Here is an 87,962-nt window from a genome sequence, read left to right as displayed (position 1 = left end):
ACCGTAGGTTTTTCAGTGGCCTCGAAAAAGGACAGGGACTTTTTGAAGAGTCAAATGGGGGCACACTGTTTTTGGATGAAGTTGCGGATCTTCCGCTTGTCGTACAAAAAAAATTATTGTCCTACTTAGCGGAAAAGAAGATTGATGGTAGTGCTACTGAACTTTCTGTTCGTATCATTACAGCAACGTCAAAAAATCTAGAAAAAGCAATGCACGAAGGGTTATTCATTGAAGAATTGTATTATATTCTCAATCGAATTTCCATTCAAATTGTACCATTGAGGTCTCGAATAAAGGATATTCCACTCATTGTTGAACATTTACTTGTCAAACTCAATCAAGAATTCGGCATGAACATAAAAACGATGACTGATGAGGCATTGAAACGGCTTCAACAATATGACTGGCCAGGAAATGTACGAGAGCTTGAAAATGTACTGAGCCGAACGATGATATTTATGGATCCAGGGGAAGCGGTTATTGGCTTAGATGAAGTGGCAAAATCATTTTTATCACGCGAGGATAAAGACGAGGAAGCGTTTCTCCCAGAAAAAAGCACGCTTGCTTCAATTATGGATGATTATGAGAAGACGATACTTGAAACAGCACTTCGTGAAAATGATGGCAACAAATCACTAACTGCGAATAGGCTAGGTATTTCGCTCCGTTCGTTGTACTATAAGCTTGAAAAGTTCAGTCTTGTCTAAAGCTAACCAAGTAAAGGAGGCGACGCAATGGTTATACTCGATTCACTCATTACAAAAGCTGCATCGAAGACGGATCCAGTTGTTTCTGTTGCATCAGCAGCAGATTTGGAAGTTCTTGAGGCGGTTAATCTCGCCATTACAAAAGGAATCGCAACATTTTTGTTGTTCGATGATGAAATAAGATTGCAGGAATTGCTGGCATCGAATTTCCCGCATTTGCTAGTGCATGATAAAGTAAGCATCCATCATGCAGAAGATGAATTCCAAGCATCCAAACTCGCGGTGAAAGCGGTTTCAAGTGGAAAGGCTCATGTTGTCATGAAAGGGAATGTGGCAACATCAATTATCTTGAAGGCGGTCTTGAATAGCGAGTACGGATTGCGGTCTGGAAAAATATTATCACATGTAGCCGCATTTGAAGTAGCTGGCTACGATCGTTTACTATTCGTCACAGATGCGGCTATGAACATTGCACCGGATCTTGAAGCGAAAGCACAAATCATTCGCAATGCCGTTGGGACTGCACATGCATGTGGTGTTGTTGAGCCGATTGTTGCACCACTTGCTGCGATTGAAACAGTCAACCCAGCAATGGAGCCAACAACAGACGCCGCATCGCTTGTCGTTATGAACAAACGTGGACAAATTACGGGCTGTATTATCGATGGGCCACTTGCTCTCGACAACGCTATTTCTGAACAAGCGGCTGCACAAAAAGGCATCACAAGTAACACTGCCGGAAAAGCAGATATTCTCGTAGTTCCGAACATCGAATCTGGTAATATTTTATACAAATCACTCATGTATTTTGCCGGCGCTAAAGTCGGTGCCATTATCCAAGGCGCAACAGCTCCCATTGTTCTAACATCAAGGGCAGACAGCGCCGAAAGTAAGCTGTACTCATTAGCATTAGCCATTCTTGCAATAAAACAATAAAAGAACCCCTAGGAGGAATTTCACAATGGAACTTTTTAAATATATGGAGAGTCATGATTACGAGCAACTAGTTATTTGTCAGGATAAAACATCGGGTTTGAAAGCGATTATCGCTATTCACGATACAACACTTGGACCAGCACTTGGTGGAACACGTATGTGGACATATGCAAGTGAAGAAGAAGCAATTGAAGATGCATTGCGTCTAGCACGCGGTATGACATATAAAAATGCAGCAGCAGGCTTAAATCTTGGCGGCGGAAAAACTGTAATTATCGGTAACCCAAAAACGGATAAAAATGATGAAATGTTCCGCGCATTCGGTCGCTTTATCGAAGGCTTGAACGGTCGCTATATCACTGCAGAAGATGTAGGAACAACGGAAGCGGATATGGATTTAATTCATCTGGAAACGAATTATGTAACAGGCACTTCAGCGGGCGGAAATTCAGGTTCATCAGGCAATCCTTCGCCAGTAACAGCTTATGGTATTTATCAAGGGATGAAAGCGGCGGCGAAAGAAGCATTTGGTACAGATTCATTGACAGATAAAGTAGTCGCTGTCCAAGGTGTTGGTAACGTCGCCTATTCACTTTGCGAATACTTGCATAAAGAAGGTGCTAAACTCATTGTTACAGACATTAACGCGGAGGCAGTCCAGCGTGTTGTCGATGCATTTGGCGCAACAGCAGTTGGCATTAATGATATCTATTCACAAGAAGCGGATATTTTCGCACCATGTGCGCTTGGTGCCATCATCAACGACGAGACGATTCCACAGTTCAAAGTAAAAGTCATTGCTGGATCAGCTAACAACCAATTGAAAGAGCCAGAACACGGCGACAAAATCCATGAAATGGGTATTGTTTACGCACCAGATTATGTTATTAATTCAGGCGGCGTTATTAACGTTGCAGATGAATTAATTGGCTATAACCGTGAACGTGCATTGAAGCGTGTAGAAGGGATTTACGATACAATCGAGAAAATCTTCGCAATTTCTAAACGTGATGGCATTCCAACATACGTAGCAGCGGACCGTCTTGCAGAAGAACGTATCGCACGCGTTGCAAAATCACGTAGCCAGTTTTTACAAAATGAAAAAAGCGTATTATCAAAACGTTAATTTAACTTGAATCGGCAGAAATTTCCTGCCGATTCAATTATGCCGAGGTGTAATTAAATTTATAAGAATGATTGAAATGGAAGGAGGTTCTGTTGTGCAAAACACACCAATCAAGGTTCTGGTCATTAATCCGGGATCCACATCCACAAAAATAGGCGTTTTCGAAGAAGAAACTTTATTGCTAGAAGTTACCTTACGCCATTCATCAGAAGACATTGCACGATATCCTTCTATTATCGATCAATACAATTTCCGTAAAGAAACGATTGTTGAAGCGCTTGAAAAAGAAGGCTTCAACATCTCGGAACTTACTGCCGTTTGCGGTCGTGGCGGCCTTCTCCGCCCGATTGAAGGTGGTACGTATTCCGTCAACGACGCGATGATCGAAGATTTGAAAAAAGGATATTCTGGGCAGCATGCCTCGAATCTTGGTGGTATCCTAGCAAATGAAATTGCGAATGGATTGAATATCCCTGCCTTTATCGTCGATCCTGTCGTCGTCGACGAACTTACACCTGTCGCACGCATTTCTGGATTTGAATTATTCGAGCGAAAGTCGATTTTCCACGCACTTAATCAGAAAGCTGTCGCACGTCGGTATGCGAAACAAGTTGGTGAAAAGTATGAGGAGCTTCGCCTCATCGTAACGCATATGGGTGGTGGGATTACAGTCGGCGCACATGAATTTGGTAAAGTAGTTGATGTCAATAACGGTTTACATGGGGATGGTCCGTTTAGTCCAGAACGCGCGGGAACGGTTCCAGCAGGTGACCTCGTTGAAATTTGTTATTCAGGCGAACTGTACCGCAATGAAGTGATGAAAAAACTCGTCGGTCAAGGTGGTCTTGTTGGCTATTTAGGTACCAATGACGCTGTAGAGGTAGAAAAAAGAATTGCCAAAGGTGATGTTAAAGCAAAGCTCGTCTATGATGCAATGGCTTATCAGGTCGCCAAAGAAATCGGCAGTGCAGCAACTGTCCTTCGCGGACAAGTTGATGCAGTCATCCTAACAGGCGGTCTTGCGTATGGTAAAGAGTTCGTTGAAGCGATTTCGTCCAGAATCGACTGGATTTCTACAATTGTTGTTTACCCAGGTGAAGACGAGTTGCAAGCACTTGCAGAGGGAGCCATTCGTGTTTTATCGGGTGAAGAAACAGCTAAAATCTATCCGTCTTAACGGGTCGTTGTGAAGGAGGCCATGTATATGGCACGGGAATATGATGTAGTAATTTTGGGAGGCGGAACAGGCGGCTATGTCGCCGCTATTCGCGCTGCACAATTAGGACTAAAAACGGCACTTGTCGAACAAGGGAAACTTGGCGGTACTTGTTTACATAAAGGCTGTATTCCAAGTAAAGCGTTGCTGAAAAGTGCTGAAGTTTTTGATACGGCGAAAAACCAAGCAACTGCGTTTGGTGTGGATACGAAAGAAGTAACACTCGATTTTAGTCGTGTACAAGCACGCAAAGAAAGTATTGTTAAACAGCTACATGGTGGCGTTACCGCACTCATGAAAAAGGGCAAGATTGACGTTTTTGAAGGGCTCGGTAGAATGCTCGGGCCATCGATTTTTTCACCAATGCCAGGTACAATTTCAGTAGAAATGAACAATGGCGACGAAAATGAAATGCTTATCTTGAAAAATTTAATCATTGCAACAGGTTCTAGACCACGTTCATTACCTGGTTTGGACATTGACGAACAGCAAATTATGTCATCAGATGGAGCACTGGCAATGGAAACACTTCCGAAATCTATTCTTATCGTTGGCGGCGGTGTCATTGGTATTGAATGGGCATCTATGCTCAATGATTTTGGTGTAGACGTTACAGTTCTTGAATATGCAGATCGCATTATTCCAACTGAAGATGAAGATATTTCTAAAGAAATGAAAAAGTTATTGACGAAAAAAGGAATAACTTTTGTGACCAGTGCAAAAGTGCTTCCAGACACACTTGTGAAAACAGCAGATTCTGTCACCATTTCCGCTGAGCTAAACGGTGAAGCAACAGCGTTTACAGCCGGAAAAATGTTAGTATCTGTAGGTCGACAAGCGAATGTAGAAGGAATTGGCCTTGACAATACCGAAATAGAATTAGACAAAGGCTATATTAAAACAAGACCAACGTTCCAAACGAAAGAGCATCATATTTACGCGATTGGCGATGTCATTGGTGGATTGCAATTAGCGCATGTTGCTTCTCACGAAGGAATTGCGGCTGTTGAACATATTGCTGGATTGAAAAATGAGCCAATGGATTATACAAAAATCTCACGTTGTATCTATTCGAGTCCCGAAGCCTCAAGTGTTGGCATAACGGAGAAACAGGCGAAAGAACAAGGGTTTGACGTGAAGATCGGAAAATTTCCATTCATGGCAATTGGTAAGGCGTTGGTCAACGGCAATTCGGATGGTTTCGTTAAGATTGTTGCAGATAAGAAAACTGATGACATTTTAGGTGTTCATATGATCGGTGCACATGTGACGGATTTAATATCCGAAGCAGGGCTGGCAATGGTTCTTGACGCGACACCGTGGGAAGTGGCTAGCACGATTCATCCGCATCCATCTCTATCAGAAGTGATGGGTGAAGCAGCACTTGCTGTGGATGGTAAAGCAATTCATATGTAACTACGTTTTCTAGTGGAGGGGGAAATAGAAATGGCAAATAATCGTCATGAAGAACTTGGTTTGACGAACGAAGATGTCCTACAAATTTTTGAAACGATGCTAATGGCTCGCCGTATTGATGAGCGCATGTGGCTCTTAAACCGTGCAGGGAAAATTCCATTCGTCATCTCCTGTCAAGGCCAGGAGGCAGCACAGGCTGGAGCGGCTTATGCACTTGATAAGGACAAGGACTGGATTGCACCTTATTACCGTGATATGGGCGTGGTTCTTCATTTTGGTATGACTCCGAAAGATCTAATGCTGTCTGCGTTCGCGAAAGCAGAGGACCCAAACTCAGGAGGTCGCCAAATGCCGGGCCACTTTGGCCAACGGAAAAACCGTATTTTAACGGGTTCATCACCTGTTACGACACAATTACCACATGCTGTTGGCGTTGCACTTGCTGCAAAGATGAAAAAAGAAGATTTCATCACATTCGTAACACTCGGTGAAGGTTCGTCCAACCAAGGAGATTTTCACGAAGGTATGAACTTCGCAGGAGTACACAAATTGCCGACCGTTATTATGGTTGAAAATAATAAGTACGCGATTTCTGTACCTGTCGAAAAACAATTGGGCTGTGTCAATGTGTCAGACCGCGCTATCGGATATGGTATGCCGGGTGTCACTGTCGATGGAACAGACCCACTTGAAGTTTACAAAGTCGTAAAGGAAGCAGCAAATCGTGCGCGGAGTGGCGAAGGTCCAAGTTTAGTAGAAACCATTTGCTATCGTTTAACAGCACACTCCTCAGACGATGACCAACGTCAATACCGTGATGCAGAAGAACTGGAAAATGAGAAGAAAATGGATCCAATTCCAAAGTTCTCGGCTTATTTAAAAAAAGTCGGCGTACTAACGGACGAACTAGAAAAAGAACTGGAAGAACGCATCATGAAAGAAGTGAACGAAGCGACCGATTATGCGGAAAACGCTCCGTACGCTGAGCCTGAATCTGCGCTTCTCCATGTTTATGCTGAACAAGGAGGGAACGAATAATGGCTGTCATGTCTTATATTGATGCAATCACACTTGCCATGAAGGAAGAAATGGAACGAGATGATCGCGTTTTTGTACTGGGTGAGGATGTTGGACGTAAAGGTGGCGTTTTTAAAGCAACGACTGGTCTTTACGACCAATTCGGTGAATATCGTGCGCTAGATACACCTCTTGCTGAATCTGCCATAGCAGGTGTCGGAATTGGTGCAGCGATGTATGGATTGCGTCCAATCGCAGAAATGCAATTCGCGGATTTCATCATGCCAGCTGTAAACCAAATTGTTTCAGAAGCAGCAAAAATTCGTTACCGTTCGAACAATGACTGGACATGTCCGATTGTTGTCCGTGCACCTTTTGGTGGCGGCGTTCACGGTGCATTGTACCACTCGCAATCCGTGGAATCGATGTTTGCTAGCACACCTGGACTCAAAATCGTCATACCTTCTACTCCTTACGATGCAAAAGGGCTGCTAAAAGCGGCAATCCGTGATGAAGATCCCGTGCTTTTCTTTGAGCATAAACGTGCTTATCGGTTAATTAAAGGGGAAGTACCAACAGATGATTACGTACTACCACTTGGTAAAGCGGATGTAAAACGCGAAGGCGATGACATTACGATTATTACTTATGGTTTATGTGTACATTTTGCTTTGCAGGCGGCTGAACGACTTGCAGAAGACGGTATTTCTACACATATCCTTGACTTACGTACGGTTTACCCACTCGATAAAGAAGCGATTATTGAAGCAGCTTCTAAAACGGGGAAAGTTTTACTTGTAACGGAAGACAATAAAGAAGGAAGCATTATGGGAGAAGTAGCAGCCATTATCGCTGAAAACTGCCTATTTGAACTTGATGCACCTATTAAACGTCTTGCCGGACCAGATGTTCCAGCAATGCCGTACGCACCGACGATGGAGAAATTTTTCATGGTCAATCCAGACAAAGTCGAAAAAGCAGCACGTGAACTTGCTGAGTTTTAACACGATTCAGCATGCCATTTTGGAGAAATTCGCACATTGGCTGCATCAATTACGCCATAGCATAATTGATTTTTATTTTCATTCAGGACGGAGGCAAATGAATTGGCTATTGAAAATATTTTAATGCCACAGCTTGGGGAAAGTGTGACAGAAGGTACCATTGAGAAATGGCTCGTCAAACCGGGCGATACGGTGAATAAATATGACCCACTTGCAGAAGTAAACACAGATAAAGTAACGGCGGAAGTTCCATCTTCATTTGCGGGGACAATTAAAGAATTGGTTGCGCAAGAAGGGGAAACACTAGCAGTTGGCGCTATTGTTTGTACGATTGAAGTTGAGGGTGAAGCCACTGCGGAAGCACCGGTGGTAGCGGAATCTGCTCAAGTTGAAGCGGTAACTGAAACGCCGGCAGCTGAACCACAAAAACCGACAGCGTCATTGAATCGTGAAAAAGGCAAAGCGGCGGGACGTTATTCACCTGCAGTGCTGCGTCTGTCACAAGACAATGGTATTGATTTGACACTTGTAGAGGGGTCTGGCAAGGAAGGGCGTATTACCCGTAAAGACTTGTTGGCCATTATCGAAAGTGGCAATATTCCAACGGCTGCTACGGCGCCAATTGTAGACACGACAACTCCGGCTTCAGTTGTTCCGGCTACATCTGTACCAAAAGCAGCTGAACCTACTAATGTACCTGTTGCTGTAGGGGATACAGAAATTCCGATTACTGGTGTGCGCCGTGCCATTGCTAGCAATATGCTACGCTCGAAACACGAAGCGCCACACGCTTGGATGATGATTGAAGTAGATGTTACGAATCTTGTTCAGTATCGTGATTCATTGAAAAATGACTTCAAACAAAAAGAAGGCTTCAATCTGACGTACTTCGCATTTTTCGTGAAGGCAGTCGCACAAGCATTGAAAGAATTCCCAATGATGAATTCCATGTGGGCAGGCGATAAGATTGTCTTGAAAAAAGACATCAACATATCCATCGCTGTTGCATCGGATGACGCATTATTCGTTCCTGTCATCAATCATGCAGATGAAAAGACGATTAAAGGCATTGGGCGTGAAGTCCAGGAGCTTGCTGGTAAAGTGCGTTCTGGTAAATTGAAATCATCTGAAATGCAAGGTGGTACGTTTACGGTGAACAACACAGGCTCATTCGGTTCTGTTCAGTCAATGGGTATCATTAATTATCCGCAAGCGGCGATTTTACAAGTAGAATCGATTGTCAAACGTCCAATGATTATGGACGGCGGTATGATTGCAGCACGTGATATGGTGAATTTATGTCTATCACTCGATCATCGTGTACTTGACGGCTTAGTTTGTGGACAATTCCTTGCGCGTGTGAAAGAAATTCTTGAAAATGTTTCTGCGGATAATACATCTGTTTATTGAGAAAAATGATACGCCTCGGTCCGTCTCTTATGGGATCGAGGTTTTTTATTTGCCGAAAAGATAGAGGTATTCGTATGAATAGAGCCGAATAACAGAATATGAGTATTCAAATTGAAGTAATTGAAGAGTGATTTTGTTAACTTATATTAAAGAGGTGAATTAAAGTGGTGCATCACTGAAGCGGGTTTGTTATGTTGTAAGTTTGTATATCAATCTATTCTAAAATGGAAGTGACAGGATGACTTTAGAAAAGGGGCCGGCCAGTAATCATACGTATGGTTTTTTAGAAAGAATATTATTTCAACCTACTTACTTTAATTTCAATAAGCTGCAACAGGAACTAAGCGGTAAGACCATTCTAATTACGGGAGCTAGTTCAGGCATTGGTGAACAAGTGGCGTACGTACTAAAAGATATACATGTACATTTAATTTTAGTCGCTAGACGAGAGCAAAATCTTCAAGTTATAAAAAGTGAAATTGAAAAAAGTAAAGCCTTTGTAACCATACATAAAGCTGATCTTAGAATAGAGCAAGACCTAAATGGTTTAGTGCAGCTGATTCAAGAATTACCTGAAGGGCTAGATGTCGTTATTAGTAATGCAGGACTATCTATCAATCGATCGATTTACCAATCTTTAGATAGATATCATGATTTTCAGAGAACAATGGCTATTAACTATTTTGCACCTGTCAACATGCTACTATCACTTATTCCTTTATTAGAAAAAAACAAAGGACATATTGTCAACGTTTCTACAATAAATTCTTTATTAATTCCAATCCCAAATTGGGCTGCTTATCAAGCTTCAAAAACGGCTTTTGATGTATGGTTTCGTTCAATAGCCATTGAATTGCAACAGAAAGGTGTATCTACAACTTCAGTCTATCTTCCGTTGGTTAAGACCGACATGATACGACCTACTGTTGCTTATAATAATATGCCAGCGATGTGTCCAAATCATGTAGCGAAAATCATTTGTAAGTCTATATACACAAAAAGAAAAAAGTATAGCCCATGGTGGCTTCTATTCGGTCAAGTGTCATCTATTCTTTTTAGGGGTTTTTTAGAAAGAACGATGCTAAAAGTAATTGGAAGACGAGGGGATAAGCGTGCAGGCTCATAAATTTATGTATCTCTTAAACAAAATGAATTTGCTTTCTCCAAAGGGTATAGGTAGATTTGTGTCTGCCATTATGAATGATGGCATTAATATTATGATTTTAGTGAAACTTTCTGAGAAAATATATGGTGACAAAATTGCTCTAATAGATGATCAAGAGTCGATTAGTTACACAGAACTGCGTACGCAATGTGAAAACCTTTCAATAAACCTTCAACATAAGTACGATTTTGGTGAGCATAAAAAGGTAGCTTTTCTTTGTCGAAATCATGCTTCATTAGTCAAAGCAATTTTTTCTGTTTCACGTTTAGGAGCAGATATTTACTTATTAAATACAGAAATGAGCAGTAGTCAATTTGAAGAATTAGTAGAACAACATCAATTCGATTTGATTATCTACGATGAGGAATTAACTTATTTACTAGAGAAGTCCACTTTAGGCAACAAGAAAATATTGTGTTTTCATGATGAAATGATTGCTATTAATCATTTGGTTGGAAATAAATCCTGCTTTAATCATAAATTAAAAAGAGCATCTGCGAGTAAAATTGTTCTATTAACAGGAGGGACAACAGGGAAGTCCAAGAAAGTTATGCATCAACCTTCACTTATGAATTACGTCAACCCATTCTTATCTTTGTTAACTAAATTAAAGCTAGTCAATAGAGAAAATATGCTGATTGCAACGCCGATTTACCATGGGTATGGAATTGCAATTTTGTTATCGTTTATAGCTTTAGGAAAAACTGTCGTTCTTACTAAAGGGTTTGCTGCTGAAAAAGTGTGCGAACTTGTTCGTGAACATCAAATTGAAGCAATTACTGTCGTACCCTTAATGATAGATAAGATGTTAAAACACAATGCCAATGATTTAACGTCACTTAGGTGTATAGCTTCCGGGGGAGCGATACTAAATCCAAAACTGGTTATCGAAGTAAACGATAAACTGGGTGAAGTTTTGTTTAACTTATATGGAACATCAGAATCTGGTTTAAATTGTATTGCAACACCAGCAGATTTAAAGTTATATAACGGTACAATTGGTAAGGCCATTAATGGGGGTCATTTAAAAATACTAGATACAAAGAAAAAAGAAGTAGAGGTTGGCAAGGTTGGCCAATTTTACATAAAAAATAGTTGGTCGATGAAAAATCCGGAAAATGCCTGGATAGGTACAGGCGATTTGGGCTACAAAGATCAGCGAGGCTTTTACTATTTACGTGGGAGAACTGATGACATGATTGTATCCGCTGGTGAAAATGTGTATCCCATTCAACTTGAACAAATCCTGATTAAACATCATTTAATAAAAGATGTAGCAGTAGTTGGTATTGAGGATGATAGGTTTGGTCAAAGATTGTGTGCGTTTGTGGAACCAATTAATGATGAATTAACAAGCGAAGCCATTTTTGATTGGTTACATAGTAGAACGGCTAGGTATCATATGCCAAAAAAAATTATTTTCATTAGCAAAATCCCGTATACCTCTGTAGGTAAACAGGATAAGAAAAGTTTAAAAATAGGGGTAAATGATTATATGTAAAAATAGCATGACAAAGATAGTTGTGTCAGGTACTAGATCCGAACAAAAGTACTCGTTACTATTCATAACGAATGAAAAATACAATCAACGCTTGTGCAACAGAATCATTGATGGAACAAGTCAAGATCGTCCATCGACGGTCTTTTTCCTCTTTCATCACTAAGCATAGTCGGGTAAACTAGAAGTAGATGAATAATTTGAGGGGGGAAGCGTGTACGATGACTATACATACTATGAAATCGATGACATTCGAACAAGTGGACTTCGAGCAATGGAAAGAGGAAGCGATTCGCTCTTTGAAGGGGAAACCGCTAGAGTCACTAATGACGAAAACCTTGGAAGGAATTGACCTTCAACCACTGTATACGCGTGAAAGTTTTATAGAAGGCGTTCGTGTAACGAAACAACAGACGGGCTGGATCATTGCACAGCAAACACATGCAATGAATGGCCAACAGTTCGTTACGGAATTGAAAAGTTCATTGGATCGTGGTAATGAGGCGATTGTTTACGATGGTACACAGCCATTTGACTGGGACGAATCCTCACTTCGTGAAATCGCACAGCTAATGACAGACTATCCAATCTTCATTACAAATACTAAAAAGGAAGACACGTTTTTGAAAGCCTTTACATTTGTTGAGGAAGCGAATCGTTCAGCAGTTAAAGGGGCCATTGCTGTTTCCGGATGGGCATTGCCTGAAGGTTTCACAAGCTTGCGGACAAGCGGTGCCGATACATGGACAGTGCATCATAACGGCGCTGATGCGGTGACTGAACTGGCTCTGGCATTAGCAAAAGCCGCAAGGTATGCGGAGAAGCATGAAACGTTCAATCAGTTTGCAGCAGATTTCTTTGCCCGCTTTGCTGTCGATACGCATTTCTTCATGGAAATTGCCAAATTCCGCGCATTCCGTGTGCTCTGGCAAGCCTTTAGCGCCGCTTACAGTGTAACAGATGCTCCGTCTATTCCGCTGCTGGCAACGACATCGCTCCGGTCCTATTCGAAGCTAGATCCGTATGTCAATCTGTTACGAGCTGGCAATGAAACATTCGCTGCGGTGCTTGGGGGAGCAGATGTGATGACGGTTCATCCGCATGATATTTTGACGGGTCCATCAGAAAGTTCCATCCGATTTGCCCGCAATATTCAACTTGTACTGAAAGAAGAAACGCATGTCGATAAAGTCATTGATCCAGCGGGCGGTTCTTATTACATCGAAACATTGACGGCTGAACTTGTAGACAAAGCATGGGCATTATTTGTAGAGATAGAAGCTGCGGGTGGTTACGAAACATATATGGCTAATGGCAGCCTGGCCGCACTTCTTGAACAACGTAGAGATGAAGTAGCAAAAGGGAAACAGTCATTGATTGGCACGAACGTCTATGCAGATGTGGCGGCTACCGAATTTGCTGATTGGAGTGGCGTTGCGGTCGAAGGTCGCCTTGCTGAACCATTTGAGGATCTTAGATTATTATTTAGTAAAGAACAACCACGAACGGTGCTACTGAAGTTTGGCGCGTTGAAAGATTTCAAACCACGTGCTGATTTTGTCGCTGGATTTTTAGCGACGGGCGGTATTCAGTGTGAATGGAGTCCGGCATTTGAAGATGCACAATCGGCACAGGCTTGGCTTGCGAATGAACAAGTCGACTATGCCATTGTTTGCGCTACGCCTGATATGACTGTAGCCGTTATGGAAACAATACTTGAAGGATGGTCAAAAAATATCCTGTTAGACGTCGCAGGGAAATATGAAGCGGCAATGGAACAACAATGGTTGGGTGCTGGTTTGAATGGTTTTCTGTTTGCGGGACAAAACAAAGTCGACAAATTAATAGCTATCCACACTACATGGAAAGGGGGCGTTGACGGTGAATAAGCCCGATTTCAGTCAAGTAGATGTGCAGAAAATTGTACAAGCTAACAAATCGCAAACACAATCTGCTGGTAAGCTGTTCCGAACAAATGAAGGAATTGATATTAAAGCAATCTATACAGATCAGGATATTGTAAACGTTGAACACGTCAACGATTATCCCGGACTTGCACCAAATACAAGAGGTCCTTATCCAACGATGTACGTGGCTCGACCGTGGACAGTACGTCAATACGCCGGATTTTCAACGGCTGAGGAAAGTAATGCGTTTTACAGACGTAATCTAGCGATGGGCCAAAAAGGATTATCTGTGGCCTTCGACCTTGCGACTCATCGTGGTTATGATTCCAATCATCCACGGGTTACAGGTGATGTAGGGAAAGCCGGCGTTGCTATCGATTCGGTTGAGGATATGAAAATTTTGTTCGATGGCATTCCTCTTGATCAAATGTCTGTCTCGATGACGATGAACGGGGCGGTATTGCCGATTATGGCGTTTTATATCGTCGCTGCTGAAGAACAGGGCGTTACACCAGATAAGCTTGCGGGGACAATCCAGAATGATATTTTGAAAGAATATATGGTGCGCAACACGTATATTTTCCCACCTGATATGTCGATGAAGATTATTGCTGATATTTTTGAATATACGTCTAAAAATATGCCGAAATTTAACTCGATTTCAATTTCGGGCTACCATATGCAAGAAGCTGGAGCGACTGCGGATATTGAACTTGCCTACACACTGGCAGATGGACTCGAATATGTCCGGACAGGCTTGAAGGCGGGTATCGACATTGATTCCTTCGCGCCAAGATTATCGTTTTTCTGGGCAATTGGCATGAACTACTATATGGAAATTGCCAAAATGCGTGCAGCACGTAAAATATGGGCGCAAATGATGTCAACGTTTGAACCGGAGAACCCGAAAACACTGGCATTGCGTACACATTCGCAAACATCAGGCTGGAGTTTAACAGAACAGGACCCATTTAATAATGTTACACGCACGCTTATCGAAGCGAATGCAGCGGCAATGGGACACACACAATCACTCCATACGAACGCACTTGATGAAGCAATTGCGTTACCGACAGATTTCTCTGCACGTATTGCACGTAATACGCAATTATTCCTGCAAGAGGAAACGATGATGACGAAAGTAATCGATCCGTGGGGCGGCTCATACTATGTCGAAAAATTAACGGATGAATTGATGGACAAGGCTTGGGAATTGATTGAAGAAATCGAGGATTTGGGTGGTATGGCGAAAGCGATTGAAACGGGCTTACCAAAAATGAAAATTGAAGAAGCTGCGGCCAAGCGTCAAGCACAAATCGATTCGCGTGCAGAATCCATTATCGGGGTCAATAAATATCGCCTGGACAAGGAAGATCCTATCGATATTTTAGACATTGACAATACGCTTGTTCGTCAGAAACAAATTGAACGTATCCATCAGATGAAGGCAGATCGCGACGACGCGGAAGTCGTACGCATTCTAGCGACATTAACGGAAATTGCACGTAGTGGTGAAGGCAATCTACTTGCCTGTGCTGTTGATGCCGCACGTGCGCGCGCGACAATCGGTGAAATTTCGGATGCGATTGAAAGCGTATCTGGCAGACATAAGGCGGTGATTCGTTCCGTGAGCGGCGTATACAGTTCGAATTTCTCGAACGCAGAAGAGATTAACGAAGTGAAATCAATGGCGGACGACTTTTTAGAAAATGAAGGTCGACGTCCACGTATTCTCATTGCCAAAATGGGGCAGGACGGCCATGACCGTGGTGCGAAAGTGATTGCTTCGTCATTTGCGGATCTTGGCTTTGATGTCGATATCGGGCCATTGTTCCAAACGCCAGAAGAAACTGCTTTACAGGCAGCAGAAAACGATGTTCATGTCATTGGGGTTAGTTCTCTTGCTGCCGGACATAAAACACTTGTGCCAGAGCTTCTTGGAGAGCTCGCGAAAATTGGTCGGGAAGATATTCTCATTGTCGTCGGCGGTGTCATTCCAGCTCAAGATTATGCATTTTTACGTGAAAATGGTGCAGCGGCAATCTTCGGTCCGGGGACTGTTATCCCAGTCGCCGCGCAAAAAGTCATTGAAGAAATATACCGCAGACTCGGCTACGAGGAAGTGACGGAGTGACTGAGGACAACCGTTTGTTACCCGACGACAGTGCACTTCATGTAATGGATGGCATCGCCTCCTCGCATGATGGCATGGCTGCTGCGAAGCGCAAGCGATTTGTGAAAAAGGACCGAGATATCCCGATCGACGAGTTATCGGACAAGATTGTAGGGGGTTCACGCCTTCATTTAGCAAAAGGAATCACCTTACTTGAAAGCATTACCGTAAAGGATAAAGCAGCGGGTCAACAACTGCTGCTAAATGTTTTGCCGAAAACAGGAAACAGCATCCGCATCGGTATTACCGGTGTCCCGGGTGCCGGAAAAAGCACATTCATTGAAGCATTTGGACTGATGCTTGCCAATGCAGGTCATAAAGTAGCCGTCCTTGCCATTGATCCAAGCTCGACAGTAACAGGTGGCAGTATTCTTGGTGATAAAACCCGAATGGAAGAATTGGCAAGACATCCAAATGCCTTCATTCGACCGTCACCATCGGCAGGTACGCTTGGTGGTGTCCACAAAAAATCACGTGAGACAATGCTGCTTTGTGAAGCAGCTGGCTATGATGTGGTATTAATCGAAACGGTCGGTGTTGGGCAAAGTGAAACCGTCGTTCGTGGCATGGTCGATTATTTCATGCTCCTTGTGTTAACAGGAGCTGGAGATGAATTGCAAGGGATGAAAAAAGGGATTATGGAGCTGGCGGATGGAATCGTCGTTCATAAAGCTGACGGAGATAATCTCCGACTTGCGAAAAAGACAGTGAGAGAATATCGCCAATTGCTCCATTTTCTTCAACCATCTTCACCGGGATGGACAACAACATCACTTCCTGTTTCCTCCATTAAAAATACCGGGCTTGAGGACGTGTGGCAGACGATATTGACTTTTAAACAGACGATGGAAGATAGTCGCGTTTGGGAAGGTAGACGTCAGTCTCAAACGAGAGACTGGTTCCGTTCAATGATTAACGATAGGTTAATTGATACGTTTTTTGCGGAACCCGGGAAGAAAGAGCAAGTTGCAGAACTGGAGAAGTCCTTGCTTAAAGGGGATTTGACGGTGACAAGTGCGGTTGATCGGCTGTTTGACTAAAAAAATAAAAAGGTGACTTTCCGTTTTAATAAACAGCGGAAGTCACCTTTTCTATTTAAGATACTTTCTCCTTGCGATGACGTAAAAAATAAATAAACTCTGCAATTAATGATGCGGGTATCGTATAAAGACTACCTTGTAAATTAAATTGCATTTGCTGCTGCTCAAAACTCATGTCGTCATACATCTCATTATGCGTTTTACCGGACTTTTCTAGCTCCTTTTTGGTTGCTTCAATATTACGGTATTGCACGGGAATCATGATAATCATGTAAATGGCCAAAATCGCACCGATGATCCACCATTCCATGATTTTCACCTCCTTCCTTTTCTCGTAATGTGCTGTTAATCGTATATACGTATGTCTATTGGAAAAAGTTTCATTTTTAATTTCATTTATTTTGGCAATTAAATCAGTAACTTTAGCTCAATTGCACGAATGACAGCCATAAAAGATGTTTGCAAAGGACGAAGCTGTAGAGGACAAGTGTAAAGCTAAGTAAAAATTGTAAGTATCTTTTGGGTTCAATCTTAGCTAGCAGATAAAGTAGTAGAAAAGGAAGACTGATTTTTAGTAGATAAAATCCAGGGACACTTGTATCATAGACAACCCGCATCAATGGGTTTGCTTCTGTAATATAGTTATTCCGTAGACCGAAATCGGTGAATAAGGAATCTAAAATAGCTAACGAGAGTAAAAAAACACCTGCTTTAAACAGTTTACTACGAGTAGAGAATAGCAGCTTCGTGTTCACAGCCTTACGCTCCTTTCCATTGGGCGATATGGAAATAGGGTATGGATGATAGAGCTAAAATATTCACTACTCTTTTTAGAATTGATTTTTTGCACGAAATCTCTACTCCTGCTATGATAAAGAAGAAAATAGAAAGGGGATACATGCACAATGAGTATGGATTTTAATCTTTATATGAATGATATTCTTAGACAAGCTCGCTCAGAGATGGAAGCGAGTGGTTATGAGCAACTAACGACTGCTGAAGGCGTTGAAGATGCGTTTAAACGCTCGGGTACAACACTTGTCATGGTCAATTCTGTTTGTGGCTGCGCAGGTGGTATCGCACGACCAGCGGCGGCTCACGCGGTTCACTATGATAAACGTCCTGACCACTTAGTAACAGTATTTGCTGGGCAAGATAAGGAAGCGACTGCACAAGCACGTATGCTATTCGGAGAAGATCACTTGCCATCATCACCGTCTTTCGCCCTAATTAAAGATGGTAAACTCGTAGCAGAAGTGGGTCGTTATGAAATCGAAGGACATGATCCAATGTCTGTTGTCGTTAACTTACAAAGTAAGTTTGAAGAATTTTGTGAGGAAGTTTAACCAACGTCCTGTTGGTCCAAAGCTTTCGGGTAATTAATAAAAACAGTCCGTATGCGCATTTAATCGCTTATACGGACTGTTTTTGAATTGTGATTACGATAAAATTGCGCTGAGGCCGAACAGGACACTTGACGCAAACATTGCGCCAACCATTACAAGAACAATGATTTTTTGTACTTTTTTATTGCTCATTAGTCAAAACCCCTATACGTTTGATACTTCTATTTTAACAGAAATTGCAGATTTCACAACATCTAATGAAATTATGAGGTAAAATAGAGAAGAGAAGAGGGGGTATGAAGATGCAAGCAGTTGATCATATTGGCATTGCTGTGAAAAGTATAGAAACGTCACTGGACTATTATATACATACTCTTGGTTTGAAACTATTAGCTATCGAAGAAGTCATTAGTCAAAGCGTCCGTGTTGCGTTCATTGATGCTGGAAATGTGAAGCTAGAACTACTGGAGCCGCTTGGGGAAGACGGTCCAATCGCGAAGTTTATTGATAAGCGTGGGGAAGGTGTTCATCATATTGCATTTGGTGTGATGAATATTCGTTCAAGAATGGCCGAATTAGAGGGAAAAGGGGTTCAGCTGCTACAAACTGAGCCAAAAGCTGGCGCTGGTGGGGCGCAAGTGGCATTCCTTCATCCTAAATCATCATTTGGCGTGTTATATGAGTTATGCGATAAGACTGGCAAAGGGGATTAAACAATGGACATTTATGATAAAATTAATGAATTATATGATAAAAAAAGAACGATTGAACTTGGTGGCGGCGACGAGCGTATTGCCAAGCAGCATGAGAAAGGCAAGCTTACAGCCCGTGAACGAATTCATTTATTATTGGATCCAAACACCTTTGTTGAATTGAATCCTTTTGTAACACACCGGACACGTGATTTTGGCATGGACAAGCTAGAAGGTCCTGGAGATGGCGTTGTTACAGGCTATGGTAAAATTGATGGACGACCAATTTATTTATTCTCCCAGGATTTCACTGTTTTTGGTGGAGCACTTGGGGAAATGCACGCTATGAAAATTGCCAATGTCATGGATTTAGCAGCAAAAAATGGCGCGCCTTTCATTGGTTTGAATGATTCGGGTGGCGCCCGTATTCAGGAAGGTGTTGTATCGCTGGATGGCTACGGGGAAATTTTCTATCGGAATGCCATTTATTCAGGCGTTATTCCTCAAATTTCTGTCATTCTAGGACCTTGTGCAGGAGGAGCTGTCTATTCACCAGCCATTACAGATTTTGTTTTTATGACTGATGAGACAAGTCAGATGTTCATCACTGGACCGAAAGTCATTGAAACGGTAACTGGAGAAAAAATTTCCTCTGAGGATCTCGGTGGTTCAAAAGTACATAACGCAATTAGTGGTAATGCACATTTTCGTGGGAAAGATGAAGCGACTGTTTTGCAGGATGTTCGAAAATTATTGTCTTATTTACCGCAAAACAATACTGAAAAAACACCTGTTACCCCGTATAATGAAGATGAAATGGAAGACTATCGTGCAGATTTGGCGGATGTTGTGCCATTTGAAACAACTCGACCTTATGATGTCCGTAAAGTGATTGACCAAGTGGTCGACACAGGGTCATTTATGGAAGTTCAAGCTGAATTTGCGAAAAATGCTGTTGTTGGATTTGCGCGGATGAAAGGCGAAACAATAGGACTTATTTGTAACCAACCTAAAGTAATGGCAGGCGGTTTGGATATCAATTCATCTGATAAAATCGCGCGTTTCATTCGCTGCTGTGATTCCTTTAATATTCCATTGATTACATTTGAAGATGTTACTGGCTTTTTCCCAGGTATTAAACAGGAGCATGGCGGTATTATTCGTCACGGCGCGAAGATTTTGTATGCGTATTCAGAGGCAACTGTACCTAAAATGACTGTTATTTTGCGTAAGGCATTTGGCGGCGCTTATGTGGCCTTGAATTCAAAATCTATCGGCGCAGATATCGTCTATGCATGGCCTAACGCGGAAATCGCTGTGATGGGTGCAGAAGGTGCAGCTAATATTATTTTCGCTCGTGATATTGCGAATAGTGATAAACCAGAACAAACACGCGCTGAAAAAATCGAGGACTACCGTGAGAAATTCGCCAATCCCTATGTAGCAGCTTCTCATGGTATGGTGGATGATGTCATTGATCCACGAGAAACGCGCATTAAGTTACTACAAGCACTAGATATGATGCGTAATAAACAAGAAGTAAGACCGAAAAAGAAACATGGCAATATCCCATTATAAGGAGATGTACGATTTGAATAAGCAAAGATTATTGGATGAATTTTTTGAATTGGTTCAAATTGATTCGGAAACAAAGGATGAAGGACAAATTGCTGATATTTTAACAACAAAAATGAAGGCCCTTGGTTTTGATGTGAAAGAAGATGATTCGGCTGTTCGAAGTGGACATGGTGCGGGGAATCTGATTGCGACAATGAAAGGAACGGTGGAGGGAGTCGACCCGATTTATTTCACTTGCCATATGGATACGGTCGTTCCGGGCATAGGCATTAAACCTGAACTTCGGGAAGACGGCTATATTTATTCTGACGGTACAACCATTCTTGGTGCGGATGATAAAGCCGGGATTGCAGCGTTATTTGAAATGGCGCGCACATTGAAAGAAAGTAAGCAGCCACATGGCGATATCCAATTTATCATTACAGCAGGTGAGGAAAGTGGACTTGCCGGTGCAAAGGAAATGGACACGTCGTTGATTACCGCAAAATATGGTTATGCAGTGGATAGTGATGGAAAAGTTGGCGGAATCGTAACTGCAGCGCCACATCAAGCAAAGCTGCAGACGATGATTTATGGAAAAACGGCTCATGCAGGTGTTGCACCTGAAAAGGGTGTTTCCGCTATTAATATTGCAGCCAAGTCAATAGCGGCTATGTCTCTTGGACGAATTGATGCAGAAACGACGGCCAATATTGGGCGCTTTACAGGTGGTCAAGCAACGAATATCGTCTGTGATGAAGTTCATATTTTGGCGGAGGCGCGCTCTATTAATCCTGATAAATTGAAGGAGCAAACAGAGCATATGGTGCGGACATATGAACGAACTGCCGAGTTGATGGGTGGAAAAGCTGAAACGGAAGTTAAAATCATGTATCCTGGATTTAGCTTCGCAGAGGATACGGAAGTAGTTCAAACTGCGATGCAGGCAATTCGCAATATCGGCCGCACGCCAGAGCTAATGACAAGTGGCGGTGGCAGTGACGGTAATATTTTCAACGGTGCAGGTATTCCGACAGTTACATTATCTGTCGGCTACGAGGAAATTCATACAAAAAATGAGCGGATGCCCGTTGAGGAATTAAATAAGTTAGCTGAGTTATTACTTGAAATTGTTCGTGTAACAGCAAATGTCTAAGGGAGGCGTTAAAAATGAGTGATTTAAAGGCGGTTATTATCCAATGTGGCAACGAGGAGTATGCAATTGCGGTTGAAACGGTTGTATCTATTGAACGACTTGAGCAAGTAAACCGAATTCCACATTTACCTGACTACATGCTTGGTCTGATGCGGATTCGTGGAGAACTTGTTCCAATCATAGACTTTGAACAAGTTTTGTATGGTAATAGTGCAAAAGGGCATGAGGAAGCACGTGTCGTCGTCGTTCAGACTGAGAATTTATTCATCGGGTTGCTGGTTTTGGATGCTAAGGAAATTCTCGATATTCCAGAAAATGTTATGACGTCCGCAGGATTGATGGCTTATTCGAGAACACAGTATTTCACAACCGTTGCAAATTTGGAAAATCGTATGATTACAGTTGTCGATCCTGAGATTCTATCAAAAACGCTTGCTGGGATGGAAGAAATCAGTGAATATGTTCAAGAGCAATTAGCGCTGGAACAATAACAATTACAACCGGGTAGTATCATCTGCCCGGTTTTTGTAATCAACGGGAGAGCCAAGGAGGGAAGGGATCGTGACGTCGACTACAAGAGTGATTTTACATCTGGATATGAATAGTTTTTTCGCTTCTGTCGAACAAGCGCATGACCCATCCTTAAAGGGCATTCCGATGGCCGTCGCGGGTAATCCGAAAGAACGTCGAGGCATTTTAGTCACTTGCTCGTACGAAGCGAGGGCACGTGGTATTTATACAACAATGACTGTTGGAGAGGCGAAACGTCTTTGTCCAGAATTGGTCCTTGTCCCACCTGATCACGAAAAATACCGAATAGCTTCATCAGCTGTTTTCGACTTGCTACGCTCCTATACGGATCTTGTGGAACCGGTGTCGATTGACGAGGCCTACATTGATATTACGGCCATCGGTGGATTAACAGATGCCGTCAAAATTGCATCTGATATGCAACTTCGCCTCCTACAGGAACTCGATTTGCCCTGTTCTATCGGAATTGCACCGAATAAATTTTTGGCTAAAACCGCATCCGACATGAAAAAACCGATGGGGATTACGATTTTACGTAAACGGCAAGTTGAAGCAATCCTCTGGCCTTTGCCCGTTATTGAAATGCATGGCATTGGAAAAAGTACAGAGAAGAAATTGCAGACACTTGGTATCCAGACCATTGGTGATCTTGCCATTTCAGATGAAATCAAAATCAAATCAACACTTGGTAAAAATGGCTTGAGACTTCGACAACGAGCAAATGGTATCGATAACCGCGTTGTTGACCCCGAAGCAGCTGAGGAACGAAAAAGTGTCGGTAGTTCAACGACATTAGCTATCGATGAAACAGAGTTGGATGCCTGCCTTAAAATTTTCAGTAGACTTGCCGGTAGCGTGGCGAAGCGGCTTGATAACAGACAGCTTGCAGGAACAGTCGTTATGATTCAACTGCGCACCGCTGACTGGCGAAATCAGACGCGCAGTCGCACGGTTTTAAATCCACTTTATAAAGAGCAAGATATCTATAAAGAAGCCGCAAATTTATTCAAAAAGTATTGGAATGGTGAGCCGATTCGATTGCTTGGCATTACAGTATCGAATGTCATTCCGATACATGAACTACATGAACAGTTATCGTTCTATAATTTTGAAAAACATGCCAAAGAAGAACAAATGGATAGTCTTCTTACGCAATTAGAGCAAAAATTTGGTCCCGGCTCAGTGAAACGGGGCAATACATGAGAGGAGAGATGCTGTTATGGAACTGCAATTTTTAGGGACAGGTGCAGGTATGCCGTCAAAAATACGTAATACATCAGCCCTTGTATTGAATTTGTCTGCCGAAGGGCGAGGCTACTGGCTATTCGATTGCGGCGAAGCTACGCAGCATCAAATTTTACATACCTCATTGAAACCACGAAAAATTAGCAAAGTGTTTATCACACATTTGCATGGTGATCATATTTTCGGCTTGCCAGGGTTAATTGGCTCACGATCATTTCTTGGTGGCAATGAACCACTTGATATATATGGGCCAGCGGGTCTTGAAGAATGGTTAGAAACAACGCTACGTATTACTAACACACATTTGAATTATGAGTTGCAGATTCATGAAGTTGGAGACGGCATTGTCGTTGAAGATGATGAATTTTTAGTTGTAGCAAACAGCCTACAGCATGTCATTCCATGTCTCGGTTATCGGATTGAACAAAAGCCACTGCCTGGAAAATTGCTTATTGATAAGGTGAAAGAAGCAGGAGTACCAAGTGGGCCGCTGTTGAAGCAATTAAAAGATGGGGAAGATGTGACCTTGGAGGACGGACGGGTTGTGCATAGTCAAGATGTTACCGGTGAACCACAGAATGGGTTTACAGTAGCTATCCTTGGTGATACAAGTTATTGTGCGGCGGCTGTTGAGCTAGCACAAGCTGTAGACATTCTTGTCCACGAGGCCACATTTGATATGGAAACTGGAAATTTAGCGAAAGAGTATGGACATTCAACCATTGGTGACGCGGCGCGTGTGGCGAAGGAAGCAGGTGTGACAACGCTGATTGCCAACCATATTAGTGCGCGTTTCATGCCAAGTGATGTGGCGAAGCTCAAGGAACAAGGCGAGGCTATTTTTTCTACGCTACATATTGCGGAAGATTTTGTTCGATTTGAGTGGAAAGATGGGGCAGTAATTGAGTGCCGGTCATAACTACATCTAAGACTGTCATAAAGTAGTTCGTGGCGGTCATAACTACATCTAAGACGGTCATAAAGTACTTCATGGCGGTCATAACGTCATCAGAAACCCACTTTTCATAGTCAACGAGAAGTGGGTTTACGTTATGACTATTATTTCACTGCAACAACTTGTCCCTTAGTCATGTTCTCCAACTCACTAGGCGTCAATTGAAACACCGCTTTTGGATGTCCAGCTGCTGCCCAAATTGTGTAATATTGAAACAAATCTTCATCAATCAAGGTACGTACAGGATTCTTATGTCCCAATGGTGGAACTCCACCGATAACAAATCCCGTCGTTTCACGGACAAAATCAGCATCTGCCTTCCCTAATTTTTCCCCCAATTGCTTGCCAATTAACTTTTCATTGATCCGATTAACGCCGCTCGCTACAACTAACAGCGGCTCATTAGTACTTTTTAATCGAAAAATAATCGACTTGGCAATTTGGGCAACCTCACAGCCTAGGGCATCTGCCGCCTCTTGCGCTGTTCGTGCGCTATCCGTCAGTTTGATTACTTGGTTTGGATGCTGTAACTCCTGTAGCTTATCTTGTACAAGTTGCGAGCTAGACGTTAAATTTGGCATGGTCTCCAATCCTTTCAAACAACTTCTTTTTTTATCTGAATAAATAGTTCATTGATTAATATATCACATTCTACTCCAAGCATTAAAGTGTATTGTCGATTAGTAAGGAGGTAATTGTTTTTTATATGGAGAATACATATAGTAGTGGAATAAAATCCCAGCAAACAGGAGGTAGAGATATGTTGAAAAAAATACTTGCGGTATTGGTTACACTAATCATTTTGACGGCGTGTTCACATAAAAAAACGGACAATTATGCATATGCGCTTAAAGGGGAGAGCGAACATTGGGAAAGTGAATATTTTGTCGAGGGAAGAGATGTCTGGAAAGAAAAAGATAACAGAACGACGTTTTCAAGCGATCATAATCATACATTTACAATAATATACAAAGGGCCTTTAGAAGAGTTGTCATCGTTGAAAAACCTAGAGTATGCTTTTGAAGGAGCTGCGCATAGCGGGGGTGGATCACAGGAATTCGATGAACCACCTATCTCCAAGATCCTTGTTTCACATAGAGGAGGAGGTGGCGGAGCAAGAGTGCAAAAAGATGGAGTTATTCATGTAACGATAAAATGGGATACATTTGAAGAGTCCATTGAATTGCGTAATACAGGTAAATGATTTTTACTAATATTTTACTCTAATAGCCCCCAAAGGAATGATGCATTTTTATGGGGGCTATCTTTAAACTAGTTAAAAAAGCCAACCTCGCGCATACTGCTTAGGTGTCGGAACCTCCACACCAAGCTCTTTCGCAGCCGTATAAGCCCAGTACGGATCACGTAGCAATTCGCGTGCCAATAACACGACATCCGCGCGTCCATTTTTCAATATTTCCTCCGCTTGAATGCCTGTTGTAATCAACCCGACCGCACCAGTTGCAATATCGGCACCTGCCTTGATAGTTTCCGAAAATGGTACTTGATAGCCAGGGAATACATCGATGGCTGCCGGGACAACTGCACCAGAGCTAACATCAATCAGGTCGACACCTTGCGCTTTCATCCACTGTGCCATTTCCACATAACTATCTGCTGTCAGTCCACCGTCTGCGTAATCATGCGCGGAAATACGAACGAAAAGGGGACCTTCCCAAACTGTCCGTATTTCATCGATCACTTCTCGCAACAGTCTATAGCGATTTTCTGCTGAGCCACCATATTCATCCGTTCGTTTATTGGATAAAGGAGATAGAAATTCGTTAATGAGATAACCGTGTGCTGCATGGAGTTCAATGACATCGAATCCAGCTTTTTTCGCACGGACGGCTCCTTCTTTAAATGCTTGCACGGTTTCCTTAATATCCTTTATAGTCATCGCGACTGGTACCCGATAGCTGTCACTGAATGCAATAGCAGATGGTGCATAAATATCGCCTTCGACTGTAGCTTTCCTTCCAGCATGTGCAAGCTGAATGCCAGTTTTGGCTCCATGCTGCTGCATCAAACGAACTGCTTCTGCCAATCCTTCCACATGCTCATCGCTCCAAATGCCAAGATCTTGCGCTGAAATCCGTCCTGCCGGCTGCACCGCAGTCGCTTCAACAATAATCAACCCAACTTGCCCTACAGCACGTGTAGCATAGTGAATCTTATGCCAATCCTCAACTTGGCCCTCCTCATTGAAACTTGAATACATACACATCGGCGCCATAACGATGCGGTTTTTAAATGTCGTGTTACGTATTGTGATTGGTTCAAATAATTTAGCCATGTTTTTTTCAATCCTCTCAATTGCTTTTCATCATCAGTATAGCAAAGGGACAAGACGATAGCTGTGTATGTTGCTTGTGAAATGCATCCTTTTCAGCCGCTCAGCAGGAGAAATAGTGTCTTATGTAGAAGTTTGTCAAGTATAAGAAAAGGGAGTGATTGGAAGTGCAAGCGTTATTAGTCATTGATGTTCAAAATGGTATTGTGAATCTCGGAGATTTCCAACAAGAATTAGCACACATGGTGACGATTATTAAGGATTTCAAAAGTCAGGATAAACCTGTAATTTTCGTTAGACATTTTGATGATGCTAAGGAAAGCCCGTTGCACAAAAACTCTGTTGGCTCTGAGCTACATCCTTCGTTGAAAGAATACGCTGATTGTGTTGTTGAAAAACAAACACCAAGCTCCTTCTTTAACACAAATTTGGCCTCATTGCTAGAAGAATTGGGCGTAAAGCATCTGTTCATAACGGGCTTTAACACCGAGTTTTGCTGTATGTTTACCGCTATTTCTGCATTTGACAGGGGCTATAAAGTGACTTTTATTGAAAACGCAACGGGAACGGTCAATACAGATGAAACGTATGAGATGGAAGGGTTGGATATTCGAGATTTCATCGGGACTGTTTTGCACTGGTCGGATGTCATTGAGGTGTTGGATTTTGAGGAATATGTTGAACAATATTCATTGAATAAAACCATCTAAAGGGGCAATTATGCCACTTTTTTTGTGATTCGCTTAATTAAAAGAAAAATTTGGAACTTTAGAAATTCGTAGCTCGTCTACATACATAGTTTGTACAACGAAAGCAGGTGCACGTGATGAGTTATCAATGGTTGGAATGGGCACAACGAATCCAAGCCTTATCACAATCGGGTTTAGCCTTTTCAAAGGATATTTATGACATCGAGCGTTATGAAGAATTACGTAGGATTAGTGCGGAAATCATGGTGGAACACACAGAGTTAGAGATGCAAAAAATCAAAGATTTATTTCTGAGTGACACGGGCTACCAAACGCCTAAAGTGGATGTACGTGGCGTCATTTTTCAGGATGATAAGATCTTAATGGTCAAGGAAAAGTTGGATGATCGATGGTCATTACCTGGCGGGTTTTGCGATATTGGCTTGTCTGCTTCTGAAAATATTATTAAGGAAATCAAAGAAGAATCTGGCTATGATGCAGTGCCGACGAAACTGCTTGCAGTGTGGGATAAAAACAAACATCCACATCCACCAGAGGCTTTTCATTATTATAAGCTATTTATCCAATGCGAAATTATCGGAGGACAGCCGCTGACGGGTATTGAAACGAGTGATATCCAGTTTTTCTCCGAAAGCGATATCCCAAGCTTGTCGGCTAACAGAGTAGTCGAGTCACAAATTAAAACCCTTTTTGAAATTTCAAGGGACCCTAACAAGGAAACGTTATTTGATTGAGTGGGGGAGATAGATTTGGCTGTCAGTAAAAAAACATGGAGTAAACTTTATGAAATTGTATTTTTTACAGTCTGTGGGCTCGTATTTGTGTGTTCAGGTATAGGTTTCATCTTTATTTTGCTGTTTACGATGGATTATTTTTCGCAATAAAGGAGGCTGAATACCATATGTAAAATCCTTTCATCACTATTCTTGGAAGTAGCTCTTATTTCATTTGTCAGTCCACTAGTATTGTATTGCTTTATCCACGGGAATGCAGAAAGGTATATTTAGATTATCAATGGACCAGCCCCATTTAGTAATTTGGGCAGTGGTCCTTATCAGTTCTGGATGGGAATAGGGCTTGTTCTCGTAGGAATTTTTGGATTATATTAGCTGCTGTTTTCAGGAAGTTAGGTATGCTGCTTGATGAAAAGGAGGCATATAGGCATTGAATCCATCTGTTAAAAATAAGCTAAAGAAGATTTCTACCTTTATTCTATTTATTGTCATTATGAGTTTAGTGTCTTATTTTGAAGTGTTGATTAAGCGCCAAATTCAAAAAATAAAATTACTTTAGAACCTAAGAATATTCTTAAACTAATCACAATATGAAAGGTTGTTGCGCTTTGAACCGAATTTCAATGGTAGAAGACCTTTTAAAGGATTCATTTAAAATATTAAATGGGTTTCCCTATTATATTGCAATTGAAGAGAACGAGAGCACACACTATGACCATGGGAACTGGTTAGATGAGATAAGAACTTTAATTGATTTTGCTATACAAAGTGAACTTAATAGAGTAAGTGCTTTAATTAATAGGTCTTCTGAACATTATTTATATCTATCTAAAATGTTAATCAGCTTAGGATTTGAACAATATGCTTCAAAAATCGAGGTGTTCAGGGACCTGCATGATATAAATAGCAACGTAAAAGGATATGAGTGGCGTTCCTTAAGCGACTCTACAATTTCTGAAGAAGAATTTAAGAATCTTTGGAAGGATTGTATGTCTGGCTCAGAAAACTCAGTCTCTTCACTCACCATTGACGAACATCTAAGCTCGGTACAAAGTGAATTAGGGGAGAAGTGGAGAAAATCTTGTAAGGCAATTTATTTGGAAGGTAGACCTATAGGTGTCTCTATGCCTCATATCGAGCCCGGCACAGTAGATGAAGGAAGATTATTTTATTTTGGATTAATACCTGAAGAAAGAGGAAAAGGACAAAGTGCAATTATTCACTATCAATCAATGTATTTATTAAAACTAATGGGCGCCACTTATTACATAGGAAGTACCCATGAGACCAATAAAAAAATGCAGAAAGTATTTTCAAGAAATGGATGCTCTATTAGGGCAAGAATGGAATCATATTATAAATATTTAGATAGTTAATTAATTCTTTGATGAAGGGAAGGTATTTATAGAGTGAATTCTTCTATTAAAAATAAGCTGAAAAGGTTTCTGCCTTTATCTTATTTATTGTGATTGTAGGATTAGCGTCCTACTTTGCTGTGTACAAGGCTTCATTTTCACCGAATGGTTATGATATTGTTTCGCAGGAAAAAGATCGTGTCACGGTGAAATCATTTAATTTAGTTGGGATGGAAAAAGATATAACAACCGTAGTATTTTCTGAAGATGATGTATGGAAAATCGATTATATGAGCGATGAAATCAAGAAACTGAAAGATTTTTTATGGTTTCTGTTTACGGCAAGTAGCATTTCAATTCTTATGCTTATTATAAAGTTGCGTGGTGGCAAGCATTGGTGGTATGCAATTTGGGAAAGTAACCTAATTATCGCGATACTTTTACCGCTACTTTACATTAAAACCGCTTTGACGACTATACAGCGGTTGATTGAGAACCTATGAATCGAGAATTTGAAAAATAGAATGTGGGGTTTGGAATGAGAAAAGTTGAGGTTCTGCCTTATGATAAACAATGGGTTTCCATGTTTGAAAAAGAGTCTCGTAAATTGTATGAGATTTTAGGCACTGAAATAATTGAATTACATCATATAGGGAGTACATCCGTGAGCGGTCTGCATGCAAAGCCTATCATTGATATGATGCCTGTAGTAAGGGATATACATCGAGTGAATGACTATAACACTGCAATGATTGCCATTGGCTATGAACCAAAAGGTGAAAACGGCATAGCTGGGCGTCGATATTTCCAAAAAGGCGGAGATCATCGAACGCACCATATCCATATGTATGCATGGGGGAATCCAGAAATTAAGCGACATCTTACATTTCGGGATTATTTACGAGCATATCCAGATGTTGCACAAGAATATGGGGATTTAAAGGTAATATTGTCTCAACGTTTTCCCTATGATATTGAATCGTATATCAAGGGCAAAGAACAGTTAGCATCCGAGATTGAGCGAAAAGCGAAGGATTTTAATAATAACTATACGGAGTGATATTGAATGGAGTTTATAACACCAAAACATATTGTTTCAGCAGCAACGATTGTACTGAATGACCAAAATGAAATTCTATTAATAAAGGGACCAAGAAGGGGGTGGGAAATGCCTGGTGGCCAGGTTGAAGAAGGTGAATCCTTGAAGGAAGCTGCAATTAGAGAAACAAAAGAAGAATCAGGAATAGATATTGAAATAACGAAATTTTGTGGAGTATTTCAAAATATAAATGCTTCAATTTGTAATACATTATTTTTGGCTAGACCAATTGGAGGCGAGCTAACAACGAGTATTGAGAGTTTGGAAGTAGGTTATTTCCCTATTGAAAAAGCATTGGAAATGGTTACTTGGGGAAATTTCAGGCAAAGAATTGACTATTGTCTAAATGACGAAATGCAGCCTTTTTGCATTGAATTTTAATTTGGCATTTTCAGTTAGCAGATTGTGTAAGAAGATAGTTGAAATTATGTTTCATAAGAGAGTTACATTTGATACATACAGCTGGATCACGTGTTTCAAAAAGAATAACGAATGACTTAACAGCAGTGATAAAACGTTCGGAGGAGGAGTTAGCTATGATACATATTATAAAAGCCAATGCTAATCACGTTGAAGGGATAGCAAAAGTTTGTAGCGATGGTTATTGGGCAACATACAAAGAAACACATTCTGAAGCATACATCGAAGGAATAATTAAGGAGTTTTATAATCGTGAAAGAATTCTAAAAGAGGTTACAGAAACGAGTAAGGAATGGGGAGGCTATTTTGTTGCAGTAGAAGATAATGAAGTGATTGGAGCAGGCGGTGGTGGACTGGTTGGGGACGAATCTGGAGAAATTTTTGTTTTGTATCTAGATCCTAGCAGACGTAACGAGGGGATTGGCACAATGATAGTAGATGCTATTACGAAACAACAAAAGGAAGAGTTTAACGCAACGGAGCAATGGGTTTCTGTTTCGAAAGGAAATCAAAAAGGCATTCCTTTCTATGAGGCAAAAGGATTTATTCTTAACCATGAACGGGATGGACATGGAAGCGTTGATGGGGAAAGTTATATTTCATTAAGATATTGTCGTAAGATTTAATGGCTTTGTTAAATATGAAAGGGAGGTTAATACGATGAAAAAATATTTGAGCATGATTTCAGTAGTGTTGCTAATTGCATTTATCGTTTTAGGTTTTATTAGCCCGCAAGTATTGAATCCCTTACCTGATTCATGGGACATATTGATAATCATATCATTACTAGTTTGTTCATTTTTCACGGCATTATTTAGTGTGAAAGGACGTTTGAAAACAATTACTGTAGTGATTTCTTCACTTGGTATGTTAGCTTTATTAGTTCTAACTATTTTCAGTATTGGTATCATGTTTTTTGGTGATTTTGGAACATAGATATTTTTGGAAATGAAGAAATTGAGCAGGAATTAGAGGTTTATTTAAAGGGGAGAATGATTAGTGGCTAATCCATTTGACTGCATTACCGACTTTATTTTTGTTGAAACTGAAATTGCTTCAGCAGATGTCATTTTAGTGCCTGGTGCCAATCATCCTCAACTAATGGAGAAAGCTGCTTCTTTACATAAGCAGGGATTCGCACCATACATATTACCATCTGGTGGATATAAGCCACATGTAGGGACTACTGAGTGGAATTACTTACGGAATATTGGTATTGAAAACGGAGTACCAGAAGACGCCATTTTAAAAGAAGACAAAGCACGGCATACGTTGGAAAATGCTCGTTTTTCGTTGGAGGTTCTTCAAAAAGCAGGCACCCATCCGAACAAAGTAATAATTGTTTGTAAAGCAGGTCATTCTCGTAGAGCATTATTATGTTATCAATCGGAATTTCCAAAAGAAACCGAGTTTCTAGTAGCACCTGTTATAGATAGGCATGGGATAACGAAGGAAAATTGGTTTTTATCTGAAGTCGGGATCAGTCGTATCATGACCAAAGTTGAGAAAATCGGTAAATACTTTGGTGATTATATTCCGAATTGGGTTGAGTAATACATAGAATTTGTTCGAGAAATTTGAATAAACAATACAAGGGGGATCAATATGAAGGTGGTTCTTCAAGATGAAGTCGTTTTTGGTAAGATTATTTCTCCTAGTTTCGGTTTATTGTCAATCATGGGGGTCGCAGTTATTTTGGGATTTATAATATTTACTTTAAAAATGGGGGGATGGTAGTTTGAAGAACACAAAGTTAAGAATTGCAAGGATTATCCCTAATGTGTTTTGTTATTTAATGTTTATCGGAGCTTTAATTTTTGTTGTTAGCAATGCGGAAGGAATTAAGGGAATAGGACAAGCTCCCTATTGGACTTTAATGTTATTGGCGCTTTTAGGAGTATCTCTTTTGGGAAGTTTTCGAATATGGCGATGGATTTCCGATGGGAAAATGTAAAGGGTCTGCTTAGCAATTATGTACAATTTAAGAAGGGAATATGATTTTTACTAAGATGATAGTACAACTGGACATCGTATAAGGGCTAAAGTAAATGGTGAACTGAAAAGGAATGGGGGTAGATTTTTTGGATTCTAATTATAAATGTTCTATAGATATACGTTTCAGTGGCGGAGATATTCAATTTGACGTTTCGAATGACATACAGTTATTTAGTTTTAAGTCAGGTATAGGTTTTGTTGCAATCCCACATTTTTTTTCGACGCTTTCATCTCTATATAAAGGAGAGATCAGTGAGGCACAATTGGATTGTCACGGAAACTTTGATTACTATATATTTTCTAACGGTGGTACAAACCTTTTTATCGAACATATAGGTCATTATCCAGAAGGTATATTCAACTATCAATTTAAGCTAAAAAAATATATGGAAGCTATTGATACAGGTTTTCAAAAATATTTGCAACAACTTGAAAAGGAAGGAATATTACCTTTGGAAAACCCAGAATTTGGGCATCCATTAGGTGAGGATGTGTTGAATGCTTTTTATGATTTCTCATCACTTTTAAACTGTTAAAGTTAACAGAGTTATTCATACCGAATAGTCATAAAATAGAGAGGTGTGGTGACATTAAATGAATGAAACAATAGAAAAAGCAAAAGATCTTGAGGAATTATCTCACTTTTTATCGGAAATAAACAAACAAAAAAGATCACATATTGGCTATTGTGGCGTGAAGGTAGTGGAGATTTATGAAACATTAAAAGAAGACTTTGTCAGTGATGATGGCGATATCAACTTTTTTGTCGCGAGAGATAATACAGGGAAAATTATAGCAGCTGTTGGTTTGGATATGGATGAATCAAGTGCAGAAGTATGGGGCCCGTTTAATAAAAACTCTTCTGTCAGGCTACAGCATCAATTATGGGAACAGTTAGTAAACGATAATCCTACAGTTCAAACCTTTTACTTTTTTATTAATCAAGAAAATACAGAACAACGAGCATTCATGAATGAACTACAGACAAAAGAGTCGGGTGAACACCTTATTCTAGAAATTAGAGAACAAGACTTCAATAGGGTAAGTGAGTTAAAGAGTATACCTTTTATCCAAAGCGATTTTGATGCATTTGAAAAATTACATAACGAAATGTTTCCCGGTACGTATTATGATGCAAAAACAATAACAGAGAGACTAAGCGATGAAAATATGTTGAGAGTGCTTAAAACCGAATCTAATGAGTTGCAAGGCTATGCCTACTTTGAGGTTGATACTGAAATGGCGGAGGCTTCATTGGAATATATCGGTATTTCTAAAAAGGCACAAAATCAGGGTTTAGGCACGATGTTGTTAAAAGACGTGCTGACAGAAATGTTTTCTTACCCACAAATTAGCGAAATTAAACTATGTGTAGATAATACCAACAGCCGAGCGAATCACGTTTATATCAAAGCTGGCTTTAAACCGAGAGATATTTTAGTTAGTTATGTTCTTAAAGTGTAGAGGCTTTCGTTAAAGAGTTTATGGCTATTCGTTTTGGCATCGCCGTACTAGCTTATCTGGCGGTTTCCTGAAATGTAATGGTAATCACTTTTTCAGTAACCGTAGCATACTCAATTTTGACAAAGACACCGAATTCATGGCCAGCATCTTTGAGCCACAGTTTAAACTTTTCAATTGTCGAATCTCCTTTTAATTCATTGCCTTCATGCAGGTAGTCAATAATAGTTGCATTTGGATATCTGGATTGTGTTTCTTGCATAGCGAGCCTTCCCCACTTGGCATAGGCTGGAACTTCTTGATGGATTTGGGCCATCGCTGGGATGGGTGTTGGTCCGGCGTTAATAATCGTAAAAATACCGAGCGCAAGAAACGTTTTTCGCATAATGAATATCATCTCCTTTTGCAGTAGGATACGTAATTTTCTTGGGATTATTCTATAGAGGATAAGAATATGAATTTTTTCCAGGAATAATAGCAGGAGGTTACAATGATGAGAAACAAAATTGATGAAATAGTAGACAGTCTGCCAAAAGATGAGCTGGAAAATGTGTATTGGTCCATTAAGTTTATCGAAGATGAGTACCTGCTTAAGAAAAATTTACATAGGATCAGTTGATTGATGAGGAGGTTATGATTTGAAAGTAAAACAAATCTTGATTTATATGCTTATTTTCATTTCGTTCATTGCAACAGGTTGTACATCCGATGAAATAGAGAGTAATAACGCTGATAAAGAGATTAGAGATGTGGTATTGAATTATTTTGAGGAGCAAGATTGGAATCATGAACCAAATTCGAGAAGTGATTGGGAAAATGCGACAGTGGGGAAAATAACGGTGGATGACCGTTATAAAAATATCGATAAATCATATATGGGAAAAGAAATCTTTACGGTAACGATTGAAGATACAATCGCCGCACCAATTGTCTTTGTTGATCCAGGTACTTTAGAGGTGGTTGGAATTATGCCAGGGGAGTAATAGCCTTGTATTGCTATCTACTAAAATGTTTGCTGGTGAAATGAATGCAAATAATGATTTATTTAATCCTGAGGATTACTGTTGAAAACGATACGATGGTACATTTTCAAGAAGTAGCTTCCAAATATCTGGACAACCAACTTTGCTGGCTCCGTTTGTTAGAACTGTGTAAAAATTCATCATTTGAAAAACGCATTGAACAAATGCCGATTTCTAGCCGTCACAAGCCGTGTTATACAACTTTTGAAATGCTAAGAGGTGCATATGAAAAGACCTTAATCAAAGGTCTCGGTTCAATGACTATTCCATTAAATCCATTATCTTGTTAGTTGATTCTTCTGGGAGTATATAAATGGTGTGTGTATCATCTGTTTTCATTAAAGTACTTTCTTCAAACTTCCCACCCAACCAGAGATGAAAACTTTGTTTGTTTTCATTTTCATAAACAATATCCACATAAAACTCTGGATTTGCCATATTTACTATGCCATTTTCTTTTATAGCACTTGAAAATACGCTTTTCAAGATTTCAATAGAGAAGTCATCGTCAAAAATGGTTGCATTATTACCTTTTGATGTTGAAATGCTGACCTTCTTAATTTCTCCATCAAGTACTAGCACTTCATTTTCACCTGGTTGTTGTTCTGATAAGGCTTGTTTTGTTGGCTCCCGTTCAGTGGTATCCGTATCCGTATCTGTATTTATTGCAGCATTATCCTTTGCTTGGCAACCTAAAAGGGTAACAGTCATAAAAGACATTGATAAAACAAGTAGTACAAATTTTTTCATATACTGTATTCTCCAATCTTATTTTTAGTTATTATTAAAGTTAGACGAATCAAGTCCTTTTAACGTTTCAAAATTTACTGTGTTGTAATGAACGTTAAACCATATATCGATTTTTAGTTGATAACAACATTCTTTATGAAAACAGACTTGATTAAAGAGGTTAATTTGTAGCTATTTTAAAGCGTTGATCGAAGAAGGATTAATGCTTTTTTATCGAACTAACGAGGTAAGAATGGGTTGCTCTTACATGGCAGCCCCTTTTTATTGCGTAATAAAATTAAATCCCTTCATCTGGAGTTATTTCAACCTATAGCTAATTTGGTTAGAAAAATGAACTTTCGATAGATGAGCCTCGTTTATACTTATGAAAGGGGGGACGATTCGTGAATAAAGAACAATTGTTAGAAGAAATAATGGACCATTATACAGACTTGTTATTTCGGATTGCTTATTACTATACGAAAGATATACAAGTGTCTGAAGATATCGTACAAGATACTTTCGTGAAATTTTATCATTCAGCTCGTTATGAAGAACAGGGAAATATAAAGGCTTACTTATCAAAAATGACCGTTAATCGTTGTAAAGATTATTTGAAAAGTTGGTCTTATCGTAAAATAATCGTTCAAAAAAAGTTGTTCCATACTAAACACTATACGCATAAAGATGTCCTTATCCATACTGATGAAACAAATATGCTAGATGAAGCAATCCTATCTCTACCTTTAAAGCAACGGGAGGCGATTGTTTATTTTTATCTTGAAAATATGTCGATTAAAGAGATTGCGAAACTTCTATCTATTTCTGAAAATACGGTGAAGTCAAGGTTAAGACGTGGCAAAGAGCTATTAAAAGCTAGTTTGCAGCATATCGAATGGGAGGTGTTGTTAAATGACTAATTACCGTATGAAACGGCTACAAAATATAGCGGAAAATAAACAACGAATTATATCGAATACTCGGCAAAAAATAGCCGAGCCGAAGAATAAAACAATCAATTGGCTGTATTTATCAACATCAATGGCAGTCATTGTTTTATGTGTTTTTTTCGCAAGGCTATCATGGGATACAATTGGAAATCCAATTGACATCAGCCAATCAAACATGTTTGTTGAACAATCTGAGGTGGAGCTGATTGTAATTGATACTGTGGAAACAGGGGAAACGGTTACGATTGAAAATAAGGAAACGATCGTATTAGTAGCTGATTGGTTAAACGAAGTATTTTCTAAGCCCAACCACAATCTAGAGAATGAACAAGCAATTGCATATCAAATTTATATAAAAAATACGGGCTATTATCCAGCAGGAGCGATTTCAATTACGAGTGAAAAGTTGATTGTTGGAGAAAACTATTACGAAATCTCGGCTCAACAATATGAAACGATTTCGAGCCTAATATTCGAAGTAAAAGAAAAAGAAGATGACATTATTTTTGATGTTAATTCATTTGGAACAGTGAATGAAAAGCTATTGAAAGAGTTAGATGACGTGATTTCAGGAAAGATGAAAACAGAAGTATTTGGAAATGGTATACCGAATGCTATTCATACAGTACGTATTAATAAAGAAGGAATAGCAATTGTGGATTTGCGATTGGTTTTTAGAACTACTCTTGATAATTTCTGGTCTAGTCATGTCAAAGGTGAGGTGGGAAGGGCTTTTAATTCGATTCTATTTAATGAGCCTCAAGTAAGTACGGTTTATTATTTATTAGAGGGTAATTTTAGTGAGTGGAGTAGGTGGGGCGAATTTGTAGAAGAACCTTACACTCGAGAAATGTGGGAAGAAGTATCTTACGGGCTACAATCACTTTTTGAAATAAAAGTAGAAACACATTATGATATAGGTAATACTGACTCCCATTCAGGCTGGAAAACATCTCCTGATCATTTACAACAAGCAACCATTGATGGAAAAGGAGAAAATGCAATTGAAGAAGGAGAAGCGTTGCTGGTTATAGAAAACCTTGAAACGAGCGAAGCAACGATTTATAAGCTCAAAGATAATAGCGTAGCTCAAAATACACCTAAATATGTTGAGTGGATAGATGAAAATCGACTATTTGTAATTATCGGCTATGCGTATGGTACGGTAACGAAAGGTGGTCAACTTTATGAGATGAACATAAAGGACAATACCATTATCCCAGTATTCGAAGATTTGACAGAAAAAGAAGAGATTATGACCATTAAAGCCAATGACAACGGTACATTCACCTATCAAAAACATGTATATCATGATGATAATTATAGTGAAGGTCATATAGAAGAAGGTATACTTCCTTTTCCATCCGCTAAGTAATGAAGTGCTTCGTAAGAAGGGGAGCAATATGTATGCATGAGGTGAATTGCCTACCTAATACTCATACGCTTAGACGGTAGTTTGATGTAAGATAATGGTCCCATATTAATAGGCAAATTTTTATGCAGAAAACTCCGCAAAGAAGGAAGTGCTAAACGATGAATTTTGAAACGGTTATGCAGGAGCTTGAAGTCCTAGGCAAGGAAAGAATGAAGAAAATGTACATGTCCAATGGTGCTCATGAGCCACTTTGGGGCGTGGCTACAGGTGCTATGAAACCAATGGTAAAGACTATAAAAATAAATCAACCGTTAGCTGAAGAGCTTTATGCGACAGGAAACTACGATGCCATGTACTTTGCAGGTGTTATTGCAGATCCAAATGCGATGACAGAGTTGGATTATGATCGTTGGATGGATGCAGCGTATTTTTATATGCTGTCCGACTATGTAGTAGCCGTAACGTTATCAGAGTCAAATATTGCACAGCAAGTTGCTGATAAATGGATCGCAAGTGGGGAAGAGCTGCGAATGTCGGCGGGCTGGAGTTGCTACTGTTGGCTGTTAGGTAGTCGGAAAGATGTGGAGTTTTCGGAAAGTAAGATGTCCGATATGCTTGATTTGGTGGAAAATACAATTCATGATTCACCAGAGCGAACGAAATCCGCTATGAATAATTTTGTATACACGGTGGGAACATCCTATTTACCGCTCCATGAAAAGGCAGTCGAGACCGCAAAAGCCATTGGAGTAGTAGAAATTAAAAAAGATAATAAAAAGAGCAGTTTCATAAATGCCGGTGAAAATATCGAGAAAATGGTTGATAAAGGGAAGATTGGTTTTAAGCGTAGGCATGTAAGGTGTTAATAATATCCTCGCATTTGCGAGGATACATTTTTAATCAGTCACAATCAAACCTAATAAAGAAGCGATTTGAACGGCCTGATAAGAATTTATTTTACAGCCATTAAGATCCTCAAAAGATACGATAAGCGACTCAAAAGTAGAATTGCTTAGGTCAACCCCTTTAAGTCGCGTTTTTTCAAAGTTTGAACCATCAATTTTGCATGAGTTAAACTCGATATTTTTAAAAATACAATCATAAAAATCAGCACTGACTAATGAAGTGTCCTGAAATTTAACTTTTTCGAATTTTGAATTGCCAAATCCGGTTAAGTTTAGTACAGAATTATCAAATTCTACATTACCGAAACGAGATTCTGTCAAATCTAGCCCTAATAATTTGCAATTCTTAAATACAACCCTGTGTATGGAAGAATTACTTAAATTCGCGTTTGAAAAATCACAGTTCTCAAAAATGACGTCAGTCATTTCGATATGGCTAAAATCCGTATTATTAAACCTACAATTCTTTACAAACATTTGAGATAATCGTGGCCTATCCAGCACTTCATTCGTAAAATCGGAATCATTAATGATGCACAATTCAAGTTCTGGATCTTCTTGATAAAAAATATCTTGGAAATTCATTGCAGGTAAATCGTTAGGGATTTTGGGCGAATCAATTTTCATATGAACTACCTCTTTCCAACATAAATTAGGTTCATTTGTTCAAAAAATGAACTTCATACCTTGAATCATAACTGTAAGCCATTATCGATTATTATAAAAGACTATATTTTTATCGGGGTTTGTGTCCACTGTTCTTAAAATCTCTGATTGGATAAATGCGATAACCTAGGAAAGATGCTGAGTTATGAAAACCCGGTAAGTAAAAAAAGTGATTGTAGAGGAGGCTGTCTCATGAAAAAACTTTTGATTCTGGGTGCTAGTGGGTTGGTTGGGAAAGCGATTGCGAAGGAATGTGCACAGGATTTTGATGTATATGGAACATATTTTTCAACCAAAACGGATCTGGCAGACGACAAGCAATTTCAATTAAATGTTCAGGATGAGGGGGCGATAAGAGATATACTGCAGATAGTTGAGCCTGATATCATTATTTCGAGTTTACGGGGTGATTTTGACGAGCAGCTCACATTCCATCAAAACTTGGCGGAGGCAATAAAAAATAAAGCGACTAGGCTTTACTATTTCTCTACAACAAATGTTTTCGATGGTGATTTGTCCAGGCATCACAGTGAATCAGATGCAACAATTGCCGACTCGGATTATGGTCAATTTAAAATAAATTGTGAGAAAATGCTAACGGAATTACTTGGACATCGTGCTACCGTTATTAGAATACCCGGTATTTGGGGAAAGAACTCGCCACGCATGAACAATTTGAAAAAGAATATTGAAGTAGCTGAGCCTATTCAAGCTTATCGTAATTTAGAATGTAGTTTTCTGTCAGACATGCAGCTAGCTAGTCAAGTCCACTTCATTGTCGAACATGAATTGACTGGAATAATCCATTTAGCTTCAGTAGACAGGGTGAAAGAAAGCACGTTTGTCGAAGAATTAGTTGGTAAATTAACAACTCGGGACGTGAATTTGCAATATAACGCTTATCAAGACGAAGAAACTACTTATTATTTTGGCCTTGTGTCAAATCGTGAGGACTTGCCGGACAATCTTAACATTACTAACGGGGAAATTATATCTTATTTGCTTGGATGAGGGGAAACAGTATATGCCATTAGAAGAAGGTATTTTAGGGATGTTAATGATAGGATTTTCGGTTGTAATGGGGATTGCAATTATAATTCTGTTGTTACTTTGGTTTCAAAAGAAAAATAATAGTTCTGCCTATGCTTGGACATTATTGCATCTACTATTTTTCTCGGTTGCAGCTTATTTTTTCTTACAAGCTCTTTCTTTCGATTATGAACATGTAATGGCATCTGAAGAAAATTCACTTCAACTAGGAATTGCTGGAGTCATTTGGTTTTTCAGCATGGTTTGTTTGATTCTGGGAGTTTTTAAATTTTCTAATTCTGGAAGAGTGACGAGATAGTTAGTAGACTGAAAATAATGAAGTTAGTTGTAAAAGGATAGAGCAGGCAGAAAATTTCTGCTTGTTTCTATCCTTTTTTGCGACTTTAATAAAAACCTTCTATGAGGGCACGTCGTCTATTGATTGGGAGGAGGGATATAGGTTGGAGGAAGTAATTGTTAAAGCGTTTGAAACAGAAGATAGGAAAGTCCTCATGGATGAGATTATGAATCGCTATGGACAGGATATTTTAAGGCTTGTTTATTCTTACGTGAATAATAAAGAATTGGCGGAGGATTTGACGCAGGATATTTTTGTGAAATGCTATAAATCCCTTCATACATACAAAGGAAAATCATCGCTTCGTACATGGTTGTGGCGTATTGCGATTAATCACTCCAAGGACTTTCTGAAAAGTTGGTATAACAAACATGTCGTTATTTCGGAAGAACAACCAATCACCCATCGAACAACAAAAGAAATGGTGGAACAGGTTGTCATTCAAAAAGAAGAGGATGATCAATTAATTTCTGCGCTTTTGACGCTACCGATTAAATACCGTGAAGTCATCTATCTCTTTTACTATGAGGAATTGTTGATTAAGGAAATTGCAGTTATTACCGGGGCTAGTGTGAATACGGTTAAAACACGGCTTAGACGTGCGAAAGAGTTGTTGAAAGAACGATTGGAGGCATGAGGGATGGAGAATCGCTTGAAAGGACTAAAAAAATCAATGGATGATACTGCATTTAGCCAACTTCAGTTTACAGAACAGCATCGTAAGGAAATTCGGGCAAAAATTAGTGAAACGGATGACAGTGTTTTATTGGCTGTCATGCAGTTGCTTGTCGAAGAAAAAACGGGCTATGAATTGGTGCAGTTTTTAGGAGGACGGGGCATTCGAAAATTTGAAGACAACGAAGGTAACTTGTATACCTTGTTGCATCAGTTAGAACGCGACGGTTGCTTACAATCTAGCTGGAACGAGGCGACGAAATTTTATAGGTTAAACAATAAAGGCATAAAGCGATTAGGCAAAATGGAAAAGCAATCTAGTAGTAGACGATTCACTTTGAAAGACATCGTGGAGGGGTGAGTGACAAATGCACAAGAGTAGTCAATCTTTTTTAGGGGAAGTTAGGGAACAGATTCAATCAAAAGAAGCGAAGGAGTTTGTGGCGGCGGAGTTGGATCATCATATAAAAGAAGCAAAGAGTAAGTGGATGGAGAAAGGATTAGATGAAACAGTATCTGAGGAAAAAGCTGTCGTGCAGATGGGTAGTCCTGTAACGCTGGGACAGCAGTTGAATAAGCTTCATCGCCCAAAGGTGGATTGGCTGATGGTGATGTTGTTGGTTACGACGATGGGTTTAGGATTTTTACCGATTTTGTTTATTGAAGTTGAATACCATTACATGGATGCAGGCTCTTTTTCTGTGAAGAAAGCTGTGTATTCATTGTTAGGCGGGGCATTAGCTTTCGGAATAATGTTTATAAACTATCGAAAGTTAGAAAGATTTGGCTGGTTATTTTATGGTGTTGGAATACTCATTCTTCTGCTGTTGCACTATTCATCCCATATGATAAATGGCGTATCTGTTCTTGTAATCGGGACATACAAAATAGATAGTTTAGCAACTATGCCATTTTTTCTTTTAGCGTGGGCTTCCTTTTTTAATCATAAAAAAATAAAGATTTGGCATTTACTTTTATTATTCATAGTCTCTTTTGGGTTATTCTCGAACACTGCCAATCTTCCAGCAATGTATATCTATATCGCTATGGTATTTGGGCTATTTTGCTGTAGCCGGTTTAGCCGAAAAGTAAAGTGGTGGATTACTGGCGGGATAGTAGGCTCGTTATTTTTGTTAGGTTTAATGGCTTGGGCATCTATTAAAATGTATCAGATAGAGCGTTTGCTAGCGTTTATTAGCCCAGAACAATATGCCAGTGGAGCCGGCTATATGAATTTGCTCCTCCAAGAACATATATCAAAGGCGGGTTGGTTTGGCAACGCACTGAGTAGTGGGATGATACCCGATGTTCATACTGATTTTGTTTTTGCGGGCTTCACATATTATTTTGGCTGGCTAGCTGCCTTCGCCCTTTTCACGGTTCTTACCCTTTTTATCGTGAGAATTATGATGATTGCGCGTACCATTCATGAGCCCTTTGGCAAGTTGTTGTTAATGGGCGCAGTTGCACTGTATACGGTCCAGCTAGTTAGCAATATTGCAATGACGTTAGGATTGATCCCGATTACTTCGATTTCTTTACCGTTCATTAGTTATGGTTTAATGCCGATTTTGTTGAATGCTTTTATAATGGGCATTGTGTTGAGTGTTTATCGGCGGAAGGATTTGACGTCAATGAAATCGGCGCAGCCGCAGCAATAGGTAGGAAAACCCGAAGAGTAGATGCTTCGGGTTTTTTGCCTTTTATTTAGATAGAGAAAATGTTTGTTTCTGGAGTGGGTAGTCGAGTTTTCCGAAAAGGTAGTTCAGTTTTGCAAAAAGGTAGCTCAGTTCGTCCTTAGGGTAGTCCAGTTTGTCTCTAAGGTAGCTCAGTTTATGAAATTGGTAGGCGAGACTGACTTTAAGACTCTGCTCCAAGCTCCCGCGAGCGCGCAGTCGCTTTATCAATGCACTCCCCAATTGCTTCCTTAAACAATCTACCTTCCAACGCTTTCAATCCCGCTTCGGTCGTGCCGTTTGGACTCGTCACGTTTTTTCGCAGTTCTGCTGGTTCTGTACCGGTTTCTTTCATCATTGCCGCGGCGCCTTCGAGTGTTTGAATGATGAGGGAGCGGGCGGTGTCTTTGGAAATGCCTTTGGCTATCGCAGCTTCTTCAAGCGCTTCGGCTAAATAGTAAACATAGGCAGGGCCGCTACCAGATAAGGCAGTCACAGCATGGAGATCGTCCTCTTCGACTTCTTTCACTAGTCCAATGGCTTCCAATAGGCCAAGAACATGCTGGCGCATTGCTTCGTCAACAGCGCTATTCATAGCAATGCCCGTCGCGGACTTACCAATGGTAGCAGATGTGTTTGGCATGGAGCGCGCTACAGGTCGTGCGCCAAGTCCATTTTCAATTGTTTGGGTAGAAACGCCTGCAATGACAGACAAGACGGCTGCTTGTGGCGCAAGAAGAGGACGAATATCTGCCATCACCTGATGGATGTCTTTCGGTTTTGTCGCAAGCACAACTAAATCCGCCGTTTTTACCGCTTCTTTATCCTGACAGACGATTGAGACCCCATATTTTTTTTGTAATGAAATAAGTCTTTCATCATCTGATTTATTCATCACGTATACATTATGTGGCTCGATTGCTCCTTGCTTTACAATCCCAGCAATAACAGCTTCGGCCATTGAACCGGCACCTATGAAAACAATTTTTTTCATTTCAATCTCTCCTTGTATCTATCAAATTCCGACTGAATGGAAGAAAAAACATGCGTTTTCATCCTTTAATAAAAGGACGAAAACGCATGTTTCCGCGGTACCACCTAGTTTTACTAGCCAATTGCATGCCAGTACATCTCTTTCTTTCGTAACGCGAAAGGCACGGCCGGGTTTCCACGGCAGCTCGGAAGGAGGTTCAAGATAGGAGGGGGATTGTGGCTTTCAGCCGATGACCACATTTTCTGATATCCGTTTCTACCAATACTAATCTTCGTCTACGCTTATCGTTTCATGAATTAGAATGATTATTGCACGTTGTCTGAACAAAGTCAACATTCAGTTCGACTATTGGTTTGTCTGAATGAAAAACCAAATGACACTGATGATGGCGATGACGACCAGCACGGTGAATGTAACTTTGACTGCGCTCACCGGTGATTTACCGCTTACCTTTCCAGTCTGTCCATTGACTAAAAAACGATATATCTTATCGTTAAAGCTAAAGGATGAAATCCAAATAGGTAATAAAATATGCTTGTACGTAATCCCTGTATAGTCAGTGGAAACACTTACTATTTGGACTTCATCACCATGGACTTGCCCGTGAATTCCACTCCTAATCCCCTGGTCGATCATCCCTTTTGCATCTGTCCAGCCTTCCTTTAACGGAATAGAATATCTTTCTGCTAAAAAGCCCGATAGATACGGAGTTTTATAATCAACCAGTTCATGTAGACGAAAAGGCTCAATATTGTCAATCAGCCCACTAGCCACATTGCGTGAGGCTTTGACTAATACATCATCAAAAAACTCACTATAACGACCGTGTTCTGTGCGCCACCTAATTTTCCGTACCTGCTCTGTCACTTGTTTCGGTTTGCCGTCTTCCATGACAGTGCGCGTCACCATGACATAGTAATACGTACCAATTCTGACGACATAGTTAGAATTGGTTTGCGAATCAAATGTCCAGTAGGGAATATAGGCACCTGATAATTTATCCAATGTATACGATTTTTTTAACTTGTTTGGGGCAAAATATCTTTTTCGTATCCACACTTTAAATTTATCAATCGCTTCTTCCTTTGCAATTTGAAAGGGCAGTACCAATGCGGGCTTGATTCCGGCATGATGTTCGCTGATGGTGATGTGTGATGATCCGCAAAATGAACAGAAATCTGCTACCTTATCTTTATCCAATAGTGTTTCTGCACCACAGTTATCACATCTAAACACCCGTTTTTCATCGTCCCAACTATGATTGTCTTGCTCTAATGCTTGTAAAAAGTCATGCTCAATTGTATTATGCTGTGTCATTTCAATTTCTCGTTCGCTTCCACAAAACGGGCATTTTAGTGTCCCGCTTGTGGGATCAAATACAGCATTACCACCACAAGAAGGGCATTTAGTCACTTCTGTTTGCTCGACTATATATTCTTCATTCTCTACATCTGCCATGAAGACACCCCATTTACTTCCATATTACAAATTGTCTCCGCAGTCGACGCAAAACTTTGCTGTCGGCGGATTTTTCTTCCCACACTTCGCACAGGCTTTTTCTGTAATTTGCTGCACACCGCATTCTCCACAAAACTTGGCATCTGCATTGATAGGGGCTTGACAGCTAATACATGGCACTTTTTCTGTTTGAATCGTTTTTCCACATTCTCCACAAAATTTAGCTGTTGAAAGAATTTGTGCCTGACAATGCGGACAGCTTATTTTAGCTGGCTGTGCTGCCGCTGGTTGTTGCGGAGCTGCTGAAAAAGCATTGGCCATTACGCCGCCGAGTGCAGCCCCTGCACCAAGTCCAGCACCTGCGCCCGCTAATCCGCCGCCTTCATTGCGTGCCGCTTCACGAATCGCTTCGGCCGCTTGGTATTGCTGATACTGATTCATATCGCCGAGCACACCCATCGTTGTGCGCTTATCCATCGCTTTCTCGACTTCTTCAGGTAACGATAAGTTTTCGATGTAGAGGGAAGTGATGTCAAAGCCGAATGCGCTGAAACGTTGTTTCATCTTCGCTTGGCCTTGCGTGCTCAATTCATCATAATGCATCGCCAAATCCAAAGCCGGAATTTTTGACTCGGCAAACAGATCCGTTAATCCAGACAAAATCATCTTTTTCAGTTGCTCTTCGATGGCGCTTGTTTCGTAGGAAGCACTCGTTCCAAACAGTTCCTTGAGGAATACAGTTGGCTCAGACACCCGGTAGGAATAAATCCCGTAGCCACGTAAACGAATCATGCCAAATTCAGCATCCCGCATCATAATTGGGTTAGAAGTGCCCCATTTTTGATTGACAAATTGCTTTGTATTGACAAAATAGACTTCGGCTTTAAAAGGAGATTCAAAGCCGTGTTTCCATGACTTCAACTTTGTTAAAATCGGCATATTTTGCGTGTATAATTGATGGCGCCCAGGCCCGAAAACATCGGCAATCTCGCCTTCATTGACAAAAATGGCAACTTGAGATTCGCGGACAGTTAACTCTGCACCCATTTTGATTTCATTGTTTTCAACAGGGAAGCGATAGACTAACGTATTTGTACTGCTATCCGTCCATTCAATGACTTCGATAAATTGACTTTTGAAAAATCCGAACAAGCCCATGTAGACACTCTCCTTTAAGTAAGATAATCATTCTAAGAACTTAATTTAAATCAGTAGGGAATTTCGTTTCCTACTGATTTAAATTAAGCCTCCGGCGGATGTCACAAATTGTGAAAGGAGTTAATTGCGCAAGCGCAATTCTAAATTTGGACGCAAATACGCCAAGGCGTATTTAATTTTTATTATAGCATATTTTGAAAAATCAAAAGGTGACGTCCCTCTCTAAAAAAGGTACAATGGACTGAATACTCATTCATTTATACAAAGGGGACTTTTATTGATGATACATAAAATTATCATTCCAACACCATTCGCTGTTGGCGATGTCAATTCATTTCTGATGAAAGGAGATACACTGTCACTCGTCGATGCAGGACCGAAAACACCCGAAGCCTACGCGGCGCTCGAGCATGGCATTAAGGAAGCGGGATATGCATTCAACGATATTGAACAAGTCATTTTGACACATCACCATCCCGATCATGCTGGCTGGATTGATGCATTTGATCGGGCAAATGTGTTGGGGCATACCTATAACGATCTTTGGCTGAAGCGAGATGATGATTTTTTCAAGTACCATGATGCATTTTATTTGGAGCGTCTTTTGGAGGAAGGGGTTCCTGAGGAATATCTCTTTTGGGTCAAGCGCATGAAACGTTCCGCCGCGTTAATGGGGGAGAGACCGCTCGATCATCTACTTGCCGAGGGAGATGCACTGCCTGGACATGAAGGTTGGACGGTCATGGAAACACCAGGACATGCGCAAAGTCATCTCGTTTTTTTGCATGAACAAAGGGGTGAAATGATTGGTGGGGATCTTGTGCTTGAAAAAGTTTCTTCTAATCCACTCATTGAGCCGCCACTTGATCCGAAGATGGGACGTCCGCGTTCGCTATTACAATATAACGCGTCATTGAAACGGCTGCTGACATTGCCTATTGATATCATTTACAGTGGACATGGCAATGACGTGCGCAATATTCATCCGCTGATTGAAGGTCGCCTGGTGAAGCAGCGTGAACGAGCGATGAAGGTGCTGGCTATGATGGACGGTGGACCGCGCACTATTTTTGAACTCACAAAAGAGTTATTCCCGGCTGTTTATGAAAAAGAATTAGGGCTGACATTGTCCGAAACAATTGGTCAAACAGATTATCTTGTCGATGAAGGGCTTGTTGTTGAAACACGTGATGAAAGCGGCGTCTATTACTATGAACAAGCGTAAATCAGTTGTTGTGACAGGCGCGACGAGCGGTGTTGGCTATGCGGTGACAAAAAGGCTGTTGCTGGAAGGTCATACTGTTTGGGCGACAGGTAGAGCACCAGATAAGCTATGGGAATTGCAAAATGCAGGTGCACAAACGGTACCTGCGGATTTATCCGACAAAGAGGAAGTTGAACGGTTGTTGGCGCACATTGGTACGCCGGATATTGTTATTTTTTCTGCTGGTGTAGGAGCGTTCGATTATGCCTATGAAACGTCGGATGAAGCGATTGAGAGCATGATGGCAGTCAATGTTGTTGCGCCTATGCAGTTGAGCAAGCGTTTGTTGCCAGGGATGATGGAACGTCGGCAAGGGCACCTCATCTTTCTTGGTTCCCAGGCGGGTAAAGTGGCAACACCCAAGGCTTCAATCTACGCAGCATCTAAGCATGCGATTATAGGTTACACCAATGCTTTGCGAATGGAAGTAGCGCCATTCGGTATCCATGTTACTACAATCAATCCAGGACCCATTGATACGCCTTTTCTAGATTTAGCAGATGATACAGGTGACTACCGTACATCGCTTGGTCGGCATTTATTAGCAGTGGAAGATGTCGTAGATGCAGTGATGAAAACGGTGGGACATCCGGTGAGAGATGTGAATTTGCCTTGGTATATGGGCGTCACTAGTAAATTGCATGCTGTCGCGCCAGCACTTGTGGAACGGCTGGGGCGTAAGTATTTTATGAAAAAATGATACGGCATAGTAAAAAAGCTCAGATTTAAACCTGAGCTTTTTGAATGTACCTACTATAGTTAGAAGCATCATATAAAATAATTTACGCTTAGTTATCCTTTTCCAACTTACTTTCCATCAATTTTGCCATTTGTTGAGAATTCGAATCTTTTTCTTCATAGAGTTTATCAATGATGTTTTGATAGTCCTTTTCATTGCGATTTTGACTTAGTTTATTGGCAGCTTGAATTTCTTGTACTTTAATCTTGAATCCAACAATACCTTTTAGTTCTTTTTCTAACAACTGAGGAGAAATTTTATCCCATAAAACTGGATTTTCACGGTTACCTTCATATTTTCGCAGTAACTTTGTCAGATCCTGCTTTAGACCTTCCTCGTCCAAAATGTCGACTTTACCATACATATGTACAGCTTGGTAATTCCATGTCGGAACATTTTCTTTTTCATACCAGGAAGAAGAGATATAAGAATGCGCTCCCTGGAACATCACTAATACTTCTTCACTGGTTTCGAATGTTTTCCATTGAGGGTTTCCATAAGCCATATGCCCCGTTATATAATAAGTATCTTCTTCTTTACTGAACTGCAATGGCAAATGAGTAGCAATTGGTTTCCCTCGTTTTGTTGTGACAATCGTACCAAAAGAATTTTGTTGGACAAAATCCCAAATTTCATCAACATTTGTGACCTTAAAATATTTTGGAATATACATAATAACCTACCTTTCAAAAAGTTAAATGAGCGTTTTGGTCATGATCAAGTCCGTTTGCTCTTCATCTCCCATATAAAAAGAGTGGGCTCCAGTTTGAACAAACCCTATTTTCTTATAAAAAGCAATTGCATTTTCATTTTTTTCCCATACACCTAGCCAGATTTTACTTTTCTTGCTTTCTATCGAGATTTCTATCGCTTTATTTAGAAGGCATTTACCAAGTCCATGTTTTTGAAACTTGTACCTTATATAAATCCTTTCAATTTCAAGTGATTCATTGTCCATTTCTTCAGACTGTGCTTCATTGGTATTGACCTTCAAATATCCAGCAACTTCATTATTTAAATAAATAAAATAGAATTGCGAAGAAGGATTTGATAATTCTTTTTCCAATTGTTTTAAGTTAAACGCTCTTTCCAAATAGGCATTCATATTTTCGGGTGAATTCTGATGCTGAAATGTCTCATTGAATGTTTCGTAACTAATTTCCTGCAGTTCACGTGAATCTTCAAGGGTACATATTTTTATATTTATAGTCATTTACATATATCGCTCCTTTATGTAATCAATAAGTCCTCTTGTTTCCCTTTTTAACAAATTCCCAATCTTTTTCTACATTTTTTCTTGCCCTTTGAAGAAGATTGAAAATGGTTTCTGCATCTTTTTCAGAAAATCCCTTTAATGCAATGTTGTTGGAGTAATCATTTTCTTTTTTTATAAGTGGGTAAACATTTTTCCCTTTCTCTGTTGGAAAGAGTTTCTTGATTTTTTTATTATGTTCATCGTCTTTCTTTTCAATAAAGCCATTAATTTCAAGTTTTTTTATAGCACGAGATGCTGTTGTTCGATCTACTTTTATCATTTCAGCTAACTTTTCTTGAATGATTCCTGGGTTTTCAAATATTCGTACAAGGTATAAATACTGACCTTTTGTCAGGTCATATTCTTTAAATTCTATATTACTTATCGAATCTAATGCCCTTGCTATCATTCCAATTTCACGAAGAATTCCCTTCATAATTTCCTCCTTAGTACATATTTTTTATTGCGAATGCAATAAAAATGGCATACATTAAATATATTTTATTTTTGTTGCATTTGCAACAAAAATAAATTACGAAAAGGACGAGTAAAGTGCAATGTTTTCAAATGATCTTTAATCGGTATTATTACTCTTTCTGTTTCCTCTACAAGACATTTGGTTAATTTACCCGATTGAATATGAACGTATGTTCTGTATATAATTAGTGGAACAATCGTTCTTAGTTGGAGGAGTGAAATATGTATAAACATTTACCAGATCGAAAAATCGTCTGTCTCGACATGCGTAGCTTTTATGCGAGTTGCGCTGCGGTGATTGAAGGGCTCGATGTCACGAAGACGTCCATTGCCGTTATTGGCAACAAAGAACGGAAAGGTGGCATTGTCCTAGCGGCGTCTCCGTTGCTCAAGAAGAAATTTGGGGTGGAGTCTTGTATGCGTCTGTTTGAAATCCCAGATGATCCCTCGATTCACCTTATCGAGCCCCAGATGGCGTTGTATATAGAGATATCAATGGAAATCACCCGATTGCTAAATAATTATGTGCCAAAAGAAGCCATTCATGTGTACAGTATCGACGAAAGTTTTATTGACTTAGGTGGGACGGAGCGATTATGGGGACCTGTGGAAGAGACGGTTCAACGTATACAAGACGATCTTGAAAACCAATTTCAATTGCGATCAGCCTGTGGAATTGGCCCGAATATGCTGATGGCAAAACTTGCTCTCGACATCGAAGCGAAAAAGACGGGTATCGCGCGGTGGACGTATGAGGATGTTCCGACAAAGTTATGGCCTGTTGCGCCGTTGAGTCGCATGTGGGGGATAGGTAGTCGATTGGAAAAAACATTGAATGATATGGGATTATATTCTGTCGGCGATCTTGCTCACGAGCCCCTTGAAGTGCTTGAAAAGAAGTTCGGCCTAATGGGCAATCAATTGTATCACCATGCGCACGGAATCGACTTGTCCGATTTGGGTGCCCCACTTGTTGAAGGGCAAAAGAGCTATGGGAAAGGGCAAGTGTTGTATCGGGATTATAATAAACGAGAAGATGTGCTCACGGTTATGCTTGAAATGTGTGAAGATGTCGCGAGGCGGGCAAGGGAAGCAAGAAAGGTAGGGCGTACGGTCCATTTGTCTATCGGCTATTCGAAACGGTCGCTGTCTGGCGGTTTTAGCCGTTCACGTTCGATGGGTGAGGCGACCAATGACACGATGAAAATCTATCAACTCTGTATAACACTATTCGATAAGTTCCATGACGGCAGTTCGGTACGACGTTTATCGATTAGCCTAACAAATTTGGAAGAGGAGCATTCTGTGCAGCTTAACCTGTTCGATAATCAATCAGAACGAACTCGGCAACTAGGTGCAACCATCGATGCACTCAGGAGTAAATACGGATCAAATGCTATTCTCCGTGCGGTGTCTTATACAGAGGCGGGGACAGCCATTGAGCGAGATAAGCTGATTGGGGGGCATAAGAAATAGTTGGAAAAACTTATTAATTCTAACCAAGTGTAAGGCATTTTTTCGCACAGTTTAACAAAGCATCCCTCGTTTTTGAGAGATGCTTTGTTTTTCTTATTCGTACTATTTCAGTTTTATTTCACATAAACAATTGGCAATCTTTATGAAGAAAATTATATGTAAACAGGCGAAAGAGAACATATGTGTGGTATACTATAAGAGTAATTAAATAGGGAATCGAGGGTAGTCGGCACTCCTGTTATGGTCTATTCACCTGACGGAAGGGGGTGTTGTATGTGAGCGTGTTTCAAGCAATTGTCCTTATGATTAGCTTCGCCAGCCTAATCGTTGCTGTCATCGCATTATCACAAAAGAAATAACCCGCCCTTGAGCCTCCAAGCAAATGAGCGGATTATTCTGTAGAGTTTGCTGATCGCCTTTGAAGCGATCCTATTTTATTGCAAAGCCGTTTGATGGTTGCGCATCAGACGGTCTTTTTAATATATGCTACTTCACTACTAGTATACGTTGTGCACTTCCGAATTTCAAGTTCGTTGCAATTGGTGTAGAGACGTTAGAATTTGTTCCCGCTAGCACTTTTTATAACACATGAACGTAACTCAATCAGCAGTATTTTCACCGCCACGGTAAGGGTGGTAAATTATGAATCTCTAAGTATGACAAATCAATTTCTTCTTCGTTATTAATTATCGAAATACTGGGGGTTAAGTGTATTTTGATGCGTATATGGATGCAATTGGTTGACGTATTGATAGGAGGTGTTGTCATTTGCTCTATTGCAGTCGCTAGGCGGACCAATAAATGTTGATGGCTTAACGGGAGCAATTGCTTTCTCCCATTGACCTTCATCAAGACAATAGGTGTGCGCCATAATATTGGCAGGCGTTAATGTTAAAAGGTCAGAGCCTAGAATTACTTCCGGAGTTGACGCATCAAAAATTCCTAGAAAATGAGTGTCATTAGCCGTGGCTACCATGTAATGCCACCAGCCTTGAGGTACGTTTGCTACCTGTCCGGCTGTAATAGGATAATCTTGAATTTGCTTTGTAAAAGGATTGAGTAACGATACAGTAACAGCACCAGAAATACAATAGAGTAGCTCTGCGGCATGTTGGTGGTAATGAGGCTCAATCACATTATCAGCGTTAAGAAAAATATCAAGCAAAGACACATTTTCTAGCGTGTTTAATTGATTGATGCCAAGTACATTAATAAAATTTTGATTATTTTTCTTGAAAAGCGGACTGTTATTTACATCAAAAGTGAACTGTGTTGCCGGTGACGTGTAATCGATAATTGACCCCATAAGTACATCCTTCCGTCATAATCTCAAATATGCGTAGTTCGCACATTTTTACAGGGTATGTATGAATTCATTTTTGTGTGATGATTGCTAATAAGCAATAGCTTGCCAAAAGTATATACATGCATTTATAATGGGAACTAATGTTCTTGTCTGGTGGAAAGGAGGAAGTACAAATGATTCGCGATCGAGGACGTATCAAATGGACAGCGATGATGTTGCCAGAACACTTGGCGAAGTTACGTGATTGGGTTGGTGAAGATGACTTTGAAGAAAAACCGGATATTGACGAATGGACTCTACAAGAGTTTCAACAGCAGTTGGCCATTGCATATCAATCGAACTGTGAAATTCGAGTCAAGACATGGAACATAGGGGTGCTTGCTAATATAACAGGCATCTTGACTAGAATCGACGAACAAGCCCGGCTCATTTACATAACGGATGGGTTAACAGTGCAGAAGATATTGTTGAACAGCATTGTCGGAATTGAAACGATTACGACGGATTAATTAGCTCTAGTGGTCATGCTCGTCTACTTGCTCCTTCAAGACAGTTAATAGCATAAAACCTTCAATGAATAAATCTTGATCGCAGCCTTCCAGTGTATATGTGAGTACTTGTTGACCATTTCCCGTGATAAGATCCGTACAGGTCATAGTAAATTTGGCAGGATCATTTCCTTTGTTGCTATTTTTGGACCGGTCAATTTCCAAATCGATGGATGAACCATCGAAAGTCAGATTGTAAAGTGTCGGTTCTCCCTCAAGTGTGTAATTCGCAATCCGTATAGAATCTGGCTTATCCCTTTCGACACTGTCCAAGAACAATTCAAAGCTTGGAAAATTATAAACGGGACCATTCATATTAATAACATCTCCGTTTTTCACTGCTTTTTCGCTATCATATGAACAGGCTGATACTAGTACTATTCCGAGAATCCAAAGTAAGTACAAAAGTTTCCGCATTTTATCCCTCCGGCAATTAACTAGGTCTTCACCTTCACTATATGGTTTTATCACGCGTTATATTACTGTAGTTACTTCGAAAACCGAATAATTTAAAACTCGGACCTTTTCTATTGTTCAGACATTTGCTAAACTATTCAAAGGGCAATTTGAAACAGTGGAAATCTAAACGCTCTGCAGATTCAAATTTCAGATCCAATTAGACCAAGGTATAATTGATTTTTAAAGAAAAGTAGGGGAAGCCAAGTGAAAGTTTTAGTACAATTGAGTTGGTTTTTTAAACAACAGAAAAAGCAATACATATTTGGCATTGCTATGCTTGTTTTTGTATCGCTCTTGCAGCTCCTCCCTCCGAAAATTATCGGAATTATCGTTGATGATATTACGCTAGGTGAATTGACGGCTGGGGGGCTGACAAAATGGCTTATTATTTTAGGAGTGGCGGGCATTCTCATGTATGTTGCGCGTTTCTATTGGCGCGTGATGATTTTTGGTTCAGCCGTACTACTATCTCGTAAAATGCGTGAAAAATTATTCAATCATTTTACAAGAATGTCACCTTCCTTCTATCAAAAAAGAAGAGTAGGCGATTTAATGGCCCACGCTACAAATGATATTAACGCTGTACAACAAACGGCGGGTATGGGCGTTTTAACACTGGTCGACTCCATCTCAACAGGTGGATTTGTTATTTTGACAATGGCGATTACTATCAATTGGAAACTAACATTAATTGCCCTCATTCCATTGCCGTTTATGATTTTCATGACGGGTTATTATGGGAAGTTGCTGCGAAATCGTTTCCGCTTTGCGCAAGAAGCTTTTTCTAATTTGAATGACAAAACACAGGAAAGTATATCGGGCATTAAAGTCATCAAAACATTTGGCCAGCAGCAGGAGGATATTGAGGATTTCACGAATTTATCGACTGATGTTGTCGCTAAAAACATGCGGGTTGCTAAAATCGATGCATTATTCGATCCGACGATAACAGGAATTTTTGCGATTTCATACATTTTGTCGTTCTTTTTCGGAACGAAGTTTATCATGGCAGGTGACATGTCAATCGGGGATATGGTGGCGTTTAGTACATACCTGGGCCTCCTTGTGTGGCCGATGCTGGCATTTGGGTTCCTGTTTAATATTGTGGAACGTGGAAATGCATCCTATAGCAGGATTACAGAACTATTATCTATCGAACCAGAAATTAAAGACCTACCCGGCGCCATCGATAAAAGGCCAGAGGGTGATCTCTATTTCGATATCGTTGAATTCAAATTCCCTGATGACGAACGCCCTGCTTTGTATAATGTTCACTTCACGTTGCAGCGAGGAGAAACGATGGGAATTGTAGGGAAAACGGGTTCGGGGAAAACTGCTATTTTGAAATTATTGCTCCGGGAATTTGAAGGGTACAAAGGTAGCGTGGTCTATGGGGGAAGCCCAATCAACCAGTACAAGCAGCAGCGTTTACGGGAATCCATCGGCTATGTGCCACAAGATCATTTCTTATTCTCAACAACACTATCTGAAAACATTGCGTTTACCAATCCTAACATTGCGACCGAGAAAATTTATGAGGCGGCACGACTTGCGCATATCCATGACGACATTTTAGGGTTTACAGAAGGCTATGACACTGTGGTCGGCGAACGCGGCGTATCGTTATCAGGTGGGCAAAAGCAACGGGTTTCCATTGCGCGTGCGTTAATTATGGAGCCAGAATTATTGATTTTGGATGATTCCTTGTCGGCTGTTGATGCGAAAACAGAGGAAGCTATTTTGGAATCGCTCAAACAAACACGGACAGGTGAAACGACGATTATTACGTCACACCGTTTAAGTGCCATCCAACATGCGCATAAGATCATAGTCCTCGACGAAGGAACAATTGTAGAGGCGGGAACGCATGAGGAGTTAATTGAGATGGATGGTAAATATAAAGAAATGTATGATTTGCAACAACTAGAAGTACTTGTCGAACAAGGAGGTGAGGGGTAATGTCGATGGAGAAACAGCCAAAACTAACAGCAAAAGATCAATGGTTGGTTTTCAAAAGACTGTTAAGCTATGCTATCCCTCATAAAAAAAGTATACTCATTGCGCTTACCTTATTGATATTGACGACGATTGGTACGATTGTAGGACCGTTAATCATTCAGCGCTTTATCGACAATCATTTGACACCGATGAGCTTTCCGTGGGATACGATCGCGACGATTGCAATTGTATACATTGTGATTCAAGTATTCATTGTCGTGGTGTCCTATTTCCAGCTAATGCGTTTCCAGGATATCGCATTGAAAATCATTCAGCAAATGCGGATTGACGTGTTTTCAAAGGTTCAAGGACTTGGAATGCGTTACTTCGATAAAACACCTGCAGGTAGTATCGTGTCACGCGTTACAAATGACACGGAATCGATCAAAGAAATGTTTGTCAGTGTCATTGTCACGTTTTTACAAGCAATTTTTATTTTGATTGGTGTCTATATTGCTCTCTTCTCACTGGATCGTAAGTTAGCACTGATATCGCTAGTATTATTGCCTTTAATCCTCCTGGTGATTGTCGCCTACAGACGCTATAGCGCTGACTTTTACCAAGATATAAGGGAACGTTTAAGCCAGCTGAATGCCAAAATTGCTGAATCGTTATCAGGTATGGGGATGGTTCAGGCATTTAGACAGGAAGACCGTCTAGAGGCTGAATTCGATGCGATTAATGAAAAGCATTTCCGAGCGGGAATGCGCAATATTAAATTCGATAGTGTGCTACTTGGACCTGCGATTGACCTGCTATATGCAGCAGCAATTGTATTCGTTCTCGGTTATTTCGGATTTATGTCACTTGACAGTGCAGTTGAAGTAGGAATTCTTTACGTTTTCACTACATTAATCGGTAAGCTTTTCCAGCCTATTCAGCAAGTCATGCAACGCCTCTCGATTTTTCAACAAGCACTCGTCTCTGCTTCGCGTGTCTTTGTATTGATGGATGATTCTGATATGGAGCCAGAGCAACAAAGCACTAGCAATGCAACTATCCAAGATGGAAAAATTGAATTTCGTAATGTGACATTTTCGTATGATGGGCAAATGAATGTGTTGAAAAATATTTCATTCACAGCGAACGCAGGAGAAACGGTTGCTCTCGTTGGCCATACAGGTAGCGGGAAAAGTTCCATCATCAACTTGCTTATGCGATTTTATGAATACGAACACGGGGACGTCTACATTGATGGTATCTCATTGAAGGAATTTTCAAAGCAGGAACTGCGTCAGAAAATGGGGCTAGTTTTGCAAGATCCCTTCCTGTTTTACGGGGATATTGAAAGTAATATCCGTTTGCATGATCAGGAGATGACCTCTGCCGAAGTGAGAGCGGCCGCTGAATTTGTGCAAGCAAATGAATTTATTGAAAGGTTACCTGACAAATATGCACAAAAAGTGACAGAACGCGGCTCGACTTTTTCTAGTGGGCAGCGTCAGCTTGTCGCATTCGCACGGACGATTGCAACGAATCCCAAAGTGCTCGTTCTCGATGAAGCAACGGCAAACATTGACACAGAAACGGAAGTCGCTATCCAGGCAAGCTTGGAGAAGATGCGCAAAGGACGTACAACAATCGCCATTGCTCACCGTTTGAGTACTATTCAAGACGCAGAACTGATACTTGTTCTTCATAAAGGTGAAATTGTTGAACGTGGAACACATCAGGAATTGTTAACACAACAAGGTCTTTATCATAAGATGTATTTGCTGCAAAATGGCATTTTAGAAGACAGCATTTAGAATATAACCCGGCTCAAACGTACTTTTATTCGGTACATGTGAGCCGGGTTAAATGTATACTATAAAAATGTCATAAACTGTTCACAGACAAATAAGGCGTATTTCGGTGCTTCTTTTGATACGATTAGGTTAGAAAAGATAGAAGGGAAGAGAATAATGGCACCAGACTTAAATCTATTTCTCGCTTTCGGCGCCGGATTTTTAAGCTTTATATCTCCTTGTACATTGCCTTTGTATCCAGCATTCTTATCGTATATTACGGGCATGTCATTGGATGAATTGAAATCGGATTCGAAACGCATGAGTAAAAGTGGAATGCTGCATACGCTGTTCTTTTTAATTGGATTTTCACTTATTTTTATTGTACTTGGTTTTGGATCATCATTCCTAGGCCGGTTCTTCATTGAAAATCAAGAAATTCTAAGGCAAGTGGGAGCTATTTTCATTGTCTTATTTGGTGTGATGATCGCCGGTATATTTACACCCAAGTTTCTTATGCAGGAAAAGAAGCTACAATTTAAAAATAGACCTTCTGGCTACGCTGGGTCCGTGCTAATTGGGCTTGGATTCGCAGCGGGTTGGACGCCATGTTCTGGACCTATCATCGGAGCCATTATCGGATTAGCTGCTGCCAACCCGGGGTCAGGTATGGTGTATATGCTATTATACGTCCTTGGTTTCGCGATACCATTCTTCATCCTCTCGTTCTATGTGACCAGGCTTAGCTGGATTCGGAAATCAAGTGGCATCATTATGAAGGTGGGCGGCTACATTATGATTGCAGTCGGGATTCTATTGTTTTTCGATGGTATGACGTACATCATCAGTTTATTGAGTCCGATTTTTGGAGACTTTACAGGTTTTTAATTTGGAAGGGGATCACTCATGGAACAAATAGCTTCGTTTGAAGATTGGATTGAGACAATCGAGCGAGAAAATGAGTTACTTCTTTTCGTGAAAACCAATAATTGTTCGGTCTGTGATGGATTATATCCACAAGTAGAAGTCTTAAAAGCGGACTATCCAATCCCTTTTTATCAAGTAAATATAGCGCAAGTACCGGAAATAGCGGGACAGTTGTCATTGTTTACGGCACCGGTTGTCTTGTTGTTTTACGAAGCTAAGGAGTACACGCGATTTGCTAGGTTTGTTCGGATCGAAGAGTTAAAGCAACGCTTAGCGGAGCTTATTGAACGGGGGAAACCAGATTGAGCGAATTGGTTGAAATGATTTTCACAAAAGTCCCCCCCGTTTATCTTATTATCGGTTCAACGGCAATCGCATTGTTCATGGGAATATTAGCACTCATCGTTCGAACAAAGGCTGCCAAAAAGCCGGTGACTGCGAAAAGGATTATCCTACCGCCTCTTTTTATGTCAACCGGTGCACTGATGTTTATATTCGAAGAATTCAGGGTACCTCCGTTGCAAATTGTGGAGGCACTCATTGTTGGGGCACTATTCTCCATCATTTTGATTAAAACGACACACTTCGAACAGAAGGACAATGGCATTTACGTTAAACGTTCAAAAGCGTTTCTATTCATCTTACTGGGACTACTCATTGTTCGGCTGGTCGGCAAGCTCATCCTGAGCAATTCGATTGACGTTGGTGAATTGGGTGGCATGTTTTGGATTCTTGCATTCGGCATGATTGTTCCATGGCGAATTGGCATGCTGTCGAAGTTTAACTCACTTCAGAAAATATAATAACAAGAACTAAACTAAAAAAAGATGCTCACACAATTTGTGTAGGCATCTTTTTTGGTTACGCCTCGCCAAAATTTGTGATATTCGCGGGGGGCTTTTGTAGAATGATGTTAAAATAGATGTTCATAGGGAGTTAAATCAATATCCATAGATGATAGCTTTTTCCGTAGAAATTTATGGTCCCGTTTTGGCGTCGCCTGTATATAACCGCGAATAATAAGATCATGATTAATTTTCGGTGCTTTTTCATCTAATGCAATCTCACCAATTTTCCCGGCGATTTTTTGCTTGGCAACAGGTCGGAATAACTCTGGTACTGGGGTGACGAGCTCGTTGAGTAGTAATTTAGCTTCGTCATTCCAAAGATGAAGGGAACTCTCCACATAATGCTCTTCCCAGTCAAGCGTCGATTTACCATCTGCTTTCGGAAATACTTTGAGAAATTTCCGAAACATGAAGAAGCCGCCTATGGCAAAAAGTCCAACGAGAACAAAGGTCCATAAAGTAATCAACCACATAAATAAATCTGGCAATAGTCTTCACCTCTTCCATATCTATTCACCATTATAAGAGTATCAGTAAAAAAATACACGAACAATGTATTTCTAAGCTTAATTTATACTGAGCCCCTTAAAGTGAAGCGGACTTCACAAAATCGTCAAAGTTTCAAGGAGTGATTATCGACTCGTTTGCTTGTGAAGGTGAATTACATCCGCTATGATAAACGTATAAACAGTATAGTGAGGGATAAGAAGATGCGTAGAAATTTATTATTACCGTATATTTTACTTGTAGTACTTGTCCTGGCAGCTTGTTCAGGACCAGGCGGCTTCAAAGCAGACTTTGAATATCAAATCGCACCGTTTGAATTTACAAATCAGCATAATGAGCAAGTTTCGCTTGATGATTTGGAAGGACAAGTGTGGTTATCTCAATTTATATTCACAAAGTGTACATCAGTCTGCCCACCGATGATGGTGAATATGGTGGACATCCAAGCAAAACTAGCTGAAGAAGGCGTAGAAGACTATAAAATCGTATCATTTAGCGTCGATCCAGAAGTGGATACACCTGAAGTGTTACAAGAGTATCTTGATATGTTCGATACAAAGGACCAAAGTAAGTGGGAAATGCTAACGGGTTACACAATGGAGGATATTTCGAAGTTTGCGCTGGAATCTTTTAAGACAATTGTAGTTGATGATCCAAACTCTGACCAGGTGACACATGGTGTTCAATTTTCACTCGTCAATCAGCAGGGACAAATCGTCAAAATGTATAAAGGCGATACGGATGTCCAATTTGAACAAATTGTTAAAGATATGAAAGCACTTATTAAAGCAGGTGCTTAATCAGCATATGTAAGACTGGAACTGATGGGGTGTAAAGAGTCATGGCAAAAAAGAAAAATAAAGGGTTGTCTATGAAGGTAAAAGCACTGCTCATTATTCTTCTTATTCCCGTGGCAGTTACCGTTTTTACATTGACGGCTATCATCTGGACAGGCTTACAAAACCCAGAACTGATTCGGAAGTCAGCAAGCGCACTGCTTGAGATAAAAGAGCATCATAGTGCGACGACGATTCCGGAAGAATATATCCAAGTGTATAAAGATGCGGCAGAATCCTACGGTATTCCGTGGACACTATTAGCGGCACATCATCGGATTGAAACTCGTTTTTCGACGATGGATCCTCTTCTTTCACCAGTGGGGGCAGAGGGACATATGCAGTTCATGCCCTGTACATTTGTAGGATGGGGTTACCCAGGTTGTAGTGGACTTGGTAAGGGAGAGATTCCAGAAAAGGATAAAACGAATCCAGCCATTATAAAGCAATATGGTGGCTATGGTGTAGATGCAAATGGTGACGGTATTGCCGACCCATATGATATTGAAGATGCCATGCATAGCGCTGCGAAATACCTAGCGAAAAGTGGAGCGGCCGATGGCGAGCTCGAAAAGGCGATTTTTGACTACAACCGTAGTGAAAAATATGTACAGGATGTTCTTTATTTTTTCAATGAATTTGAGGCATATCGTATTGAAATGGAAAACAAATAATAAAAAGATGGACCTCCGTTCAAAGGGGTCCATCTTTTTATTTGAACTTTCGGCGGATGTCACGAATTTCGAATTACGCCTCAACGTAATTCATACTCATGTAGCTCTACGCATGGTTTTCATGATAAAGCTCACAATGAAGACAAGGATTATCGCACCAATCAGGGCTGGGAAGACGTAAAAATCGGATACTCGCCAACCCCATTGGCCAAGAAGTTTACCGCCAATCCAAGCTCCGATAATACCAGCAATGATATTTCCGAAAATGCCGCCTGGAATGTCTTTCCCTAAAATCATACCAGCCAACCAACCGATGATTCCGCCGATAATCAAAAACCAAATAAATCCCATTGCATTCCATCTCCTTTGAAGTAATTCGTAGTTGCTTCTGTAGTATTCACAATAACCTTCTTTACAATACTTTAAACAACAAAAACGAAAAAATTACCAGAGATTTCAGAGGAGGTTAGCGGACAATTGTAGCACCTAACGTATTTTCAAAATGACGTAGTGCCCATTCATGACCCGCAGAATCGAAACTTGCGACACCTTGTTCATGAATAAAGATATCGAAACCACGGTTATAAGCATCGACAGCCGTGTGAAGGATACAAATATCTGTACAGACGCCCACAAGATGTAATTGTGTAATTTGTCGTGTCCGCAAAAGTAGCTCCAAGTCAGTTCCGACAAATGCGCTGTAACGCGTTTTGTCCATCCAGTGGATGTTTGCCTTTCGCGCCTCATATAACTGCTGAAGAGATCCATATAAATTTCTGCCGGCAGTCCCACGAATATTATGAGGCGGGAACTGATTCGTTTCAGGATGGTACGGATCGTCAATTTCATGCACATCAACCGGCATGGCAACAAAATGACCTTCATCTAAAAAGGTTTTTGTCAATTCTGTAATATAATTTTCAAGCGCCATCCCAGGTTCTCCACATGTTAATGCGCCGTCTTTAGCAATAAAATCGACCGTATAATCAATGACCATTAATGCTTTCTTCATACTAAATCCACTCCTTTTTATGTTGGTCTATTTATCATGTCCTATCCAAACAGCTTGTTCAAGTCTATTCTTAATGTATAGAATAATTAAATAACTTTATTTTAAGTAAAAAATGTTCTAAGAGGCTCAAAAGAGGGTATGTATTTGTGAGGTCTTCGCATTCGTGAGGAGAAGTAAATAAGCGATTCCTTTGCAAAGATTTGAATGCTGTCATTAGTGGCTGTAAGCTCTAAAACGATAATCCGCTTGGTCATTACAATTACTTATGAAAGACTATAAATATAATGTATTTTACTTATGTACGTTGGTATTATATGATGGACTAGAGAAAAGTTGCTTATTTGTCTTCAGCTTAAGACAGATAAAGCCTCCGGTGGATGTCACGGATTTTTTAGGTGGAGCTTCAATTCTCTTCGAGAAAATCCGGACACAATTACGCCGGGCGTAATTGATTTACAGCCTTTTCAGCAGTTTTAGTAGAAAAAAGGAGGAATTCAGTAATGGCAAAAAGCAATTTGCACAACAGCCGTCAATCTTTCGATTTGAATGGCAAGACGTATAACTATTATCGTCTAGCTGCACTCGAAGAAGCAGGCATCGCAAACATTTCAAAACTACCTTATTCCGTAAAAGTACTACTTGAATCCGTACTACGTCAACATGACGGTTATGTCATCAAAGACGAACACGTAGAAAATCTAGCAAAATGGGGCAAAGATGCGGACGCGGATGCAGAAGTACCATTCAAACCATCACGTGTTATTCTTCAAGACTTCACAGGTGTACCTGTTGTCGTTGACCTTGCAGCACTTCGTTCAGCAATGGCGAAAATGGGTGGAGATCCTAACAAAATCAACCCTGAAATTCCGGTTGACCTAGTTATTGACCACTCTGTACAAGTTGACCGTTACGGAACACTTGATGCATTGCAAAAAAACATGGAGCTTGAGTTCGAGCGTAACGCAGAGCGTTATCAGTTCCTAAGCTGGGCACAAAAAGCATACGATAACTACCGTGCAGTACCACCGGCAACAGGTATCGTTCACCAAGTTAACCTTGAGTACTTGGCAAACGTTGTCCATGCGATTGAAAACGCAGATGGTACATTCGAAACATACCCAGATACACTTGTTGGAACGGATTCACATACAACAATGATCAACGGTATCGGTGTACTTGGATGGGGCGTTGGCGGTATTGAAGCGGAAGCAGGTATGCTTGGACAGCCTTCTTACTTCCCAATTCCAGAAGTTATCGGTGTTAAATTGGTTGGAGAGCTTCCAAACGGAACAACTGCAACTGACCTAGCACTTAAAGTTACACAAACACTTCGTGCACACGGCGTTGTTGGTAAATTCGTTGAGTTCTTCGGACCAGGCGTTGGTAAATTACCACTTGCAGACCGTGCAACAATTGCTAATATGGCACCTGAATACGGTGCAACTTGTGGTTTCTTCCCAGTCGACGAAGAAGCGCTTAACTATATGCGCTTAACAGGTCGCGAAGAAGAGAATATCCAAGTCGTTAAACAATATTTGGTTGAAAACGATATGTTCTTTACAGTGGATAATGAAGAGCCAACATACACAGAAGTAGTTGAAATCGATTTATCTCAAATCGTAGCAAACCTTGCTGGACCAAAACGTCCACAGGATATGATTCCACTTACAGACATGCAACGCTCATTCAACGATGCAGTTGTAGCGCCTGAAGGGAACCAAGGCTTCGGTTTCACACCAAAAGAACTTGAAAAAACGTCTACAATCAACTTCGAAGACGGACGCACTGTTGACCTTAAAACAGGTGACCTAGCTATCGCAGCGATTACATCATGTACAAACACATCTAACCCATACGTTATGTTAGGTGCAGGCCTTGTTGCGAAAAAAGCTGTTGAAAAAGGACTTACGCCACCAGCTTACGTGAAAACGTCATTAGCACCAGGTTCAAAAGTTGTAACAGGCTACCTACAAGATTCAGGTCTTGATGCTTACCTAGATCAAATCGGATTTACAACAGTAGGGTACGGCTGTACAACTTGTATCGGTAACTCTGGACCACTTCTTCCAGAAATCGAAAAAGCAATTACAAGCAACGATATGCTGATGTCATCAGTCCTTTCAGGTAACCGTAACTTCGAAGGACGTATCCACCCACTTGTGAAAGCAAACTACTTGGCTTCACCGCCACTAGTTGTTGCTTATGCATTGGCTGGAACTGTCGACATTGACTTTGATAAAGATCCAATTGGTCAAGACAAAGAAGGTAATAACGTCTTCTTTAAAGATATTTGGCCAACAACGGAAGAAGTACAGGACGTTGTGAAAGCAACGGTTACACCTGAACTATTCCGTAAAGAATATGCGCGCGTATTCACAGAAAACGAAGCATGGAATGCAATCGAAACAACAGATGATTCCTTGTATGATTTCGATGAAAACTCGACATATATTCAAAACCCACCGTTCTTTGAAGGACTTGCGAAAGAACCGGCTGACATTCAAGCACTTTCAGGGCTACGTGTTATCGGTAAATTCGGAGACTCTATCACAACGGACCATATTTCACCAGCAGGTGCAATCGGTAAAGATACGCCAGCAGGGAAATACTTGACAGATAATGGCGTTAGCCCACGTTTCTTCAACTCTTACGGTTCACGCCGTGGGAACCATGAAGTGATGATGCGCGGTACATTCGCGAATATCCGTATCCGTAACCAGATTGCAAAAGGTACAGAAGGCGGCTTCACTACTTACTGGCCGAATAAAGAAATCATGCCGATTTATGATGCAGCGATGAAGTACCAAGAAGACGGTACAGGACTTGCGATCATTACAGGTAAAGACTACGGAATGGGCTCTTCACGTGACTGGGCTGCGAAAGGGACATCACTACTCGGTATCAGAACAGTTATTGCTGAAAGCTATGAGCGTATTCACCGTTCAAACCTTGTGATGATGGGTGTACTTCCACTTCAATTCATGAAGGGTGATAGTGCTGAAACACTAGGCCTAACGGGTGAAGAAGCAATCAGCGTTAACATCGCGGAAGGCGTAAAACCACGCGACATCTTGAAAGTGACAGCAACAGCTACAGACGGTTCTGTTAAAGAATTTGACGTGCTTGCACGTTTCGACTCTGAAGTTGAAGTTGACTACTACCGTCATGGCGGAATCCTACAAATGGTTCTTCGTGATAAAATGAAAGAAGCTTAATTTTTTGGAAAAGGTGTCCGATTCACTCGGACACCTTTTTTTAAGTCCTTTTTGTATAATGAATAGTGAGGTGAGAGACAAGTGTATATAAGTGAAAGAGAAATTGAAATTAGGTATGCAGAGACAGACCAAATGGGGGTTGTCTATCATGCTAACTATTTAGTATGGATGGAAATTGGGCGCACGAAATTGATTGAGGACCTTGGTTTTACATATGCGGGGCTCGAAGCGGAAGGCTATCTGTCACCTGTAACGGATTTATCTATCCAATATAAGGCGGCCATGAAGTATGGGCATAAGGCAATTATTCGTACATGGGTTGAATCGCATGGCAGATTGCGTACGACATATGGCTATGAAATCCTCCACGCGGACGGCAAGCTTGCCGCAACAGCAACGTCAGAACACGTCGTCGTCAAAAAAGAGAACTTCCGACCCGTTTCACTCCGTAAAATTGCGCCTGAATGGGATGCGAAATACGTAGAAATTTGTCGAGCGGCTGACTGATGGCATTCGGCATTAAACGAAACGAGCTACTTGCATGGAAAAAAGCGGTCGAGAGTGGGCAAGTCGCTTTTCTAACGCATTATTGGGTCGATGATCGATTTCCCGGTTGTAACACGGTAACGAAGGCTGGCTGCGCAAATCTGGACAAGCTAACAGAGTGGGGAAAGCAATACGGCTTAAAGCCAGAGTGGATTGATCTGCGGGACGATTATCCGCATTTCGATTTATTCGGAAAGCATGAACGAGAAATTTTGATCGCAGAAGGCTTGTCGAATCAGCTTGAACGATTTGGTTTACTCAAGAATAAAACTGAGGATTGAACGATAAAAAAGTGTGAGTGCCAAGTGCCTCATGCTTTTTTTACATCCGCGTTTATTCAACATAATCTATCATCCAATTCAGAACATTGGTATGCTAAACTTATAGAAAAGGAAAAATTGGAAGGTGATAAACTGATGACAAACACTTTAGTGCTTCAATCAAAATTAATTCCTCCAGTTCCCACTTCAACATACATGCGTAGATCTTCCTTCATAAAAAAAATGAAAATTTCCGAACAGGCAAAACTAACCTTGTTGCATAGCGGCGCAGGGTATGGGAAAAGTTCTGGCTTATCTGCCTATTATAAAGATACCCGGGCCGTACATTCTTGGTATAGCGTGACTGAAGAGGATGATGACATACTGCCATTCATTACGTATCTGCGATATAGTATCCAACGAATTATTCCAAACTTCGGTCAGTCATTTGATGGTTGGGAAACTCCTTCGATGTACCCGAAAGAAGAAGACCTTAACCGATGGGTTACTTTATTCATTAATGAGCTATGTAAAATTGGTGAACCAATCGTCATAATAATTGACGATTTCCATCTTGTTGATCATGTATTTCACATCAATTACATGATGGAAAAAATCATAGAATTCCTTCCGCCTCATGTCCACTTGATCATTGCAACCCGAATCCGTCCAAAGTGGTCAAACCTTAATAAATTGAAAATGACTGCACAGCTTTGTGAGATAACTGAAGAAGATTTGGTGTTTTCAGAGGAAGAAATAGCCGTCTTTTACGAAGATTATTACAATAAATTATTATCCGATGAAGAAATAAGTAGCATTGTTCGAATAACAGAAGGATGGGCCATTGCGATTAATTTGTTGGCAATGCATATAACGGAAACTGAAATCCTTTCTATAACAGCAATGAAACCTGCATTACATGATTTGTTTTCTTATTTATCGGACGAGGTTTTTAAAAATATGAAGGAGGATCAAAGAAAATGGCTTTTGTCATTCTCCATTTTTCCGGTATTTTCTGAACGACTTGTACACGAATTTTTCGGCATAGAGGCGATTAGAGTACTACAGGAGCTTGCTGGTCGGCATGTTTTTATCCAACCATTGGGAGAAAATGGAGCATACCGTTACCATGCGCTATTTCAACAATTCCTAGAAGAAAAACGAGATACATTGGATGCTAATCGCTTTATAGCTTTACAAAGGAAAGCGGCAGATTACTATAGTTTGGAAAATAATCCAGTCCAGGCTATTTACCATGCTGTTAAAAGTGGAGAGGATTTATTTGTCGCTCAAAAATTAGTAGACATGGGTGCTTCAATAGTGAAATTAGGCCAATTCGACTGGCTACTTGATACGATTCAAGTACTTCCGAATGCATTGCGCGATACCTATTATGCTCTTCATTATTATGAAGGTGAGGCTCATCGCTATCGGGCATTCTATGAAAAAGCAAGGCAGTCCTATACAGCTTGCCTACAATTAGCCATGCTGAATAACGATAGCCATTTTCAAAGCTGTGCAAATGCAGGTATAGCACATATTTATTTGGATACAATACAGCCTGGACTGGCAGAGCCTTATTTACGTGAGGCAATTTTCTACGGTCAAAGAAGTACGGAGACGAGTTTCCGAGATATGGAAAGACTTAAGCGACAATTTGCAGAAAATCTTGTGAATCTCGGAAAAGCTGAAGAAGCAGCAATTTGGGTAGAGAAAGAAAAGCTGGACGAAAGCATTCTTCAAGAAGGAAATCTCGATGCAAGGATTTCTATTCGGACTGGAAAGTTGAAAGAAGCACAAGCAATTCTTATAAAACGGATGACGAACGATTCGACTTTGCCAGATTCTCATAGAGAAACGGATGTGCTACTATCTCTTGTCTATTCAATGACTGGACAAGTTGAACTTGCTAAGGAAAGTGCATCAAGAGGAATTGAACTTGGGGAAAGAGGTAAATCCGGTTTCGTCGAGGCGGTAGGAAGAATTCGAATGGGACACGCAAAAATGATTCAAGATCCCACTGAATTGTATGGACCTGAACAGTACTATAGGCAAGCGATTGGACGAATGGAGGAGCTCAATGTATCGCGGGGGAATGCAGAACCGTATATGGGGTTATCTTTATTGAAGGCGCGGCAAGGATTATTTACGGAAGCGATTCAATTTGGAGAAGCCGGCTTACGGGAGACCGAAAAAGTGAGTGACGGATGGCTTTCGGGACTCATTCGAATTAGCCTTTCAATTGTTCACTTTTATGCTGGGAACTATGAAGAATCAAAGGAGCAATCAATCGTTGCGAATCTCCTTTTTAAAGCATGTGGTGACACGTATGGAGAGTTGGTCACATTATACTGGCTTATGTCAGTATATGATAAAACGGAAGAAAGCGATCGGTTTTTGGAGCAAGCAAAGCTATTTTCCGAATTATGTATACGACACGATTACCTCTTTTTCCTCACGTGTGAAACAATCTTCTCGCCTTTTGATCGGCAGGCGATCTATCCTCTCTTCATTAAAGCGGGAAGTAATAACGATGGGCATGATGAAATCCAACAGATCCTAGACCAATTGAATTTGAAAGACGTCTTGGCACACCCAGGATACAAAGTTGAAGTCTTATTGATGGGGCTGTTTACACTACGTCTTGGACTTGACGAAGTAAATGACCGCAACTGGCAGCGTGACAAGGCAAAGGAGCTTTTTGTCTACTTACTGCTCAATAGGGGAAGATACGTCCCGAAAGAAGAAATCATGAGTAATCTTTGGGAGATATCTGATGAAAAAAGTGCTGACAGGGATTTCAAAGTAGCATTGAATGCATTGTTGAAAGTCTTAGAGCCGCATCGAAGCGCTAGAGAAAATTCATTTTTCATCATTCGTAAACAATCTATGTACCGTTTGAACCCAGATGCGGATATTCGAACAGATTTGGATACTTTCCGGAGATATAAGGAAATAGGTTTGTTGGAACATACTCCACTTGTTGCGGTTGAACATTTATTGAAAGCAGTTGCGCTTTATAAAGGTCCCCTATTTGAAGGGAAATTAACTATCGATTGGCTGTCTGAAGAGCGAGAACAAGTGGAGCAGCAATATATTGATGTCATCGAACGTCTTGCACAAACCTATACACGGCTACGCGAATTTGGGAAGACCGTGTATTGGGCGGAAAAATTGCTGCGCATTGATCAAACATGGGAAGAAGCGTACCGTCTCCTTATGTACGCTCACTTCCAGCTTCAAAATAGGCCACAAGCTGTTAAGTGGTACAACAAGTGTCGAACAGTTTTGAAGGAAGAACTCGCTATTCAACCAATGGAGACGACAGAGCAGATGTATAAGATGATTATGAGTCAATGAGTAAGGGCTATCCTGTACGTCGGTAAAGATGCGACTTGTGGGATAGTCTCTTTTTGTAACTCATTTGTAACTGCCGTCTTGTAGAGTAATAGTCAGCAAGAAAGCGTTTACAAATGGAGAGAGAAAGGGGTTTGTTCATGAAAAAGAAATCATGGTTAGTTTCATTATTCGCCCTTATGTTGGTTTTCAGTTCAGCTTGTAGTAAAGATGGCGGTACAGCAGATTCGACAGACAAACCGGATGACGGAGGCGATAAAGGCGTAGAGGAAGCAGGAACTATTAAAATCGGAGTGCTTGCCTCACTTACGGGAGCACTTGAATCGTATGGCAAACAGACACAGCGCGGCTTTGAGCTCGGGTTAGAGTATGCAACGAATGGCACGATGGAAATAGCGGGTAAGAAAATAGAGGTTGTTTTTGAAGATACAGAAACGAAACCTGAAGTAGCCGTTCAAAAAGCGACGAAACTACTAGAAGAAGATAAAGTAGATTTCCTAGTCGGGTCATCAAGTTCAGGAGACACGCTCGCTGTGTTACCGCTCGCGGAAGAATACGAGAAAATCATGATTGTTGAACCGGCTGTTGCGGACAGTATTACAGGTTCTGAGTTCAATCCATTCATTTTTAGGACGGCTCGTAACTCCTCACAGGATGCGGTGGCTGGTGCTGCTGCCATTGCGAAACCAGGCGTCAAAATTGCAACATTTGCACCGGATTATTCATTTGGTTGGGACGGGGTAGCTGCTTTCAAAAAGGCTGCCGAAGATCTTGGTGCCGAAGTGATTATTGAAGAATTTGCAGATCCAGCAGCAACAGATTTTACATCCAATTTACAAAAAATCGTGGAGGCTAAACCCGATTACATGTTTGTTGTATGGGCAGGTGCAAACTCTCCTTGGAATCAGATTGCTGATTTAAAAATGCAAGAAAAGGGCATCAAAATTTCAACGGGTGCCCCAGATATTGCCGCCCTCTCAATTATGGAACCACTTGTCGGGATGGAAGGGTTTACAGTCTATTATCATACGTTACCGAACAATGAAGTGAATGACTATCTTGTGAAAGAACATAAAGAACGCTTTAATGGCGAAGTGCCTGACTTGTTCACACCTGGTGGAATGTCGGCAGCTATTGCAATTGTAGAGGCGTTAAAAAAATCTGACGGGGACGCAGATGGTAATAAATTAATTGGATTAATGGAAGGGATGTCATTCGAAACGCCAAAAGGGACGATGACTTTCCGTGCGGAAGATCACCAAGCCTTACAAACACTGTATTCTATTAAACTTGAAAAACAAGATGGCGTCGATTATCCGGTTCCTGTCCTTATTCGAGAACTCTCTCCGGATGAAACCGAACCACCGATTATGAACGACAAGTAAGAACAAATGCACTGAGGCGTGTGCATCTGGCGCTCGGAGTCGAGATAAAAAAGACGGGACAGTCCATTTAGAAGGACCTGTCCCTCCCCATTTGATGAAATTCATTTATCAAATGGGGAGGGGCGGAAGAAAGGGGCAAATTGTATGGAGCCGATTTTAAGAACTGAAAACCTGACGATTCGTTTCGGCGGTCATACCGCTGTCGACCATGTGAATTTTGAAATGCCCGCCAATCATTTCAAATCGATCATTGGTCCGAACGGAGCGGGAAAAACAACATTTTTTAACTTGATTAGCGGAGAATTGAAAGCGACAGAAGGCGAGGTCTATTTCAAAGGGGAGCCTTTAGCAAAGTCTTCTGCAGTTTCTAGAACGCGGAAAGGAATCGGCCGTTCATTTCAAATTACAAATGTCTTCCCGAATTTGACGGTGTTGGAAAATGTCCGTCTAGCCGTTCAATCGAAAGAAAAAATTCGCTATCAACTGTTGCGACATTTCAGTAGCTATTCGACATTGACTGAAAAAGCGGAGCAGCTGTTAGAGCTGGTCTTGCTGACTGGAAAAGAAACCGCAATTGCGAGTCAGTTGTCACACGGTGAAAAAAGGAAATTAGAAATTGCCATGCTTCTTGCACTTGATACGGAAGTACTTCTTTTGGATGAGCCAACTGCAGGCATGTCTTTGGAGGAAGTACCGGCGATATTAGATGTCATCCGCCAAATCAAAAATACAGGCGGGAAAACGATTTTATTGATTGAACATAAGATGGATATGATTCTCGACCTTTCTGATTCAATCATGGTACTTTTCAACGGTAGGCTGCTAGCAGATGGAAGCCCGCAGGAAATCATGGATAATGAACAAGTCCAAAATGCGTACTTAGGAGGGCTTTACGATGAAACCCCTATTGAAAGTTGAAGATGTTCATACGTATATCGGGCAGTATCACATTCTCCAAGGTATTTCCTTTGAAGCCCCTGTAGGAGAAGTCAGTGTATTACTCGGCCGAAACGGTGCAGGTAAAACAACGACCTTGAAAACAATCATGGGGCTCACACCTGCATCAGAGGGAAGTGTCATCTTTAATGAGGTTGGGATTACAAAGAAAGCAACTTTTGAAATTGCGAATGCAGGAATTGGTTATGTTCCGGAAGATCAGGGGATTTTCGGGGATTTGACAGTGGAGGAAAATTTGAAAGTCGCGATGAAAAAAGAAGATAATGCTGCTTTAGAAAGACAGGACTATGTTTTGAAACTTTTCCCCGATTTAAAAACGTTTTGGAAAAAGGATGGAGGACATTTGTCAGGTGGCCAAAAACAGATGTTGGCCATGGCAAGGGCATTCGTTAATGACAGTAAACTACTGCTAATCGATGAACCTTCTAAGGGGTTGGCGCCGATCGTTATTGAAAAAGTAATGGAAGCGATTTTGGAAATGAAAAAGAGCACAACAATCGTTCTTGTTGAGCAAAATTTCATGATGGCGAGCCGAATCGGAGATACATATACACTTATTGATGACGGGAAGACAGTCCAGTCGGGTTTGATGAAGGATCTCATCCATAACGAGGAAGTAAAACGAAAGTATTTAGGAATCGGATAAGGGGGCTGCACGATGGAATTACTTATTAACTTAACGGTAAATGGTTTAGCAACGGGCATGCTCATCTTTCTTTTGGCTTCGGGACTGACTCTTATTTTTGGCTTAATGAGCGTGCTCAATTTTGCACACGGTGGCCTGTTTGCGTGGGGTGCATTTTCCGGTGTTTGGTTTTATGGACTTACTGGAAGCTTTTTCATCGGTATTTTAGGTGCGATTGCTACGGGAATCGTTCTTGGCTTCATTACAGAAAAGCTTATTATTACACCCGTTTATGGCAATCATGTCCAGCAAATTCTAATAACACTCGGCTTCATGATTGTTCTTACTGAAATGTTAAAAGTCGTGTGGGGACCGAATCAGATTGCCGCGAAAGTGCCACCTTATTTGGCGGGAAGTTGGGAATTCGGTGATGTCCTCATCATTAAATACCGTTTGTTCATTATCGTGGTCGGCTTCCTTATCTTCGGTGTATTTCAGTTCATATTGAAGAAGACAAAAATCGGACTGATTGTACGTGCGGGCGTTCTCAATAAAGACATGGTGCAAGCACTCGGCATTAACATTAAGCGTGTATTTCTCTTTGTTTTCATGACTGGGGCAGCCCTTGCGGCATTGGGCGGAGTCCTGTTTGCCCCATACTCCGGTGTCATCTACGCGGAGATGGGAATGGAATTTGCGATTTTGGCATTCATTGTCGTCGTCATTGGCGGTATGGGAAGTTTTCCGGGTTCATTGCTTGCGGCTATTCTTGTCGGTCTTGCAGGGAGTTATATGGCGTACTACGTTCCGGCATTATCACTTGCGGTCAATATGATCCTCATGGCGATTGTATTAATATTCCGTCCGCAAGGTCTTTTCACAGCAAAGGGGTGATGGCATGAAGAAGAAATATCAGTGGAATAACCTATTTCTCGGTATCATGGTCATCGCCCTTGTGATGTTCCCATTTGTATCGGAATCACGAACATGGACGATTTTATTGACACAAATTTTCATCTTTTCAATTCTGGCGATGAGTTATGACATCTTACTTGGATATACGGGAATCGTATCGTTCGGTCATGCCATGTTTTTCGGTATGGGTGCTTATACGACAGCTATTATGCTGAAAAACATCGAGCCGACGATGGGTGTCTTCATTCTGTCAATCGTAGCAGGAATGATTATTGCAGGCATAATCAGTTTTTTTATCGGATTACTAACATTGCGGTTGAAAAGTCACTTCTTTGCGATGCTCACTTTGGCTGTTTCTGGATTATTTTTAGTCCTCGCGGAAAAATGGCGAACGCTTACGCATGGCAATGACGGTTTTACGTTCAAAGCACCTGAGTTTTTCAAAGATCGAATGCTGTTTTACTTTGTTGTATTGCTTTGCCTCGTCCTTGTCTATATTTTCTTACGGCGGTTTGTCAATTCTCCATTAGGGAGAGTGCTCGTTGCAGTAAGGGAAAATGAACAGCGGACAAAGTCGCTTGGCTTCAATACATTACATTATAAAGTGATAGCTTCTATCGTTGCAGGTGTCGTTGCAAGTCTTGCAGGATCGTTATATGCAGTTTCACTGCGCTTCGTTAATACGAGTGTTTTGACGATGGATATAACACTCGACGCACTGCTCATGACAATCATCGGTGGGGTTGGAACACTCATAGGCCCGATTATTGGAGCAGGCATCATTGAATTGGCTCAGCATTATTTATCTGGTCTAGCAAAAGACTATCCCATTTTCGAACGATGGATCATCTTCTTTGGGATTATCTATATTTTAGCAGTCATCTTCTTCCCAAGAGGCGTTGTTGGTACAGTGCGTGAAAAACTATGGAAGCGTGCAACTAGCAAATCACAAGCAACGATAAATGATGAGAAGAAGGAGGTGTTGTGATGGCCGTCGGAATTGTCAGTACAGGTGTGTATATTCCGGAAACGGTTATGACTGCGGAAGAAATTGCAGCACAATCTGGATTACCCGTCGATGTTGTGAAAACAAAAATGGGCATCACTCAAAAACCGATCCCGGGTACAAATGATCATACGGTGGCGATGGGAGTGTGGGCTGCTCAAGAAGCATTGCGAAAAGGGAACGTCGATCCGAAAAAAATAGATCTGATCATCTATATCGGAGAAGAACATAAGGAATATCCATTATGGACCGCTGCTATCAAAATTCAAGAAGAAATCGGTGCTTATCATGCATGGGGCTTTGATATCGCACAACGCTGCGGAACGACAATACTGGCAATGAGGGTTGCGAAAAGTATGATGGAGTCAGATTCTTCTATAGAAACTGTTCTGCTCGCTGGGGGCTATCGAAATAGCGATTTTATCGACTATACAAACGAACGTACGCGCTTCATGTTTAACTTAGGGGCAGGTGGTGCGGCAATGATCTTGAAACGAAATCATCCGGAAAACATTATTTTGGAATCGGATATTGTGACAGATGGCTCTTTTTCAGAAGATGTTGTGGTTCCAATTGGTGGAACGAAAAGCCCTTTGACACCAGAAGACTTACAACAAGGTCTCTATCGTCTTGATGTACTCGATCCGGTTGGGATGAAAACGCGCCTGGAACAGAAGTCGATGCAAAATTTCTTGAAAGTCATTCGAACTTCACTCGAAAAAAGTGGGGTTTCAGAACAACAAATTGACTACTTAGCCATTTTGCATATGAAAAAATCTGCACATGACTTTGTCTTACAAGAACTTGGCCTTTATGAGGATCAATCGATCTACTTACACGAATATGGTCATATCGGGCAAATCGATCAAATTCTGTCGTTGGAGCTTGCTGAGAAGGAAGGGAAGTTGACGGACGGAAATATTGCAGTCCTCGTTAGTGCGGGAATCGGCTATGCTTGGGGAGCAGTGACCGTTAAATGGGGAAAACATTGAAGGGGGAGAAATACTGATGAATCTTCAAAAAGTACGCTTACCTAGTGAGGAACAAATTGCCTATCGTGAAAGAACAGGCGGCGAAAAAACAGTCATACTTGTACATGGTAATATGACATCGTCGAAACATTGGGATTTGCTCTTAGATGTGCTGGATACGAAGTATAAAGTGTATGCCCCAGATTTACGTGGTTTCGGAGAATCATCGTACCACAACCGTGTAACAAGCATCAAAGATTTTTCAGACGACTTAAAAGATTTTGTTGATTCACTTGGATTGAAAGATTTCTATTTGATTGGTTGGTCGACTGGAGGTGCCGTCTGCATGCAGTTTGAAGCGGATTATCCCGGCTATTGTGAAAAGCTTATTCTACTTGCTTCAGCCTCAACGCGTGGTTATCCTTTTTTTGGCACAAAGGAGGACGGCTCGCCGGACTTGCAACATCGTCTGGTCACAATTGAGGAAGTTGAACAGGATGCGGGGAAAACATTGGTCATCCAAGGCATGTACGATACGCGCAATCGAGAAGGTTTGAAAGCAGTTTGGAATGCGGTCATTTATACACATAACAAGCCAGACGATAAAAAATATGAACAGTATGTCGATGATATGCTGACACAACGAAACTATGCAGATGTCATTCATTCCTTGAACCTATTTAATATAAGTGACCAACATAACGGTATAAATGAAGGCACAAACCAAGCGAAAGATATTACCATCCCCGTGCTCATTTTGCGAGGGGATCGGGACTATGTTGTAACGGAGCAAATGACCCTTGAGATTGAAGAGGATCTTGGGGATAATGCAACGTCAATCCGATTATTGGATGCAGGTCATTCTCCATTGGTCGATGATTTGGAACAACTAAAAAAAGCAATCGAAAATTTTCTTCAGGGGTGATGATATGCGATTAGCAGGAAAAACGACAATTATAACAGGCGGTGCAAATGGTATTGGTCTCGCGGCATGTGAACGATTTGCAGAAGAGGGCGCACGCGTAATCATGGCCGATTTTGATGAAACAGCCGGGAGAGAGCAGCAAGCAATATTTACGGACAAAGAACTAGATGTCACTTTTGTGCAAGTCGACGTCGTAGATCGTACGAGTGTGACACAGTTAGTCGAAAAAACGCTAAAACTCTTCGGCAAGATTGATATTTTGATTAATAATGCCGGTATTACAAAAGATGCAACGCTACTCAACATGGATCTAGCTGATTTTCAACGTGTTCTCGATGTTAATTTAACGGGTGTTTTCAACTGTACGCAAGCGGTTGTCCCACATATGCTGACAAACGGATCTGGGAAAATCATTAATACGTCTTCAGTGAGTGGTGTATACGGTAACTTTGGACAGACAAATTATGCTGCTACAAAGGCAGCAATCGTTGGAATGACAAAAACATGGGCGAAAGAATTTGGACGAAAGGGCATCAATGTCAACGCCGTTGCGCCAGGCTTCACCGCAACAGCAATGGTCAGTAAAATGCCAGAAAAAGTTCTTAATCAAATGAAAGCCGTTGTTTCCTTGCAACGACTTGGAGAACCGCGTGATATTGCAAATGCTTATTTGTTTTTGGCAAGTGGAGAATCTGATTATATTCATGGTCACGTTTTGCATGTCGATGGCGGAATCATGATGTAACTAACGAAGGGGCGAAGTCATATGTTCACAGAACGTGGTTGGATCATGAAAAGAGCCGCTCTTTCTTCGAATCGGACTGCACTTATTGATGTCCATTCTGGAGAAAGTTGGACGTACGCCACACTTCAAAAAAGAATTATTGGTTGGGTCTCTTTTTTTAATCGAAATGGTTATAAAAAAGGTGAACGAATTGCAATCGTTGCACCGAATAGTCCGGAACTATTCGCCATCCTGTTTGCGTGTGAAATGACAGGCTTGCTATATGTCCCCCTAAACTGGCGGCTTAGCCGCTTTGAGCTTGTCACGCTTCTAGAAGATTGCCGTCCTGTTACCCTTTTGTTTCATGAACAGTTTAAATCGGTGATTGATGAACTAAATTATCCGAATTCCGTTGCACTTCATCCAATTGACACCCTAGACAATCAAGATTTTCAGATGGAGCAGATGATAGGCGAAGATCCATGGATGATTATTTATACGGGCGGGACTACAGGCGTACCAAAAGGGGCCGTCCTATCAGCCAATGCGGTAAATTGGAATGCAATAAACACAATTGTTAGCTGGGGATTAACGGAAGAGGACAAAACAATCAATTATATGCCCCTTTTCCACACAGGTGGCATGAATGCATTAAGCATCCCTCTCCTCATGGCTGGTGGTACGGTCATCATCGGAAGTTCATTTGATGGTGTGGAAGCATTGATGGCAACGGATCAGTACGGAGCGACCATTTCACTTTTCGTCCCAACAATGTATCAGTTGATGATCAAAACTGCTTATTTCAAACAATCGACTTTTTCTTCAATGAAAGTTTTTTTGTCTGGTGGTGCTCCCTGTCCAAAGGCAATTTATCATTCATTTCATCAAAAAGGGTTAAAATTCAAAGAAGGTTATGGTCTGACAGAAGCTGGCCCAAATAACTTCTACATAACGAACGAGGAAGCTTGTCGGAAAATAGGTTCTGTTGGTAAAAGCATGCTATTCAATTCTGTGAAAGTATTAAATGAAAAAATGAAGCCTTGTCGTGTAGATGAAGTCGGAGAATTATTTATAAAAGGACCTCATGTTTTTAGTGATTACTGGCAAAATCCGTTAGAGACGGTACATGCGCTAGTCGACGGATGGTTACGTACAGGAGACCTTGCCAAATACGACAGTGAAGGCGATTACTATATTGTCGGAAGAAAAAAAGACCTGATAATTTCAGGGGGTGAAAACGTATATCCGCAGGAAGTCGAACAATGCCTTGTTCTATTCGAAGGAATCGATGAGGCCGCCGTCGTCGGTGTAAAGGATGATGTCTGGGGTGAAGTCATCGCTGCATTTATAATCATGGCAGAGGGGTATGTCATCGATGACGATGCAATTGCTGAGCATTGCAAAAAGTTTTTAGGATCCTATAAAGTCCCTAAAACAATAATCGTGTTAGCAGAACTACCTAAAACACACGTCGGTAAGATTGACAAAAAAGCGCTTCAAGGGATGATTAACCATTAAAAAAGCGTGGGGCATTGTGCCTTCACGCTTTTTTATATGAGTAAATGAGTTCATCTAATTTGGGATCTACGTTAACATGCAGGTCGTGCTCTAAGAAATACCATTCATCTCGACGCTCAATATAGTATTGAACACCATCGTGTTCTGTTTGGACAGCAGCTTCATCTGGGGATTCCATCCTGACGCCGAGTGAAAATCCATCATGTAGTGGACTCGCACCGCCATATCTAGCAAAAAATTTGATGCTATCACCAGATTCGGCCGCCATTTCTGCTTTAAACCAGCTTAATGCTTCAGCTGATAAGACAATTTTCATTCCCGCACCAACCTTTCGATTACTGCCTCTATTGTATTACAATCCCTTCACTTTTGGCTCGGTTCCTGCCTTGATGCGGGCGATATTGGCTCGATGACGATAGAAGATGAAGATGGCGAACGAGCCAATCATGATCAGTAGCGTGAAATCATCAGTTCTTACATAATGAAAGATACTGTAGAGCACACCAACAGTAGCTACAGCCATCGACGAGAGTGATACCATCTTCGTTATTTTCAAAAGGATAAGAAACGTGATGAAAAGTAGGACAAAGACGAACCAATTATAGCCTAGCAGCACGCCGCCTGAGGTTGCTACCGCTTTGCCACCCTTGAAATGGGCAAAGATAGGATACATATGGCCAATGACGGCAATAATACCTGGAATGAGTGGGTGAACGTTTGTCTGCTCGAAAAGAGGCAAGGCCACTAACCAAACAGCTGCTGTTCCTTTTAAAATATCAAGTAGCGTTACAGCAATACCTGCTTTTTTACCTAAAATACGAAATGTATTCGTCGCACCTAAATTTCCACTGCCATGCTGGCGGATGTCCATCTTGTAAAACAGTTGCCCCACCCACAGTGCTGACGGGATGGATCCGAGTAAATAGGCAATGAGTAACAGTAAGATAGTGTTCATTCTATACCCCTTTTATATAGTTCTATAGTAATTCTAGTTTAGCAGAATCATGTAGTCTCCACAATGGCTTCCGTGAGAGAAACATCCCCCAAAGTAAAAGGATAGCGAGCGAATTAATATAAATTAGGTGTGAACATCTGGTTGAAATAGCCATCATTTAACTAATCATCATTGCAATAAATCTTCTTCTTCTATACAATTAATTGAGCAAGCTTCAGGGAACGTTGATTTGACAACCTTCTAGGGAAGCAGTACGATTACATAAAAGAGAACATTCGTTTGATGGAGGTCGTAATTTGACGAAACAACAGGAAATATTTAACTACGATGATGATTCGATTCATGTACTAGAAGGTCTTGACGCAGTTCGTAAACGCCCCGGCATGTACATAGGATCTACCGATTCCCGTGGACTGCATCACTTAGTCTATGAAATCGTTGATAATGCAGTGGATGAAGCGTTAGCAGGGTTTGGTTCTGAAGTGGACGTTACCCTTCATACAGACGGTAGTGTCAGTGTTCGAGACTACGGACGCGGGATGCCAACGGGGATTCATGCGACAGGGAAGCCAACTGTAGAAGTTATTTTAACCGTCCTCCATGCAGGCGGAAAATTTGGTCAAGGTGGTTATAAAACGAGTGGTGGACTTCACGGTGTTGGAGCATCTGTTGTCAACGCATTGTCAGAATGGCTGGAAGTAACCATTTTCCGTGACGGTAAAAAGTTTTGTCAACGTTTTGAACATGGCGGTAAACCTGTCACAACGCTTGAACAGATTGGCACAACACGTGATAAAGGGACGCTCATCCATTTCAAACCAGATCCGTCTATCTTTTCTACGTTAAAATATCAATATGAAACATTAAGTGAGCGTTTACGCGAGTCTGCTTTCTTGTTAAAAGGGCTAAAGATTGAGCTCAAAGAAGAAGGCACGGACAAGCACGACGTTTTTCATTATGAAACTGGAATTGAAGCCTTTATCTCTTACCTGAATGAAGAGAAGGATGTGTTGCATCCTGTTGCTTACTTAGACGGAGAATCAGACGGCATTGAAGTCGAATTCGCGTTCCAATTCAGTGATGGCTATTCAGAAACTATTTTGTCGTTCGTCAATAATGTAAGAACAAAAGACGGTGGAACACATGAAACAGGTGCCAAAACCGCTATGACACGCGTTTTTAATGAGTATGCAAGAAAAACGGGTTTATTGAAAGAAAAGGATAAAAACCTAGAAGGCTCGGATATCCGTGAAGGTATTTCGGCAATCGTATCTGTTCGGATTCCAGAGGAGATTTTGCAATTTGAAGGACAGACGAAAGGCAAGCTTGGAACAAGTGAAGCACGCGGGATCACAGACTCCATCGTATCCCAGAAGCTGCTTTATTTCCTTGAAGAAAATGCCGATTTGAGTGCGTCACTCGTTCGTAAAGCTATTCGGGCGCAACAAGCACGCGAGGCGGCGCGTAAAGCACGTGAGGATGCACGTTCTGGGAAGAAGCGGAAACGTTCGGATACGCTACTGTCGGGTAAATTAACACCCGCACAATCGAGAAATGCTGCGAAAAATGAACTGTACCTTGTCGAAGGAGACTCTGCCGGGGGATCTGCGAAGCAGGGCCGGGATCGTGTATTCCAGGCAATTCTGCCGTTACGAGGGAAAGTACTTAATACGGAAAAAGCAAAGCTTGAAGATATACTGAAAAATGAAGAAATCAATATGATTATTCATGCCATCGGGGGCGGCGTAGGCTCTGACTTCCAGGTAGAAGATATTGCCTATGACAAAGTCATTATCATGACGGATGCCGATACGGATGGGGCGCATATACAAGTGTTGCTACTGACATTCTTCTATCGCTATATGAAGCCGCTTATTGAAGCAGGCAAAGTATACATTGCATTACCACCTCTCTACAAGGTATTTAAAGGGGCAGGTAAGAGTGAAAAGCTCGCTTATGCATGGACAGAAGCTGATCTTGATGAGGCGATGAAAAAAATTGGTAAAGGCTATATGCTCCAGCGCTATAAAGGGCTTGGGGAGATGAATGCCGATCAGTTATGGGACACGACGATGAATCCCGAAACACGCACGCTTATCCGTGTAACGATTGAAGATAACGCAATATCTGAACGTCGTGTAACGACGTTGATGGGCGATAAAGTAGAACCAAGACGACGTTGGATTGAAGAGAACGTCGACTTCGGCATGCAGGAAGAGCATAATATTTTGGACAATGAATTTTTACACGTCGAGGGGGACTTTGAATGACTTTAGAAGAACGTTACCAGGATCTGCCCTTGGAAGAAGTGATTGGTGACCGGTTTGGACGCTATAGTAAATATATCATTCAGGACCGGGCATTACCGGACGCACGGGACGGGTTGAAGCCTGTTCAGCGACGGATTATGTACGCGATGTTCCACGAAGGAAATACGCATGAAAAAGCATTTCGTAAATCTGCTAAAACGGTCGGTAACGTAATCGGTAACTATCATCCACACGGAGATTCGTCCGTTTATGAAGCGATGGTCAGGATGAGTCAAGACTGGAAGCTGCGTCATATGATGATTGAAATGCACGGTAACAACGGTTCTGTCGATGGTGACTCCGCTGCTGCTATGCGTTATACTGAAGCACGTTTATCCGCAATTGCGGGCGAAATGATGCGGGACCTCACTAAAAACACAGTCGATTTCATCCCCAATTTCGATGATACCGAACCAGAACCGACTGTGTTACCAGCTCGTTTTCCAAACTTGCTCGTCAACGGCTCAACGGGTATTTCAGCCGGTTATGCAACGGATATTCCGCCACATGCACTACATGAAACTTTAGATGCTGTGCTAATGCGCATGGCTAATCCGGACGTTTCTGTTGATGAACTCATGACGGTCATTAAAGGACCCGATTTCCCAACTGGGGGAATCATCCAAGGGACAGACGGTATTAAAACAGCATACGAAACGGGCAAAGGACGTTTCATCATCCGTGCAAAAACTGCGATTGAACCGTTAAAAGGTGGTAAGTCGCAAATTGTTGTGACGGAAATTCCATATGACGTCAATAAGGCTAATATGGTTAAGAAAATGGACGAGCTCCGTCTAGATCGCAAATTGGATGGTATCGCAGATGTGCGAGATGAATCTGATCGCACAGGACTTCGTATCGTTATTGAACTGAAAAAAGACATTGACGGCAATGGTATTTTACAATACTTATTGAAAAACACGGACTTACAAGTGACGTATAACTTCAATATGATTGCTATTTCTGACCGTAGACCAAAGCTGATGTCATTACCGATGTTGCTAGACGCCTATATCGGGCATCAGAAGGACGTTGTGACACGTAGATCACAGTACGACATTCAAAAAGCGCAAGACCGTTTACATATCGTTGAGGGGCTTATGAAGGCTCTGTCCATTTTGGATGAAGTTATCAAAACCATTCGTGGATCAAAAGATAAACGTGATGCGAAAAATAATTTGATTGCCAAGTTTTCATTTTCCGAAATTCAGGCAGAAGCGATTGTTTCTCTTCAACTTTACAGATTAACAAATACAGATATTACTGAATTACAGCAAGAGGATGCAGAGCTTCGCAAGTTGATTGACCAGCTGGATGCAATCTTGAAGAGCGACAAAAAACTTTCTGCTGTTATTCAAAAAGAGCTTATTGCGATTCGCAAGCAATTCGCAGAGCCACGTCGTTCGGTCATTGAGGAAAAAATCGAAGATATCAAGGTCGACCTCGATATTCTCGTACCGAGTGAAGAAGTGATGGTCTCTGTTACAAAAGACGGCTATGTTAAACGTACAAGTATCCGTTCTTATGGCGCTTCAAATGGGACGGGCTATGAGATGAAGGAATCCGATTATAGCTTGTTGGAAGCGCCGATGAACACACGACATCATCTGTTATTGTTCACATCGGCAGGGAACTATCTCTATCAGCCTGTTCATGAATTGCCGGATATTAAGTGGAAAGATCTTGGTCAGCATATTTCTAGCATCATTGCACTAGAACAGAATGAATCGATTATTGCAGCCATTGGACTGGAAAGCTTTGATGATGATGCGTTCATATTGACTTCATCAAAAAATGGGGCAGTTAAACTATCAAAATTGGTAGACTATCAGGTTCAGCGTTATTCTAGAACATTCAAAACAATGGGCATTAAAGAAGGCGACCAAATGGTAGATGCGCGTCTTGTTACAGGGGCAGAGGATGTTATTCTGTTCACACATCAGGCTTATGCACTCCGTTTCCCTCTTACTGAGCTGTCCGTTACGGGTATTCGTACAGCAGGTGTTCGCGGTATTAATTTGAAAGACCAAGACTACGTAGTAGCGATGGAACTCGCACAAGATGACGGATCTTCCATCTTACTAGCGACACAGCGCGGAACTGTGAAACGAATGGGCTTAAAAGAGCTAGATAGCGCAGCGCGTGCGCAACGTGGCGTCGTTGTCCTGAAAGAATTAAAATCAAATCCTTACCGAGTTGTTGGAGCTAAAATGGTGACGACCGATGAGATTGTTGTATTGGTAACGGATAAGGGCAGTAAATTTACTGTCGTTGCAGGTTCATTACGTCCGGTCGATCGCTACTCTAATGGTAGTACGACAACGGATGAGAAAAAAGATGGTAATATTACGCACATTTATAAAGATCCAAAAGCTACTATTGGATAAGGATACTAGACAAGTCACGGGTGCAAAATTCCCGTGACTTTTTTTCTAGACTGACTTATAATAGTTCGATAAGCGAAATAATAGATCGGGGATAGAATCATGTGGAGAAATCGTAACATTTGGATCATTTTAGTGGGGGAAATGATCGCAGGATTGGGGTTATGGACTGGTATTATTGGTAATCTTGAATTTATGCAAGAAAAAATTCCTTCTGATTTTGTAAAAGCGCTTATTATGTCAGTTGGACTCCTTGCGGGAATCATAGCAGGGCCGCTTGCGGGGAAAATCATTGATCAATCAAAGAAGAAAACCGTACTTCTTATATCAGGAACGGGGCGTATGCTTAGTGTTATCTTCATGCTAATTGCCATTGCAACCGGATCGGTATGGTGGATGGTTGCGTTCATGATTAGTATACAATTATCTGCAACATTTTATTTTCCTGCCTTACAAGCAACCATTCCACTCGTTGTAAAAGACGATGATCTATTAACGATGAATGGCTGGCATATGAATGTAGCAACGATTTCGCGCGTTATCGGAACTGCTCTTGCTGGTATCTTACTCGTTTATTGGTCGTTGGCATCTCTTTATTGGATTTCAATGGTCGCCTATGGTGCACTTCTATTCTTCACGATGATGTTGCGTATCGATGAAGAAGTGGGAAGAGAGGCTAAGGTGAAAACAGTGGGAAGCAAAGGGGGATTCATGGAAGTGTTTCCCGTGTTGAAAGCATATCCAGCCGTTGGTATGACGCTCATCATGACGCTTATTCCGTTGCTTTTTATCGGTTCCTTCAACTTGATAGTCATCAATCTTAGTGAAATCCAGGATTCCGCATCAATCAAAGGGCTAATTTATACGTTTGAAGGAATTGCATTCATGCTTGGGACAGTGGTCGTGAAATCTATCTCAACGAAATGGAAAACAACGACCATTCTGTTTACTTTTGCAAGTATGGTGGCGGTAGCAGAATTCATGCTATTTTTTACGGAAAGCCTGGCAATCACGCTAAGTGCATTTGCCGTACTAGGATTTGCGCTTGGTTGTTTTTTTCCGACAGCAATGGTTATATTCCAGAAACAGATGCCCAAAGAGTTCCACGGTCGATTTTTCTCGTTCCGCAATATGTTAGAGCGGGTTATGTTCCAGGTCGTTTTATTGTCCGCGGGTGCATTGCTCGATATTATCGGACTTCAGTCGATGGTCATCGTGTTCGGATTGATCAGTTTAAGTATGACAGCATTGTTCTTCATTCAGATGAAGAAAAGAAACATTATATTGGAACAACCGAAAAACACCGCAGAAAGTATTTAACTTTTCTGCGGTGTTTTTCGGTATAAAAGAAAAAACGAACCTCATTTTGGAAGTTCGTTGGTGTTTAATCTATTGAAATTAAAGTACTGAGCAGTAGCTGTTCAAGTAAATCTTCACATGTCACTGCTCGAATCACGGCTTGCATGTACTGATCGCGATCCATTTTGTCGTATGTCCATAAGAATCCTTTCTGTTTTGCAAGGGATTGTAAGAAAATGCGGATTGTACGGCCGTTGCCTTCGCGAAATGGATGCAGCATATTCAGTTCCGATTTGAAATAAGCCAATCTTTTGGCTGCATACTCAAGAGAGTCCCAAGTGGGTTCGTTGTTTAGCAAAGTAAATAAATCAGAAGCGTATTCATCCATGAATTGCACTTGGCAAAAGCGTGTGCCACCTTTCATCAATTGGACATCTCGGAATTGCCCTGCGAACGCGTAGATATCTTGGAAAAGGTGGTGGTGAAGCCCAACAAAATCAGTAAGCGAAAAAGCAGTAATGTTGTATACTCTTTGCTCAATTTGTGTTGCACGCATTGAAAACGTAAATGCTTCAGCCTGCTCATGCTCAGCAAAATCAGTTATACTTAACAGATTTGTCTTTAAAAGATAATTTTCATTTTCAGATTCATTGTACTTTGCCATTCGCTAAAGCTTCCTTAATCAAAGCTGGTGTTATAGTGATCCCCGAATTGACGATATCGAGAGCCTTTTGTTGTAGTGAATGACTTAAACCTAAATTTTCAAGCTGCATGTTTTTTAATACACGGTTAAATTCAGGAGAATTTAATTGAATTTGCTTCATATAAACGACTCCTCTCTATAACTAAGTATAAGCTGAATGGGAGGATTTATCCACTTAATCGTGTGAAATTCAACTTTTTAAATCATCTAACATATTCACAGTATTGCTTCAACTCGAAGTGGGTTTGATGAATAGAATTGTTTCTTCGTTATCCAGAAAGCATAGATGTGCAGAAAGGTCTTTGGCTATAGGTGCGATTGTGGGTGCGAAATATTCCTAACCCAAATGAAATGTGGTCATGCAATCTCATTTGGGTTAGGCAGTTAAAACTGAAGGGGTATATCAACGCTAGCACGTTGTTGGTAAAAAACTGTGCGTGTGATAAGTTCGGCTAATAGGTGCAATAATTTGCCGTAACAGTTTTGTTGTAAAAGGACACCAACAAAGTGATTTTTCACCACTGAACGGCAAGATGTATACCAGTAAATGAGGGGGGATTGCCATTTAACATCTTCTGGATCAATAAAGTTGTAGGGGTGTAAATATTTAGAATTACAAGTGTTAAACTTGTTGTAATAATTTGATTGAATTATTATAAGTACGGTCTTCAACAATTGGATCTATGTCAATATCCT

General features: G+C 40.9%; 95 protein-coding genes. 72 read left to right on the top strand and 23 right to left on the bottom strand.

Translation table 11 applies throughout. The features are described from left to right. From R2B77_RS00470 to meaB, 13 genes are all read left to right on the top strand, one after another. On the top strand, positions 1-707 hold a 707-nt coding region (locus R2B77_RS00470), incomplete at its 5' end, for a sigma 54-interacting transcriptional regulator (RefSeq protein WP_322555613.1). A 27-nt stretch (positions 708-734) separates the two neighbouring features. Next, on the top strand, positions 735-1,643 hold the full coding sequence (yqiS, locus tag R2B77_RS00465; RefSeq protein ID WP_203248727.1) for a phosphate butyryltransferase: 909 nt from the start codon (positions 735-737) through the stop codon (positions 1,641-1,643). A 25-nt stretch (positions 1,644-1,668) separates the two neighbouring features. After that, positions 1,669-2,769: a Leu/Phe/Val dehydrogenase gene (locus R2B77_RS00460; RefSeq protein WP_203248728.1), complete on the top strand. Its 1,101-nt coding sequence runs from the start codon at positions 1,669-1,671 to the stop codon at positions 2,767-2,769. Positions 2,770-2,836: 67 nt separating this feature from the next. After that, the gene (gene buk, locus R2B77_RS00455; protein WP_203248729.1) at positions 2,837-3,946 is read left to right on the top strand and encodes a butyrate kinase; all 1,110 of its coding nucleotides are present in this window, start codon (positions 2,837-2,839) and stop codon (positions 3,944-3,946) included. A 27-nt stretch (positions 3,947-3,973) separates the two neighbouring features. Continuing rightward, entirely contained in the window at positions 3,974-5,401 is a 1,428-nt protein-coding gene (lpdA, locus tag R2B77_RS00450; RefSeq protein ID WP_203248730.1) for a dihydrolipoyl dehydrogenase, read from the top strand. 30 nt (positions 5,402-5,431) lie between these two features. Next, the gene (locus R2B77_RS00445) at positions 5,432-6,439 is read left to right on the top strand and encodes a thiamine pyrophosphate-dependent dehydrogenase E1 component subunit alpha (protein WP_203248731.1); all 1,008 of its coding nucleotides are present in this window, start codon (positions 5,432-5,434) and stop codon (positions 6,437-6,439) included. Then, positions 6,439-7,422, top strand: a complete 984-nt coding sequence (locus R2B77_RS00440; RefSeq protein ID WP_203248732.1) for an alpha-ketoacid dehydrogenase subunit beta — start codon at positions 6,439-6,441, stop codon at positions 7,420-7,422. Before R2B77_RS00445 ends, R2B77_RS00440 begins: the two co-directional genes overlap by 1 nt. 102 nt (positions 7,423-7,524) lie before the next feature. Then, entirely contained in the window at positions 7,525-8,832 is a 1,308-nt protein-coding gene (locus tag R2B77_RS00435; RefSeq protein ID WP_203248733.1) for a dihydrolipoamide acetyltransferase family protein, read from the top strand. 238 nt (positions 8,833-9,070) lie between these two features. Further along, positions 9,071-9,958, top strand: a complete 888-nt coding sequence (locus R2B77_RS00430; RefSeq protein WP_203248734.1) for an SDR family NAD(P)-dependent oxidoreductase — start codon at positions 9,071-9,073, stop codon at positions 9,956-9,958. Continuing rightward, on the top strand, positions 9,945-11,498 hold the full coding sequence (locus tag R2B77_RS00425) for an AMP-binding protein (protein WP_203248735.1): 1,554 nt from the start codon (positions 9,945-9,947) through the stop codon (positions 11,496-11,498). The genes R2B77_RS00430 and R2B77_RS00425 overlap by 14 nt, the downstream gene beginning before the upstream one ends. 218 nt (positions 11,499-11,716) lie before the next feature. Continuing rightward, complete coding sequence (locus tag R2B77_RS00420) at positions 11,717-13,384, top strand: methylmalonyl-CoA mutase family protein (RefSeq protein WP_203248736.1); 1,668 nt, start codon at positions 11,717-11,719, stop codon at positions 13,382-13,384. Beyond that, complete coding sequence (gene scpA / locus R2B77_RS00415; protein WP_322555612.1) at positions 13,377-15,536, top strand: methylmalonyl-CoA mutase; 2,160 nt, start codon at positions 13,377-13,379, stop codon at positions 15,534-15,536. Before R2B77_RS00420 ends, scpA begins: the two co-directional genes overlap by 8 nt. A gap of 44 nt (positions 15,537-15,580) precedes the next feature. Continuing rightward, positions 15,581-16,615 carry a methylmalonyl Co-A mutase-associated GTPase MeaB gene (gene meaB / locus R2B77_RS00410; RefSeq protein WP_212391822.1) on the top strand — a complete coding sequence of 345 codons (1,035 nt, stop codon included), beginning with the start codon at positions 15,581-15,583 and terminating at the stop codon, positions 16,613-16,615. 55 nt (positions 16,616-16,670) lie between these two features. On the opposite strand, the gene R2B77_RS00405 is transcribed toward meaB, so the two are convergent. Continuing rightward, entirely contained in the window at positions 16,671-16,925 is a 255-nt protein-coding gene (locus R2B77_RS00405; protein ID WP_203248739.1) for a DUF3949 domain-containing protein, read from the bottom strand. Between the two features lie 112 nt (positions 16,926-17,037). Beyond that, positions 17,038-17,370, bottom strand: coding sequence for a DUF5658 family protein (locus R2B77_RS00400; RefSeq protein ID WP_203248740.1), 333 nt, complete (start codon positions 17,368-17,370; stop codon positions 17,038-17,040). Between the two features lie 150 nt (positions 17,371-17,520). On the opposite strand from R2B77_RS00400, the gene R2B77_RS00395 reads away from it, so the two are divergent. Continuing rightward, positions 17,521-17,961: a BrxA/BrxB family bacilliredoxin gene (locus tag R2B77_RS00395; RefSeq protein ID WP_203248741.1), complete on the top strand. Its 441-nt coding sequence runs from the start codon at positions 17,521-17,523 to the stop codon at positions 17,959-17,961. 93 nt (positions 17,962-18,054) lie between these two features. Here the strand turns inward: R2B77_RS00395 and prli42 are convergent, their stop codons facing one another. After that, the gene (gene prli42, locus R2B77_RS00390; protein ID WP_203248742.1) at positions 18,055-18,153 is read right to left on the bottom strand and encodes a stressosome-associated protein Prli42; all 99 of its coding nucleotides are present in this window, start codon (positions 18,151-18,153) and stop codon (positions 18,055-18,057) included. Between the two features lie 110 nt (positions 18,154-18,263). Between prli42 and mce the strand changes: the two genes are divergently transcribed. From mce to rnz, 6 genes are all read left to right on the top strand, one after another. Next, on the top strand, positions 18,264-18,674 hold the full coding sequence (gene mce / locus R2B77_RS00385; protein WP_203248743.1) for a methylmalonyl-CoA epimerase: 411 nt from the start codon (positions 18,264-18,266) through the stop codon (positions 18,672-18,674). Between the two features lie 3 nt (positions 18,675-18,677). Then, positions 18,678-20,231, top strand: a complete 1,554-nt coding sequence (locus R2B77_RS00380) for an acyl-CoA carboxylase subunit beta (RefSeq protein ID WP_203248744.1) — start codon at positions 18,678-18,680, stop codon at positions 20,229-20,231. 13 nt (positions 20,232-20,244) lie between these two features. After that, positions 20,245-21,366 (top strand): M20/M25/M40 family metallo-hydrolase, encoded by a 1,122-nt coding sequence (locus R2B77_RS00375; RefSeq protein ID WP_212391814.1) that lies wholly within the window; start codon positions 20,245-20,247, stop codon positions 21,364-21,366. 14 nt (positions 21,367-21,380) lie between these two features. After that, entirely contained in the window at positions 21,381-21,857 is a 477-nt protein-coding gene (locus tag R2B77_RS00370) for a chemotaxis protein CheW (RefSeq protein WP_203248745.1), read from the top strand. A 70-nt stretch (positions 21,858-21,927) separates the two neighbouring features. After that, on the top strand, positions 21,928-23,100 hold the full coding sequence (locus R2B77_RS00365; protein ID WP_203248746.1) for a DNA polymerase IV: 1,173 nt from the start codon (positions 21,928-21,930) through the stop codon (positions 23,098-23,100). 16 nt (positions 23,101-23,116) lie between these two features. After that, positions 23,117-24,061: a ribonuclease Z gene (gene rnz, locus R2B77_RS00360; RefSeq protein WP_203248747.1), complete on the top strand. Its 945-nt coding sequence runs from the start codon at positions 23,117-23,119 to the stop codon at positions 24,059-24,061. Positions 24,062-24,201: 140 nt separating this feature from the next. On the opposite strand, the gene R2B77_RS00355 is transcribed toward rnz, so the two are convergent. Further along, positions 24,202-24,678, bottom strand: a complete 477-nt coding sequence (locus tag R2B77_RS00355; protein ID WP_203248748.1) for a YbaK/EbsC family protein — start codon at positions 24,676-24,678, stop codon at positions 24,202-24,204. Between the two features lie 179 nt (positions 24,679-24,857). Here R2B77_RS00355 and R2B77_RS00350 point away from each other — a divergent pair, with 179 nt between their 5' ends. Further along, positions 24,858-25,301, top strand: coding sequence for a hypothetical protein (locus R2B77_RS00350; RefSeq protein ID WP_203248749.1), 444 nt, complete (start codon positions 24,858-24,860; stop codon positions 25,299-25,301). A gap of 72 nt (positions 25,302-25,373) precedes the next feature. Here the strand turns inward: R2B77_RS00350 and namA are convergent, their stop codons facing one another. Next, a complete protein-coding gene (namA, locus tag R2B77_RS00345) occupies positions 25,374-26,393 on the bottom strand; it encodes an NADPH dehydrogenase NamA (RefSeq protein WP_203248750.1) in 1,020 nt (339 codons plus the stop codon). Between the two features lie 164 nt (positions 26,394-26,557). Here namA and R2B77_RS00340 point away from each other — a divergent pair, with 164 nt between their 5' ends. The 13 genes from R2B77_RS00340 to R2B77_RS00280 all read left to right on the top strand — a co-directional run bounded on the left by R2B77_RS00340 (position 26,558) and on the right by R2B77_RS00280 (position 34,167). Beyond that, on the top strand, positions 26,558-27,100 hold the full coding sequence (locus tag R2B77_RS00340) for an isochorismatase family protein (protein WP_203248751.1): 543 nt from the start codon (positions 26,558-26,560) through the stop codon (positions 27,098-27,100). A 116-nt stretch (positions 27,101-27,216) separates the two neighbouring features. Next, a complete protein-coding gene (locus R2B77_RS00335; protein ID WP_203248752.1) occupies positions 27,217-27,834 on the top strand; it encodes an NUDIX hydrolase in 618 nt (205 codons plus the stop codon). A 608-nt stretch (positions 27,835-28,442) separates the two neighbouring features. Beyond that, positions 28,443-29,210, top strand: a complete 768-nt coding sequence (locus tag R2B77_RS00330) for a hypothetical protein (protein WP_203248753.1) — start codon at positions 28,443-28,445, stop codon at positions 29,208-29,210. 89 nt (positions 29,211-29,299) lie between these two features. After that, the gene (locus R2B77_RS00325) at positions 29,300-29,692 is read left to right on the top strand and encodes a hypothetical protein (RefSeq protein WP_203248754.1); all 393 of its coding nucleotides are present in this window, start codon (positions 29,300-29,302) and stop codon (positions 29,690-29,692) included. 35 nt (positions 29,693-29,727) lie between these two features. Beyond that, positions 29,728-30,249, top strand: coding sequence for a GrpB family protein (locus R2B77_RS00320; protein ID WP_203248755.1), 522 nt, complete (start codon positions 29,728-29,730; stop codon positions 30,247-30,249). A 6-nt stretch (positions 30,250-30,255) separates the two neighbouring features. Next, on the top strand, positions 30,256-30,669 hold the full coding sequence (locus R2B77_RS00315) for an NUDIX hydrolase (protein WP_203248756.1): 414 nt from the start codon (positions 30,256-30,258) through the stop codon (positions 30,667-30,669). Between the two features lie 155 nt (positions 30,670-30,824). Then, entirely contained in the window at positions 30,825-31,334 is a 510-nt protein-coding gene (locus R2B77_RS00310; RefSeq protein WP_203248757.1) for a GNAT family N-acetyltransferase, read from the top strand. 34 nt (positions 31,335-31,368) lie between these two features. Beyond that, on the top strand, positions 31,369-31,644 hold the full coding sequence (locus R2B77_RS00305) for a hypothetical protein (RefSeq protein WP_203248758.1): 276 nt from the start codon (positions 31,369-31,371) through the stop codon (positions 31,642-31,644). Positions 31,645-31,707: 63 nt separating this feature from the next. Next, complete coding sequence (locus tag R2B77_RS00300; protein WP_203248759.1) at positions 31,708-32,262, top strand: YdcF family protein; 555 nt, start codon at positions 31,708-31,710, stop codon at positions 32,260-32,262. Between the two features lie 51 nt (positions 32,263-32,313). After that, the gene (locus R2B77_RS00295) at positions 32,314-32,445 is read left to right on the top strand and encodes a hypothetical protein (RefSeq protein WP_322555611.1); all 132 of its coding nucleotides are present in this window, start codon (positions 32,314-32,316) and stop codon (positions 32,443-32,445) included. A gap of 1 nt (position 32,446) precedes the next feature. Further along, positions 32,447-32,662 (top strand): hypothetical protein, encoded by a 216-nt coding sequence (locus R2B77_RS00290; protein ID WP_203248760.1) that lies wholly within the window; start codon positions 32,447-32,449, stop codon positions 32,660-32,662. 127 nt (positions 32,663-32,789) lie between these two features. After that, the gene (locus R2B77_RS00285) at positions 32,790-33,239 is read left to right on the top strand and encodes a hypothetical protein (protein WP_203248761.1); all 450 of its coding nucleotides are present in this window, start codon (positions 32,790-32,792) and stop codon (positions 33,237-33,239) included. Positions 33,240-33,297: 58 nt separating this feature from the next. Further along, entirely contained in the window at positions 33,298-34,167 is an 870-nt protein-coding gene (locus R2B77_RS00280) for a GNAT family N-acetyltransferase (protein WP_203248762.1), read from the top strand. Positions 34,168-34,219: 52 nt separating this feature from the next. Here R2B77_RS00280 and R2B77_RS00275 read toward each other — a convergent pair whose 3' ends face one another. Continuing rightward, complete coding sequence (locus R2B77_RS00275) at positions 34,220-34,549, bottom strand: DUF3889 domain-containing protein (protein WP_203248763.1); 330 nt, start codon at positions 34,547-34,549, stop codon at positions 34,220-34,222. A gap of 108 nt (positions 34,550-34,657) precedes the next feature. On the opposite strand from R2B77_RS00275, the gene R2B77_RS00270 reads away from it, so the two are divergent. Both R2B77_RS00270 and R2B77_RS00265 read left to right on the top strand, forming a co-directional pair. Beyond that, entirely contained in the window at positions 34,658-34,783 is a 126-nt protein-coding gene (locus R2B77_RS00270; protein ID WP_322555610.1) for a hypothetical protein, read from the top strand. Positions 34,784-34,802: 19 nt separating this feature from the next. Further along, the gene (locus tag R2B77_RS00265) at positions 34,803-35,147 is read left to right on the top strand and encodes a hypothetical protein (RefSeq protein WP_203248764.1); all 345 of its coding nucleotides are present in this window, start codon (positions 34,803-34,805) and stop codon (positions 35,145-35,147) included. Between the two features lie 300 nt (positions 35,148-35,447). Here R2B77_RS00265 and R2B77_RS00260 read toward each other — a convergent pair whose 3' ends face one another. Continuing rightward, on the bottom strand, positions 35,448-35,936 hold the full coding sequence (locus R2B77_RS00260; protein ID WP_203248765.1) for a hypothetical protein: 489 nt from the start codon (positions 35,934-35,936) through the stop codon (positions 35,448-35,450). A gap of 383 nt (positions 35,937-36,319) precedes the next feature. Between R2B77_RS00260 and R2B77_RS00255 the strand changes: the two genes are divergently transcribed. The 3 genes from R2B77_RS00255 (at position 36,320) to R2B77_RS00245 (ending at position 39,106) form a co-directional block, all read left to right on the top strand. Then, positions 36,320-36,835, top strand: coding sequence for a sigma-70 family RNA polymerase sigma factor (locus tag R2B77_RS00255; RefSeq protein WP_203248766.1), 516 nt, complete (start codon positions 36,320-36,322; stop codon positions 36,833-36,835). After that, on the top strand, positions 36,828-38,240 hold the full coding sequence (locus R2B77_RS00250; protein WP_322555609.1) for a DUF4652 domain-containing protein: 1,413 nt from the start codon (positions 36,828-36,830) through the stop codon (positions 38,238-38,240). Before R2B77_RS00255 ends, R2B77_RS00250 begins: the two co-directional genes overlap by 8 nt. A 158-nt stretch (positions 38,241-38,398) precedes the next feature. Beyond that, positions 38,399-39,106 (top strand): DNA alkylation repair protein, encoded by a 708-nt coding sequence (locus tag R2B77_RS00245; protein ID WP_203248768.1) that lies wholly within the window; start codon positions 38,399-38,401, stop codon positions 39,104-39,106. A 30-nt stretch (positions 39,107-39,136) separates the two neighbouring features. Here the strand turns inward: R2B77_RS00245 and R2B77_RS00240 are convergent, their stop codons facing one another. Then, the gene (locus R2B77_RS00240; protein WP_203248769.1) at positions 39,137-39,772 is read right to left on the bottom strand and encodes a pentapeptide repeat-containing protein; all 636 of its coding nucleotides are present in this window, start codon (positions 39,770-39,772) and stop codon (positions 39,137-39,139) included. Positions 39,773-40,003: 231 nt separating this feature from the next. On the opposite strand from R2B77_RS00240, the gene R2B77_RS00235 reads away from it, so the two are divergent. The 5 genes from R2B77_RS00235 (at position 40,004) to R2B77_RS00215 (ending at position 43,534) form a co-directional block, all read left to right on the top strand. Beyond that, positions 40,004-40,822 carry a sugar nucleotide-binding protein gene (locus R2B77_RS00235; RefSeq protein WP_203248770.1) on the top strand — a complete coding sequence of 273 codons (819 nt, stop codon included), beginning with the start codon at positions 40,004-40,006 and terminating at the stop codon, positions 40,820-40,822. 13 nt (positions 40,823-40,835) lie between these two features. Beyond that, positions 40,836-41,159, top strand: a complete 324-nt coding sequence (locus tag R2B77_RS00230) for a hypothetical protein (protein ID WP_203248771.1) — start codon at positions 40,836-40,838, stop codon at positions 41,157-41,159. Positions 41,160-41,301: 142 nt separating this feature from the next. Next, positions 41,302-41,835, top strand: coding sequence for a sigma-70 family RNA polymerase sigma factor (locus R2B77_RS00225; protein ID WP_203248772.1), 534 nt, complete (start codon positions 41,302-41,304; stop codon positions 41,833-41,835). A gap of 3 nt (positions 41,836-41,838) precedes the next feature. Beyond that, a complete protein-coding gene (locus R2B77_RS00220) occupies positions 41,839-42,234 on the top strand; it encodes a PadR family transcriptional regulator (RefSeq protein WP_203248773.1) in 396 nt (131 codons plus the stop codon). 7 nt (positions 42,235-42,241) lie between these two features. Beyond that, the gene (locus R2B77_RS00215; RefSeq protein WP_203248774.1) at positions 42,242-43,534 is read left to right on the top strand and encodes an FtsW/RodA/SpoVE family cell cycle protein; all 1,293 of its coding nucleotides are present in this window, start codon (positions 42,242-42,244) and stop codon (positions 43,532-43,534) included. A gap of 199 nt (positions 43,535-43,733) precedes the next feature. Here the strand turns inward: R2B77_RS00215 and proC are convergent, their stop codons facing one another. From proC to R2B77_RS00200, 3 genes are all read right to left on the bottom strand, one after another. Continuing rightward, a complete protein-coding gene (gene proC, locus R2B77_RS00210) occupies positions 43,734-44,543 on the bottom strand; it encodes a pyrroline-5-carboxylate reductase (protein ID WP_203248775.1) in 810 nt (269 codons plus the stop codon). Positions 44,544-44,888: 345 nt separating this feature from the next. Beyond that, complete coding sequence (locus tag R2B77_RS00205) at positions 44,889-46,001, bottom strand: TFIIB-type zinc ribbon-containing protein (protein WP_203248776.1); 1,113 nt, start codon at positions 45,999-46,001, stop codon at positions 44,889-44,891. A gap of 24 nt (positions 46,002-46,025) precedes the next feature. Further along, positions 46,026-47,159 (bottom strand): SPFH domain-containing protein, encoded by a 1,134-nt coding sequence (locus R2B77_RS00200; RefSeq protein ID WP_203248777.1) that lies wholly within the window; start codon positions 47,157-47,159, stop codon positions 46,026-46,028. 280 nt (positions 47,160-47,439) lie between these two features. Here R2B77_RS00200 and R2B77_RS00195 point away from each other — a divergent pair, with 280 nt between their 5' ends. Together R2B77_RS00195 and R2B77_RS00190 are read left to right on the top strand one after the other, a co-directional pair. Continuing rightward, the gene (locus tag R2B77_RS00195; protein ID WP_212391832.1) at positions 47,440-48,384 is read left to right on the top strand and encodes an MBL fold metallo-hydrolase; all 945 of its coding nucleotides are present in this window, start codon (positions 47,440-47,442) and stop codon (positions 48,382-48,384) included. Next, complete coding sequence (locus R2B77_RS00190) at positions 48,347-49,123, top strand: SDR family NAD(P)-dependent oxidoreductase (RefSeq protein ID WP_322555614.1); 777 nt, start codon at positions 48,347-48,349, stop codon at positions 49,121-49,123. The genes R2B77_RS00195 and R2B77_RS00190 overlap by 38 nt, the downstream gene beginning before the upstream one ends. Positions 49,124-49,211: 88 nt before the next feature. Here R2B77_RS00190 and R2B77_RS00185 read toward each other — a convergent pair whose 3' ends face one another. Genes R2B77_RS00185 through R2B77_RS00175 form a run of 3 tightly spaced genes read right to left on the bottom strand, consistent with a single transcriptional unit; the run spans position 49,212 to position 50,853 of the window. Further along, positions 49,212-49,835 carry an FMN-binding negative transcriptional regulator gene (locus tag R2B77_RS00185; RefSeq protein ID WP_203248780.1) on the bottom strand — a complete coding sequence of 208 codons (624 nt, stop codon included), beginning with the start codon at positions 49,833-49,835 and terminating at the stop codon, positions 49,212-49,214. Between the two features lie 21 nt (positions 49,836-49,856). After that, the gene (locus R2B77_RS00180) at positions 49,857-50,375 is read right to left on the bottom strand and encodes a GNAT family N-acetyltransferase (protein WP_203248781.1); all 519 of its coding nucleotides are present in this window, start codon (positions 50,373-50,375) and stop codon (positions 49,857-49,859) included. A 25-nt stretch (positions 50,376-50,400) separates the two neighbouring features. Next, entirely contained in the window at positions 50,401-50,853 is a 453-nt protein-coding gene (locus R2B77_RS00175) for a MarR family winged helix-turn-helix transcriptional regulator (RefSeq protein ID WP_203248782.1), read from the bottom strand. 263 nt (positions 50,854-51,116) lie between these two features. Between R2B77_RS00175 and R2B77_RS00170 the strand changes: the two genes are divergently transcribed. After that, positions 51,117-52,370, top strand: coding sequence for a Y-family DNA polymerase (locus R2B77_RS00170; RefSeq protein WP_203248783.1), 1,254 nt, complete (start codon positions 51,117-51,119; stop codon positions 52,368-52,370). A 266-nt stretch (positions 52,371-52,636) separates the two neighbouring features. Next, positions 52,637-52,729, top strand: coding sequence for a putative holin-like toxin (locus R2B77_RS17945; RefSeq protein WP_404830719.1), 93 nt, complete (start codon positions 52,637-52,639; stop codon positions 52,727-52,729). A gap of 323 nt (positions 52,730-53,052) precedes the next feature. On the opposite strand, the gene R2B77_RS00165 is transcribed toward R2B77_RS17945, so the two are convergent. After that, a complete protein-coding gene (locus tag R2B77_RS00165; protein ID WP_203248784.1) occupies positions 53,053-53,676 on the bottom strand; it encodes a cupin domain-containing protein in 624 nt (207 codons plus the stop codon). A 173-nt stretch (positions 53,677-53,849) separates the two neighbouring features. On the opposite strand from R2B77_RS00165, the gene R2B77_RS00160 reads away from it, so the two are divergent. Then, positions 53,850-54,185: a YolD-like family protein gene (locus R2B77_RS00160; protein WP_203248785.1), complete on the top strand. Its 336-nt coding sequence runs from the start codon at positions 53,850-53,852 to the stop codon at positions 54,183-54,185. A 6-nt stretch (positions 54,186-54,191) separates the two neighbouring features. Here R2B77_RS00160 and R2B77_RS00155 read toward each other — a convergent pair whose 3' ends face one another. Continuing rightward, a complete protein-coding gene (locus R2B77_RS00155; RefSeq protein ID WP_203248786.1) occupies positions 54,192-54,641 on the bottom strand; it encodes a DUF4362 domain-containing protein in 450 nt (149 codons plus the stop codon). 246 nt (positions 54,642-54,887) lie between these two features. Between R2B77_RS00155 and R2B77_RS00150 the strand changes: the two genes are divergently transcribed. The 5 genes from R2B77_RS00150 (at position 54,888) to R2B77_RS00130 (ending at position 60,138) form a co-directional block, all read left to right on the top strand. Continuing rightward, complete coding sequence (locus R2B77_RS00150) at positions 54,888-56,642, top strand: ABC transporter ATP-binding protein (protein WP_203248787.1); 1,755 nt, start codon at positions 54,888-54,890, stop codon at positions 56,640-56,642. Positions 56,643-56,647: 5 nt separating this feature from the next. After that, entirely contained in the window at positions 56,648-58,429 is a 1,782-nt protein-coding gene (locus R2B77_RS00145; RefSeq protein WP_212391837.1) for an ABC transporter ATP-binding protein, read from the top strand. Between the two features lie 156 nt (positions 58,430-58,585). Then, positions 58,586-59,296, top strand: a complete 711-nt coding sequence (locus R2B77_RS00140; protein ID WP_203248789.1) for a cytochrome c biogenesis CcdA family protein — start codon at positions 58,586-58,588, stop codon at positions 59,294-59,296. 18 nt (positions 59,297-59,314) lie between these two features. Continuing rightward, the gene (locus R2B77_RS00135; RefSeq protein WP_203248790.1) at positions 59,315-59,641 is read left to right on the top strand and encodes a thioredoxin family protein; all 327 of its coding nucleotides are present in this window, start codon (positions 59,315-59,317) and stop codon (positions 59,639-59,641) included. 14 nt (positions 59,642-59,655) lie between these two features. Next, a complete protein-coding gene (locus R2B77_RS00130; protein ID WP_203248816.1) occupies positions 59,656-60,138 on the top strand; it encodes a CcdC family protein in 483 nt (160 codons plus the stop codon). 110 nt (positions 60,139-60,248) lie between these two features. Here R2B77_RS00130 and R2B77_RS00125 read toward each other — a convergent pair whose 3' ends face one another. Next, positions 60,249-60,656 (bottom strand): DUF2621 family protein, encoded by a 408-nt coding sequence (locus R2B77_RS00125; protein WP_212391839.1) that lies wholly within the window; start codon positions 60,654-60,656, stop codon positions 60,249-60,251. 237 nt (positions 60,657-60,893) lie between these two features. On the opposite strand from R2B77_RS00125, the gene R2B77_RS00120 reads away from it, so the two are divergent. Together R2B77_RS00120 and R2B77_RS00115 are read left to right on the top strand one after the other, a co-directional pair. Next, on the top strand, positions 60,894-61,490 hold the full coding sequence (locus tag R2B77_RS00120; RefSeq protein ID WP_203248792.1) for an SCO family protein: 597 nt from the start codon (positions 60,894-60,896) through the stop codon (positions 61,488-61,490). Between the two features lie 41 nt (positions 61,491-61,531). Then, on the top strand, positions 61,532-62,200 hold the full coding sequence (locus R2B77_RS00115; RefSeq protein ID WP_203248793.1) for a lytic transglycosylase domain-containing protein: 669 nt from the start codon (positions 61,532-61,534) through the stop codon (positions 62,198-62,200). 96 nt (positions 62,201-62,296) lie between these two features. On the opposite strand, the gene R2B77_RS00110 is transcribed toward R2B77_RS00115, so the two are convergent. Further along, on the bottom strand, positions 62,297-62,551 hold the full coding sequence (locus R2B77_RS00110; protein WP_203248794.1) for a GlsB/YeaQ/YmgE family stress response membrane protein: 255 nt from the start codon (positions 62,549-62,551) through the stop codon (positions 62,297-62,299). 115 nt (positions 62,552-62,666) lie between these two features. Next, the gene (locus tag R2B77_RS00105) at positions 62,667-63,212 is read right to left on the bottom strand and encodes a cysteine hydrolase family protein (protein ID WP_203248795.1); all 546 of its coding nucleotides are present in this window, start codon (positions 63,210-63,212) and stop codon (positions 62,667-62,669) included. A gap of 500 nt (positions 63,213-63,712) precedes the next feature. Between R2B77_RS00105 and acnA the strand changes: the two genes are divergently transcribed. The 13 genes from acnA to R2B77_RS00040 all read left to right on the top strand — a co-directional run bounded on the left by acnA (position 63,713) and on the right by R2B77_RS00040 (position 79,616). Then, on the top strand, positions 63,713-66,427 hold the full coding sequence (gene acnA, locus R2B77_RS00100) for an aconitate hydratase AcnA (RefSeq protein ID WP_203248796.1): 2,715 nt from the start codon (positions 63,713-63,715) through the stop codon (positions 66,425-66,427). An 81-nt stretch (positions 66,428-66,508) separates the two neighbouring features. Beyond that, positions 66,509-66,934 (top strand): acyl-CoA thioesterase, encoded by a 426-nt coding sequence (locus R2B77_RS00095; RefSeq protein WP_203248797.1) that lies wholly within the window; start codon positions 66,509-66,511, stop codon positions 66,932-66,934. Then, a complete protein-coding gene (locus R2B77_RS00090) occupies positions 66,934-67,254 on the top strand; it encodes a hypothetical protein (RefSeq protein WP_203248798.1) in 321 nt (106 codons plus the stop codon). Before R2B77_RS00095 ends, R2B77_RS00090 begins: the two co-directional genes overlap by 1 nt. Before the next feature lie 135 nt (positions 67,255-67,389). Continuing rightward, positions 67,390-70,593, top strand: coding sequence for a BTAD domain-containing putative transcriptional regulator (locus R2B77_RS00085; protein ID WP_203248799.1), 3,204 nt, complete (start codon positions 67,390-67,392; stop codon positions 70,591-70,593). 137 nt (positions 70,594-70,730) lie between these two features. Beyond that, positions 70,731-71,975, top strand: coding sequence for a substrate-binding domain-containing protein (locus R2B77_RS00080; protein ID WP_203248800.1), 1,245 nt, complete (start codon positions 70,731-70,733; stop codon positions 71,973-71,975). Between the two features lie 144 nt (positions 71,976-72,119). Then, positions 72,120-72,893: an ABC transporter ATP-binding protein gene (locus tag R2B77_RS00075; protein ID WP_203248817.1), complete on the top strand. Its 774-nt coding sequence runs from the start codon at positions 72,120-72,122 to the stop codon at positions 72,891-72,893. Further along, the gene (locus tag R2B77_RS00070; RefSeq protein ID WP_203248801.1) at positions 72,871-73,578 is read left to right on the top strand and encodes an ABC transporter ATP-binding protein; all 708 of its coding nucleotides are present in this window, start codon (positions 72,871-72,873) and stop codon (positions 73,576-73,578) included. The genes R2B77_RS00075 and R2B77_RS00070 overlap by 23 nt, the downstream gene beginning before the upstream one ends. Positions 73,579-73,590: 12 nt before the next feature. Then, positions 73,591-74,451, top strand: coding sequence for a branched-chain amino acid ABC transporter permease (locus R2B77_RS00065; RefSeq protein WP_203248802.1), 861 nt, complete (start codon positions 73,591-73,593; stop codon positions 74,449-74,451). Between the two features lie 4 nt (positions 74,452-74,455). Continuing rightward, a complete protein-coding gene (locus tag R2B77_RS00060; protein ID WP_203248803.1) occupies positions 74,456-75,460 on the top strand; it encodes a branched-chain amino acid ABC transporter permease in 1,005 nt (334 codons plus the stop codon). After that, positions 75,460-76,470, top strand: coding sequence for a 3-oxoacyl-ACP synthase (locus tag R2B77_RS00055; protein ID WP_203248804.1), 1,011 nt, complete (start codon positions 75,460-75,462; stop codon positions 76,468-76,470). The genes R2B77_RS00060 and R2B77_RS00055 overlap by 1 nt, the downstream gene beginning before the upstream one ends. Positions 76,471-76,486: 16 nt before the next feature. After that, complete coding sequence (gene phaZ / locus R2B77_RS00050; protein ID WP_203248805.1) at positions 76,487-77,374, top strand: intracellular short-chain-length polyhydroxyalkanoate depolymerase; 888 nt, start codon at positions 76,487-76,489, stop codon at positions 77,372-77,374. A 4-nt stretch (positions 77,375-77,378) separates the two neighbouring features. Next, entirely contained in the window at positions 77,379-78,119 is a 741-nt protein-coding gene (locus tag R2B77_RS00045) for a glucose 1-dehydrogenase (RefSeq protein WP_203248806.1), read from the top strand. Between the two features lie 21 nt (positions 78,120-78,140). Further along, positions 78,141-79,616: an AMP-binding protein gene (locus R2B77_RS00040; protein ID WP_203248807.1), complete on the top strand. Its 1,476-nt coding sequence runs from the start codon at positions 78,141-78,143 to the stop codon at positions 79,614-79,616. 22 nt (positions 79,617-79,638) lie between these two features. Here the strand turns inward: R2B77_RS00040 and R2B77_RS00035 are convergent, their stop codons facing one another. Beyond that, complete coding sequence (locus R2B77_RS00035) at positions 79,639-79,932, bottom strand: HesB/YadR/YfhF family protein (RefSeq protein WP_203248808.1); 294 nt, start codon at positions 79,930-79,932, stop codon at positions 79,639-79,641. Between the two features lie 36 nt (positions 79,933-79,968). Beyond that, complete coding sequence (gene plsY / locus R2B77_RS00030; RefSeq protein WP_203248809.1) at positions 79,969-80,571, bottom strand: glycerol-3-phosphate 1-O-acyltransferase PlsY; 603 nt, start codon at positions 80,569-80,571, stop codon at positions 79,969-79,971. 296 nt (positions 80,572-80,867) lie between these two features. On the opposite strand from plsY, the gene parE reads away from it, so the two are divergent. The 3 genes from parE to R2B77_RS00015 all read left to right on the top strand — a co-directional run bounded on the left by parE (position 80,868) and on the right by R2B77_RS00015 (position 86,584). Beyond that, the gene (parE, locus tag R2B77_RS00025) at positions 80,868-82,841 is read left to right on the top strand and encodes a DNA topoisomerase IV subunit B (protein ID WP_203248810.1); all 1,974 of its coding nucleotides are present in this window, start codon (positions 80,868-80,870) and stop codon (positions 82,839-82,841) included. Next, positions 82,838-85,267, top strand: coding sequence for a DNA topoisomerase IV subunit A (gene parC, locus R2B77_RS00020; RefSeq protein ID WP_203248811.1), 2,430 nt, complete (start codon positions 82,838-82,840; stop codon positions 85,265-85,267). Before parE ends, parC begins: the two co-directional genes overlap by 4 nt. 99 nt (positions 85,268-85,366) lie before the next feature. Beyond that, positions 85,367-86,584: an MFS transporter gene (locus R2B77_RS00015; RefSeq protein ID WP_203248812.1), complete on the top strand. Its 1,218-nt coding sequence runs from the start codon at positions 85,367-85,369 to the stop codon at positions 86,582-86,584. 64 nt (positions 86,585-86,648) lie between these two features. On the opposite strand, the gene R2B77_RS00010 is transcribed toward R2B77_RS00015, so the two are convergent. Together R2B77_RS00010 and R2B77_RS00005 are read right to left on the bottom strand one after the other, a co-directional pair. Then, a complete protein-coding gene (locus R2B77_RS00010) occupies positions 86,649-87,227 on the bottom strand; it encodes a Fic/DOC family protein (protein WP_203248813.1) in 579 nt (192 codons plus the stop codon). Continuing rightward, on the bottom strand, positions 87,211-87,387 hold the full coding sequence (locus R2B77_RS00005; RefSeq protein ID WP_203248814.1) for a hypothetical protein: 177 nt from the start codon (positions 87,385-87,387) through the stop codon (positions 87,211-87,213). The genes R2B77_RS00010 and R2B77_RS00005 overlap by 17 nt, the downstream gene beginning before the upstream one ends. Positions 87,388-87,962: the final 575 nt, after the last annotated feature.

Source organism: Sporosarcina beigongshangi, assembly GCF_033485195.1.
Taxonomy (GTDB): Bacteria; Bacillota; Bacilli; order Bacillales_A; family Planococcaceae; genus Sporosarcina; species Sporosarcina beigongshangi.
Note: the sequence above shows the minus strand (reverse complement) of the source record. Positions and strands in the feature narration are given on the sequence as shown.

Coding starts and splice junctions, on each gene's coding strand:
- R2B77_RS00230 (WP_203248771.1), top strand. CDS start 40,836: ATGCCATTAGAAGAAGGTATTTTAGGGATGTTAATGATAGGATTTTCG.
- R2B77_RS00250 (WP_322555609.1), top strand. CDS start 36,828: ATGACTAATTACCGTATGAAACGGCTACAAAATATAGCGGAAAATAAA.
- R2B77_RS00315 (WP_203248756.1), top strand. CDS start 30,256: ATGGAGTTTATAACACCAAAACATATTGTTTCAGCAGCAACGATTGTA.
- R2B77_RS00125 (WP_212391839.1), bottom strand. CDS start 60,656: ATGTGGTTGATTACTTTATGGACCTTTGTTCTCGTTGGACTTTTTGCC.
- R2B77_RS00220 (WP_203248773.1), top strand. CDS start 41,839: ATGGAGAATCGCTTGAAAGGACTAAAAAAATCAATGGATGATACTGCA.
- phaZ (WP_203248805.1), top strand. CDS start 76,487: ATGAATCTTCAAAAAGTACGCTTACCTAGTGAGGAACAAATTGCCTAT.
- parC (WP_203248811.1), top strand. CDS start 82,838: ATGACTTTAGAAGAACGTTACCAGGATCTGCCCTTGGAAGAAGTGATT.
- R2B77_RS00310 (WP_203248757.1), top strand. CDS start 30,825: ATGATACATATTATAAAAGCCAATGCTAATCACGTTGAAGGGATAGCA.
- R2B77_RS00110 (WP_203248794.1), bottom strand. CDS start 62,551: ATGGGATTTATTTGGTTTTTGATTATCGGCGGAATCATCGGTTGGTTG.
- R2B77_RS00115 (WP_203248793.1), top strand. CDS start 61,532: ATGGCAAAAAAGAAAAATAAAGGGTTGTCTATGAAGGTAAAAGCACTG.
- R2B77_RS00075 (WP_203248817.1), top strand. CDS start 72,120: ATGGAGCCGATTTTAAGAACTGAAAACCTGACGATTCGTTTCGGCGGT.
- acnA (WP_203248796.1), top strand. CDS start 63,713: ATGGCAAAAAGCAATTTGCACAACAGCCGTCAATCTTTCGATTTGAAT.
- R2B77_RS00305 (WP_203248758.1), top strand. CDS start 31,369: ATGAAAAAATATTTGAGCATGATTTCAGTAGTGTTGCTAATTGCATTT.
- lpdA (WP_203248730.1), top strand. CDS start 3,974: ATGGCACGGGAATATGATGTAGTAATTTTGGGAGGCGGAACAGGCGGC.
- rnz (WP_203248747.1), top strand. CDS start 23,117: ATGGAACTGCAATTTTTAGGGACAGGTGCAGGTATGCCGTCAAAAATA.
- R2B77_RS00245 (WP_203248768.1), top strand. CDS start 38,399: ATGAATTTTGAAACGGTTATGCAGGAGCTTGAAGTCCTAGGCAAGGAA.
- R2B77_RS00215 (WP_203248774.1), top strand. CDS start 42,242: ATGCACAAGAGTAGTCAATCTTTTTTAGGGGAAGTTAGGGAACAGATT.
- R2B77_RS00005 (WP_203248814.1), bottom strand. CDS start 87,387: ATGAAGCAAATTCAATTAAATTCTCCTGAATTTAACCGTGTATTAAAA.
- namA (WP_203248750.1), bottom strand. CDS start 26,393: ATGGCTAAATTATTTGAACCAATCACAATACGTAACACGACATTTAAA.
- R2B77_RS00460 (WP_203248728.1), top strand. CDS start 1,669: ATGGAACTTTTTAAATATATGGAGAGTCATGATTACGAGCAACTAGTT.
- R2B77_RS00180 (WP_203248781.1), bottom strand. CDS start 50,375: ATGACTATAAATATAAAAATATGTACCCTTGAAGATTCACGTGAACTG.
- R2B77_RS00280 (WP_203248762.1), top strand. CDS start 33,298: ATGAATGAAACAATAGAAAAAGCAAAAGATCTTGAGGAATTATCTCAC.
- R2B77_RS00440 (WP_203248732.1), top strand. CDS start 6,439: ATGGCTGTCATGTCTTATATTGATGCAATCACACTTGCCATGAAGGAA.
- R2B77_RS00350 (WP_203248749.1), top strand. CDS start 24,858: ATGTTGAAAAAAATACTTGCGGTATTGGTTACACTAATCATTTTGACG.
- R2B77_RS00015 (WP_203248812.1), top strand. CDS start 85,367: ATGTGGAGAAATCGTAACATTTGGATCATTTTAGTGGGGGAAATGATC.
- R2B77_RS00085 (WP_203248799.1), top strand. CDS start 67,390: ATGACAAACACTTTAGTGCTTCAATCAAAATTAATTCCTCCAGTTCCC.
- yqiS (WP_203248727.1), top strand. CDS start 735: ATGGTTATACTCGATTCACTCATTACAAAAGCTGCATCGAAGACGGAT.
- R2B77_RS00235 (WP_203248770.1), top strand. CDS start 40,004: ATGAAAAAACTTTTGATTCTGGGTGCTAGTGGGTTGGTTGGGAAAGCG.
- R2B77_RS00195 (WP_212391832.1), top strand. CDS start 47,440: ATGATACATAAAATTATCATTCCAACACCATTCGCTGTTGGCGATGTC.
- R2B77_RS00420 (WP_203248736.1), top strand. CDS start 11,717: ATGACTATACATACTATGAAATCGATGACATTCGAACAAGTGGACTTC.
- R2B77_RS00405 (WP_203248739.1), bottom strand. CDS start 16,925: ATGGAATGGTGGATCATCGGTGCGATTTTGGCCATTTACATGATTATC.
- R2B77_RS00335 (WP_203248752.1), top strand. CDS start 27,217: ATGAGTTATCAATGGTTGGAATGGGCACAACGAATCCAAGCCTTATCA.
- R2B77_RS00370 (WP_203248745.1), top strand. CDS start 21,381: ATGAGTGATTTAAAGGCGGTTATTATCCAATGTGGCAACGAGGAGTAT.
- R2B77_RS00240 (WP_203248769.1), bottom strand. CDS start 39,772: ATGAAAATTGATTCGCCCAAAATCCCTAACGATTTACCTGCAATGAAT.
- R2B77_RS00140 (WP_203248789.1), top strand. CDS start 58,586: ATGGCACCAGACTTAAATCTATTTCTCGCTTTCGGCGCCGGATTTTTA.
- R2B77_RS00205 (WP_203248776.1), bottom strand. CDS start 46,001: ATGGCAGATGTAGAGAATGAAGAATATATAGTCGAGCAAACAGAAGTG.
- R2B77_RS00060 (WP_203248803.1), top strand. CDS start 74,456: ATGAAGAAGAAATATCAGTGGAATAACCTATTTCTCGGTATCATGGTC.
- R2B77_RS00355 (WP_203248748.1), bottom strand. CDS start 24,678: ATGCCAAATTTAACGTCTAGCTCGCAACTTGTACAAGATAAGCTACAG.
- meaB (WP_212391822.1), top strand. CDS start 15,581: ATGGATGGCATCGCCTCCTCGCATGATGGCATGGCTGCTGCGAAGCGC.
- R2B77_RS00380 (WP_203248744.1), top strand. CDS start 18,678: ATGGACATTTATGATAAAATTAATGAATTATATGATAAAAAAAGAACG.
- R2B77_RS00105 (WP_203248795.1), bottom strand. CDS start 63,212: ATGAAGAAAGCATTAATGGTCATTGATTATACGGTCGATTTTATTGCT.
- R2B77_RS00035 (WP_203248808.1), bottom strand. CDS start 79,932: ATGAAAATTGTCTTATCAGCTGAAGCATTAAGCTGGTTTAAAGCAGAA.
- R2B77_RS00430 (WP_203248734.1), top strand. CDS start 9,071: ATGACTTTAGAAAAGGGGCCGGCCAGTAATCATACGTATGGTTTTTTA.
- R2B77_RS00135 (WP_203248790.1), top strand. CDS start 59,315: ATGGAACAAATAGCTTCGTTTGAAGATTGGATTGAGACAATCGAGCGA.
- R2B77_RS00160 (WP_203248785.1), top strand. CDS start 53,850: ATGATTCGCGATCGAGGACGTATCAAATGGACAGCGATGATGTTGCCA.
- R2B77_RS00090 (WP_203248798.1), top strand. CDS start 66,934: ATGGCATTCGGCATTAAACGAAACGAGCTACTTGCATGGAAAAAAGCG.
- proC (WP_203248775.1), bottom strand. CDS start 44,543: ATGAAAAAAATTGTTTTCATAGGTGCCGGTTCAATGGCCGAAGCTGTT.
- R2B77_RS00295 (WP_322555611.1), top strand. CDS start 32,314: ATGAAGGTGGTTCTTCAAGATGAAGTCGTTTTTGGTAAGATTATTTCT.
- buk (WP_203248729.1), top strand. CDS start 2,837: ATGATTGAAATGGAAGGAGGTTCTGTTGTGCAAAACACACCAATCAAG.
- R2B77_RS00320 (WP_203248755.1), top strand. CDS start 29,728: ATGAGAAAAGTTGAGGTTCTGCCTTATGATAAACAATGGGTTTCCATG.
- R2B77_RS00080 (WP_203248800.1), top strand. CDS start 70,731: ATGAAAAAGAAATCATGGTTAGTTTCATTATTCGCCCTTATGTTGGTT.
- R2B77_RS00200 (WP_203248777.1), bottom strand. CDS start 47,159: ATGGGCTTGTTCGGATTTTTCAAAAGTCAATTTATCGAAGTCATTGAA.
- mce (WP_203248743.1), top strand. CDS start 18,264: ATGCAAGCAGTTGATCATATTGGCATTGCTGTGAAAAGTATAGAAACG.
- R2B77_RS00445 (WP_203248731.1), top strand. CDS start 5,432: ATGGCAAATAATCGTCATGAAGAACTTGGTTTGACGAACGAAGATGTC.
- R2B77_RS00055 (WP_203248804.1), top strand. CDS start 75,460: ATGGCCGTCGGAATTGTCAGTACAGGTGTGTATATTCCGGAAACGGTT.
- R2B77_RS00130 (WP_203248816.1), top strand. CDS start 59,656: ATGATTTTCACAAAAGTCCCCCCCGTTTATCTTATTATCGGTTCAACG.
- plsY (WP_203248809.1), bottom strand. CDS start 80,571: ATGAACACTATCTTACTGTTACTCATTGCCTATTTACTCGGATCCATC.
- R2B77_RS00040 (WP_203248807.1), top strand. CDS start 78,141: ATGTTCACAGAACGTGGTTGGATCATGAAAAGAGCCGCTCTTTCTTCG.
- R2B77_RS00260 (WP_203248765.1), bottom strand. CDS start 35,936: ATGAAAAAATTTGTACTACTTGTTTTATCAATGTCTTTTATGACTGTT.
- R2B77_RS00070 (WP_203248801.1), top strand. CDS start 72,871: ATGAAACCCCTATTGAAAGTTGAAGATGTTCATACGTATATCGGGCAG.
- R2B77_RS00395 (WP_203248741.1), top strand. CDS start 17,521: ATGAGTATGGATTTTAATCTTTATATGAATGATATTCTTAGACAAGCT.
- R2B77_RS00155 (WP_203248786.1), bottom strand. CDS start 54,641: ATGCGGAAACTTTTGTACTTACTTTGGATTCTCGGAATAGTACTAGTA.
- R2B77_RS00185 (WP_203248780.1), bottom strand. CDS start 49,835: ATGTATATTCCAAAATATTTTAAGGTCACAAATGTTGATGAAATTTGG.
- R2B77_RS00170 (WP_203248783.1), top strand. CDS start 51,117: ATGTATAAACATTTACCAGATCGAAAAATCGTCTGTCTCGACATGCGT.
- R2B77_RS00275 (WP_203248763.1), bottom strand. CDS start 34,549: ATGCGAAAAACGTTTCTTGCGCTCGGTATTTTTACGATTATTAACGCC.
- R2B77_RS00045 (WP_203248806.1), top strand. CDS start 77,379: ATGCGATTAGCAGGAAAAACGACAATTATAACAGGCGGTGCAAATGGT.
- R2B77_RS00065 (WP_203248802.1), top strand. CDS start 73,591: ATGGAATTACTTATTAACTTAACGGTAAATGGTTTAGCAACGGGCATG.
- R2B77_RS00165 (WP_203248784.1), bottom strand. CDS start 53,676: ATGGGGTCAATTATCGATTACACGTCACCGGCAACACAGTTCACTTTT.
- R2B77_RS00120 (WP_203248792.1), top strand. CDS start 60,894: ATGCGTAGAAATTTATTATTACCGTATATTTTACTTGTAGTACTTGTC.
- prli42 (WP_203248742.1), bottom strand. CDS start 18,153: ATGAGCAATAAAAAAGTACAAAAAATCATTGTTCTTGTAATGGTTGGC.
- R2B77_RS00270 (WP_322555610.1), top strand. CDS start 34,658: ATGAGAAACAAAATTGATGAAATAGTAGACAGTCTGCCAAAAGATGAG.
- R2B77_RS00175 (WP_203248782.1), bottom strand. CDS start 50,853: ATGAAGGGAATTCTTCGTGAAATTGGAATGATAGCAAGGGCATTAGAT.
- R2B77_RS00010 (WP_203248813.1), bottom strand. CDS start 87,227: ATGGCAAAGTACAATGAATCTGAAAATGAAAATTATCTTTTAAAGACA.
- R2B77_RS00145 (WP_212391837.1), top strand. CDS start 56,648: ATGGAGAAACAGCCAAAACTAACAGCAAAAGATCAATGGTTGGTTTTC.